The sequence below is a fragment of the Kerstersia similis genome, from assembly GCF_965139615.1.
GTDB classification, from domain to species: Bacteria; Pseudomonadota; Gammaproteobacteria; order Burkholderiales; family Burkholderiaceae_B; genus Kerstersia; species Kerstersia similis.
Genome location: NZ_CBCSIQ010000010.1, coordinates 1 through 114,432, shown reverse-complemented (window position 1 = coordinate 114,432; position 114,432 = coordinate 1). Strand labels below are relative to the sequence as shown.

General features: G+C 63.1%; 96 protein-coding genes and 1 rRNA gene. 46 read left to right on the top strand and 51 right to left on the bottom strand.

What is annotated here, in order from left to right; all coding sequences use genetic code 11:
* Positions 1-119: 119 nt before the first annotated feature.
* Positions 120-3,896 carry a trifunctional transcriptional regulator/proline dehydrogenase/L-glutamate gamma-semialdehyde dehydrogenase gene (gene putA, locus ACNA1V_RS08495; RefSeq protein ID WP_415833160.1) on the bottom strand — a complete coding sequence of 1,259 codons (3,777 nt, stop codon included), beginning with the start codon at positions 3,894-3,896 and terminating at the stop codon, positions 120-122.
* A gap of 112 nt (positions 3,897-4,008) precedes the next feature.
* Between putA and ACNA1V_RS08490 the strand changes: the two genes are divergently transcribed.
* From ACNA1V_RS08490 to ACNA1V_RS08480, 3 genes are all read left to right on the top strand, one after another.
* Positions 4,009-4,494, top strand: coding sequence for an Lrp/AsnC ligand binding domain-containing protein (locus tag ACNA1V_RS08490; RefSeq protein WP_068371656.1), 486 nt, complete (start codon positions 4,009-4,011; stop codon positions 4,492-4,494).
* A 177-nt stretch (positions 4,495-4,671) separates the two neighbouring features.
* Positions 4,672-5,823 (top strand): ABC transporter substrate-binding protein, encoded by a 1,152-nt coding sequence (locus tag ACNA1V_RS08485; protein ID WP_415833159.1) that lies wholly within the window; start codon positions 4,672-4,674, stop codon positions 5,821-5,823.
* A 146-nt stretch (positions 5,824-5,969) separates the two neighbouring features.
* On the top strand, positions 5,970-6,443 hold the full coding sequence (locus tag ACNA1V_RS08480; protein WP_415833158.1) for a MarR family winged helix-turn-helix transcriptional regulator: 474 nt from the start codon (positions 5,970-5,972) through the stop codon (positions 6,441-6,443).
* A 47-nt stretch (positions 6,444-6,490) separates the two neighbouring features.
* Here ACNA1V_RS08480 and ACNA1V_RS08475 read toward each other — a convergent pair whose 3' ends face one another.
* Complete coding sequence (locus ACNA1V_RS08475) at positions 6,491-6,985, bottom strand: MarR family winged helix-turn-helix transcriptional regulator (protein ID WP_415833157.1); 495 nt, start codon at positions 6,983-6,985, stop codon at positions 6,491-6,493.
* A gap of 272 nt (positions 6,986-7,257) precedes the next feature.
* Between ACNA1V_RS08475 and ACNA1V_RS08470 the strand changes: the two genes are divergently transcribed.
* From ACNA1V_RS08470 to ACNA1V_RS08455, 4 genes are all read left to right on the top strand, one after another.
* Positions 7,258-8,046 carry a crotonase/enoyl-CoA hydratase family protein gene (locus ACNA1V_RS08470; RefSeq protein WP_415833156.1) on the top strand — a complete coding sequence of 263 codons (789 nt, stop codon included), beginning with the start codon at positions 7,258-7,260 and terminating at the stop codon, positions 8,044-8,046.
* A gap of 228 nt (positions 8,047-8,274) precedes the next feature.
* Positions 8,275-10,431 carry an acetate--CoA ligase family protein gene (locus tag ACNA1V_RS08465; RefSeq protein ID WP_415833155.1) on the top strand — a complete coding sequence of 719 codons (2,157 nt, stop codon included), beginning with the start codon at positions 8,275-8,277 and terminating at the stop codon, positions 10,429-10,431.
* 82 nt (positions 10,432-10,513) lie between these two features.
* Positions 10,514-11,695 carry a thiolase domain-containing protein gene (locus ACNA1V_RS08460; RefSeq protein ID WP_415833154.1) on the top strand — a complete coding sequence of 394 codons (1,182 nt, stop codon included), beginning with the start codon at positions 10,514-10,516 and terminating at the stop codon, positions 11,693-11,695.
* Positions 11,696-11,698: 3 nt separating this feature from the next.
* Positions 11,699-12,082 carry a Zn-ribbon domain-containing OB-fold protein gene (locus ACNA1V_RS08455; protein ID WP_257740783.1) on the top strand — a complete coding sequence of 128 codons (384 nt, stop codon included), beginning with the start codon at positions 11,699-11,701 and terminating at the stop codon, positions 12,080-12,082.
* Positions 12,083-12,194: 112 nt separating this feature from the next.
* Here ACNA1V_RS08455 and ACNA1V_RS08450 read toward each other — a convergent pair whose 3' ends face one another.
* Positions 12,195-13,487, bottom strand: coding sequence for a DUF445 domain-containing protein (locus tag ACNA1V_RS08450; protein WP_415833153.1), 1,293 nt, complete (start codon positions 13,485-13,487; stop codon positions 12,195-12,197).
* Between the two features lie 251 nt (positions 13,488-13,738).
* Here ACNA1V_RS08450 and ACNA1V_RS08445 point away from each other — a divergent pair, with 251 nt between their 5' ends.
* The 4 genes from ACNA1V_RS08445 (at position 13,739) to ACNA1V_RS08430 (ending at position 17,149) form a co-directional block, all read left to right on the top strand.
* A complete protein-coding gene (locus ACNA1V_RS08445; RefSeq protein WP_415833152.1) occupies positions 13,739-14,602 on the top strand; it encodes a helix-turn-helix transcriptional regulator in 864 nt (287 codons plus the stop codon).
* 192 nt (positions 14,603-14,794) lie between these two features.
* Positions 14,795-15,430 (top strand): LysE family translocator, encoded by a 636-nt coding sequence (locus ACNA1V_RS08440; protein ID WP_415833151.1) that lies wholly within the window; start codon positions 14,795-14,797, stop codon positions 15,428-15,430.
* Positions 15,431-15,464: 34 nt separating this feature from the next.
* Positions 15,465-15,959 (top strand): MarR family winged helix-turn-helix transcriptional regulator, encoded by a 495-nt coding sequence (locus tag ACNA1V_RS08435; protein WP_415833150.1) that lies wholly within the window; start codon positions 15,465-15,467, stop codon positions 15,957-15,959.
* Positions 15,956-17,149, top strand: a complete 1,194-nt coding sequence (locus ACNA1V_RS08430) for a multidrug effflux MFS transporter (RefSeq protein ID WP_415833149.1) — start codon at positions 15,956-15,958, stop codon at positions 17,147-17,149. Before ACNA1V_RS08435 ends, ACNA1V_RS08430 begins: the two co-directional genes overlap by 4 nt.
* Positions 17,150-17,219: 70 nt before the next feature.
* On the opposite strand, the gene ACNA1V_RS08425 is transcribed toward ACNA1V_RS08430, so the two are convergent.
* Positions 17,220-18,458: an MFS transporter gene (locus tag ACNA1V_RS08425; protein WP_415833148.1), complete on the bottom strand. Its 1,239-nt coding sequence runs from the start codon at positions 18,456-18,458 to the stop codon at positions 17,220-17,222.
* A gap of 108 nt (positions 18,459-18,566) precedes the next feature.
* The gene (locus ACNA1V_RS08420) at positions 18,567-19,976 is read right to left on the bottom strand and encodes a diguanylate cyclase (RefSeq protein ID WP_415833147.1); all 1,410 of its coding nucleotides are present in this window, start codon (positions 19,974-19,976) and stop codon (positions 18,567-18,569) included.
* A 195-nt stretch (positions 19,977-20,171) separates the two neighbouring features.
* Between ACNA1V_RS08420 and ACNA1V_RS08415 the strand changes: the two genes are divergently transcribed.
* From ACNA1V_RS08415 to ACNA1V_RS08405, 3 genes are all read left to right on the top strand, one after another.
* Positions 20,172-21,356 carry an efflux RND transporter periplasmic adaptor subunit gene (locus ACNA1V_RS08415; protein ID WP_415833146.1) on the top strand — a complete coding sequence of 395 codons (1,185 nt, stop codon included), beginning with the start codon at positions 20,172-20,174 and terminating at the stop codon, positions 21,354-21,356.
* A complete protein-coding gene (locus ACNA1V_RS08410) occupies positions 21,353-24,448 on the top strand; it encodes an efflux RND transporter permease subunit (RefSeq protein WP_415833145.1) in 3,096 nt (1,031 codons plus the stop codon). Before ACNA1V_RS08415 ends, ACNA1V_RS08410 begins: the two co-directional genes overlap by 4 nt.
* A gap of 92 nt (positions 24,449-24,540) precedes the next feature.
* Entirely contained in the window at positions 24,541-24,954 is a 414-nt protein-coding gene (locus ACNA1V_RS08405) for a thioredoxin family protein (protein ID WP_415833169.1), read from the top strand.
* Positions 24,955-25,147: 193 nt separating this feature from the next.
* On the opposite strand, the gene ACNA1V_RS08400 is transcribed toward ACNA1V_RS08405, so the two are convergent.
* The 3 genes from ACNA1V_RS08400 to ACNA1V_RS08390 all read right to left on the bottom strand — a co-directional run bounded on the left by ACNA1V_RS08400 (position 25,148) and on the right by ACNA1V_RS08390 (position 27,882).
* Positions 25,148-26,578 carry a DEAD/DEAH box helicase gene (locus ACNA1V_RS08400; RefSeq protein ID WP_415833144.1) on the bottom strand — a complete coding sequence of 477 codons (1,431 nt, stop codon included), beginning with the start codon at positions 26,576-26,578 and terminating at the stop codon, positions 25,148-25,150.
* 276 nt (positions 26,579-26,854) lie between these two features.
* Positions 26,855-27,190 carry an AzlD domain-containing protein gene (locus ACNA1V_RS08395; protein ID WP_415833143.1) on the bottom strand — a complete coding sequence of 112 codons (336 nt, stop codon included), beginning with the start codon at positions 27,188-27,190 and terminating at the stop codon, positions 26,855-26,857.
* Positions 27,187-27,882, bottom strand: coding sequence for an AzlC family ABC transporter permease (locus ACNA1V_RS08390; protein WP_415833168.1), 696 nt, complete (start codon positions 27,880-27,882; stop codon positions 27,187-27,189). Before ACNA1V_RS08390 ends, ACNA1V_RS08395 begins: the two co-directional genes overlap by 4 nt.
* A 314-nt stretch (positions 27,883-28,196) precedes the next feature.
* On the opposite strand from ACNA1V_RS08390, the gene ACNA1V_RS08385 reads away from it, so the two are divergent.
* The 3 genes from ACNA1V_RS08385 (at position 28,197) to ACNA1V_RS08375 (ending at position 30,069) form a co-directional block, all read left to right on the top strand.
* The gene (locus tag ACNA1V_RS08385) at positions 28,197-28,415 is read left to right on the top strand and encodes a zinc-finger domain-containing protein (RefSeq protein ID WP_415833142.1); all 219 of its coding nucleotides are present in this window, start codon (positions 28,197-28,199) and stop codon (positions 28,413-28,415) included.
* Positions 28,416-28,440: 25 nt separating this feature from the next.
* A complete protein-coding gene (locus ACNA1V_RS08380; RefSeq protein WP_415833141.1) occupies positions 28,441-28,863 on the top strand; it encodes a YybH family protein in 423 nt (140 codons plus the stop codon).
* 114 nt (positions 28,864-28,977) lie between these two features.
* Positions 28,978-30,069, top strand: a complete 1,092-nt coding sequence (locus ACNA1V_RS08375) for a YheT family hydrolase (RefSeq protein ID WP_415833140.1) — start codon at positions 28,978-28,980, stop codon at positions 30,067-30,069.
* Between the two features lie 40 nt (positions 30,070-30,109).
* On the opposite strand, the gene ACNA1V_RS08370 is transcribed toward ACNA1V_RS08375, so the two are convergent.
* Both ACNA1V_RS08370 and ACNA1V_RS08365 read right to left on the bottom strand, forming a co-directional pair.
* The gene (locus ACNA1V_RS08370; protein WP_415833167.1) at positions 30,110-31,582 is read right to left on the bottom strand and encodes a M48 family metalloprotease; all 1,473 of its coding nucleotides are present in this window, start codon (positions 31,580-31,582) and stop codon (positions 30,110-30,112) included.
* A gap of 228 nt (positions 31,583-31,810) precedes the next feature.
* Positions 31,811-32,140, bottom strand: a complete 330-nt coding sequence (locus ACNA1V_RS08365; protein WP_415833139.1) for a hypothetical protein — start codon at positions 32,138-32,140, stop codon at positions 31,811-31,813.
* A 625-nt stretch (positions 32,141-32,765) separates the two neighbouring features.
* Here ACNA1V_RS08365 and ACNA1V_RS08360 point away from each other — a divergent pair.
* The 6 genes from ACNA1V_RS08360 to ruvA all read left to right on the top strand — a co-directional run bounded on the left by ACNA1V_RS08360 (position 32,766) and on the right by ruvA (position 38,187).
* Positions 32,766-33,914, top strand: coding sequence for an FAD-dependent monooxygenase (locus tag ACNA1V_RS08360; RefSeq protein WP_415833138.1), 1,149 nt, complete (start codon positions 32,766-32,768; stop codon positions 33,912-33,914).
* Positions 33,915-34,007: 93 nt separating this feature from the next.
* The gene (gene dusB, locus ACNA1V_RS08355; RefSeq protein WP_415833137.1) at positions 34,008-35,033 is read left to right on the top strand and encodes a tRNA dihydrouridine synthase DusB; all 1,026 of its coding nucleotides are present in this window, start codon (positions 34,008-34,010) and stop codon (positions 35,031-35,033) included.
* Positions 35,034-35,060: 27 nt separating this feature from the next.
* Positions 35,061-35,303: a helix-turn-helix domain-containing protein gene (locus ACNA1V_RS08350; RefSeq protein ID WP_068374937.1), complete on the top strand. Its 243-nt coding sequence runs from the start codon at positions 35,061-35,063 to the stop codon at positions 35,301-35,303.
* A gap of 35 nt (positions 35,304-35,338) precedes the next feature.
* Positions 35,339-36,931 (top strand): bifunctional phosphoribosylaminoimidazolecarboxamide formyltransferase/IMP cyclohydrolase, encoded by a 1,593-nt coding sequence (gene purH / locus ACNA1V_RS08345; protein WP_415833136.1) that lies wholly within the window; start codon positions 35,339-35,341, stop codon positions 36,929-36,931.
* Positions 36,932-36,937: 6 nt separating this feature from the next.
* Positions 36,938-37,486 (top strand): crossover junction endodeoxyribonuclease RuvC, encoded by a 549-nt coding sequence (gene ruvC, locus ACNA1V_RS08340; RefSeq protein ID WP_415833135.1) that lies wholly within the window; start codon positions 36,938-36,940, stop codon positions 37,484-37,486.
* Between the two features lie 125 nt (positions 37,487-37,611).
* Positions 37,612-38,187 carry a Holliday junction branch migration protein RuvA gene (gene ruvA / locus ACNA1V_RS08335; protein ID WP_415833134.1) on the top strand — a complete coding sequence of 192 codons (576 nt, stop codon included), beginning with the start codon at positions 37,612-37,614 and terminating at the stop codon, positions 38,185-38,187.
* On the opposite strand, the gene paeA is transcribed toward ruvA, so the two are convergent.
* Positions 38,184-39,509 (bottom strand): polyamine export protein PaeA, encoded by a 1,326-nt coding sequence (gene paeA, locus ACNA1V_RS08330; RefSeq protein WP_415833133.1) that lies wholly within the window; start codon positions 39,507-39,509, stop codon positions 38,184-38,186. The genes ruvA and paeA overlap by 4 nt on opposite strands.
* A 181-nt stretch (positions 39,510-39,690) precedes the next feature.
* Positions 39,691-40,665, bottom strand: coding sequence for a threo-3-hydroxy-L-aspartate ammonia-lyase (locus tag ACNA1V_RS08325; RefSeq protein ID WP_415833132.1), 975 nt, complete (start codon positions 40,663-40,665; stop codon positions 39,691-39,693).
* A 228-nt stretch (positions 40,666-40,893) separates the two neighbouring features.
* Here ACNA1V_RS08325 and ruvB point away from each other — a divergent pair, with 228 nt between their 5' ends.
* Positions 40,894-41,967 (top strand): Holliday junction branch migration DNA helicase RuvB, encoded by a 1,074-nt coding sequence (ruvB, locus tag ACNA1V_RS08320; protein ID WP_068374963.1) that lies wholly within the window; start codon positions 40,894-40,896, stop codon positions 41,965-41,967.
* A gap of 123 nt (positions 41,968-42,090) precedes the next feature.
* On the opposite strand, the gene ACNA1V_RS08315 is transcribed toward ruvB, so the two are convergent.
* Both ACNA1V_RS08315 and ACNA1V_RS08310 read right to left on the bottom strand, forming a co-directional pair.
* On the bottom strand, positions 42,091-44,508 hold the full coding sequence (locus ACNA1V_RS08315; protein ID WP_415833131.1) for a membrane-bound PQQ-dependent dehydrogenase, glucose/quinate/shikimate family: 2,418 nt from the start codon (positions 44,506-44,508) through the stop codon (positions 42,091-42,093).
* Positions 44,509-44,955: 447 nt separating this feature from the next.
* On the bottom strand, positions 44,956-46,851 hold the full coding sequence (locus tag ACNA1V_RS08310) for a S9 family peptidase (RefSeq protein WP_415833130.1): 1,896 nt from the start codon (positions 46,849-46,851) through the stop codon (positions 44,956-44,958).
* A gap of 387 nt (positions 46,852-47,238) precedes the next feature.
* Between ACNA1V_RS08310 and ACNA1V_RS08305 the strand changes: the two genes are divergently transcribed.
* Positions 47,239-47,496, top strand: a complete 258-nt coding sequence (locus ACNA1V_RS08305; RefSeq protein ID WP_415833129.1) for a hypothetical protein — start codon at positions 47,239-47,241, stop codon at positions 47,494-47,496.
* A 134-nt stretch (positions 47,497-47,630) separates the two neighbouring features.
* Here ACNA1V_RS08305 and ACNA1V_RS08300 read toward each other — a convergent pair whose 3' ends face one another.
* The 10 genes from ACNA1V_RS08300 to ACNA1V_RS08255 form a co-directional block, all read right to left on the bottom strand.
* The gene (locus ACNA1V_RS08300; protein WP_415833128.1) at positions 47,631-49,112 is read right to left on the bottom strand and encodes a surface lipoprotein assembly modifier; all 1,482 of its coding nucleotides are present in this window, start codon (positions 49,110-49,112) and stop codon (positions 47,631-47,633) included.
* 113 nt (positions 49,113-49,225) lie between these two features.
* Positions 49,226-49,975, bottom strand: a complete 750-nt coding sequence (locus ACNA1V_RS08295) for a Slam-dependent surface lipoprotein (RefSeq protein ID WP_415833127.1) — start codon at positions 49,973-49,975, stop codon at positions 49,226-49,228.
* Between the two features lie 225 nt (positions 49,976-50,200).
* On the bottom strand, positions 50,201-52,711 hold the full coding sequence (locus tag ACNA1V_RS08290; RefSeq protein WP_415833126.1) for a PKD domain-containing protein: 2,511 nt from the start codon (positions 52,709-52,711) through the stop codon (positions 50,201-50,203).
* 111 nt (positions 52,712-52,822) lie between these two features.
* A complete protein-coding gene (locus ACNA1V_RS08285; RefSeq protein ID WP_415833125.1) occupies positions 52,823-55,687 on the bottom strand; it encodes a TonB-dependent receptor in 2,865 nt (954 codons plus the stop codon).
* 224 nt (positions 55,688-55,911) lie between these two features.
* A complete protein-coding gene (locus ACNA1V_RS08280; RefSeq protein ID WP_415833124.1) occupies positions 55,912-56,934 on the bottom strand; it encodes a FecR domain-containing protein in 1,023 nt (340 codons plus the stop codon).
* On the bottom strand, positions 56,931-57,437 hold the full coding sequence (locus ACNA1V_RS08275) for a sigma-70 family RNA polymerase sigma factor (protein WP_415833123.1): 507 nt from the start codon (positions 57,435-57,437) through the stop codon (positions 56,931-56,933). Before ACNA1V_RS08275 ends, ACNA1V_RS08280 begins: the two co-directional genes overlap by 4 nt.
* A gap of 217 nt (positions 57,438-57,654) precedes the next feature.
* Positions 57,655-60,285, bottom strand: a complete 2,631-nt coding sequence (locus ACNA1V_RS08270; RefSeq protein ID WP_415833122.1) for a PKD domain-containing protein — start codon at positions 60,283-60,285, stop codon at positions 57,655-57,657.
* A gap of 34 nt (positions 60,286-60,319) precedes the next feature.
* The gene (locus tag ACNA1V_RS08265) at positions 60,320-63,112 is read right to left on the bottom strand and encodes a TonB-dependent receptor (protein WP_415833121.1); all 2,793 of its coding nucleotides are present in this window, start codon (positions 63,110-63,112) and stop codon (positions 60,320-60,322) included.
* Positions 63,113-63,340: 228 nt separating this feature from the next.
* Positions 63,341-64,318: a DUF4880 domain-containing protein gene (locus tag ACNA1V_RS08260; RefSeq protein ID WP_415833120.1), complete on the bottom strand. Its 978-nt coding sequence runs from the start codon at positions 64,316-64,318 to the stop codon at positions 63,341-63,343.
* Positions 64,319-64,345: 27 nt separating this feature from the next.
* The gene (locus ACNA1V_RS08255; protein WP_415833119.1) at positions 64,346-64,855 is read right to left on the bottom strand and encodes a sigma-70 family RNA polymerase sigma factor; all 510 of its coding nucleotides are present in this window, start codon (positions 64,853-64,855) and stop codon (positions 64,346-64,348) included.
* Between the two features lie 339 nt (positions 64,856-65,194).
* Here ACNA1V_RS08255 and ACNA1V_RS08250 point away from each other — a divergent pair, with 339 nt between their 5' ends.
* From ACNA1V_RS08250 to ACNA1V_RS08240, 3 genes are all read left to right on the top strand, one after another.
* Entirely contained in the window at positions 65,195-65,482 is a 288-nt protein-coding gene (locus ACNA1V_RS08250) for a co-chaperone GroES (RefSeq protein ID WP_068374980.1), read from the top strand.
* 53 nt (positions 65,483-65,535) lie between these two features.
* Entirely contained in the window at positions 65,536-67,173 is a 1,638-nt protein-coding gene (groL, locus tag ACNA1V_RS08245) for a chaperonin GroEL (protein ID WP_415833118.1), read from the top strand.
* A gap of 263 nt (positions 67,174-67,436) precedes the next feature.
* Positions 67,437-68,546: a class II histone deacetylase gene (locus ACNA1V_RS08240; protein ID WP_415833117.1), complete on the top strand. Its 1,110-nt coding sequence runs from the start codon at positions 67,437-67,439 to the stop codon at positions 68,544-68,546.
* An 88-nt stretch (positions 68,547-68,634) separates the two neighbouring features.
* On the opposite strand, the gene ACNA1V_RS08235 is transcribed toward ACNA1V_RS08240, so the two are convergent.
* A complete protein-coding gene (locus ACNA1V_RS08235) occupies positions 68,635-69,588 on the bottom strand; it encodes a helix-turn-helix transcriptional regulator (protein WP_415833116.1) in 954 nt (317 codons plus the stop codon).
* A gap of 303 nt (positions 69,589-69,891) precedes the next feature.
* Between ACNA1V_RS08235 and ACNA1V_RS08230 the strand changes: the two genes are divergently transcribed.
* The 3 genes from ACNA1V_RS08230 to pyrF all read left to right on the top strand — a co-directional run bounded on the left by ACNA1V_RS08230 (position 69,892) and on the right by pyrF (position 72,609).
* Positions 69,892-70,299 (top strand): diacylglycerol kinase, encoded by a 408-nt coding sequence (locus ACNA1V_RS08230; RefSeq protein WP_415833115.1) that lies wholly within the window; start codon positions 69,892-69,894, stop codon positions 70,297-70,299.
* 49 nt (positions 70,300-70,348) lie between these two features.
* Positions 70,349-71,674: an NAD(P)/FAD-dependent oxidoreductase gene (locus tag ACNA1V_RS08225; RefSeq protein WP_415833114.1), complete on the top strand. Its 1,326-nt coding sequence runs from the start codon at positions 70,349-70,351 to the stop codon at positions 71,672-71,674.
* 116 nt (positions 71,675-71,790) lie between these two features.
* A complete protein-coding gene (gene pyrF / locus ACNA1V_RS08220) occupies positions 71,791-72,609 on the top strand; it encodes an orotidine-5'-phosphate decarboxylase (RefSeq protein WP_415833113.1) in 819 nt (272 codons plus the stop codon).
* A gap of 79 nt (positions 72,610-72,688) precedes the next feature.
* On the opposite strand, the gene ACNA1V_RS08215 is transcribed toward pyrF, so the two are convergent.
* The 9 genes from ACNA1V_RS08215 to ribBA form a co-directional block, all read right to left on the bottom strand.
* Positions 72,689-73,315, bottom strand: a complete 627-nt coding sequence (locus ACNA1V_RS08215) for a response regulator transcription factor (protein ID WP_415833112.1) — start codon at positions 73,313-73,315, stop codon at positions 72,689-72,691.
* A complete protein-coding gene (locus ACNA1V_RS08210) occupies positions 73,315-74,403 on the bottom strand; it encodes a sensor histidine kinase (RefSeq protein WP_415833111.1) in 1,089 nt (362 codons plus the stop codon). Before ACNA1V_RS08210 ends, ACNA1V_RS08215 begins: the two co-directional genes overlap by 1 nt.
* A 287-nt stretch (positions 74,404-74,690) precedes the next feature.
* Positions 74,691-74,975, bottom strand: a complete 285-nt coding sequence (locus ACNA1V_RS08205) for a hypothetical protein (RefSeq protein WP_415833110.1) — start codon at positions 74,973-74,975, stop codon at positions 74,691-74,693.
* Between the two features lie 476 nt (positions 74,976-75,451).
* The gene (locus ACNA1V_RS08200) at positions 75,452-75,973 is read right to left on the bottom strand and encodes a CinA family protein (RefSeq protein ID WP_415833109.1); all 522 of its coding nucleotides are present in this window, start codon (positions 75,971-75,973) and stop codon (positions 75,452-75,454) included.
* A gap of 73 nt (positions 75,974-76,046) precedes the next feature.
* Entirely contained in the window at positions 76,047-76,562 is a 516-nt protein-coding gene (locus ACNA1V_RS08195; RefSeq protein WP_415833108.1) for a phosphatidylglycerophosphatase A family protein, read from the bottom strand.
* 2 nt (positions 76,563-76,564) lie between these two features.
* Positions 76,565-77,524 carry a thiamine-phosphate kinase gene (thiL, locus tag ACNA1V_RS08190; protein ID WP_415833107.1) on the bottom strand — a complete coding sequence of 320 codons (960 nt, stop codon included), beginning with the start codon at positions 77,522-77,524 and terminating at the stop codon, positions 76,565-76,567.
* Positions 77,525-77,654: 130 nt separating this feature from the next.
* Complete coding sequence (gene nusB / locus ACNA1V_RS08185) at positions 77,655-78,125, bottom strand: transcription antitermination factor NusB (protein ID WP_415833106.1); 471 nt, start codon at positions 78,123-78,125, stop codon at positions 77,655-77,657.
* A complete protein-coding gene (ribH, locus tag ACNA1V_RS08180; RefSeq protein ID WP_415833105.1) occupies positions 78,112-78,630 on the bottom strand; it encodes a 6,7-dimethyl-8-ribityllumazine synthase in 519 nt (172 codons plus the stop codon). Before ribH ends, nusB begins: the two co-directional genes overlap by 14 nt.
* A gap of 4 nt (positions 78,631-78,634) precedes the next feature.
* On the bottom strand, positions 78,635-79,831 hold the full coding sequence (ribBA, locus tag ACNA1V_RS08175) for a bifunctional 3,4-dihydroxy-2-butanone-4-phosphate synthase/GTP cyclohydrolase II (protein ID WP_415833104.1): 1,197 nt from the start codon (positions 79,829-79,831) through the stop codon (positions 78,635-78,637).
* Positions 79,832-80,066: 235 nt separating this feature from the next.
* On the opposite strand from ribBA, the gene ACNA1V_RS08170 reads away from it, so the two are divergent.
* Positions 80,067-81,704: a CYTH and CHAD domain-containing protein gene (locus tag ACNA1V_RS08170; protein ID WP_415833103.1), complete on the top strand. Its 1,638-nt coding sequence runs from the start codon at positions 80,067-80,069 to the stop codon at positions 81,702-81,704.
* Between the two features lie 40 nt (positions 81,705-81,744).
* Here the strand turns inward: ACNA1V_RS08170 and ftsY are convergent, their stop codons facing one another.
* Positions 81,745-82,866, bottom strand: a complete 1,122-nt coding sequence (ftsY, locus tag ACNA1V_RS08165) for a signal recognition particle-docking protein FtsY (RefSeq protein WP_415833166.1) — start codon at positions 82,864-82,866, stop codon at positions 81,745-81,747.
* A 793-nt stretch (positions 82,867-83,659) separates the two neighbouring features.
* Here ftsY and rsmD point away from each other — a divergent pair.
* From rsmD to ACNA1V_RS08150, 3 genes are all read left to right on the top strand, one after another.
* The gene (rsmD, locus tag ACNA1V_RS08160; protein WP_415833102.1) at positions 83,660-84,223 is read left to right on the top strand and encodes a 16S rRNA (guanine(966)-N(2))-methyltransferase RsmD; all 564 of its coding nucleotides are present in this window, start codon (positions 83,660-83,662) and stop codon (positions 84,221-84,223) included.
* A 77-nt stretch (positions 84,224-84,300) separates the two neighbouring features.
* Positions 84,301-84,801 carry a pantetheine-phosphate adenylyltransferase gene (gene coaD / locus ACNA1V_RS08155; protein WP_415833101.1) on the top strand — a complete coding sequence of 167 codons (501 nt, stop codon included), beginning with the start codon at positions 84,301-84,303 and terminating at the stop codon, positions 84,799-84,801.
* A 163-nt stretch (positions 84,802-84,964) separates the two neighbouring features.
* Positions 84,965-85,234 (top strand): YfhL family 4Fe-4S dicluster ferredoxin, encoded by a 270-nt coding sequence (locus tag ACNA1V_RS08150; RefSeq protein ID WP_415833100.1) that lies wholly within the window; start codon positions 84,965-84,967, stop codon positions 85,232-85,234.
* Positions 85,235-85,465: 231 nt separating this feature from the next.
* Here ACNA1V_RS08150 and ACNA1V_RS08145 read toward each other — a convergent pair whose 3' ends face one another.
* The 6 genes from ACNA1V_RS08145 to trpB form a co-directional block, all read right to left on the bottom strand.
* On the bottom strand, positions 85,466-87,955 hold the full coding sequence (locus tag ACNA1V_RS08145) for an AsmA family protein (RefSeq protein WP_415833099.1): 2,490 nt from the start codon (positions 87,953-87,955) through the stop codon (positions 85,466-85,468).
* Positions 87,956-88,144: 189 nt separating this feature from the next.
* Positions 88,145-89,629: an NAD(P)H-hydrate dehydratase gene (locus tag ACNA1V_RS08140; RefSeq protein WP_415833098.1), complete on the bottom strand. Its 1,485-nt coding sequence runs from the start codon at positions 89,627-89,629 to the stop codon at positions 88,145-88,147.
* A gap of 37 nt (positions 89,630-89,666) precedes the next feature.
* A complete protein-coding gene (locus ACNA1V_RS08135; RefSeq protein WP_415833097.1) occupies positions 89,667-90,563 on the bottom strand; it encodes a ChaN family lipoprotein in 897 nt (298 codons plus the stop codon).
* A 101-nt stretch (positions 90,564-90,664) separates the two neighbouring features.
* Positions 90,665-91,795 (bottom strand): TIGR03364 family FAD-dependent oxidoreductase, encoded by a 1,131-nt coding sequence (locus ACNA1V_RS08130; protein WP_415833096.1) that lies wholly within the window; start codon positions 91,793-91,795, stop codon positions 90,665-90,667.
* Between the two features lie 248 nt (positions 91,796-92,043).
* Positions 92,044-92,574: a GNAT family N-acetyltransferase gene (locus ACNA1V_RS08125; protein ID WP_415833095.1), complete on the bottom strand. Its 531-nt coding sequence runs from the start codon at positions 92,572-92,574 to the stop codon at positions 92,044-92,046.
* A 9-nt stretch (positions 92,575-92,583) separates the two neighbouring features.
* Positions 92,584-93,795 (bottom strand): tryptophan synthase subunit beta, encoded by a 1,212-nt coding sequence (trpB, locus tag ACNA1V_RS08120; RefSeq protein ID WP_415833094.1) that lies wholly within the window; start codon positions 93,793-93,795, stop codon positions 92,584-92,586.
* A 477-nt stretch (positions 93,796-94,272) separates the two neighbouring features.
* On the opposite strand from trpB, the gene ssuD reads away from it, so the two are divergent.
* The 7 genes from ssuD to ACNA1V_RS08085 all read left to right on the top strand — a co-directional run bounded on the left by ssuD (position 94,273) and on the right by ACNA1V_RS08085 (position 100,496).
* Positions 94,273-95,436, top strand: coding sequence for an FMNH2-dependent alkanesulfonate monooxygenase (ssuD, locus tag ACNA1V_RS08115; RefSeq protein WP_415833093.1), 1,164 nt, complete (start codon positions 94,273-94,275; stop codon positions 95,434-95,436).
* A complete protein-coding gene (locus tag ACNA1V_RS08110; RefSeq protein WP_415833092.1) occupies positions 95,433-96,293 on the top strand; it encodes an amidohydrolase family protein in 861 nt (286 codons plus the stop codon). The genes ssuD and ACNA1V_RS08110 overlap by 4 nt, the downstream gene beginning before the upstream one ends.
* A 255-nt stretch (positions 96,294-96,548) precedes the next feature.
* Positions 96,549-97,199, top strand: a complete 651-nt coding sequence (gene alkB, locus ACNA1V_RS08105; protein WP_415833091.1) for a DNA oxidative demethylase AlkB — start codon at positions 96,549-96,551, stop codon at positions 97,197-97,199.
* Between the two features lie 43 nt (positions 97,200-97,242).
* On the top strand, positions 97,243-97,905 hold the full coding sequence (locus ACNA1V_RS08100; protein WP_415833090.1) for a DNA-3-methyladenine glycosylase family protein: 663 nt from the start codon (positions 97,243-97,245) through the stop codon (positions 97,903-97,905).
* A 92-nt stretch (positions 97,906-97,997) separates the two neighbouring features.
* Positions 97,998-99,074, top strand: coding sequence for a bifunctional DNA-binding transcriptional regulator/O6-methylguanine-DNA methyltransferase Ada (gene ada, locus ACNA1V_RS08095; protein WP_415833089.1), 1,077 nt, complete (start codon positions 97,998-98,000; stop codon positions 99,072-99,074).
* Entirely contained in the window at positions 99,071-99,781 is a 711-nt protein-coding gene (locus ACNA1V_RS08090) for a 2OG-Fe(II) oxygenase (protein ID WP_415833088.1), read from the top strand. The genes ada and ACNA1V_RS08090 overlap by 4 nt, the downstream gene beginning before the upstream one ends.
* Positions 99,768-100,496 (top strand): 2OG-Fe(II) oxygenase, encoded by a 729-nt coding sequence (locus ACNA1V_RS08085; protein ID WP_415833087.1) that lies wholly within the window; start codon positions 99,768-99,770, stop codon positions 100,494-100,496. Before ACNA1V_RS08090 ends, ACNA1V_RS08085 begins: the two co-directional genes overlap by 14 nt.
* Positions 100,497-100,567: 71 nt before the next feature.
* On the opposite strand, the gene ACNA1V_RS08080 is transcribed toward ACNA1V_RS08085, so the two are convergent.
* The 9 genes from ACNA1V_RS08080 to ACNA1V_RS08040 form a co-directional block, all read right to left on the bottom strand.
* Positions 100,568-101,395: a MetQ/NlpA family ABC transporter substrate-binding protein gene (locus ACNA1V_RS08080; RefSeq protein WP_415833086.1), complete on the bottom strand. Its 828-nt coding sequence runs from the start codon at positions 101,393-101,395 to the stop codon at positions 100,568-100,570.
* A gap of 8 nt (positions 101,396-101,403) precedes the next feature.
* Positions 101,404-102,294, bottom strand: coding sequence for a MetQ/NlpA family ABC transporter substrate-binding protein (locus ACNA1V_RS08075; protein ID WP_415833085.1), 891 nt, complete (start codon positions 102,292-102,294; stop codon positions 101,404-101,406).
* Positions 102,291-103,706: an LLM class flavin-dependent oxidoreductase gene (locus ACNA1V_RS08070; protein WP_415833084.1), complete on the bottom strand. Its 1,416-nt coding sequence runs from the start codon at positions 103,704-103,706 to the stop codon at positions 102,291-102,293. The genes ACNA1V_RS08075 and ACNA1V_RS08070 overlap by 4 nt, the downstream gene beginning before the upstream one ends.
* A gap of 8 nt (positions 103,707-103,714) precedes the next feature.
* Positions 103,715-104,518 carry a MetQ/NlpA family ABC transporter substrate-binding protein gene (locus ACNA1V_RS08065; protein ID WP_415833165.1) on the bottom strand — a complete coding sequence of 268 codons (804 nt, stop codon included), beginning with the start codon at positions 104,516-104,518 and terminating at the stop codon, positions 103,715-103,717.
* 26 nt (positions 104,519-104,544) lie between these two features.
* Complete coding sequence (locus ACNA1V_RS08060) at positions 104,545-105,807, bottom strand: SfnB family sulfur acquisition oxidoreductase (RefSeq protein ID WP_415833083.1); 1,263 nt, start codon at positions 105,805-105,807, stop codon at positions 104,545-104,547.
* 30 nt (positions 105,808-105,837) lie between these two features.
* Positions 105,838-107,115 (bottom strand): SfnB family sulfur acquisition oxidoreductase, encoded by a 1,278-nt coding sequence (locus ACNA1V_RS08055; RefSeq protein WP_415833082.1) that lies wholly within the window; start codon positions 107,113-107,115, stop codon positions 105,838-105,840.
* 37 nt (positions 107,116-107,152) lie between these two features.
* Positions 107,153-107,815 carry a methionine ABC transporter permease gene (locus tag ACNA1V_RS08050; RefSeq protein WP_415833081.1) on the bottom strand — a complete coding sequence of 221 codons (663 nt, stop codon included), beginning with the start codon at positions 107,813-107,815 and terminating at the stop codon, positions 107,153-107,155.
* Entirely contained in the window at positions 107,787-108,989 is a 1,203-nt protein-coding gene (locus tag ACNA1V_RS08045; RefSeq protein WP_415833080.1) for a methionine ABC transporter ATP-binding protein, read from the bottom strand. The genes ACNA1V_RS08050 and ACNA1V_RS08045 overlap by 29 nt, the downstream gene beginning before the upstream one ends.
* A 166-nt stretch (positions 108,990-109,155) precedes the next feature.
* Positions 109,156-109,968 (bottom strand): MetQ/NlpA family ABC transporter substrate-binding protein, encoded by an 813-nt coding sequence (locus ACNA1V_RS08040; protein ID WP_415833079.1) that lies wholly within the window; start codon positions 109,966-109,968, stop codon positions 109,156-109,158.
* 615 nt (positions 109,969-110,583) lie between these two features.
* On the opposite strand from ACNA1V_RS08040, the gene ACNA1V_RS08035 reads away from it, so the two are divergent.
* The 4 genes from ACNA1V_RS08035 (at position 110,584) to ACNA1V_RS08020 (ending at position 114,181) form a co-directional block, all read left to right on the top strand.
* Positions 110,584-111,537: an acetaldehyde dehydrogenase (acetylating) gene (locus ACNA1V_RS08035; RefSeq protein ID WP_415833078.1), complete on the top strand. Its 954-nt coding sequence runs from the start codon at positions 110,584-110,586 to the stop codon at positions 111,535-111,537.
* 14 nt (positions 111,538-111,551) lie between these two features.
* Positions 111,552-112,577 (top strand): 4-hydroxy-2-oxovalerate aldolase, encoded by a 1,026-nt coding sequence (gene dmpG / locus ACNA1V_RS08030; RefSeq protein WP_068375071.1) that lies wholly within the window; start codon positions 111,552-111,554, stop codon positions 112,575-112,577.
* A 304-nt stretch (positions 112,578-112,881) separates the two neighbouring features.
* A complete protein-coding gene (locus ACNA1V_RS08025) occupies positions 112,882-113,649 on the top strand; it encodes an IclR family transcriptional regulator (RefSeq protein WP_415833077.1) in 768 nt (255 codons plus the stop codon).
* 61 nt (positions 113,650-113,710) lie between these two features.
* The gene (locus tag ACNA1V_RS08020; RefSeq protein ID WP_415833076.1) at positions 113,711-114,181 is read left to right on the top strand and encodes a GNAT family N-acetyltransferase; all 471 of its coding nucleotides are present in this window, start codon (positions 113,711-113,713) and stop codon (positions 114,179-114,181) included.
* Positions 114,182-114,322: 141 nt separating this feature from the next.
* On the opposite strand, the gene rrf is transcribed toward ACNA1V_RS08020, so the two are convergent.
* A 5S ribosomal RNA gene (gene rrf / locus ACNA1V_RS08015) occupies positions 114,323-114,432 on the bottom strand; the annotation flags it as partial.

Sequence of the window (114,432 nt, the reverse complement as noted above, 5' to 3'; positions counted from 1 at the left end):
CGGCTATTATGCCTCGCGCAGGCATGCCACCCACAGCCAGACAGGCATCACGATGCGCTGTCTGGCACCGTTACGCAGAATGCACCCGGCCTTCTACGTAACGGTAACGGGCGCGCGGCTTACTCCATCGTCATCAGGCTGGCGTTACCGCCGGCTGCCGCTGTGTTCACGCTGAGCGCGCGCTCGATGACCAGACGCTCCAGCGGGATATCCGCTGCACCCGGCTTCAGGCTGGCGATGCTGACGATGATGCCGTCACGGCTGGCGATCTGCTGCTGCAACTGCAGCAGCGAGGCTTCGTCGCCATGATGCAGGGCAGCGTCGAAGCTGGCCGTTGCCAGGTTGTCCGCCAGCAACACGCTGCTGCGGACTTCCTGCGGCAGTTGCTGGTGCAGGGTACGGGCCACGCTGTCCTGGCCATTCCAGACCATGCGGCTGCCCACGGCCAGGACCGCTGCCAGCTGCACGATGTAATCGCGTTCGCTCGCCGCTACGCCCAGGACGGCCAGGCGCGGCAGCACGCTATACACGTTGTTTTCACCCGTCGGCCCTGTCAGCGCATAGCTATTGCCGCTGAAGAACGCCATGGGTTCACGCACCGGACGCACGCCGGGATTCTGGCGTAGCCATTGCGCCAGGGCTTGCGCCGCTGCCGGCAGTGCAGCACGCTGTTGTGCTGCGCCCGTGGCAAAGGGCGTGGCCAAGGCCTTTTCCGGGCGCGCCGTCAGCAGGCGGTACAGATAAAGCGGCCCGCCGGCCTTGGGGCCGGTGCCTGACAACCCCTCACCGCCGAAGGGCTGCACGCCGACCACTGCGCCCACGGTATTGCGGTTCACGTACATATTGCCGACATGCGCGCCTGCCACCACGTGCTCGATGGTTTCGTCGATGCGGGTGTGCAAGCCCATGGTCAGGCCATAGCCGGTATTGCGGATCTGCGCCAGGATGTTGTCCAGTTGCTCACGACGGTAGCGAATGACGTGCAGTACCGGCCCGAAGACTTCGCGCTGCAGGTCGGCCAGATCAGGCAGTTCAATCAGCGTCGGCGCCACATAGGTGCCGTGGGTGGTGGCGGCGCCACGTACAGCCTCCCCTCCCAGCGACAGCTGGTGCACGGGACGTCCCTTGGCACGCAGTTGCTCGATGTGGCGGTCGATATTGGCCTGGGCTTCGGCGTCGATCACCGGGCCGATGTCATTGGCCAGCAGCGCCGGGTTGCCCAGGCGCAGTTCGGCCATGGCACCCTTGAGCATGGTGATGAGACGGTCGGCCGCATCTTCCTGCACGCACAGGACGCGCAGGGCCGAGCAACGCTGGCCGGCACTGTCGAAAGCGGAAACGATCACATCCTGCACCACCTGTTCGGTCAGCGCGGAAGAATCGACAATCATCGCATTCTGGCCACCGGTTTCGGCAATCAGCGGCACCGGCTGGCCATTGGCGCCCAGGCGCCGCGCCAGCGTGCGCTGCAGGATGCGCGCCACTTCCGTGGAACCGGTGAACATCACGCCCTGAACGCGCTCGTCCGCCGTCAGGCGCGCGCCCACGACACTGCCGCTGCCGGGCACCAGTTGCACGGCTGCACGCGGTACGCCAGCCTGCCACAGCAGGCGTACGGCCTGCGCCGCCACCAGCGGGGTCTGTTCGGCAGGCTTGGCCAGCACCGTATTGCCGGCAGCCAGGGCGGCCACCACCTGGCCAGTGAAGATCGCCAGCGGGAAGTTCCACGGACTGATGCAGACCACCGGACCCAAGGGACGGTGCGTGGCATTGTCGAACTGGCTGCGCGCCTGGGCCGCGTAATAGCGCAGGAAGTCCACGGCTTCGCGGACTTCAGCGATGGCGTTGGCGTAGGTCTTGCCCGCCTCACGCACCAGAATTCCCATCAGCGGCTGGATTTCCGCTTCCATGGCATCGGCAGCACGGTCCAGCATGGCGGCGCGCTCGGCCACCGGCACGGCAGCCCATTGAGGCGCGTAATCATGGGCGGCCTGCAAGGCGGCATCGACCTGCTCCACACTGGCGGCATGCACGGTACCGACGGTATCGCGCAGGTCCGACGGATTGCGCACCTGTTCGGCTTCGCCCAGCTGGTCCAGCTCCACCGCCAACATGGGGCGTGCCACCAAAGCGGCACGCGACGACTCGCGCAGGTTGGCGACCAGCTGTTCCAGCTGCTGTTCATTGGCAAGATCCAGGCCGCTTGAGTTGCGGCGGGCGCTGCCATACAGATCCAGCGGCAGCGGAATGCCCTGGTGCGGCAGGCCCAGCGTGCCTTCGGCGGCGGCCATGGCTTCGACCAGCGTCACCGGATCGCGTACCAGCTCTTCCAGGGAAATGCCCTGATCCGCCACGCGATTCACAAACGATGTATTGGCGCCGTTTTCCAGCAAACGGCGCACCAGGTAGGCCAGCAGCGTTTCATGCGTGCCCACCGGGGCATAGATGCGGCAGGGACGGCCCAGCTTGCCTTCGTTCACCGGCCCGACCACCTGTTCGTACAGAGGTTCGCCCATGCCGTGCAGGCACTGGAATTCATATTGGCCGGGCTGATAATTTTCCGGGCCGGCCAGTTCATAAATCGTGGCCAGGGTCTGCGCGTTGTGCGTGGCGAATTGCGGGTAAATGGCATCCGGCGCGCCCAGCAGCTTGCGGGCGCAGGCGATGTAAGACAGATCGGTATAGGGCTTGCGCGTATAGACCGGATAGCCGTCCATGCCGTCGATCTGGGCACGCTTGATTTCGCTGTCCCAGTAGGCGCCCTTCACCAGACGAATCATCAGGCGCTGGCCGCTGCGCCGCGCCAGGTCGATCACGTAGTCGATCACGAAGGGGCAACGCTTCTGATAGGCCTGGATGACGAAACCGATGCCCTTCCAGCCCTTCAGATCTGGTTCGAAGCACAGGCGCTCCAGCAGGTCCAGCGAGATTTCCAGGCGATCGGCTTCTTCCGCGTCGATATTCAGGCCGATATCGTATTGACGCGCCAGACGTGCCAGCTTCAGCACGATGGGATACAGCTCGGCCTGCACACGTTCCACTTGCGCGCGACTGTAGCGCGGGTGCAGCGCTGACAACTTGATGGAAATCCCCGGGCCTTCATAGACGCCACGGCCATTGGATGCCTTGCCGATGGCGTGAATAGCCTGTTCGTAGTCATTCAGGTAGCGCTGCGCATCCGCCGCCGTCAAGGCAGCCTCGCCCAGCATGTCATAGGAATAGCGGAAGCCCTGCGGCTCCAGCGAACGGGCGTGGCGCAGCGCTTCTTCCATGGTTTCACCGGTGACGAACTGTTCGCCCATCATCCGCATCGCCATGTCCACGCCCTTGCGGATCAAGGGTTCACCACCGCGCGCGATCAGGCGTCCCAGCGAAGCGCTCATGCCCTTTTCACTATGGGTAGCCACCAGCTTGCCGGTGAGCATCAGGCCCCAGGCTGCCGCATTGACGAACACGGATGGGCTTTGCCCGACGTGTTCTTTCCAGTTGCCCCGGCTGATCTTGTCGCGGATCAGCACATCACGCGTCGCCTTGTCGGGAATGCGCAGCAGCGCTTCCGCCAGGCACATCAGTGCAATCCCTTCCTGTGACGACAGCGCAAATTCCTGCAGCAGGCCTTGCACCAGGCCGGCCTTGCCGGACGCCGTCTTGCGCTGGCGCAGCGCACTGGCGACCTTGAGCGCCAGCGCCTGGGCGCGGCCGGAAAGATCCGCCGGCAGGCGCGCACGTTCCAGCAACCAGGGTACAGCTTCGGTTTCAGGCCGGCGCCAGGCCGCCGTAATGGCGACCCGCAGATCGGATTGCGGCGCCAGCGGCGTCACATGGGCAAACGGGGCGGCGGCAGGGGCAGCAGCAGAGGAGACCTGGGGGGCGGCTACAGGAGCGGAAATGGACATAGGATCATCCAAGAAAGACACAGGCGGATATCGCCAAATTTTTTGCTATTATCTTTGAAGATGATTAAAATTTTTCACCATAAAAATCACCATAAATAGCGAAAAAATCAAAATGAGTACCGGGGAACACGAGTTAGACCGAATGGACATCCGCATCCTCGAACTGCTGCAGCAGGACGGCCGGATTCCCAACACAAAACTGGCCGAAGCCGTCTCTTTATCCCCTACCGCGGTACTCGCGCGAGTTCAGCGCCTGACCCGCGAAAACTACATCCTGGGCTACGAAGCACGACTCAATCCACGCAAGCTGAAAGCCGGTTTGCTGGTGTTTGTGGAGGTGTTGCTGGACCGCACGACGCCAAATGTCTTTGAAGAGTTCAAGCTGGCCGTGCAAGACCGCCAGGAAATCATGGAGTGCCATATGGTGGCAGGTGGCTTCGACTACCTGCTGAAAACCCGCCACGACAATATGGAAGCCTATCGGGATTTCGCGGGCCGGGTGCTCTGGCAACTGCCGGGAGTACGCGAAACCCGCACCTATGCGGTCATGGAAGAGGTGAAAAGCTCCATGGCACTGGATTTGACACATGCCTGGTAGGCCGGCCCCGCCCCCCATGGCCCGCCAGAAAAATAAGAAAAAAGAAAACAATTAATTCCACAAGAAAAACAATCCAATAAGGAAAACCCTTTATACACAGCAATATACGGGTTACCCCCATCGGTAAATCCTGGCCATATATTTATCATGATTAACAAAAATCACTAGGAGACCACCATGTTGAAAACCCAGTTCCGCGCGACGGCCTGGCTGGCAGCCTGCGCCAGCGCCATCGCACTGCCCGCTGCAGCTGATGTCACCATCGGCGTTGTGTTGCCCTTGACCGGACCGACCTCCGCCCTGGGCCTGCAGGTTCAGAATGGCATCAAACTCTGGCCAGATGAAATCGCTGGCGAGAAACTCAAAGTCATCGTCATGGACGACGCGACCGATCCCACCGTCGCCATCCGCAATACCCGGCGCCTGGTCACCGAAGACAAGGTCGATGTGATCGTCGGCTCAGCCGCCACACCGATTGCGCTGGCCATGGTAGATGTGGCGTTGGAGTCGAAAACGCCGCAGCTGGCGGTATCTCCGCCTCCGATTCCGCCCGGCAAGGAAACCTGGACCTTCCGCCTCGCTCCCTCATCGGCCACGATTGCGGAAGCCATGTTCGACCACATGCAGCGCCAGGGCATCAAAACCCTCGGGTTCCTGGGATATACCGACGCCTACGGTGAATCCTGGCTGCAGGATGTCAGCAAAATGGCGGCAGACCATGGCATAGAACTTTCCGCTGTCGAACGTTTCCAGCGGACCGACAACAGCGTGACCGGCCAGAGCCTGAAACTGGTGGCCGCCAATCCGGATGCCGTCCTGATCGTCGCCTCCGGTTCCGGCGCAGCCATGCCGCACCGTGCCATGGTCGAGCGCGGCTACAAGGGCAAGCTTTACCAGACCCACGCGGCCGCCAGCCGGGATCTGCTGCGCGTCGGCGGCAAGGCGCTCGAAGGCGCCTACGTCCTGTCCGGGCCTGCCGTCGTCGCGGAACAGTTGCCGGCGGATTTCCCGTCCAAACAGGCGGCCATGGACTACGTCCAGCAATACGAGGCGCAATACGGTCCCGGTACGCGTAATCAGTTCGCCGCCCACGCCTATGACATCCAGGAATTGCTCAAGCATGCCATCCCCATGGCGCTGCAATCCGCCAAACCGGGAACGCCGGAATTCCGTGCCGCACTGCGCGACGCGCTGGAGGCCATGCCGGAACTGCCCGTCTCCCAGGGCATGCTCGATTACACCGCCGACGATCACTGGGGATTTTCGCCGAAAAGCACGGTCGTGCTGAAAGTCGTCAATGGCGACTGGCAACTTGAACCCAAGGACTAAATCCCGTCACCTGCAGGTATCCTCCCTGGGAAACAGGGAGGATTTCCCTGGCCACGCAACGAATCCCTAGCGAAAACTCAGCGGCTACCTGCATTCTCTCCATGCAACCAGGCCATAATAGAGGCCTGCGACAATCAAGGTCCGACATGGAAGAAAAAGACCCGCACCCCCCTTCGAGTTCATCCACGCTGGATACCAGTTGCCTGCATCATGTCCTGGGACATCAGCTGGCCATGGCCACCGCCCCCACGCGCAAGGTATTCATCAAGCACATCGGCCAGCCGCTGGATCTGCGCCCGGCAGAATTCTCCATGCTGCTGATCATCGCCCACAATGCCGGCGTTACGCAGAAGCAACTGACCCAGGCATTGTCCCTGCCGGCACCGAAAGTCACCGTCATGCTGGATCGCCTGAGCGAAAAAGGCCTGCTGCTACGCGAACGCAACACCATCGACAAACGTTCCATTCGTGTGCACCTGACCCCGGAAGGGCAGGAACTGGCCGACCGCGGCTACCAGATTTCCCTGCGCATGGAAAATGACCTGCTGCGCGGACTGACGCAGGCAGAACGGTTCATGCTGCTGGAATTGCTCAATAAGGTCGCCCGCCGTTCCCGCTGAGCCGGTAGAAATATCGCCGTGCCCGCCGCTGCCAGCAGCACCACGGCTCATGGGGATGCTGGCGCAGCCACTTTTTCCAGCAAACGCATCAACTGCTGTCGTTCTCCTGCGTCCAGCCGCTCGGCCAGCGCACGTTCGTAAATATCCATTTTCCGGCGTAACGACCGCAACTCTTCACGGCCTGCGCCTGTCACCGCCAGCGCACGGCTGCGCCGGTCGCCCTGTACCGGACAACGCTGCACCAAACCGTGACTCTCCAGCGTATCTATGACTTTGACCACACTGGCACGATTGACTTTCAGATGCTCCGCCAAGGCTGACTGGTTCATTCCCGGATGCGTGGCAATCAAGGACAACGCGGTGATCCGTGCTGGTGTCAGGGCCTCGGCACCCAGAATGCCGAACAACAACTCATACGAGCGAACCTGGGCACGCCGGAGCGCGTAGCCCAGCGCGTCACTGCACAGATCCAGCCCGGCATCGTCCAGGCCTGCAGGCTCTTGCCCGCAGCCGGCTTGCGCCGGGCTGTCCTTGCTCTCCATACACACTCCTTCCTGCCTGGGCCCGCATCGCGCCCGATCGCTTATCAATTATCGAAAATAACAAAATTCCGATCTGCACAATACCGGATGCCGCCCGCGGATGCGGCCGCAAAATAAGGGAAAAACCTATAAGAAATTGCAGCATGACGACCTTGCGGCAAAAAGAATAGCATGACAGACTGTTATCCAACACAACAGTTAACAACGATAACTAAATAACTTGGAGCATCCCAGGCCACGGCGCGGATGCCCAGCCTTGCCAGGAGCAGACCATGCCTACGACCCGGAACACCCCGCTGGTGACACTGGACATAGACGGTGCCATCGCCACCATCACCCTCAACCGGCCAGAGAAGCGCAATGCACTCAGCATGGGTGTCATCCATGAACTGCAGGATTGTTTTTCCGGCCTGCCCGGCAGCGTCCGGGCAGCCATCCTCAATGGCGCAGGCACACACTTCAGCGCCGGACTGGACCTCAGTGAATTGTCCGACACCAGCACCGCCGAAGGCATCCATCAGTCGCTTGCCTGGTATGAAGCGTTTTCACGCATTCAGTTCGGCCGCGTCCCCGTGGTGGCCGTGCTGCATGGCGCCGTTGTCGGCGGCGGGTTGGAGCTGGCCTCCGCGCTGCATGTCCGCATCGCAGAGGAAACCGCCTATTTCGGTCTGCCAGAAGGACAGCGCGGCATTTTCCTGGGCGGCGGCGGCTCCGTGCGCATCGCCAAACTCATTGGTTTTTCCCGCGTCACCGAGATGATGCTGACAGGTCATGTCCTGGACGCCAGGGAAGCACATGCCACCGGCCTGGTGCATTACGTCACACCTCCCGGCGCCGGCATGGCCAAGGCCAGGGAGCTGGCGGAACGCATCGCAGGCAATGCGCCGATGTCCAATTTTTCCATTTTGAATGCCCTGCCGCTGATCGCCGAGCAGCCCATGTCCCACGGGCTGTTCACCGAAGCGCTCATGGCTGCCATCGCACAAGGCGAACCGGCTGCGAAGGAACGCCTGCAGGCATTCCTGCAAAAACGTGCCGCCAAGGTCGTGCCCGGCGGCTAAACCCACGCCCGGCCTCCGCCATCTGCCCCGAATTTGGCCCCGAATTTGGCCAGCCACCCGCCAGACGATGTCGCCCGCCACTTGGCACTGGCAAGCGGCCCGCCCGGCACCTGTAGCAAGCACACATAACAAGAAGCAGCACCACCCGCTGGCATCTGCCGCCTTGCGCCTGCCCTGAGCAGCGCGCACCACGGCGGCCTACCGCCAGCCCCACTGCACGAGGAGACCATGAAACCCACCCCTGATGCCGCCACTTCCACTCCCCCGGCCGCACCGGACATCCGTCCGTTCTTCCGTCCGGCCTCGGTTGCCATTATCGGCATGTCCAGCAAACCCGGTTCCGCCGGACAGGTCGTGCTGGCCAACCTGGTCAATGGCGGCTACCAAGGACCGATCCACCTGGTGGGCCGCAGCGGCGGCACGCTGGGCGAACGCCCTGTCCTGACCGATATTTCCCAGCTTCCCGACGGCATCGAGCTTGCCATCCTGATGCTGCCGTCCGAAGCTGTGCGCGATGCTGTCCAGGCCTGCGTGGCGAAAGGCATACGGGGCGCCGTTTGCTTTGCCTCCGGCTTTGCGGAAATGGGCGAGGCCGGCCGCCAGCAACAGCAGGAAATCGCCGCCATAGCCCGCGCGGGCGGCCTGGCCCTGCTGGGCCCCAACACCGTGGGCTATTTCAACTACGCCGATGCGTTCTACGTGATGATGGTGCCCTTGGTCCTGCCGCCGCGCCTGAACCCGGAAGATGGCCCGGCCATCGCCATCGTGGCCCAAAGCGGCGGCGTAGGCGCCCATATCGCCGCCTCGCTGCTGGCACGCGGCGTACCGCTGTCATACATGATGACCACCGGCAACGAAGCCCAGACCGGGCTGGCGGAAATGGTGCGTTTCTATGCCGCCGACCCGCATACCGGCGCCATTGTCATCTACGCCGAGCAAATCCGTTCAGCCGCCGATTTCCTGGATGCCGCCCGCGCGGCGCGAACACAGGGTAAGCCTGTCATCATGCTGCACCCTGGCCGCAGCGAGCAATCCCAGGCAGCGGCGCAATCCCATACCGGCGCCCTGGCCGGCAATCATGCTGCCATGCAGCTGATGGCCCGCCACGCAGGCGTGCTGGTGGTCGATACACTGGAAGAAGTCATAGATGTCGGCCAGCTCATGCTGCGCTATCCCGTACCGCCCACGGGCGGGTTGGGGCTGGTAACGGCCTCTGGCGCCATCTGCGGGCTGGCGCAGGATTATGTCGAGCCCCTGGGCCTGGCCATGCCTGCGCTTTCTGCTGCGCAGGCCGAGCAGTTGCGGGAACACCTGCCCGCCTTCCTGCCTCCGCGCAATCCGCTGGATATCGGCACACTGTCAGCCTACCAGCCCTCTATTCTGGCTACGGGCGTCGCTACCCTGCTGGCCGACCCCGGCATCGGCAGCCTGCTGGTGTCCATGCCCATGCCAGAACCGGCGGCCTCGGTCGAATGGCTGGACTACTTTCTGCAAGGCGCTGCGGGCAGCCGCAAGCCCGCCATCTACGTCATGCAGAATGAAGATACGCCCCCGGCCGACGCCTTTGTCGCCCTGGCCCGCAAGCACCGCGCCGTCATCATGCGCTCGCCCGAACGCGCCTTGCGCGCGCTGGCCTGCGCCACGCGCTTCGGCCAGTCACAGGCAGCCGCCCGGCCTGCGGCAGCCTCCGGCCCTGCCTTGGCAACCGCCGTACTGCCCGCCATGCGCCCCGGCGCCCAAGCCGAATGGATGGGCAAACAGGTATTGCGGGCGCTCGCCATTCCCACGCCCGCAGGCGAACTGGCGCGCACGCTGGACGACGCGCTGCAGATCGCCGCCAGCATCGGCTATCCCGTCGTCCTCAAGGCCCAGGCGGCCCAGCTCGCGCACAAAAGCGATGCCGGCGGCGTATTGCTGAATATTGCCGATGCCCCCGCCTTGCGCTCGGCCTGGCAAACCCTGCACGACAACATCGGGCGGGCGGTACCGGGCCTGGCGCTCGACGGCGCGCTGGTGGAAAAAATGGGGCCGCGCGGCCTGGAACTGGTGGTAGGTGCCAGCCGCGATCCGCAGTGGGGTCCCATCCTGATGGTCGGCCTGGGCGGCGTCTGGGTGGAAGCGCTGGGCGATGTGCAACTGCTGCCCCCCGACTTACCGCACGAGGCCATCGTCGGCAAGCTGCTGGCGCTCAAGGGCAACAAACTGCTGCGCGGATTCCGGGGCCAGCCGCCCGCCGACCTGGACGCCGTGGCCGATGTCGTGGCGCGCGTCGGCCACTTGATGCTGGCGCACCCGGACATCACCGAAATAGACATCAATCCCTTGGTGGCCTACGGGCCGGGCCGGGGTGTCATGGCGCTCGACGCCCTGGTCGTGACACGCTGACACCAGAGATTTGCCTCGCAACCCGCGCGGCGCGCAGCCATCCGCCTGACGCCGCGCCTGCCTCCAAGAAAGGAAACCAGACATGAAAGGACAGGCCTATATCGTTGGCGCCTACGAACACCCGACCCGCCATGCCGCCGACAAGACCTTGGCCCAGTTGCATATCGAATCGGCGCTGGGCGCGCTGGCCGATGCCGGGCTCGGCCTGCAGGATGTGGATGGCTATTTCTGCGCCGGCGATGTGCCGGGCTGGGAATCCCCCGGTTCCGGCCCGATGTCGGTCGTGGAGTATCTGGGGCTGAACCTGCGGCATCTGGATACCACGGAAACCTGGGGTTCGGCCTACATCAACCACGTTGCCCATGCGGCACAGGCCATTGCCGCCGGCAAATGCCGCGTGGCGCTCATTACCCAGGGCGGCCGGCCACGGGCGGAAAAATTGCCGCCCGAGGCTGCCATGCGCCAACAGCCGCAACACGCCCCGGAAGCACAGTTCGAGTTGCCCTATGGCGCGGTCGTCACCAATGTCTATGGCATGTGCGCCGCACGCCACATGTACGAGCACGGTACGACTGCCGAGCAGCTGGCCTGGATCAAGGTTGCGGCCTCCCACCATGCCAGCCACAATCCGCATGCGCTGCGGCAGGAAATCGTGACCGTGCAGGATGTGCTGGATTCCCCCGTCATTGCCACGCCGCTACACCGGCTGGATTGCTGCATCATCAGCGACGGCGGCGGCGCACTGGTACTGGCGCACCCGGATATCGCCCGCAGCCTGAAGCGCCCCCTCATCACTCCCATAGGCGCCGGTTTCAACGTGCGCCACCTGAATGGCGGCTATTTCGACATCCTGGCCTCCGGCGGCGTGCGCAGTGGCGCCGAAGCCTTTGCCCAGGCCGGGGTAAAGGCCCAGGACATCCAGTACGCCTCGCTCTACGACAGCTTCACCATCACCGTCCTGATCCAGCTGGAAAACCTCGGCTTCTGCGCCCCCGGTGCCGGCGGGCGCTTCGTTGCCGATGGCGGCCTGATCTCAGGCAGCGGACGCCTGGCCGTCAATACCGACGGCGGCGGCCTTTGCAACAACCACCCTGGCAACCGGGGCGGCATGACCCGCCTGCTGGAAGCCGTGCGCCAGCTGCGCGGCGAAGCCCACCCTGCCGTCCAGGTTCCCGGTTGCCGGCTCGCGCTGGCGCACGGCACCGGCGGGCAACTGGGCGGCCGCCACGGCAGCGCCACCATGATCCTGGTACGCGAGGACTGAACTATGAATACCCGCACCATCATTGCGCCCCAAGCCAACCTTGAAACTGCCGAGTACTGGCAGGCCGCCAACGCGGGCAAACTGCTGCTCAAGCGTTGCTGCGACACCGGGCAAGCCTTCCATTACCCGCGCGACCGCAGCCCCTTCACTGGCGGCGCCACGGAATGGTTCGAGGCCAGCGGCCGGGCCACCCTCTATAGTTATAGCGTGCTGCTGCGCGGCCCGGCCCCCTATTGCCTGGCCTATGTGCAGCTGGCCGAAGGCCCGCTCATGATGAGCAACATCCTCACCGATGATTTCGAACGTTTGCGCATCGGCCAGGACCTGAGCCTGGATTTCCTCGATAGCGGAACCGGCCAGCAACTACCGGTGTTTCGTCCGGCCTGAAGCCGTCCCTCGCCGCCGCAGGCCTGTGTGTGAACCGCAGGCCTGTGTGAAATATTGATGCCTGCCGCCAGGGGCAAGCGTCCGCCAGGCCTGGCGTCACCGTGCCCCCGGTCTAGGCCGCCATCAGCAAGACCAGCGCGTGCAGGGCCAGGCCGATCAGGCCACCGACCAGCGTGCCGCTGAAGCGGATGTACTGCAGGTCGCTGCCCACGCTGCGCTCCAGCTCCTGCACCAGCTGACGCTCGTCCCAGTTCCGCACCGTTCGGGAAATATGGTCGGTCACGCCATCGCGCAGCCGGTCGGCCAGTTTGGCGGCATTGCTCAAGATGTGCTCGTTCAGGGCATCGCGCAGCGAGTCATCATCACGCAGCCGTTCCCCGAAACCGGCCAGCGCTTTTTCCAGATGACGGCCTATGGCCGAATCGGGCGCGGCCAGATCGGCCCGCAGCAATGCCATGATGTCAGCCCACACGCCGTCGATATAGGCCTGCACCTGCCCATGCGCCAATAGCCGCTGTTTCATGGCTTCCACCTGTTCGCCCAGGGCCGGGTCGCTGCCCAGGCGGCGCACGTAATCCGCCACCCAGGCTTCGTAGTCGCGCCGCAACGGGTGCCCGGGCTCCTCCAGCACGGCCTGCATTTCCTCCAGCAGCGCCCGCGCCAGGCGGTCGGCCAGTCGGCCGGACAACTCATCCACCGACGTCACCGCGCCCACCACCTTGAGCAAGGTGGGCCACTCGCGGCTGGCATAACGCACCATCATCGCAGAGATGCGCTGCTTGACGGCTTCGTCGCCGATATAGCCACCCAACTGGCGCAGCGCTTCATCCAGCAATACCTGATGGCGTCCGTCGCGCGTCAGCAGATTCAGGACTTCGCTGGCCGTGCCCGCCGCATTCCAGCGCGACAGATAGCCGCGCAATGAGTCCGTCAGCGCCGCCTTGACGGCCTTGTCGTCCAGCAGGTCCAGACCCTGCAAGGCCGCCTGGCGCAAGCCCGCCCCCAGGCGTTCGCGCTGCTCCGCCCCTGCCAGCCATGTGCCCAGGCGGGCGGCAGGATCAAACAGCTTCAGTTTATCCAGCAAGGTCTCGGGCGCCAGGAAGTGATCGCGTACAAACACTGCCAGGCTGTCGCCGATCCGTTCCTTCTTGTTGGGAATGATGGCGGTATGCGGCAGCGGCACACCGAGCGGATGGCGGAACAGGGCCACCACCGCGAACCAGTCTGCCAGCGCCCCCACTGTCGCCGCTTCACAGAATGCCCGCAGCCAGGCCCAGCCACCCTGGCCGCCCATCAGGTGACTGGTGATGAAACCCGCCAGGGTCAGCGCCAGCAAACCCAGCGCGCGCCGCTTCATGCGGCGCAGCGTACGATTCTGTTGCTCCAGCGCAGCGCTGTCTGTCATGACTGTCTGTCCGTCCTTGAAGCCCTGCCCGGCCCGCTCCGTTCCGGCCATCGACCGCGACGAGGCCTCGCCCAGGTGGGCGATGAGCTGAAAGAAATGAATGCGGATAAGGAATACGCATAATATTAGGCTACTGCGATAGCCGATATTCGCCCAGCCTTCTCAAGCGCCCGGCCTGTCAGCCCAGAACGTGCACTGCATTTCCATGCTGTCCTTCCCGATCCCGCCAGCGGGCCTGTCCCGTCCTGCCCATGCCATCCACCGCCGCTGCCGTCCCGCCCGTTCCCGCCGCCGATATCCGGCTCTGGCGCGACCCTCTGCTACCGCATGTCGAATTGCGGCAAGCCAGCCACAGCCGCGCCTGCTATGTGCCCCACAGCCACCCCAGCTATTCCATAGGCGCAATCGACAGCGGCCATAGCCTCTTCACCGGCGCCCAGGGCGGCCGGCGGCGTACCGGCCCCGGCACCCTGGTGTACGTGCCGCCAGCGCATGTCCATGCCTGCAATCCAGCCTCCCTGGAAAGCTGGAGTTATCACATGCTGCACCTGGATGCCGCCTGGATGGAAGACCTGCGCATCGAACACGCCGCACTATCGGGTGCCTCGCTTACGCCCCGGTACATGGATCAGGTCATGCTGGCCACCGCGCCACCACGGTATGCAGCCTATCGCCAGCTGGCGCAAATACTGGGCACTGGCCAGCCGGCTTGCGCCAAGGATGCCGCACTCATTGAATTCGTCATGGACAGCGATACCCGGCCAGCCGCTGCCCCCTTGCCACCGCTGGCCCGCTGCGCCCCCGGCCCGGCACTGCTGCGGGTGATGGACGCTTTGCGCGACGACCCGGCGGCCAATCCGTCGCTGGCCGGACTGGCTGCCCTGGCCGGCATGGGCCGCTACCAGCTGATACGCGCCTTCCGCGCAGCGACGGGCATGACACCCCATGCCTACCAGCTGGATTTCCGCATCAATCAGGCGCGAGACTGGCTGCGCCAGGGCGCCAGCCTGGCCGACACGGCCTATCGGCTGGGCTTCGCGGACCAGAGCCATTTCCAGCGCATGTTCAAGGCCCGCGCCGCCATGCCGCCCGGCCGCTACCGCAGCGGCGCCTAGCGCGGCCGCCCACCAGGGCGCAGTCGTACCGGCGACTGTCTCCGCCCTCCCGCCGCTCCTTCCGCAGCCCCCGCCCAGGCGCCACGCCTGCTGGCGGTAGAGAGAGGTACGCCATATCTGCCGCAATTTCATTCAATACCTGATCCCGGACACCGGACACACTGGCGGCCATCGCCTCTGCCTGTTCTTGCCATGTCCACCTTCCTTCTGATTGCCACCGCCCATTTCTTCGCCCTCCTTGCTCCCGGCCCGGATTTCCTGCTGATCACCCGTCTCGCCGCTGGCAATGGCCTGCGCGTCGCAGCCAGCGCCTGCCTGGGCATCGCCCTCGCCAATGGCCTGTTCATCGCCATCGCATTCGCCGGGCTGGATCTGCTGAAACCGGACACAGGCTTGTTTCGCGGCCTGCAGATGGCAGGCGGCGCCTATCTGCTCTATCTGGCGCTTGCCCTGATGCGCAGCTGCCAGCCCCCTTCACCCGGCGCAGAGCGCCGACTGCCCGCCCATGCGCCGCGCCTGTCCTGGCCGCGCGCCCTGGGCATGGGCGGGCTATCGGCCCTGCTCAACCCGAAAAACGCATTGTTCTATGGCAGCCTGGCCTCCATGCTCGCCAATACTCACACCCCATCGCTCTGGCTCTGGCTATGCGGTATCTGGATGTTCTGCGTCGTGCTGGCCTGGGATCTGCTGGTCGCCGCGCTCATCGGCAACCCTTGGGCGCAGCGCCACTATCATCGCTGGCTGCCAGTGGTGGAACGGCTCTGCGGCCTTTTGCTCGGCTTGCTGGGCCTGCTGATGCTATGGCAAGGACTGTCTCCGAAAAAATAGATTGCATATCATCAATTGATATACAATCTATTTCATGGACACCCACCCCGACTCACTTCCAGGCGTGCAGGACTCCCCTCACGTCAATGCCAACACCACTTTTCCGTCGCTGGTCAGCTGTGTCGCGCGCCAATGGCGCCGTGCGCTGGACGCCGAGTTGCAGCCCCTGGGGCTGACCGAAGCAACCTGGCGCGCCCTGCTGCACGCATCCCGTGCGGCCGCGCCGCTGCACCAAAAGGATCTGGCCCGTACCATGGGGCTGGACAGCTCTTCCGTGGTGCGCCTGCTCGTCACCCTGGAGCGCGACGGCCATATCGTGCGCGTCGAAGACGCCGAAGACAAACGCGCCAAGCGCATCCTGCTGACGGCCGCCGGCCGTGCACTCAGCCTGCGTGTGGAAAGTATTGCCAGCGAAGTCCGCGCCCGGCTACTGGGCGGGCTGCCCGAAGATGAACTCGCGCTTGCCATGAAAGTCCTGCGCCAGGTATCTGCCACCCTGGCCGCCAATAACAGCGATCCTCAATCATGATGTCCGCTCCGCAAGGCCGGCCGCCATTCTGGCTGCTGGCCGTCATTACCATTGCCAGCACCATGGCAATGAATTTCTTCGTGCCGGCCCTGCCCGCCGCCGGTCTGGAATTGAACGCCAGCAATGGCGCCATGCAAGCCACCATCAGCGTCTATATCCTCGGCCTGTCTGCCGGGCAGTTGGTTTATGGCCCGATTGCGGACAGCATCGGCCGGCGTCCGACACTGATGGTCGGCCTGGTGCTCTATGTCCTGGGCAGCCTGCTGGCCGCATTTGCCGACAGCCTTTCCGGGCTGCTGGGCGCGCGGCTGCTGCAGGCGCTGGGCGGTTGCGCGGGCCTGGCGCTGGGCCGGGCCATTGCCCGCGACACATCGGAAGCGCATGACGCGGTGCGCCGCCTGGCTTTGCTGAACCTGATGATGATGCTCGGGCCCAGCCTGGCGCCGCTGCTGGGCGGCATCCTGACCAGCCATACCGGCTGGCGCTCCGTGTTCTATCTGATGACGGCCATCGGTGCCGCCACGCTTGTCCTGTCCTGGCGCCTGTTGCCGGAAACACTGCCCAGTGCCAATCGCCAGACCCTCCATCTGGGCCAGGTCGCTCGCAACTATCACTCCCTGCTGCGTTCGCGCGCCTTTGTCTATCTGTCCATCGGCGGCGGGCTGACCACCACCAGCATGCATGCTTTCATTTCCAGCGCCCCCTTCATTTTCCATGACAGGCTGGGCCGCCCGTTGCATGAGGTCGGGCTTTATCTATGCGCCCTGATTTTCGGCATGTCGCTGGGCAATGCCGTTACCAGCCGCCTGGTGACCCGGATGGCCGCCAACCGGCTGCTCATCAGCGGCACCCTGCTGAGCCTGGCTGCGGCCGCTTCGCTGGCCATTCAGGTTGCCGCCGGCTACCTGACCGTCACCGGGATCCTGCTCAGCATGACTGCGCTGACCTGCGGCGCGGGAATCGCCAGTCCAGCCATTCTGACCCGCGCCATCAGTGTCGATGCGAAGCTGATCGGCTCGGCATCCGGCCTGTATGGCAGCACGCAGATGTTGATGGGCGCGATCTGTACCGCGCTGGCTGCCGCCATCGGCAACCCCGCCGTCGGCGCTGCAGCAGTATTGCTGGGTGCAGCCATCCTGGCCCAGATCTGTCTGCGCCAGGGCCTGAAACACCTGCCGCCGGAAGCCTGAAAGCCGGTCGCCGCATCCGGCGCTGCGGCACAGCACGGCCCGCGACATGCGGACAGTGCTGTGCCGGCCATCAGGCTGCCACCGTGTCCTGCCGCGCATACCGCGAGTCCAGCCACAAGGCAAAGAAATTCAGGCATCCCAGTCCGGCGCCCACCAGGCAGACCGACTGCCAGCCACCGTGCTGCCAGGCCAGTGACCCCAACGCCGACCCCAGTGCGGCGCCGCCAAAATAGCAGGTCATGTAAACCGCATTGATGCGCGAACGCGCCTCCGGCAAGAGACGATAAATGACATGCTGGTTGCTGATATGGATCCCTTGCAGCGCAAGATCTATCATCAGGATACCGGCCAGGAACCAGGCCAGCGAATCCCGCCCCAGCCACAACATGCCCCAACCCGCCACCAGCAGCACGGCGGAGGCGCGCATGGTGATCTGCCCCCAGCCACGATCGGCCAGACGCCCGGCCACATTGGCCATCAACGCGCCGGCCACGCCCGCCAGGCCGACCAGACCGATCGCCATATCCGACAAGCCATGCTCCGGCCCGGCCAAGAGCAGGGCCATGGTGGAAAACAGCACGCTGACCGCGCCAAAGGAAATCGCGCCCATCAGGGCAGCACTGCGCAAACGGGGCAAACGCGCCAGCAAAACGCCCAAGGAACGCAAGGTCGCCAGATAGCTGGTGCGCGCAGCCGGCGCCGGCACATCCGGCAAGGCACGCCACAAAGCCAGAGCCACCAGCAACATGGCGACGCCGCCTGCACGATAAACCAATTGCCAGCCGCCCAGTTCCGACAGAATTCCTGCCACGCTGCGGGCCAGCAAGATGCCCATCAGCAGCCCGCTCATCACCAGCCCCACCGCCCTGCCGCTGGCGCCTGGCGCAGCCAGCGCCGCCGCCATGGGCACCAGCACCTGCGCAGCAACCGAGAACAGGCCCGTCATCAGCGTGCCTATCGCCAGCCAGGCAAAGCCTGACGAAAACCCGCTGAGAAACAGTCCTGCCGCGGCCAGCAGCATCATGACGACCGCCAGGCGGCGGCGCGCCAGCATATCCCCCAGCGGCACCAGCAGGAACAGCCCCACGCCATAAGCCACCTGGGCAATGGTGACGGTCATGGACGAGGTGGATTCCGGCACGCCGAAAGCTTGTGCAATGGAGTTGAGCAGCGGCTGATTGAAATAGTTCGCGCCGGCACACAGGCCACAGGCCAGCGCCATCAGCAGCAAAATGCGATTCGACAGCACAGGCGTACTCCCTGTGGCGTGCGCCTGCGCAGACGGCGTGCACAACTTCTGCTCGGACACGGATACCCCTTTTCATGGACAGGCCCGAGCCAATGCCGGGCCAGACACGCGCAGGCACCATGCCAGCGCAATCGCCAACCCTCAGGGCCGGCGATACACGCCGCTACTCTACTCCACGCCCCGGCTCAACTCCACCCGGTTGCGGCCCAGGTGCTTGGCACGGTACAAGGCCTGATCCGCCGCCTTGAGCAGCAGGAGGTAATCCGGATGGCCGGCATACAACGCAACGCCAATGCTGAGCGTCATGCGCAAATGAATATTCTGCCCCAGCGGAATCCGCTCATTTTCCGCGCGTCGCCGCAGGTTTTCAGCCACCAGCATCGCCGTCTCCTGCTCGACATCGACCAGAACCACCAGGAACTCCTCGCCCCCCAGACGGAACAGATAGTCACTGCTGCGCACCGCCTGCGACATGAATAGGCCGACATGGCGCAAAGCCGCATCTCCTCCGTCATGGCCATGTTCATCATTGATGCGCTTGAAATGGTCGATATCCACCATCAACACCGCCAGTCCGCCGCCATTGGTGCGCGCAAACTCGATCTCGCGGTTCATGATGACCTGCAGATACTTCCGGTTCAACAGGCGCGTCAGCACATCGCGCCCGGATTCAAGGTAGCCTGCCTGCTGGAACAGGCCCTCCAGCAAGAAACCGACCGTGCGGCAATGATCGCGGATACGGCGCAGGACATCCACCTGCCCCGTGTTCTTGCCATCCGAATCCGCAGCCAGCTCATTGAGCTGCCCGGCAGCGATATCCACGCGTTCGATTTCCGCCAGAATCGCGGCCACATCCGGGCTGCCCTCGAATGCATGGGCGGCCTTGTGCGTAAACCATAGGCCAAATTCAGACTTGCCCAGCAAAGGCAGGTTGGCACGCGCCTGGTTCACCGCGACCTCATACATGAACTGGTTTTCCCAGCCCAGCAGCGCCGCCCGCTGTTTTTCCCGCTCCGCCCCGATATCCTGGGAAATCGCAAACAGCCGATAGGCTTCTTCGGCACGGGAGTTACGGTCATGCGATACCGCGTACGCCTGGCACATCACCTCCATGGCCAGCGAAGTCAGCTCCGCCACGTAGGCAACCGCTTCCGTACGCAAGGCAGGATCCGCCATCTGCAACTGGCTGAACATTGCCTCATTCAGCGCCCGCGCGCCGCGCATGACCAGATGCGTCGGGATGCCGATACGCGCATGTACGCCGCCGACCCGTTTCTGATAGGCCACCGTCGCTTCGTAATCTTCCGTCAAGGCAACGGAAAACACCCCCTCCAGCCAAGACTGCAAGGCAGGATGCAAGCGGCTCTGCACCAATTGCGCCGACAGAAAGAACGACGCTGCCGAATCCTGCATCATCTGTTCATAGAACCGGGTGGCCAGCTCGGCCTTCTGCTCCCGCACCAGCCCCTGCACCAACCGCCAGACATCTTCGCTGTACCTGCCGCAAATATGCCGCCAATCCGCCATCCACTCCTCGGGCGAGGTATTTTTTCTTAACATTTCAAAACCTTGCTTCATGTGTCAATATTCTGGCACGGAAGCGAACAAATCAGGAAGTCGTACCAGAAAAAAAGACCAGAAGCCGCGTGCCCTGTCTCGTTCAACCGTCCTTTCCGACCTCCTTGAAACAGGACGGAACAAGAAGCAACCCTATTCAGATTTTCCGGCAGGCGGCACTGGCATAATGCAGGCGACCTCTTTCGGGCTCAGGAAATGACATACGACGTCCCCCCGCCAAACGCCATGCCAGGCGATACCCAGGCTAGATTTTCCCTGGCCGCATCTACCCGCACCCGGCGCCACCCGGTTCAGCGCCGCTTGACCGGCCTGCTGCTGACGCTGCTGGCGATCTGTCTTCTGAGCGCCTGCGAGCGCGCCGCTCCCGCGGCTCCCGGCGCCGTCCCGGTACGCCTGGAAACCGTCGGCAGCCGGGCGCCAGCCAGCGATGTGTCCTTGCCGGGCATCGTTGCCGCCCGAACCGAAAGCCAGCTGGGGCTGCGCGTCAGTGGCCGCTTGTCAGCGCGGCCGGTGGATCGCGGCAGCAGCGTCAAGGCCGGCGCCGTCCTCGCCACGCTGGATCCGATTCCTTTGCAGTTGGCGGTGCAAGCGGCCGAAGCCCAGTTGGCGCAAGCTCGCAGCGCCCTCGAACAGGCCGGCAGCGACGTCACGCGCAATCAGCAGCTGGTAGCACGCGGGGCCATCGCCAAAGCCGACTTTGAACGCATGCAGACCGCCCAGACCAGCGCTGCGGCCCAGGTGCGCGCGGCCGCCAGCCAGCTGGAACGCGCTCGCACAGACCTGGCCGATGCCACCTTGCGCGCGCCGCATGACGGCATCATCACTGCCGTCTGGGCCGAACCGGGGCAAGTCATTGCCGCAGGTGCCCCTGTCGTTTCGCTGGCCTATGCCGGTGAACTGGAAGTTCAGGCCGATGTGCCGGAACACCTGATCGCCAGCCTGGCACCCGGCACCGGCGCGCAGGTAGCGCTGCTGGAGCAACCCGAACACCGCTTTCCCGCCACCGTCCGCGAAGCGGCCCCGGCGGCCGATCCCGTGACACGCACCTTCCGCATCCGGCTGACCGTCCCGGCGCTGAGCCCGAGCGCCCGCCTCGGCATGAGCACCACCGTCACCCTGCCCCGTGCCACGCAAGACGAAGCGGCCACCTGGACCTTGCCACTGTCGGCACTGCTGCAGCATGAAGGCGCGACCGCAGTCTGGGTGCTCCCCCCCGGCGCCGATCACCTGGTGTTGCGCCCGGTGACCATCGGCCGCCTGGGCACTGACCACGTCACCATACTCGGCGGCCTGGAGGCAGGAGAGCGCGTCGTTACCGCTGGAGTTCATCGTCTGGATGCTGGCCTGGTGGTCACTCCCTGGGATGGCCGCCTGCCATGAATCACTTCAACCTTTCGGCATGGGGCCTGCGGCATGGCGCCCTGGTGCTGTTCGCCATGCTGATGTCACTGGCGCTGGGCGTGCAGGCCTACTTCCAGCTGGGACGTTCCGAGGACCCGGAAATGACCATCATGGTCATGACCCTGGATGTCGCCTGGCCCGGCGCCACGACCGAAGAAATGCAAAAGCAGGTCGTGGAAAAAATCCAGCGCACCCTGCAGGAAGTTCCCTATTATGACTATGTCAAAAGCTATGTCCGCCCCGGCCGCGCCACCCTGTTCCTGGTATTGAAGGACTGGGCCGGCAAGGAGGCCATCCACGAAAGCTGGTACCAGGCCCGCAAACGGGTCGGCGATATGCGCTATACCTTGCCGGAAGGCGTCATAGGGCCGTTTTTCAATGACGATTTCGGCGACACCTTCGGTTCCATCTATGCCTTCCATGCCGACGGATTCGACGACGCCGACATGAAGCAGGTTCTGCTGGCAGCGCGTGAGCATGTCCTGGCCCTGCCGGATGTTTCCAAGGTATCCCTGCTGGGCGTCCAGGACCAACGCTTTTACCTGGAATTCAGCCATGCCCGCCTGGCGCAGCTGGGCCTGACGCCTGAGCAGGTGCTGGCCAGCCTGGCCCAGCGCAATATCGTCATGCCAGCCGGCACGGTGGAAGGCCCGCGCGCCCGTATTGCAGCACGTGTGGACGGCGCCATCCACAGTCTCGAAGATATCGAAAACACCCCAGTGTCCGCCAATGGCCGTACCTTCCGCCTGGGCGACATCGCCACCATCACGCGGGGCTTCATCGACCCGCCGGAATCCTCGATGCGCCGAGATGGCAAGCGCGTCACCGGGCTGGCCGTGTCCATGGTCGAAGGCGGCGATATCCTGCGGCTGGGGCGGCAGCTGCAGGAAACCATGGATGACTTCCAGCGCCAATTGCCTGCCGGCATCCAGATCGAGAAAATCGTTGACCAACCCACCCTGGTCGATCATTCCATCAATGAGTTCCTGGGCCATTTCCTGCTGGCGCTGGCCATCGTTCTGGCTGTCAGCCTGATGGCGCTGGGCCTGCGCACCGGCATCGTCGTCGCCCTGTCGGTGCCGCTGGTGCTGGGCATCACCTTCTTCATCATGTGGCTCATGGATATCCACCTGCACCGCGTCTCCTTGGGTGCACTGATCATCGCGCTGGGCCTGCTGGTGGATGACGCCATCATCGCCGTGGAAATGATGCTGGTGAAAATGGAACAAGGCTGGGATCGCTTCCGTGCCGCGTCCTTTGCCTGGACCTCTACCGCATTCCCCATGCTGACTGGCACGCTGATCACCGTCGCCGGCTTCGTTCCGGTGGGCTTCGCGCGTTCTTCGACCAGCGAGTTCACCCAATCCATATTCTGGGTCGTCGGTATTTCGCTGATCGTCTCGTGGCTGATCGCCGTCTTGTTCACCCCGTATCTGGGCACCAAACTGCTGCCCGATATGCCTGCGCCCGGCAGCCACGCCCCAACTGAAAGTCCGGCGCGTCAGCGCATGCGCCGCTGGTTCGCCGCCCATATAGACTGGTGCGTGGCGCATCGCAAAGCCGTGCTGGTCTTCACCACCCTGGCCTTCTTCGCATCGGTGGCAGCCTTCACGCTGGTACCCAAGCAATTTTTCCCGGATTCGCCACGCGAAGAAATCCTGATTGATGTGCATCTGGAAGAAGGCGCCAGCTACGCCGCCACGCTGGCCGAAACCCTGGCCGTCGAAAAGCTGCTGAGCAAAGACAAGCGCGTCGGCCATTACACGGCCTACGTCGGCGGCGGCGCGCCGCGCTTCTATCTGGCGCTCGAACCCGAACTACCCAAACTGAACTACGCGCAGCTGATCGTCTATCCCAAGGACATCCGCGATACGCCCGCGCTGGCCGCCACGCTGCGCCAGCAACTGCAGGAGCATTTCGCCCATATCCGCACACGCGTCTATCTGCTGGAACTGGGCCCGCCTGTCGGGTACCCGGTGCAGTTCCGCGTGCGTGGCAGCGACCCCGACACCGTGCGCGGCATCGCCTACCAGGTGCGCGACATCATGCGCCAGCATCCGCATATCCGCGACGCCAACCTGACCTGGAACGAACGCACCAAGGCCGTCCGCCTGGTGGTCGATCAGGACCGGGCGCAGGCGCTGGGCCTGAGCACTCAGGCGATCGCCCAGACGCTGCAGACCATGCTGAGCGGCTACACCGTCACGCAAGTCCGTGAGGGCGACGAGCTGATAGATGTCGTGGCGCGCGCCGTACCGGACGAAAGGCTGGACGCCGCCCGGCTCGATGAAATCAGCCTGCGCACCGCCAGCGGCGCTGTCGTGCCCCTGGGCCAGGTCGCCCGCTTGCAGCCCGAGCTGGAAGAAGGCGGCATCTGGCTGCGCGACCGCCTGCCCACCCTGGCCGTACGCGCCGACGTCATCGACGCGCAGGCACCGGATGTTTCGGCCGATATCGAAGGTATGCTGGCAGACTTGCGCGCCAGCCTGCCGGTCGGTTATGCCATAGACACCGGTGGTTCCATGGAAGAAAGCGCCAAGGCCAACGGCGCCATTGCCCTGGTGCTGCCGCTCATGCTGCTGCTCTGGGCCCTGTTCCTGATGATCCAGCTGCAAAGTTTCAGCCGCATGTTCATGGTTCTGCTGACAGCTCCCCTGGGCATGATGGGCGTCAGCCTGGGCCTGTTGATCACCCAGGTGCCCTTCGGTTTCGTGGCTACGCTGGGGGTCATCGCCCTGGCCGGCATGGTCATGCGCAACTCGGTCATCCTGGTCGATCAGATAGACCGCGATATCGCGGCTGGCGACTCACGCTGGGAGGCCATCATTCACGCCACCATGCGCCGCACCCGTCCGGTGGTGCTGACTGCGCTGGCCGCGATCCTGGCCATGATCCCGCTGACGCTATCCGTTCTCTGGCGGCCTATGGCCATCTCCATCATGGGAGGCCTGGCGGTCGCCACCGTCCTGACCCTGTTCTTCGTACCTGCCTTGTATGCGGCCTGGTTCCGAGTACAGCGCGATGAACCTGCGGCCACGGCCGGCACACCGCCGCCCGGCGCCGCCAGTTGAAGCCGCAGGGCCGGGGCGGCGCATCTGCCGCTGCCCCGGCTCCTGTTATCCGGCTCGCCGGATAGCAGGCAAACTCCCAGGACTCGGCTATGATGAGCACTCATCTTCCCCATGCCGCCATGCCCGTCCTGTTTCCCTATTCCGCTGCTGCCACCACCGTCACGCCCGCCACGGCGTCGCGCCTGGTCGTCTGTTTCTGCGCGCAATGGTGCGACACCTGCCGCGCCTACCTGCCGACGCTGGAGGCCCTGTCGGAGAAATATCCGGAAGACTGTTTTGCCTGGATAGATATTGAAGACCAGCCCGAGTTCCTGGGCGACGTCGATGTCGAAAACTTTCCGACGCTATTGGTCATGGAAGGCGAGCGCACCGTGTTTTTCGGCCCGATGCTGCCTCATATCGGCCATCTGGATCGGCTGCTGGCCCAAGCGCCGGCGGATACGCACATCAGCCATGAATTGCCTGATGTGCGCAGCCTGCTGCAAGAGACGCTGGCCACGCGCTGAACGCCGGGCCAAGCTGTGATTGCGCCAGGCGCGCCAGCAGGCAGCTGTTCGCTTCATACCCGCTGGTTCGGTTGGGAACCTGATTGTGGCCCCTATCGACTGGCCCTATTGGCTCTATGGAACACTGTGGTCCTGCCTGGCCCGCCTTGGCCCATCCTGCCCTCGGCGAACACGCCAAGGGCTGAACCCATCATCAACGACGCGGATTGCCCGCGCCGCCGAGCAGCAAGCCGACATTGCGGGGCTTGCTGGAGGCCTGGGCCGCATGCTCGGCCGTCGCCGGTTCGCTCACGCTACGGGGCGCCGTGGCGGCCGCTACGGGCTCATAGGGTTTGACAAAGAATTCGTCCACTGGCGCGGCACTCGCCCCGTGGCCACCCAGGCTGCGTCCGCTGCGCGTGGATGCGCCACCATGGCTGTGCGAACGGCTGCGGCTGACGCTGGGCAATGCCAGTTCGCCACGCGGGACGGGACGGCGGATCAGTTTTTCCACATCCAGCAGCAAGCGCTCATCGTCTGCCGCATAAAACGAAATGGCCTCGCCTGACGCACCGGCACGGCCCGTGCGGCCAATACGGTGCACGTAATCTTCCGCGTTGTAGGGCAAATCGTAGTTGATGACGCAAGGCACACCCGCCACATCCAGGCCACGGGCGGCAACATCGGTCGCCACCAGCACTTCCAGCTCGCCGGACTTGAAGGCCTCCAGGGCTTTCATGCGGTCCGCCTGGCTCTTGTCGCCATGGATGGATTCGGCCCGCACGCCGTCGCGCGCCAGCTCGCGCGCCAGGCGCGCCGTTCCGATCTTGGTATTCGAGAACACGATGACCTGGCGCAAATTGCGCGACTTCACCAGATGTACCACGGCAGCACGCTTGTCTTCGCTGCGGATGGCATAGGCAATCTGCGTCACGGTATCTGCCGTGGCATTACGGCCTGCCACTTCGATTTCCACCGGATTCTGCAGGAAGGTACGACCGAGCTTGCGAATTTCATTGCTGAAAGTCGCTGAAAACAGCAGCGTCTGGCGCTGCGTCGGCAACAATTTCACAATGCGGTCCAGATCGGGCAAAAAGCCCATATCCAGCATGCGATCCGCTTCATCCAGCACCAGCAGCTGCACTTGCGACAGGTTGACCGTCTTCTGCTCGACGTGATCCAGCAAGCGGCCAGGCGTGGCGATCAGGACTTCGCAACCGCGCCGCAAGGCTTCTTTTTGCGGGCCGATATCAACGCCGCCAAACACCACCGTGGAACGCAACGGCGTGTGCTGGCTGTAGCGGCGTACGTTTTCCGCCACCTGATCGGCCAGCTCGCGGGTGGGCGCCAGCATCAGGGCCCGCACCGGATGGCGCGCGGGCGAAGCGCTGTGGGTCGCCAGCGGCATCAGGCGATGCAGGATGGGCAGCGTGAACGCTGCCGTCTTGCCTGTGCCCGTCTGCGCCGCTCCCATCACATCACGGCCGCTGAGCACCTGCGGAATGGCCTGGGCCTGAATGGGCGTAGGCGTGAGATAGCCGGTATCGGCCACGGCCCGCAAGAGATCGGGATGCAAGCCGAAATCTGCGAAAGTCTGCGTGGATGTATCGTCCTCCGGAACGGAGGGAGTCTGTGTCTGGGTCATCAATCGAAGGTTTTGCATAGCCGGCCAATGCCGGGCAACATGCGTCGCCGCAGTCGGGGCGCGCCATCGCGCCAGAAGAACACGTCTCCTGAACGCGACCGGCCTTGAAACAAGGAGGGCGAACAGAAGCCGCTACCGTGCCGGGCTGGACTGCGATCCTCCCACCTGGCAACAGGCAAAGGCGTCATTTTAGCGCAGTGTTCAACATATGCCCGCCTGCTGTTGCAAGCGCAGCACAGAAAACATGAATTCCGGTATCCCGAACCCGCCCGAACCTCACAGAAACAGCGCCCGCAAGCCCCACAGCGCCACCATCCCGCCCAGGATCATGAACACCGTATTGCGCGTGCGCAGGAAGATGGCGATACCCACCAGGCCGGCAAACAGGCGCAGGTCCAGCACCGGGCCTTCCCCCTGCGCCCAAGGCAGCAATTCCGGCACGATAATGGCCGTCAATGCCGCTGCCGGCGCGTAGCGCAACGCCTGGCGTACCGTATCCGGCAAAGGCAGGCGATCGCCAAATAACATATAGCCACTACGGCTGATGAAGCTGCACAGCACCAGCATGGCAATCACGCCGTAGGCATAGGAAGCCGGAACGTTCTCCATCATTGCCCTCCGACGCGACCTGCGCCACGGTTCAAGCGATTCTCCGCCAGGATGCCGGCAACAATGCCGGCCACCACTGCAGCTGCCAGCCCCAGGCGCAGCGGCCAATTCTGCCCGAGCCAGGCCACTGCCGTTGCCACGGCCACCGTCACCGCCATCGGACGCGTCCGCACCAGCGGCACCAGAATGGCCAGCAAGGCCAGCACGGCAGCGAATTCCAGCGACCAGTCCGACGGAATCATGCCGCCCAGGAATACCCCGATCAGAGAGAAAACCTGCCAATTGAACCAGGCGGGCACGATCATGCCGATATAGAACCACACCTGCTCACGCTGACGCGTCGGCGCTTCCTTGCCAAACCGCGACATGAACACCACAAAAGTCAGGTCCGTGGTGAAATATCCCAGCACCAGACGCTGACGCCACGGCAAATGGCGAAAATAGGGTTGCAGCGCCGCGCCGAAAATCACGAACCGCAGATTCACCATGAGCGCGGCGGCCAAGATCAGCAACAGAGGCTCGCCCGCGGCAATCATCGGCAAGGCCAGCAATTGAGCCGAGCCCGCATAGACCAGCACCGTCATCCAAGTTGCGGCCCACTCGCTCAGCCCCGACTTGACCAGCGCCACGCCTGTCACCAGCCCCCAGGTACCGCTGGCCACCAGCGTGGGCATTATCGCCTTGGCGCCCTCCATGAAACTCGCGCGCCGCACATGCCTGCGCCTGGCCTCCAAAGCCTCATCCCTGACTTCCACTGCCTGTCTCCTTCTTGCCTGGCGGTCAGGCCCGCCGGCATTCTTTTTTCTGTCCATCCCAAGCCTGCGCCAGCCATACCGCCGCAAGCGTGGCGCGAAACCAGCGTCGGCATGAAAACCCTTGCACCTGAACGCGCTTTGCACCAGTCACGTTGCTACAATGGCACCCGAGTTTTCACTGTCTGAATTTCAGGCGCCAGCGTAGCATGCGGACCGCGCATGCCGCCCGCGGCCTCCATTATGCAGGAACCAGCATGAGCACCAACCAGACTACCCCCGATACCCTCGCCCCCGAAGCCATCGAAGTCGGCGCCGAAGCGCTGCCGGTTTACTGCCCCGGCCCGCACGCGCCGGCCTGGAGCATGCATCCGCGCGTGTTCCTGGATGTGACCCGCACCGGCTCGGCCAGCTGTCCGTACTGTGGCGCGCTCTACCGGCTCAAGCCGGGTGCTGCCGTTCCACATCACCACTGACCCGCCGCCCGTTACCACAGCCATCATGTTCGCCACGCCCGACGAAGCAGAACAAGCGTTTTATGAAGCCCTGGCGCGCCAGGACCTCTCAGGTGTGATGCAGGTCTGGGCCGACGACGAGGAAATCATCTGCATTTCCTCCGCCGGCTCCCGCATCATCGGCCAGATCGCGGTTCTTGAGGCAATGCGCGAACTTTTCCGCCGTGGCACGGTCTCCATACGTCCCGTCCGCTGCGCCGCGACCCTCAATATGATGAGCGCGGTTCATGTCCTGGTGGAACAGACCACCGAACGCAGCAGTGCCGGCCTGAAAATCGCTACCCACCATGTCACGCACGTTTTCCACAAAGGACCAACAGGCTGGCGGCTGGTTCTGCACCATGCCTCCCCGGCACCGGATACCGGTGGCCTGCTGCCCCTGCATGAAATTCCGGACATCGTGCATTGACCTTTCCCGGCGCCCGGTTTCCAGGCGCCTACTGCCGCCCGTCCCGGCGGCGCGACCGACGATACTGCCCATGCCGCGCCTGTCCGCCCGCCCTGCCCTGAACGAGATCCAGCCATGACTGCCCGCCTGGACCTCACCGCCAGCCATGCGCCGATCTGGTTGCCCAACGGGCATAGCCAGACGATCTACAGCGCAACCCTGGCGCACTATCATCGCATTGCATTTCTGCGGCAACGCGTCGAAACGCCTGACGGCGATTTCCTCGATTTCGACTGGAGCGGCCCGGGCCTGTTTCCGCGCCGCCATCCGGACGGCGCACCGCCTGCGCACGATGGCCTGCTGCCCAAAGGCGCGGCGCTGCGCTGGATGCAGGCCTCCGATTGGGAAAAACTCCCTACCCTGGACAATCCGCCAGCACTGGTTCTTTTCCATGGCCTGGAAGGCGGCAGCGATAGCCACTACGCCCAGTCCATCGCCCAGTATTTCCGCGCGCGCGGCTGGATCGTCGTCGTCCCGCATTTCCGCGGCTGCTCGGGTGCCCCCAACCGTCTGGCACGCGCCTACCATTCCGGCGACAGCCAGGAAATCGGTTTCATTCTGGACACCTTGCGCACGGCCCTGCCGCATGCCCGTTGGCATGCCGCCGGGATGTCACTGGGCGGCAACGCGCTGCTGAAGTACCTCGGGGAACAGGGCGCAGCGGCCTCCTGGCTGCACGCCTGCGCCGGCATCTCCGTGCCGCTGGATCTGGTCGCCGCCGGCGAACACCTATCGGACAATCGCTTCAACCGTTACGTGTACGGCGGCCTGTTCATCCGCACGCTCAAACGCAAAGTGATGCAGAAAGCGCAGTGGTTCCCCGGCGTCATAGACATCATGCGCGTCACCCAGGCGCGCCACCTGCGCGATTTCGACGACGCCTATACGGCCCCCATGCACGGCTTCGAGAACGCACACGACTACTGGGCGCGCTCCTCAAGCAAGCAATTCCTGCCGCAGATTACCGTTCCCACCCTGGTGCTCAATGCCCGCAACGACCCCTTCCTGCCGGAAGCCAACTTGCCCGGGCCCAGCGAAGCTGCCTCAGCCGTACTGCTGCATCAGCCGGCAGATGGCGGCCATGGCGGCTTTCCCAGCGGCAATTTCCCCTGCCACCTGAACTGGCTGCCGCAACGCCTGGCGCGCTTCTTCGACACCCAGGATTGACCCCTGCCGCCCCTTGCCCGCCAGTCAGCGGGCAGGCCCGTCAGGACGTCCGGAAGCGCTCCAGCAAAATACGCTCGTCTTCCAGCTGGCGCTGAATATCGTTGATTTCCGCATCAATCTGCGACTGCTCATAGAAATCGCTGGTCATGCCGCGCGCCTGGCGCAGTTGCCCGACGGCCGCAGCCAAGGCTCCGGTGTCGCGGTAGTAGCGCGCCATATCTCGCCGCGCCAGCGCCTGTTGTCCCAATTTTTCCCGGCTCTGGGCGCGCAGCTGGTACAGCAGGGAGTCACGCTGCGTCGCGCGCTCATCTTTCAGGCGCTCATCCAGAAACGCCACGGCCGCAGCATGATCCTCCGCCCGCTGCAACGCCTGCGCATACAGGCGCACCATCAACTGCTGCTCCGGCCAGCGTTTCCAGGCGGCTTCAGCGAGCTTGCGGGCATCTCGCTTGGCGGCCCAGGCAATCTCGATTTCCAGCGCTGCCTGCTGCGGCGTTTCCATGCCATCCGCGCGTGATGCGGCCAATTGCCGCGCCGCGCCATCCAGGTCATTGCGCTGCAGGGCCAGCAGCGCCAGGCCATAAAGCGCTGCTGCGCGGCGCACCCCGGTATCCGCCCGTGCCTCGTCGCGCAACTGAGCCTCGACACGCTGGCGCCCTTGCGGGTCACTGGCCTGCTGCACACGCAAACGCGATCGCAGGAACCAGAAGGCCGGACTGCTGGCATGATTGACCGGCGGCAGCATGCGCACACGGTTCTGCATATCCGACATCCGGTCCAGCGACAAGGGGTGGGTACTGGCATAGGCGCCGCCCCCTGTCCCTTCATTGAGGCGCGAAGCATTCATCAAGCGGGCAAACATGTGCACCATGCCATTCGGGTCATAGCCGGCCTTGCGCAGCATTTCCACCCCGGCCCGGTCGGCTTCGCGTTCGGCATCCCGCGAAAAACCCAATTGCCGGTCTATCGCCGCCGCCTGCCCGAACGCCGCCAGGCCGGTCGCCAGATCCGCGCCGCCCCCCGCCACCGCAGCCAGCAGCGCCGCTGCCACGGCAGCCATCATGACGCCGCTGTTCTGTGATTGCTGCGTCAGCCCGCGAGCAATGTGGCGCTGGCTGACGTGCCCGATTTCGTGCGCCACCACGCCGGCCAGTTCAGATTCCGAATCGGACGATACGATCAAGCCGCTATGGACGCCGATGTAGCCGCCCGGCATGGCAAACGCATTGATGGAAGGCTCTTTCAGGCCGAAAATCTGCACGGGAATCTGGCCATTGGGCGCAAAACGCGCCAGGCTTTCCCCCAACTCAGTCAGATACTGGATCAGATCCGCATCCCCGATATAGGAGGGATCCATCCGGCCCTGCACCATGATGGCATCGCCCAGCCGCCGTTCCTGCAAGGGCGACAACTCCGTTGCCGAAGCCGCGCCCATCGAGGGCAGGCCGATAGGCTGCGCCGGCACGGCAGGCGACACGCACAAGGCGCACACAGCCATCAAGCCAGCCAGCATGCGCTGGGCGGGACGCAAGGCGAAAGCAGAGGCCGGTACCTGCCGGCGCGGGGCAATCTTGATCTTCATGCTGATTATGATAACGGCGTAGCGCCCAGGTTCCGTAACATTCGGCTTCGCCCCTCTCTACCACCCCGCACACAACAAAAAAACCCGTGGCTGCGCTTGCAAGCCACGGGCTCATTCATGCACCGGCTGCGCCTGGCAGCCCACTTCCTGGGCCGGTCGTCAGGCCGGCACACCCGCATCCACATCCAACCGGCGCACGCCGGGATGCTCGCGCAAGCGACGCACCTGACACATCATCGCCGCACGGCGCTCCGGCGGACAATCGACATCCAGGTAGGCGTGCACGCTGCCATCCACTATCCCCGGCCCGACACGCAACGAAGACACTTCCAGTCCGGCATCACGCAGATCCAGACAAATCTGGCGCCGCAGGTCGCCCAGACGCGTGGCATCGCAATCGAGCATCAGGCGCTGGACCGAACGATGTTGGGTACGGGTGGCAGCTCCGGCCAGGCCGGCGCGACGCAGGTAGAGATCAAAAATTCGCATGGCAGTCTCCCATTAGGGTGCCGGACGCGTCAACGGCCGGCGCGGTTCGATAGCCGGCTGACGCCGCAGCGTCAGCCGGTACTGGGATCGGACACACAGAAAGCGCGAGACAACCGTCGGAACGGCCATCGGATTCCCGCCAAGGATGGGGGGGAAATCGACGAGACGAGCGGAACTACGCTCTATTCGTGAAAAAACGCTCTATTCGTCATTGGACGCGCTACCTGCCGGACTGGCCAGCAGGCAGGCGAAAACCTGGAGCTGTTCAGGCCGGAAGCAAGGTGTCGGATCGGCTACTTTCGCCTGGATCAGTGGACACAAATGCCCCTCGTTGTGGAAAGGAATAAGAGCATAGCATTTTTGTTATTTAAAAACAAGGTCTTAACCGGCTATTTTCTGTTCTTTCCGGGCTGGCCGGGCTACACTCCCTGTATTGTGGGTGCGTGTTGCCATCATCAGGCGCGCATCCGAGGCAAATCGTGCAGTATCGCGCTGCGCGCCATGCCTGCCCGACCCGCCCCCGTCCTAGTGGCAGGCGCTGGCGGGAGCATGATCAGAATCCGGGCCAAGCGGCGTCCAGCCTGAGCCGTGGCAGTGTTCCGGGTCCAGGCAGGAGAAGAATCCTATGTATGACGTCGCCATCCTGGGCGCCGGCCCGGTCGGTATTGCCCTGGCCCTGCTGCTGGCGCAGCACACCGCGCGGCCTGAGCGCATCCTGTTGCTCGCCAATGACCGCCCGGCCGCAGGCGTTCCTCCCAACACGCCCGACCCGCGCACGCTGGCCCTCAACCATGGCAGCCGCGTACTGCTCGAACCACTGAACGCCTGGCCTGCCAACGCCGCGGACATTCATACGGTTCATGTCTCGCAAAAAGGCCGTCTGGGACGCACCCTGATCCAGGCCAGCGAGCTGCATGTGCCGCGGCTGGGCAGCGTCCTGACCTACACCGACCTGCATGCCAGCCTGTCCCAGGCGCTCGACCACAGCCGCGTCACCGTGCGCCATGGCCCGTCCGCCCATCTGGGCCCCCAGGACCAGGACAGCATCACCATTCAACAGGGCGACCAGCGCTACCAGGCGGCGCTGGCGGTGCGCGCCGACGGTTTGCCTGAACATGCTGCAGCCGCCCCGGCCGAACAGCACGCCATCCTGACCCTGGCGCGCGCAACCCTGCCACGCCTGGGCTGGGCCTGGGAGCGCTTCACCCGCTCCGGCCCGCTGGCCTTGCTGCCGCATCCGGCAGGGCCGGCCGTGCATGCCGTCGTCTGGTGCCTGCCCGCCGCTGAAGCCCAACGCCTCGTCCATCTGGACGATGAACATTTTTCTGGCGAGCTGACACGCCACTTCGGCACCCGGCTGGGACGCCTGGAAGTCATGGGCAGCCGCCGCAGCTTCCCGCTGGCCCCGGCGCACGCGCCCCAATTGCGCAACGGCCGTGCCATCGCCATCGGCAACGCGGCCCAGACGCTGCATCCGGTGGCCGGACAAGGCCTGAACCTTGGCCTGAGAGATGCCGCGCGGCTAGCGCACAGCCTGGCGCCCTGGTTGCAGGCGCACCCGCTTAGCCTGGATAGCGTCCTGCAGGAATATGAAACTGCACGCGAGCATGACCGGGATCTGACGATTCGCCTGACCGGCCTGCTGCCGCGCATCTTTTCCACCCAGACCGCCGTCGTGGAGCATGCCTGCGGCGCCGGCTTGCTGGCGCTGGATCTGCTGCCGGCACTGCGCACCCCTTTGGCACGCCATTTGCTGCAAGGTCTGCGCGCCTGAGACGTATTCTCCAGGCGCGACAAAGCCGGGCCGGATGCACACATCCGGGCTCGCCCCCCCCACCACGCTCCGGCATGGTTAAAATCCCTCCTTATGCGCATCGGCCCCTGGTCCCTCCCCAACAATGTTTTCGTCGCCCCGATGGCGGGCGTAACGGATCGTCCCTTCCGCCAGCTTTGCAAAAAGCTGGGGGCAGGCTATGCCGTGTCGGAAATGGCCGCCAGCAACCCGCGCCTGTGGGAAAGCGTCAAGACCTCGCGCCGGCTGGACCACGACGGCGAGATTGCGCCGGTGGCCGTACAGATTGCCGGCGCCGATCCCGCCATGATGGCCGAGGCCGCCATATTCAATGTGGGCAAAGGCGCCCGCATCATCGACATCAACATGGGTTGCCCGGTCAAGAAAGTCTGCAATGCCGCCTCCGGCTCCGCCCTGCTGCGCGACGAAGCGCTGGTCGCGCGCATCCTGGAAAGCGTGGTGCAGGCCTGTGAGCCGCTGGGCGTGCCCGTAACGCTCAAGACCCGCACCGGCTGGGATCGCGACAATCGCAATGCATTGCGCATCGCCCGCCTGGCCGAAGACACTGGCATTGCGGCACTGACCCTGCATGGCCGCACCCGCGCCGATCTCTATACCGGAGAGGCCGAGTACGACACGATCCGCGACGTCCGCGCGGAAATCCGCATTCCCCTTATCGCCAACGGCGACATCGACAGTCCGGAAAAAGCCAGGCATGTCCTGGATTACACTGGCGCCGACGCGGTCATGATAGGCCGCGCGGCCCAGGGCCGTCCCTGGCTGTTCCGCAACATCGACCATTACCTGCGCACCGGCGAGCAACTGCCGCCCCCGAGTTGGCAGGCCATGCGCGAATTGCTGCTGGAACACCTGGACGACCACTACCGTTTTTATGGCGAGCACACTGGCGTGCGCACCGCCCGCAAGCACATCGGCTGGTATCTGGCCGGCCTGCCCGGCGCGCAGGCATTCTGCGCCGTGATGAACCGTCTCGACGATACCCGCGCACAATGGCGCGCCGTCGCCGACTGGTTCGACCAGAACATGCGCACTTGCGATCCGCACGCCCCCGTTATCGCCACTAGCCCCCTGGCCGCCTGACGCGGCCATCACTCTTTTATCCTGAACATGAGCAAGCAAGATGTCCTCGAAGAATGTGTGCGCACCAGCCTGGAGCGCTACTTCGCCGACCTGGAGGGGGATGCCCCCCAGAACATGTGGAACATGGTGATGACCGCCGTCGAGCGGCCTGTGCTCGAGGTCGTCATGAAGCAGGCCGGCGGCAATCAGTCGCGGGCATCTGAAATGCTGGGCATCACCCGCAACACCTTGCGCAAGAAGCTGCAGGCCCACAGCCTGATCCCGAACTGAACGGGCCCCGAATTCCCCTACTTTTCATTCCGACCATGAAAATCCAAACCGCCCTGCTCTCCGTCTCCGACAAAGCCGGTATCGTCGATTTCGCCCGTGCCCTGTCCGCGCGCGGCATCAAGCTGCTCTCCACTGGCGGCACCGCCAAGCTGCTGGCCGAAGCCGGCCTGGCCGTGACCGAAGTGGCCCAGCATACCGGCAGCCCGGAAATCCTGGATGGCCGCGTCAAGACGCTGCACCCGAAAATCCACGGCGGGCTGCTGGCACGCCGCGACAACGCAGAACACCTGAGCACCATTGAAGAACACGGCATCGAGCGCATCGACCTGCTGGTGGTGAACCTCTACCCCTTCCGCGAGACCGTCGCCAAACCTGGCTGCACCTTCGCAGATGCCGTCGAAAACATCGACATCGGCGGCCCGGCCATGCTGCGCGCAGCAGCCAAGAACCACGGCACGGAAGCCGGTGGCGTGACAGTCGTGATCGACCCGGCCGACTACGGCCGTGTGCTGGAAGGCATCGACAGCCCGGCAGGCACCCCGTCCTACGCGCTGCGCCTGGAACTGGCCGGCAAGGTCTATGCCCACACCGCCGCCTACGACGGCGCCATCGCTGCCTACCTGAGCAGCCTGGCAGAAGCCGCACCGGCCCAGGACGCTGCCCCGGCACGCGAGGCCTGGCCCCGTACCCTGACGCTGCAGGTTCGCCGCGAGCAAACCCTGCGCTATGGCGAGAACCCCCACCAGGATGCCGCCTTCTACGTCGATCCGGTCCGCCCGGCCGGCCTGCTGGGCAACTATCGCCAGCTGCAAGGCAAGGAACTGTCCTACAACAACATCGCCGACGCCGATGCCGCCTGGGAAGCCGTCCGCAGCTTCGACGGCACGGCCTGCGTCATCGTCAAGCACGCCAACCCCTGCGGCGTTGCGCTGGGCGCCAACACCTTGGCCGCCTACCAGGGCGCCTTGCGCACCGACCCGACCTCCGCCTTTGGCGGCATCATTGCCTTCAACCGGCCGGTAGATGCCGCGACGGCAGAAGCCGTCAGCGGACAGTTCGTGGAAGTCGTGCTGGCACCGGAATATGACGGCGCCGCGCTGGCAATCTTCGCCGCCAAGAAGAATGTGCGCGTGCTGCAGGTGCCGCTGGGCGCCGGCCAGAACGATTTCGACGTCAAACGCGTGGGCGGCGGCTGGCTGCTGCAAAGCCCGGACAACCACGTGCTAACGCGCGACAATCTCAAGGTCGTCACCAAGCTGGCCCCTACCGAGGAACAGCTGCGCGACCTGATGTTCGCCTGGAACGTGGCCAAGTACGTGAAATCCAACGCCATCGTGTTCGTCGCCAATGGCGCCACCGTGGGTGTGGGCGCAGGCCAGATGAGCCGCGTGGATTCGGCCCGCATCGCCTCCATCAAGGCGGAAAATGCCGGCCTGAGCATCCAAGGTTCGGCCGTGGCCTCCGACGCGTTCTTCCCGTTCCGTGACGGCCTGGATGTCGTCGTGGACGCGGGCGCCAGCTGCGTGATCCAGCCGGGCGGCAGCGTGCGCGACGATGAGGTCATCGCCGCCGCCGACGAACGCGGTATCGCCATGGTGTTCACCGGCATCCGCCACTTCCGCCACTAAGACGCCATGCGCATCCTGGGCGTGGACCCTGGCCTGCGGCGTACCGGCTTTGGCGTCATCGACGTCGCCGGGCCGCGGCTGGCCTATGTGGCCAGCGGCACCATCGTGGTTCCCACGACGCTGCCGCTGTCCGAACGCCTGCGCGTCATCCTCGACAATCTGCGCGAGGTGGCGCGCGACACCCGCCCGGATGTCGCTGCGCTGGAAATCGTTTTTCTCAATACCAATCCGTCATCTACGCTGCTGCTGGGCCAGGCCCGCGGCGCCGCCTTGTGCGCGCTGGCGGACAGCGCCTTGAGCGTGCACGAATATACGGCCCTGCAGATCAAGAAATCCGTGGTCGGCACGGGCCGCGCCGCCAAGGAGCAGGTGCAGCACATGGTGCGGCATCTGCTGGCCCTGGATGGCAACCCGGCGCCCGACTCTGCCGATGCGCTGGCCTGCGCCATCTGCCATGCGCACATAGGCGCCATGCAGGATCAGCTGGACGCCCAGGGCCATGCGCTGGCGGCACGCCAGTTCCGGCCGGCCTACCGCAACGGCCGCTTGCGCTGAATCACGCAGGCCGACGGCCGTGCCGTCGCCGTCCCGTTCGTATATGATCCCCGCATTCCCGTCCCTGGCTGCTGCGTTTTGCAGCCCATGACGGCATACGCGCATTCACCTGAGGACGACCTGCCATGATTGGCCGCATCACCGGCACCCTGCTGGAAAAATCCCCGCCCACGATCTGCGTCGATACCGGCGGCGTAGGCTACGACATCGACGTGCCCATGAGCACGCTCTACAACCTGCCGGACGTAGGCGCCAAAGTCACGCTCTACACCCATCTGAGCATCCGCGAAGATGCGCATGTCCTGTTCGGTTTCGGCACGCCAGCCGAGCGCACCACCTTCCGGCAGCTCGTCAAGGTCACCGGCATCGGGGCCCGCACGGCCCTGGGGATACTGTCCGGCATGAGCGTGGAAGAATTGTCGCAAGCCGTCACGCTGCAGGAAAGCGCGCGCCTGACGCGGGTGCCCGGCATCGGCAAGAAAACCGCCGAACGCCTGCTGCTGGAACTGAAAGGCAAGCTGGGCGCCGACCTGGGCCATGTGCAGGGCAGCGCTGCCCCCAGCAGCCAATCCGACATTCTCAATGCCCTGCTGGCGCTGGGCTACTCCGAGCGCGAGTCCCTGGCTGCGCTCAAGAAGCTTCCTGCCGACGTCGATGTCTCCGCCGGCATCAAACTGGCGCTGCAAGGTCTGGTGCGTTAAGCAGGCAGATCCGCACTGCCGGAGGAAGCCGCGCCGGCGGCGACCCGCGTCACCATCACCTGATCAATCCGGAAGCTATCGACGTCCATAACCTCGAAGCGGTAGCCGCCCCAGCTGATCGTATCGGTGCGGCGCGGCACGCGCCGCAGCATCACCATCAGAAAACCGGCCAGGGTTTCATACTCCCCTTCTTCGGGCAGCTCATCCAGGCCAAGCACGCGCTGCACATCCTGGATGGGCGTCACGCCGTCGATCAGCCAGGACTGGTCATCCCGGCGAATGATCTGCTCCTCATCCCAGGGTGACACCAGATCGCCCATCACCGTGCTCATGACGTCATTGAGCGTCACCAGCCCCACCACCAGGCTGTACTCATTGACGATCATGGCGAAGTCCTCTCCCACCTGGCGGAATTGCTCCAGCACTTCCGCCAGCGTCAGGCGATCGGGCACCAGCAGCACCTTGCGCAGCAGGCTGGGATCATCGAGCCGCAAGGGCTGATTGTTCAAGACCCGCTGGAACAAATCCTTGGCATCGACATAGCCGACCACATGGTCGATATCGCCGCGGCATACCGGATAGGTTGAATAAGGCTCGGCGGCAATCCGCATGCGGATCACCTCATCCGGGTCATCAATCAGGAAATAGGCAATGCGTTCGCGTTGCGTCATGGCGCTTGGCACCAGGCGCGTGCCCAGCTCGAATACATTTTCTATTACCTGCTGCTCGCCCGCCGCCAGGACGCCGGAACGCGTTCCTGCCTCGGCCAGCGCCAGGATATCGTCAGTCGTCACGCCTTCTTCACGCCGATCCGGCACCCGGAAAAAACGCAGGGTGCGGTATGTCAGCCAGGCATAGAAACGCACCAGGGGCCGAAACAGGATGGTCAGCCACCCCATCGGCCGCACGACCCGGACAGCCACTTGCTCCGGCAGGATCATGCCCAGCTGACGCGGCACCAGATCCGTCAGCAGAATGAACAAGGATGTCACCAGAGCAAATGACAACAGAAAGCCCAGCGAACCGGCCCATGCCGGTGTCATCCAGAAGCCGAAGAAAGCCGTCAGGTAAGGACTGAACAAGGCTTCGCCGACAATACCGCCGAGAATGGCCAGCGTATTGGTGCCGATCTGCACCACCGTGAAATAGTGGCCCGGCTGCTCTTGGGTACGCAGCACGGCAGTCGCACGGGCGTCACCGGCTTCTTCCAGGCGCTGCAAGCGCAGGCGACGCGACGCCGCCATGGAAATTTCCGCCAGCGAGAAAAAAGCACTGGCAACAATCAAAAGGATAAGGAGGAAAAGATTCTGGGTAAAACTCATAGGCTCACAGGCACGCCGCCCGACAGGGCGGCTTCAGGCATCAAGGGGAATTCCCCCAGGGCCCATCACCGGGCCCCAGGGGAGGATACCAGCTTCATGCTACCTGAGGATAGCGAGCCAGGCCGGCTGATTGCTGGCCCATTACCAATCAATTGCCAATCAATTACCAGTCAATTACCAGTCAATTGCCGGCCAGATAGCCGGCAAATGCCGTCATATCGACGTTGCCGCCGCTCAGAATGGCAGCAGCCCGCTGACCGGAACGCAACGGAATTTTGCCATGCAGCAGTGCCGCCGCGCCCAGGCAACCGGTAGGCTCCACCACCAGTTTCAGGCGCTGCGCCAGGAATACCAGCGTCTCGCGCAATTCGTCGTCAGTGACTGTCACCACATCATCGACGTCACGGCGCAGAATGGCAAAGGTACGGTCGCCCAGATGCGTCGTCGTGGCGCCATCAGCGATGGTGTGCGGTGCGGCGATATGGTGCAGCACGCCGGTACGCAAGGATTGCTGCGCATCGTTGCCCAAGGCCGGTTCAGCACCGATCAATCGGGCGCCGGGCCGCAAGGCACGCAAAGCCAGCGCGCTGCCGGAAATCAGGCCGCCGCCGCCGATCGGCGTTACCAGAAGATCCAGCTCGGGTTGCTGCTGCAATAATTCCAGTGCCGCCGTTCCCTGCCCGGCAATCACATCGGCATGGTCATACGGGGACAGCAAGACCCGCCCCTCATCGCGAACAAAGGCCTCTGCCATGGCGATGCGGTCATCCTGGTAGCGGTCGTAGGTCAAGACCTGGCCGCCATAGCCTTCCGTTGCAGCGCGTTTGGCTGCCGGCGCATCGGCCGGCATGAGGATGATGGCATGCGTGCCGAGCAGCCGTGCGGCCAGCGCCACCGCCTGCGCATGGTTGCCCGACGAGTAGGCCACCACCCCAGCCCGGCGCTGCGCTTCGGACAACCGTGCAATCGCATAATAGGCACCGCGGAACTTGAATGCGCCCGTGCGCTGGAGATTCTCACACTTGAAAAAAATTTCAGCCCCCGCCCGCGCATCCGCCAAAGGCGAGCGCAGTACCGGCGTACGGTGCACCACGCCGTCCAGTACGGCGTTCGCCCGGATCACATCCTGATAATCGGGGAGGTCTAAAGCGGTCATTTCCTGACAATCGTCCTGCATGCAAAACGCACGGCACCCTGGCAGGGCCCCCTGCCAGGTCACGCCGTGCGAAACCAACATCGTGCCACAAACCGGACGGGGTGGCGCGTCTGCCAGCATAAAAACACCGCCAATTTCTGATGCATCTCCAGGGAACAGGATACGCCTGGCGATTCACTGGACATATCATCAGGTGCTACCATGGCAGCTGGACAGAAATCGTGCGCCATGGCCATCCAATCAGACTCCCTCTCCGCCCGCAGCGAGACCACCCGCCTGGTCACGCCCCATGCCGTCACACCGAATGAAGAATCGGTGGAGCGTGCCCTGCGTCCCAAGGCCCTGTCCGACTATGTCGGCCAGCAGCGCGTACGCGACCAGCTCGACATTTTCATCCAGGCGGCGCGCAACCGCGGCGAAGCGCTGGATCACGTGCTGCTGTTCGGCCCGCCGGGCCTGGGCAAGACCACGCTGGCCCACATCGTCGCGCACGAAATGGGCGTGCAGCTGCGCCAGACCTCCGGCCCCGTGCTGGAACGCCCGGGCGACCTCGCGGCGTTGCTGACCAACCTGGAACGCAACGACGTCCTGTTCATCGACGAAATCCACCGGCTGTCTCCCGTGGTCGAGGAAATCCTCTACCCCGCGCTGGAAGACTTCCAGATCGACATCCTCATCGGCGAAGGCCCGGCGGCGCGTAGCGTCAAGCTCGACCTGCAGCCCTTCACGCTGGTGGGCGCCACCACGCGCGCCGGCATGCTCACCAACCCGCTGCGCGACCGCTTCGGCATCGTGGCGCGGCTGGAGTTCTACAACGCGCAGGACCTGACCCACATCGTCACGCGCAGCGCCGGCCTGCTGCAAGCCACCATTACCCCCGAAGGAGCCGCCGAAGTCGCACGGCGCTCACGCGGCACGCCCCGCATCGCCAACCGGCTGCTGCGGCGCGTGCGCGACTACGCGGAAGTCAAGGGTGGCGGCATCATCTCGGCGGAAATCGCCCAGGCCGCGCTCGGCATGCTGGAAGTTGATCCGCAAGGCCTGGACCTGATGGACCGCAAGCTGCTGGAAGCCATCGTGCACAAGTTCGATGGCGGCCCGGTCGGCGTGGACAGCCTGGCTGCCGCCATCGGCGAAGAGCGCGACACCATCGAAGATGTCATCGAACCCTACCTGATCCAGCACGGTTTCCTGCAGCGCACCTCGCGCGGCCGGATTGCCACCCAGACCACCTGGCGCCACCTGGGGCTGACGCCGCCGCCCGGCACCATGAGCAGCACAGGCAGCCTGTTCGATATCTGACCCGCCACGGTTTCAGGGCTTCAGCCATTCAGCGCCTGTGCGGCCAGGCCGCAAGCCTGGCCGCACAGGCGGCTTCCAGTATCAGCCTGCCGCCACAGCGGCAGGCTCTCCCGAGGACAGCGCTCAGTCAGGCAAGGCATAGGCCATGACGTAATCACCGCGATCCGGCTGGCCGCGTGAACCACTGGCGGTAAAGACGATGTACTGCTTGCCGGTCTTGGGAGACACATACGTCATCGGCGTTGCCTGCCCGCCGACCGGCAGGCGCTCTTTCCAGACCTCCTTGCCCGTCCTGGCATCCATGGCGCGCACGTAGTAATCCTGCGTGCCGGTAAAGAACACCAGATCGCCCTGGGTTGCCAGGCCAGCGCCCATGGTCGGCATGCCGACCGGCACGGGCAGGTGTGTCTTGATGCCCATCGGCCCGGAATCCTGCGTGGCACCCAGCGGAATCTGCCAGACGATCTCGCGGGTCTCCAGGTCAATCGCCGTCATCGTGCCCAGCGGCGGCGGCGTGCACGGCACGCCCAGGCCGGACATGAAGTTGGTCAGGCGGTTGATGTAGGGCGTGCCGAACTGCGGATAATTCCCCAGGCCGCCAAAATACTGCGGGTCGTTTTCCGGGTCGCGCGGCACCAGCCAGGAAACAATCGCCGTGCGGATGTCGTTGACGATCAGGTAGTTGTGCTTCTCGTCTATGGTGGCGCTGCCCCAGTTGAAACCGCCCAGGTTGCCGGGATACTGGATGATGGGATGCGTGGACTGCGGCGTGAAGTCGCCGTCATAGCGTGCCCGCTTGAAGGCAATGCGGCAGGCCAGCTGATCCAGCATCGTCATGCCCCACATATCGCTTTCCTTCAGCACCGGATGACGGATGGCCGGCATGCCCACGGAATAAGGCTGGGTCGGGCTGATGCGCTCGCCCTGCGGCAGCTCGTGCGTGGGCACAGGCTTCTCCACCACATCCGCGATGGGCTGCCCGGTGCGCCGGTCGAGCACGAAGATCTCCCCGCGCTTGGTCAGCTGGATCAGCGCGGGCGTCACCCCTCCCTTGCCATCAGGGATGTCATACAGCGCCGGCTGCGACGGCAGGTCGTAATCCCAGAGGTCATGGTGCACCGTCTGGTAATGCCATTTTTCCTTGCCGCTCACATAGTCGAGCGCTACCACGGCCGAACTGTATTCGTCATCCGCCTCGGTACGGTGGCCGCCCCAGAAATCCGGCGTCGCATTGCCCAGCGGCAGATAGACCAGGCCCAGGTCTTCGTCGGCCGCGATGGCCGTCCAGACATTCGGTGTGCCCTGGGTATAGGTTTCCCCCGGCGGCGGCAGTTTCGTGATGGCAGGGTTGCCCAGGTCCCAGGCCCAGATCAGCTCGCCGGTACCCACATCGAAGCCGCGCACCACCCCCGAGGGCTCGCCTACGGCCTGATTGTCCTTGACCCGCGCACCCACCACGATCAAACCGTGCTCAATGACCAACGGCCCGGTATTGTTGAAATAGAAGCGCGGATCGAAATCGCCCAAACCGGTACGCAGGCTGATGGCACCGTGCTCGCCAAAATCCTCGCAAGGCTTGCCGGTACGGGCATCCAGGGCGATCAGCCGGGCATCGGCAGTGGTGAGATAAATACGTTGTTCACACGCGCCCTGCGGCAAAGAAGCGGGTGGCGGCACGCCATTGAAGATCGCCCGTTTGGGCAAAAAGCTGTTCTTCGCCAGGTCGGCATACCCCAGGCTGCGGCAGCGCAGGAACTCAGGCCCTGCGCTCTGAGGATCAAATGACCACTTCTGTTCCCCGGTGTCCACATCCAGCGCCAACACCTGGTTTCTTGGCGTGCAGACATACAGCGTATCGCCGATCTGCAAAGGCGTGTTCTGGTCTTCGTACTGGCCGGTGGCAATGTCCCCGGTGCGGGCAGTCCAGGCAAGTTTCAGCTGGCTGACGTTATCCGCGTTGATCTGCGAAATCGCCGCATAACGGCGGCCCGCCTCGCTACCGGCATAATGCGTCCAATCCCTGGGGGCATCCGCCTGGTGTGCGCCTGCATGCGCCGCGCCACGCGCCAGCTGTGCGGCGGAAGGCTCGGTCACGCCATGCGGCACCAGCATCAGGCCCAGCATGGCGGCCAGCACCAGTGCACAAACCGTTCCCAAGGGCCGCCCAAGGCGTGCCCAGGCGCCAGGTTCCGCGTTGCGGCGCGCATACGGCGCTACCCAGAACACCAGCATCCCCAGCCCCACCGGCAGCATGATGCGCGGGAACCACTGCCAGAAAACCTGGCCAGCCTCCCAGGCGGCCCAGCCCGTGCACAGCAGCAAAGAGGCCAGGTACACCCAGGCGCCTGCCGAACGGCGCACGAACAGCAGGGCTGCGGCCACCAGCCACAGCAGGCCGATGACGAGATAGGCGGCGCTGCCACCCAGCGCTGCCAACTGCGCGCCCCCGTACAGCAGGTACAGTGAAATCAGCAGCAGCAACACACTGACCAGCCGCAGCCAGAATACCTGGCCTCGGCTCGGTGCCATCAAAGCAATCATGGCGCTTTCCTTGCAAGTGTTGAAAGACTCCGCCCCCTGAACCCAGACATCCGGGGAACGGTTTACTGCATGCACAAAGCGCACCCGATCTGCCCGGACGCGCGGCTCGGCCCTGGCAAGCCCATCGCACAGCACGGCCTGCCACGGCTCGCACAACAACGCATGATCAAAGATACTGCTGCCCGCCCACAGCGAACAGTGGACTTTTGTAAAGAGAGGCATCAGGAACGGCTGCATCGCGCCGAATCCATCCCGCCCCTCTCCCACCACACCAGCCATTCGCGGGCCTGGCGTACCGACGCAAAAAAGGGGCGGAATTGCTTCCGCCCCTTTTTACCGGCGCATCCTGCCAAGCACAGCGGCCATGGTCATTCAGCCCTTGCACTGCTGCCTGGCTGGCGACCAGCCAGGCAGCCAGCCAGGTTCTGCCAAAACCTGGCTACCGGTTCAAGGCTTCAGGTGCTTTTTCAGGAAGGCTTCCATGGCAGCGTAGAACTCGAACTTGTTCTCGTCATTATGGAAACCATGGCCTTCGTTGTCCTTGACCATGTACTCCACATCCACGCCACGCTGGCGCAGCGCTTCGACCATCTGATCACTTTCCGCCTTGTTCACGCGCGGATCCCGGGCACCCTGGGCCACGAACAGCGGGGTCTTGATCCGGTCGGCATGCAAGGCCGGGGACGTTGCCGCCAGGCGTTCCTTGTCACGCACGGGGTCGCCCACCATGTCACGCATTTTTTCCAGCATGGGTTTCCAGTACGGCGGAATCGTTTCCATGAAGGTGAACAGGTTCGACACCCCCACGTAATCCACGGCCGCCGCATACAGATCAGGCGTGAAGGCGACACCGGCCAGTGTGGCGTAACCGCCATAGCTGCCGCCGTAGATGCCTACGCGCTCGGGGTCGGCAATGCCTTGCTCGATCAGCCATTGCACGCCATCCGTGATGTCGTCCTGCATGGACAGGCCCCACTGGCCGAAGCCCGCTTCCCAGAATTCACGGCCGTAGCCGGTGGAACCCCGGTAATTCATCTGCAGCACGCAATAACCGCGATTGGCCAGGAACTGCACTTCCGGGTTGTAGCCCCAGCTGTCGCGCACCCACGGCCCGCCGTGCGGGTTGACGATGCACGCCAGGTTCTTGGGCTCGCGGCCGACCGGCAGCGTGAGATAGCCATGAATCGTCAGGCCGTCGCGGCTCTTGTACTGGATGGGTTTGCTTTGCGCCATCTGCCCTTCGGGCAGCGCAGGGTTGATGTCCGCCAGCTTGGCGAGCTTGTCGGCCTTGGCGTCATACAGGTAGCGCGAACCCGGCGTACGGTCGTTGTAGGCGGCCACGATGAAAATATTCTCGTCGCGGCTATGGCCTTGCAAGGCCACTTCGTAGCCCGGCAGGTGACGGCGCAACGCAGCATCCAGCGCACGCGTCGGCTCATCGAAGAAATGCTCACGGGCCTTGTCGGTTTCCCAGGAAACCTCGGTCAGCACCTTGCGCAGGCGCGAATACGACGCACCGCCGATATCCACCTCATCGTGGGCATAGACCAGCTCTTCGGCATCCGGCTTGGCCGGGTCGATAATAACCAGCGCAGACTTGTCGCGCCCGCGATTGCTGAGCGCGTACATCTTCTTGTTATCGAAGGTGAAGAACAGCGGGCTGACTTCCGTGCGGTAGTTCGTCGTGATCAGCGGCTTGAATTCATCGGCTTCGCGATCGCGATACAGCAAGGCGGTTTCCAGGCCGTCGCTGGCCACCGCCACGCGCACCTTGCCCTGGTGGTCTGTCAGCCAGCCCACGATATTGCCCGGATTGGACGCCACCAGTTCCGACTTACCCGTGCGCACGTTGACACGATAGACATCGAAGACTTCCGGCTGGCGCTGGTTGTGCGTCAGCAGCACGTGGTCGGGGTCATCTTCCAGATCGTCGATGATACCGGCGCGCACATTCTCGAACGGCGTCAGGTCACGCACTTCACCGGTCTTGGCATCAACGGCAAGCACGTGAAAGTTCTCATCGCCGCCGAAATCCTTGGAAAACAGGATGGTATCCGAGCCTTTCCAGAAGTAGCCGCCGATATCCCTGGCAGTTTCGGACGTCAGGCGGCGCGGCTCGCCGGCGGGTGCCAGGCCATCGAGCGCCTGCACGAAGATATTCATGCGCGCCGGCTGGCCATCCACCGACACCGGCTGCATGAAGGCCAGCGACTTGCCGTCGTCAGCCAGCCGGAAATAGCCTTTCTCGGGGTTGCGGAAGAAATCCTGCAAGGGGAACTGCGGCGCCACCTGGACAGGAGGCCTGGAACTCGGGGAGGGATCAGTCGCTGCGTTGGCGGTCATGGAAACAGTCATGAAAAAGGAAAAGAAACATGCCAGGGCACGAAACGGAGGACGCGTTAGCACGATGGAATTGCCCTTCTAGGAAAAACGGTTGCATTGCTGCCAGACGGCAGGTTCAGGACCGGCTGCCGAGCCACTCCTTTGCTGCCCCACATCAGCGTCACCGCCGGCGCGCAACACACCGGCGCAGCAACGCCATGGATTTCGACAGGCACCCAGGACAGGCTCGAAATGAAGCTGAACTCTCACTGGGACAAACGAAAACAATCTCGGTTCCAGTCTAACGCATCGCGTCGGCAATAACATTTCATTCCATTTCGAATCAGAGATAAGACGCATTCTCTCGCCAGCACCGCTTTGGCCCCTTGCAATCGGCCCACACCGGGCATGGCCCGGCAGTTGCCGCACTGCGGAACCGGCTTGCTGGCGCGGATGCAGGCCGGGTTGCCGCTGGCAACAGGCGTGGTTCAGGCGGCGAACACCTCCTATGAAATCGAACGGCGCATCGTCGAAACCCGCTACGGCTGCCAGGCCCGGAGCGAGCCAAGCGAAACTATCCCGATGATGACTGCACTGAAACGCGGCGAGCTCTGGCAGCAATGGGTGCCGGACGCTGTCGCGGCACAAGTCAAACTTGCTCTCTGATTTCGAGCCAGCCGTCCCGCCCTGCCGTCAAGCCAGCCCTGAGCTAACTTGACGGTGCCAAGGTCTTAGTCTCGCACCCATCGCAACGCAACGGCCGTGACGAGCCACGCCAAGACAGTCAGAACAACATCACATCAGAAAGCGCGTTCCAACATCAAGCTGAATTCGTTGCGGTCGTAGGTGTACAACCAGTCCACATTGCTGCGCATGCGAGTGTGGCGCCAGCTCAACCTGGGCGAGAAGCCCCACCACTGCCAGCCCGGCGCACGCACTGACGCGATGTAGGTCTGCGTCCGCTCACGCCGCCGCGCCTCCAACAGCGCGTTATAGCCCTCGTAGCCTCGCGAGCGGAAAATGGCTTGCACGGAAGCATCGAACTTCTTGCTCCAGGACTTGTATAACCCCAGCCGCAAGCCGCGCTGATCGTAGCTGTTGGCAGCCTGGTCATTGCGTTTGCTGCTCCAGTCAACGCCGACGCTCACCGCCATCTGATACGGCAACGCTCGATAAACCGTAACATAGACCGCATCCTGGGTCCCATCATTATTGCGGTCATAGCCATCCCGATAGAACAGCTTCTTGCGCTCACCGAACAGATTCAGCGTGACTTTCTGTGTCGCCGCGTAGGTCAGATCGGCACGCACGCCGGCCGCACGATACATGGTGCGATTGCCATAGCGGTTGATCTCGACCACTGGCAGCACTGAGAACACGCTGCGCGGCGCCTGCTGGCTGTAGCCGGCGTAGAACGCCAGCGTCATCTCGTTAAACCTGGCCTGGTTGCGATAGCTGTCGCCATAGGCTAGGCCGCGCAGCAGAATGCCATGCTGGCCGACCACATCGAAACGCCGGTTCAGGACCGCTTCGTAACTCACCCCCTGGCCGGCTATCGCGGCCGGGATATTGCGCTCGAACACGCAGCGTCCGCTGCCCATTGGGTCATATAACAGGCAGGTCTTGCTGGCCTGGCTCTGATTCAAATTTGTATTTCTCTTGATTCCCAGCGCCAGCGAACCACTCCAGGCACGCCTTGCCGCAATCGCACGCAAGAAACCATGGTCTAGCCTGTCCCTGACCTGAGGTGGCAAGGCCGGGTTGTCCATAATGACCTGCAGCATGCCCTCGGCTTCCCGATTTTTATGGTTTTCGACCAGCACGCTGGCCAGGTCGATGCGCCCTCGCAGAAAATCCGGGCGGATATCCAGCATGCGCCGATACGCCTGCTCGGCCTGCTCCAACTTACCGTCGGCGCGCAACAAGGCAGCTTCGGCAAACCAGGCAATGTGTTCCTGATGCCCAGGCACCGAGCGATAGGTTTCAAGAAAGCGGCGCACATCCTGCCACTGACGGTGATTCACGCCCAGGAACAAGGCCATCTCAAGTTCGTCAGGCTCATGCCGCACGCCCAACGCCTGCCCCTTGATGACCAGGATAGATTGTCCTTCGCTGCCTGCCGGGGCAGGTGCCGCGACGCTCCCCGATTTATCTTGCCTGACAACTTCTGCCTCCTGCCACAAGAAATTGGCTCTGTCCTCGTCGGCAGACCACACTGGGAATACTGCCAACAGACAAACCCATCCCAGCAGCAGCCCGACACGGCTTCCAACTGCTTGCATTATCTTTTTCCACTCAAACCTGACGGTGACGAGATGCCACGGCAACCGCCAGGTCTGCCGTGGCAATGACGCACCCGTACCCTGGCGGCACGAGTGCGTTCGTTATCGCAGGGTCAAGGGCCGACCTTGGTGCCGCCGAATGCGGTATCCAGGTTGCGGTTGCCGCTGAAGGTCAGGGCGCCGGCGACTGCAGCCGCGCCGTCACCGAAGAACTGGCCATTCAGATCGCCCGCAACGCTGCCGTTGGCGAGAGCCGAGCCGCTGAAGGAAGCCGTGGTGTTGTCGATGGAACCACCGAAAGCAATGGTATTCGCCACATTGGTACCGCTGGTCGTGCGAGTCAGGTCGCCGATCAGCGCACCGTTGGTGAAGTCAACGTTCAAGCCACCCTTCAACAGGCTGCCAGCCGTCCCGTCATAGTTATTGATGCCCGTGATCAGGTAGTCCGCCTCGCCCGAAGGCAATGCCGTCGTCGTGTTTTCACCCACATAGAACACCGTGTGCTGGGGATCATTCGGCGCGGCATTCAGCTCGATGTATTCGCCGAAGTAGACTTCCTCGGCCCCCGGCACCTTGGCGAACAGGATGCCCTGGGTGTCGGAAGTCACGCCCATGGCGCTGACACCGTTGTCGTCTGGCAGCGCCCAAGACGTCACGATCCCTTTGATGCTGACCAGGCCGCCGCCCATGATGACCGGGAAACCGACGCCCGCGGACCCCGCTGTGCCGCCATGGGCACCACCCGCAGCCCCCACCAGCACCTGTGACGTATCGCTGGAATAACCCGTGGTCGCAGCCTGGGCCAGCGACGCCGCGCCCACCAGGGTAGCCACGACAGCCAGTTTCAAAGCAACTTTACGCATAATGCTCTCCATAGACAGGAAAATGAAACCGCAACGTGCCGGAAGGCACGCGGCGCTGTCTTGCCCGCTCCAGGTCACCAGAACTACCGCCGGTCACACAACACCGGCAGCACTGAAACCAAGCCATAACTCAGCAAGTACAGCCCAGACGCATGACGTACCACATACTTCACCTCGAAAAGATGGCTACCGGGACAGCCAAAAGGCAGCCCCGGTAGAAAGCGCTTAGAAGAACGGATTGAACGCCGGCACGAAACCGAAGGTCCATTCGGGTTTCTCAACAATGCCGAAGGACCACTTCATGCCCTTCGCTGCCTCGACCAGGACTGCTGACGTCGGCTTGGGAGCCGGCATGTTCCAGATCAGCGAAAAGACCACGCTATCGCCCTTGCGCAGCACCTGCCCATCGCTCAGACCTTCAAACCGGACCTGCTGATCAGCATTTGCTGACGACACCGCAGCCAGTTGCCCGATGGTGTAGTCGCCACCGGCCGCCGTCAGCCGGTACGTGGCAATCACGTTATCGGTGTTTTCCTTGATGGCGAGGCGAGATATCAAACTGGTGCTCTGGCGCTCGAACGGCAACGCACGCTGGCGAGGATAGGTAGCTGAACCACCATCCGCTTCACGCGCCAGCCCGGTGTACATGTCCTCGAGCAGCAGTGTGGGAAAATCGGCCCGAGTCGCGGCGTACAGGTCGATGGTGTACGGACCCACGATTTCCACACCATCGCTAAGCGCCAGCGCAACACGGTAGGTACCAGTCACCGTGGGAGCCAGGCTCAGCGTCGAGCAAGTCCATTGCCGGTAGCGCAGGATGGCGTCGAAGTACTGTGCCAGCGTCACTCCCGTACGCGGATAGTCGTTGTAGCACTGGCGCTGGTTGCGTTCGAACTTGTTGCCTGCCGGTTCGCTCGCCAGAGACCAGAGATACGTCAACGTATCGCCATCCGGATCGAAGGCGTTGGCTTCCAGCCGAAAATCATTCCATGAATCGTAGTTCGTGCTGGCGAAAGTGTCCTGATGACTGATACCGATCAGCAAGGGCTGATCAGCAGTGAACAGCGCTGCACCGCTCATGTTCCCGCCCAAGACGTTGTACTTGCTCAAGCGCGCCTGGGGCGGATTGTTCTGTGCCTTACCCATGACCAGGACTTCACTGGCGGTACTGGTCCAGCCACGTTCGTCAGTCACACGCAGCGACGCAATATAGGGGCCCGCCTTGTCGACATTGAACGAAGGGGTGGCGGAACTGGCGCTGTCCAGCGTGGCAGTGCTGCCATCCGGGCGCTCGCGCAACGTCCACTGATAGGTCAACCTGTTGTTGTCAGGATCGGTGCTGCCCTGACCGTCCAGCCTTACCGTCGCGCCAATGCCGGCCGAGTAAGCCTTGTTCACCGTATTGGCGAGTGCGGTCGGACGGCGGTTGGCGCCATTTTTGATGGAATAGGTCTGCTGCACCGGTGCACTCCACTCGGTGCCATCGTTGACACGCAGTTGGAAGACATAGGTGCCTTCCTGCGCCAGCGCCTGGAACTTGGCCGACGATTTTTCAACGACGAGACCAGTATTAGGATCGAAAGCCGCAGGCGCACTGATGACGGTCCATTCGGTCGTCAGGGCATCGCCGTCTGCATCATAGGAATAGAGGCTGGGCATGGTGACCAGCGTCGCCAGTTCCTTCTCGTACACACCGTCATTGGCAATGCCGCGCTCCGGGAACAGATCCGGCGCGCCGATTATGGCCACAGGAATCGTGTTCGCGGCATTGGCAGGCTTGCCAACCGTGATCGACACCGTGGCACGATTGCTGCGCGCCGTGCCGTTGTAAACATACAGTTCAGCCACATAGGTACCAGCAGCATCCGGCGTGAACCAGGGCTTCGAGGTGTCGGCGCCCTGCAGCACGGCAGTGGATGCACCCGGTGCCTGCGACAGGCGCCAGCGGTACTGCAGCGCAGCACCATCGGCGCTGGCACTGGCGGAACCGTCAAGATCGACCCGCTGACCACGCGTCACTTCCTGTGCAGTCCCTGCGTTGGCCGTCGGCGGCGGATAGGACGTCCGAATCGTCACAGTGACGACTTGCGGCGCACTCTGCTTGCCTTCGTAGGAAACGACCAGGCTGACGCGGTACACCCCGTCCAGCGCAGCCTCGAAACGCGGCTGCGCCAGGCTGGCATCATCCAGTACGGCCACGCTGCCGTCAGGCGCAGATTCGATCGTCCAGGCATAGGTCAGGCGGGAGAAATCTCCGCCATCCGGCGGCAGGCTGGCCGAGCCATCGAGCTGCACCGTGCCCGGCGGCTGACTGATATCGGTCGGCACGACCGCCACCGGGTTAGGGTTCGCGGCAGTGATTGTGCTATGCACCGGGTCACTGCTTGCAACGGCATCCGTGACCACCAGGCTGACGCTGTAGGAACCAGGCAAATCAGTAGCCAACGTCGCCCCGGAAGACTGTGCGTCCACCAGTTTCGCAGCACTGCCATCGGGTTGGGCGATCAGGCTCCACTGATAACTCAGCGAGCCTCCATTGACGCTGCTGCTGGCGGAGCCGTCAAAGCTCACGCTCTCGCCGGCCTGCACCTTGACGGCGCTGGCGTTGACGCGCGCCACAGGCCGTTCGACGACTGGCGCACTACTGCCGCCATCATCGCCACCACCGCCGCCGCAGGCCGCGAGCAGCAGCGACGCGCTCAGGCCCAGCATGAATGTTCGGAATGGGACTTTCATGGTCTATCTATTCCCTTGCAATGTAGAAACATGGATAGGCACCGGACATAGCTTTCCCGACCCCCGCTACGCCGGGGCGGATCCTGCCGGCAACTCGCAAAAGCAAACCGCTCAGAACTGCGCCGTCACACTCAGACGTGCCGTCCGCCCGGGCGCTGGCACACGCCCCAGGCTGAGCGCGTCCAGGTAATAACGATCCGTGATGTTGTCGATGTTGAAATCAACGGTGAAATCCTTGTTGATGCGGTACGAGGCAAAGACATCGAACACCCGATAGGCATGCCAGGGAACCGGCGCCAGCGAACCTTGCTTGGTCTGGTCGTTGTATTCGGGCTGGCGCGTGCGTGCGCCCATGAACGTACCCCGCACACCCAGCGTCAGGCGCCGATCGAACAACCGGGCGCCGAGCGTCGCGCTGGCATGCCACTTGGGCGGAATCATGTTGTTGATGTAGCTGTTGGCAATGCCGTAGTCCGTGCACTCCTCGCGCCGGTAGCTGCCATAGTGGCAAGTCTCGATATGCGTGTAGCGCGTTCCGCCGAAGTCAGCGAAAAAGCCGCCAGCGTCATAGCGCCCCGAGACTTCAAGCCCATGGAAACTTGCGCTGCGGATATTGCGCAACGTGTAGAACTGCTGGCCATAGCCCGCTTCCCAGGTATTGGGTGAAGTGCGGGTCAGGTAATTTTTGGTGTGATTGCGGAAGTAGGCAAAGCGCAGGCGCAACGTATCCTGCTCCAGGAATGCGCCATCGAGCATGTAGTTCACGCCGACTTCCCGGTTCTTTGCATGCTCGGGCTTCAGGTTGATGTCCTGCGAGGGCGATACAGAAAACCCGTAGGTGCCCTCGAACAGGCTGGGCATGCGGTAGGCTTCGGCGTAGCGAGCGTAAAGCTGCCAGCCTTCTGTCGGCTCCCAGGTCAGTGCGACGATAGGAGCCACGCCACCACGGGTATTGCTTGCCCTGGTGGTATCGCACTGGCCATCGCCATCGTCATCGCGACAATAGGAATTCACCACGCCACTGGGCAACGTCTCGTTCACCCAGGTATAGACCGGCGTATCATCCTTGGAACGGAACCAGGTATAGCGCAGTCCGGCATCAACCGTCAGTGGCCGCCAAGGTTTCCATTGCACCGCCGTAAACGCGCTAAGCTCCCAGCGCTTGCCGGCATGGGAATCGAAGAACGAACCACGGCGCTCCAGCGGCGTAGGCGGTCCCAGCTTTTCATGCTGAGCGGCAAAGCCATAGCGCAACCAGCTTGCTTCGTCCTGGCCGAAATGTGAGGTATTGCTGACATCCAGGCCGAAGCGCTGATACCGTTCAGGCGCACCAAGATTGTCGAAAAAACCCGCATTCAGTTCATCCTCCGCATAGCTTTCGCTGAGGCTGTCGGTATCGGTGTACCAAACATTGGCGCGCAGATCGAGCGCGCTGCTGTCGGCAGGATTCCAGCGGTAACGCGCGCTATAGGTGCTTGCCGTAACTTCGCTACCCTGCGTCTGCCGGACTTCACCGATGCCGCGCAGTTGTGAAGGCATCAGTTCGCCGTAGGTGCTGTGATAACGCAGGTAGCTCAGCTCCAGATCCTGATCCGTGGTCAGGAAGAACTTGCCCTTGAGCAGCAAAGAACCGCTCTCATAATTGGTGTTGGCTATCCGTTCACCTGCGCGAAAACGAGTGGCACCTTCCAGTTTCGGCCGGACCTCGGTATAAAAACCGCGCTCATAGGTTTCCGAAAGATCCAGCCAGGGCACCGGACCGTGCGTCCCGGCGTAATAGTTCCCCTGGCGGCGCTTGGCATAAGCCACGACGAAATCTGCCCATTCCAGACGCTGCGCCAGCGCAATGCTGCCGGCCCAGCTTTTCGGCTGTAGCAGCGCAGGCCGATCCATCGTTTCATCCGACGACAGATTGTCCAGGCTGAGGTTGCCTTCGCACAGGAATTCCAGCCCTTCCATGCAGTTGGTGCGATAGACATCATTGTTAACGCCAACGTTGTAGCCGCCGGGCGTGCCTGCTGCCGACGGCGAGCCGCTGTTGTTACCGATGGCAGTCCCGCGTACACGCACACCGAAGGTTTCGCCTTCCTTAACGATGTCGCTGGCGCCGATCGTACGCATGCTTACCAGGCCACCGGTGGCGCCGGTGCCGTGCGCATTCATCGTCGGGCCTTTTTCAATCTCGATGCCACCGATGAGATCGGGATCGACGAAACTGCGTGACGCCGCGCCGCTATAACCCCGATAGACCGTAGTCTCCTGGCGGGCGCCGTCCACCAATACCGGTACCCGGCCCTGGCCCTGCATACCACGGATATTGATGTCCAGGCCACCGCTATTGCGGTTCTCGCCGACGAGCACTCCGGGAATGCCCTGAAAAATGTCGCCTACCGACGTCCCACGAAAACGCTCGATGTCGTCGCGTGACAAGTAGTGGGTGGAAGCTGCCGTACGGTATGCGTCGTCACGCGGGTCATGCTCGCCGCGCACGACGACGGGCGTCAAGGCCGACACCCTGGGTGCCTGGGAACGGCGCAGAGAATAACCATTGGTGCGCACCACCAGTTCGTAGCCGCTACCAGAGAGAATCCGCTCGAAACCCTGGCGTACGCCGAACCGGCCCCGCAGGCCTGCACTGGCTTGATCCTCTAGCACTGAGGGATCGAAGGACAGCGCCACGCCGGAGCGAGCGGCGAACTCGGCCAGCACGGCGCTCAGCGCCCCGGCCGGAATATCGTAGAACTGATGTTCTTTGACCACAGCATAGGCATTGTCGGCACTACCCGAGACCACCTTTTGCCCAGCACTTGACGACGCCTCCTGTGCCTGGGCAATCGGCATGCCTCCCAGTCCGCAAGTAAGCAGCACCGTGATGATCGCAACATCCAGGCCGGCAGTTGCCGGCCCTGGCTGACCTGCCGCAAGGCTAGGCGTATCCGCGCATCGACGTGCACCAAACATGTCGTCGAAAAACATAGCATCCTTTCGTGGAGAGTCTTGCCGGCACAGATCGCCTGCTGGCGAACGTGCTGTTTCATAGGCTCTACCGGACGAGAGGCCGGAAGGTATCACCTGCGATCAAAAATATCCCCACACTGCACCTGCGGCTTGCTGTCCCCAAAAGGGATTTTTTTTTCTTGGAGCTGCCCAGCGACAAAATTTTTGCGCATCTGTATCACCAGGCCAGCCCAAGACAACCATCAGGATGCCTCGTCCGCCCGCATGACCGTCACCCAGTAGCGCGTCCGACGCCGCACTTGGATAGGCAGGGTTTCAGCCAACAGGACCAAGCTGCCATCAGTATCCGCCAGAGGAAACGCCCCCGACACACGCAGGTCACGCGCAGCGGGCGACACATTGAGCACACCATGGCGATAGCGCCCCAATTCCTGCAGCAACTCACCCAGCGGCATGTCACGAGCCATCAACATGCCCTCGCGCCACATGAGGCTGGTATCACGGGCCTCGAATGACTGAGGTGTGCCTTCATCGGCAAACCACAATCCTTGCCCGGGTTCCAGTAATGCAAGTGCACGCTCATCGCCCTTGCGCCGCACCAACACCCGTCCATCGAATACTGCCACCGATGTGGCATCGCCGTATTGGCGAACGCTGTAGCGCGTACCGAGCGCCTGCGCAGTACCCTGAGCGGTCTCCACAAAAAAAGGCCGAGGTTGCGGCTCGTTGTCGGGCTGGGTGCTAATCAGTATTTCACCAGCCAGCAGGCGTACACGGCGTGCGGTTGCGCTGAAATCCAGCGCAACCGCCGTGGCGGTATTGAGCACGACCAGGGTGCCATCGGGCAGATAGACCTCGCGCATCTGGCCGACCGCGCTGCGGTAATGTGCCGACCAGTCCAGGTGGGCAGGCATCTGCCGTAGCAGCAGCCAGATCGCAGGCGCGGCCAGGGCAAAAACTCCCAGTCCGCGCAACGCGCGGCGCCGACCTTCCCAGTTGCGCCCGGCATTGCCTGCCAGCTCCGGCAGCAGACAGCGTCCCAGCCCCTCGGGCACCTGACAAAAGGTACCCAGCACGGACTGGGCCCGACGCCAGGCTTCGACATGCTGCCCACTGCGCTGACACCATTCATCGAAGCGGCGTTGTTCGCCTTCATCCAACGAACCTTCCTGCATGCGTACCAGCCAGTCTGCCGCTTCGCCCAGCACCCTGGCGTCGATACCTTCGGCCGAGGTCGCAGCCGAAGAGCCCCGCATTACACTCATGCCAGTTCCAGACAAGAAATCCAGGCGCGCCGCATATGACGTTTTACCGTAATCTCGGCCATGCCCAGGCGTTCGCCGATCTCGGCATATTTGAGCTCGTCGATACGCGCCATCAGAAACACCAAACGCGTTTTCTCGGGCATGCCGCGCAGCATGCTGTCGATGCGCAACAGCGCTTCGCGTACAAGCGTGATCTCTTCGGGCGAAGGCATCAGCGGTTCCGGCTGTGCGGCCAACGCTTCCAGATAGGCTTTCTCGATCGCCCGATGACGCCAATGATCGACCAGCAAGGCTTTGGCGATGTGAGTCAGTAGCGCGCGCGGCTCGCTCCCGGCATCCAGCGCCCGGCTCCGCGTCATCAGCCGCAGGAAGGTGTCCTGGGCAAAATCCGCAGCGTCGCCGGGATAGTCAACTCGCCGCCGCAACCAGCCGACCAGCCACCCATAGTGGCTGGCATAGAGTGCCTGCAGGGCGTCGTCGCCCGCCGTGGAGCCTGAGGTCATGTCGTGCCCGTCTAGTATCGAGTATCCAGACACACATGATAATACTTTTTATTTACCAAACATAGAAATCTCCAACGGCACACAGGGAAAGAAAACAACCGTCCTGTCTTTGCCAATCCCATACAACAAACCGCCAGGTCACTATCGTGGCCTGGCGGTTTTTCATCTCCTGCGGAGACTGCCGACCAGATGCGCCGGCAGCTCCTTTGTCACGCGATCACTCCAGGAACGGAACATCCAGACGCTGCGAACGCGTGAAGCGGCCAGTCCTATCCGATCCGGTGCTGCCTTGTGTCACCAGTTCAGGCACGTGGAAGATCCAGGTGTAGTGGTACATATCCCCGCTACTGGTGTTCTGGCGCGCACGGCGTGGCGGCGATGCCGGCAGGCGCAAACCGAAGATCACCGACTCCCCGGCCCGGATCACGGTTGGCAGGTTGACGAACTCAGGCAGGTAACTGGCCGAATTGGGGAAGTCGCCGAGATAGGCCGGCTGACCATCGGCCTCGGGATAGAACAGTTTGACCGAGCGCTCGACTTCCTTGATCGTGTAATCCCGGCCAACCGCTGTCAGGCGGTAATACTCCATCACGCCACCCTGGCCGTACTCCTGGTAGGAAGGCTTGCATGAGAAGGCGCATTCCCACAAGGTGAAATTGCCTTGATCCAGGCGATACAGCACATTGAAACCTTCGCGGCCGGTTTCGCCCAACACCGGCGCCCAGTCATTGGCCGGCGAAGCATGCTCCAGCTTCAGCATGGTGAAGTCCGCCGGCTGAGGCTCGACCCGGACGGTCAGCGTTTGCGGTTCGGTCAGCTCGAAGCTGTCCGATACCTGCAGGGTGAACTTGTAATCACCAGGAATCTTCAGATCGCAAAGCTCCACGCCGATACTGCCGGTCGTACGCACCTGACCGGTGTAGGAACGCTGGAAATCACTGCCTGCCGGCTGCTCCAGGGTGATGTCATAGAACAGCGTATCGCCGTCAGGATCATGTGCCCGCGCCGAAACCGTGAAATTGTCGAAGCTGCCGCGACGCGATGCATCCATGGCCTGGCATGATCCCGTGACATCCTTGCCCAGCGTATAGACATACATGCCGGTTTCATTATCCAGGCCTGGCGAGGTGCCGGTCTGGACGTTGTAGTTCACACCCAGGAAACGCACGACCGGCTTGTTGTTGCTCTGTTTGGCCATGATGGTGCCGGTGACAGGGATGGTGCTCCAGTCGGATTCCTTGCTGGACGTCCCGTCGTTGTCCGTGACGATCAGTTCGGCCGTGAATGCGCCCGCCCTGTCCGGCACGAAGCTCGTGCGCGCGGCGGTCGGCGCGCTGAATTCCGCGGTACTGTCCTTGGGCCGCGAGACCCAGCGCCACTGGTACTTCAAGCCCAGCGTCCCGTCGTTGGGATCAGAGCTGCCCGAACCGTCGAACCAGGCTTCACTGCCCACCATGACGGCGGGGAAATCGGTCTTGACCGAGGCCGTCGGACGCTTGTTGGCCCCCGTGCGCACATGAATGGTCTGGGTCACACGCTGACTGTCCGCCTTGCCATCATTGACGGTCAGGTAAATCGTGTAATACCCCTCCACCGGCGTGCCGGTGGCCTTGCCATCGACCGTCGGAATGAAGGGCACATTGACGCTATTGGCCCGGCTGCTGAGGTCGGTCTTGTTGAAACCTACGGGCGTATCGCCCCATTCCCACTTGTAGCTCAGCTTGTCATCGTCCAGGTCATAGGAATCGCTATAGAAATACGCATAGCCCCAGACGCTCATTTCCGCTTCGTTCAGCGGATAGTAGTCACGCAGATGCGCCACCGGCGGCGTATTTTCCGCCCCTTCCGGCTTGGCGAGCGTCACCGTCGCGGTTCTCGCCTGGCTACGCGCCACACCATCAAACACGTGCAGCTGCACGGAATAGATCCCCGCGCGGTCCGCATAGAAGGTCGGCGTGGCCGAATCTGCATTTTCCAGGCGCGCATTGGAATACGGCATGTATTTGCCGTTGTTCATATCCGGATATGGCACCAGGGTCCAGGTGTAGCTCAGTGCGTCGCCATCTGCGTCCGAGCTCTGCGAACCATCCAGCTGCACGCCCTGGCCCCGCACTCCGGCATACTTGCCGTTCACACCACCCACATGGGATACGGGCTGAGTATTGGCCTTGGTGACGTTGACGGAGATGACGAACTCGCTGCTGGAGCGGGCGCCATACAGCACGACCAGCTTGGCCAGGTACAGCCCATCGGTGGCCGGAATGAAGCCGGGCCGCGCGGACTTGCTGTCGAACAGCTGGACTGCCGCGCCCTTGGGGTCGGTGACATTCCACTGATAAACCAGGCCGGATGGGTCGCCACCCGCCGGCGGCTGGCTGTAGCTGGCATCGAGCTGCACCCAGCCGTCCACCAGTTCGTTCATCAAGGTCGTCGGGCCATCCGCGATCGGATCCTTGCTGCCCGCCATGACGACCACCCGGGCGTGGTCGCTGCTGGCGCTGCCATTGCTGACCACCAGGTCTGCTTCATAGCGGCCGACCTTATCGGCCACGAAGCTCGGACGCGCGCTGCTTGCGCCCTGCAGGGCCGCCGTGCTTTCGGCCGGCTTGTCCACCAGCGTCCACTGGTAGCCCAGCGTGCCGGAAGGCGTGGTGCTCAGGCTGCCATCCAGCGTCACCGTGCTGCCTGCCGCCACGCTTTGCGTGACCCCGGCATTGGCCACCGGACGGCCCTGGCCCGAGTTGCCATTGCCGTCAGTCTCCAGGCCGCCGGCATGGTCGCCGCCGCAGGCGGCCACCAGCAACGCAGACCCCAGGCCTGCGAACAGATTTCTCAATGAAATTTTCATGACATGTAGTTCCTTTTCCGCCCGACCCGAGGCGTCAGAATTGCAGGGTTCCGCTCAATCTGGCAGTGCGCCCAGGGGCAGGCACCAGGCCCAGGCTCAGCGCATCCAGGTAATAGCGATCCGTAAAGTTGTCGATGTTGAAGTCCAGACTGAAATGGTCGTTGACGCGCCAGCTTGCGAAGAAATCGAACACCTTGTATTCGTGCCACATCACCGGGCGCAGGAATCCGTTCTTGGTGTCGTCATGGAAGGTGCCCATGTTGCGCTGGCCCATGAAGGTGCCGCGCACCCCCATCGTCAGGCGCCGGTCGAACAGACGCGTGCCTACCTTGGCCGATGCATGCCAGCGTGGCGGAATCATGTTGTTGAAGTAGCTGTTCGCCACCCCGTAATTGGTGCAGTCGTAACGGCGCAGGCTGCCGTGGTGGCAAACCTCGATCTTCTGGTACTTGGTGCCGCCCAGCTCCATGAAGTAAGGGCCAGCGTCGTACTCCAGCAGCAATTCCGTACCGTGCACACTGACGCTGTCGATATTGCGCAGGCGGAAGAAGTCGTTGCTGTTGCCGGAAGGCTGCTCCCACAGGTTGACCGAAGTCCGCGTCAGGTAGTCCTTGGTGTGGTTGCGGAAGTACGCCAGCTTCACCCGGAACTTGTCCTGATCGGTCAGCAGACCGTCATGCAGGATGTTCAACCCGATTTCCCGATTCTTGGCATGTTCGGGCTGCAACTCGATATCCAGCGTCGGCGACACCGACAGGCCCTGGGTGCTTTCGAAGAGGCTGGGCATACGGAAGGCCTCGGCATAGCGGGCGTACAGTTGCAAACCGCCCAGCGGCTCCCAGGTCAGGCTGGCCAGCGGTGCGGTGCCATGCTTGCGCGAACGGTTGTAAACCGGGTCGCATTGGCCATCGCCGTTCGTGTCCACGCATAAGGGGCTATCCTGCTTGAGTGACTGCGGCTTGTGGTCTTCTGCCTTGTAGCGGGTATGGCGCAACCCGGCATCCAGCGTCACCTGCGGCAGCACCTGCCATTTCAAGGCAAGAAAGGCGCTGTATTCGTGCCGCTCCCCGTCCCGCACATCCTCCGGGCGGGTATTGGTCCAGCCGCCGGACGAATTCCCTATCGGTTTGACATCCTCGCGCTGTAAAGAAAAGCCATAGCGCAGCTCCGGCTCGCCCCAGGCGGAAAAACGCGAGGTATTGGTGAGATCCAGGCCGGTGCGTTTGTACAGCTCGGCAACGTCGCTGCTGCCTTCGGTATAGCTCTGGTCGCCGATTTCAAAGTAATAAAAGGTATTGGCGCTGTTGGTACGGGTATGCCAGAGATTGGCGCGCAGGTCGATGAACGCATTGTCGGCCGGCTGCCAGCGATAGCGCGTGGTATAGGTATTGGCCGTCACATGGCTGTTATCGGTCTGGCGCACGCTGCCGAACCAGAGCAATTGCGACGGCATCAATTCACCGTAATCGCTTTGGTAGCGCATCCAGCTCATTTCCAGTTCCTGATCCGCCGGCAGGAAGACCTTGGCCTTCACCAGCGAGGATCGGCTGTCGTAGTTGCTGTTGACGATGCGCTCGCCTGCCCGGAAACGGGTTGCCCCTTCGCGCGTGGGCCGGACTTCGGTATAGAAGGGCTTCTTGACCGTGTCCGATAGATCCATATAAGGCGTGGGGCCGTGAGTGCCGGCGTAGTAATTGCCCTGGGTACGCTTGGCAACCGCCGCAACCAGATCCACCTTGTCGAAACGCTGGGCAAGGGCCAGGCTGCCTGCCCAGCTTTTCGGCATGTACCAGGAGGGCCGGTTCATGCCGACATCCGGCGCAAAACTGTCCGGCAGCTCATACGTGCGGGGCTGGCTGGAATGCTGCTGGCTGCAGATGTCGGGCCGGGCGCAATCCGTGCGATAGACGCCGTCATCGCCAAAGTTCCCCAGGTGATAGCCGGCAGGCGTGCCCGGCGGCGGCGCCGACCCGCTGTTGTTGCCGATGGCCTGACCCCGCACGCGGATGCCAAAACTGTTGTCGTCCATGAGGATATCGTCGGCATTGATGGTCCGCATGCTCACCAGGCCGCCAATCGCGCCTGTGCCGCCGGCATCCATCGTCGGGCCCTTGTCTATCTGAATACCGCCAATAAGATCGGGGTCGATATAGGTACGCGACGATACCCCGGCGTAGCCCCGGTACACCGTGGTTTCCTGGCGGGAACCGTCCAGCAGCACCGGCACGCGGCCCTGCCCCTGCATCCCGCGGACATTGATGTCCAGGCCACCGGAGTTGCGGTTTTCACCGACCAGCACACCAGGAATGCCCTGGAAAATATCGCCCACGGATGTGCCACGGAACAGCTCGATGTCTTCGCGCGTCAGGTAATTGACTGAACCAGCCGTGCGATAGACCTCGTCTTTGAGCGAGGGCGCCACCGCCGTGACCTCCACCGTGTCGAGCACGACCGGCCGGCCGGCAGAGGTCGGCACCGGCTCCAGCAGCCAGCCCCCCCGTTCCAGCCGCCGGGCCTGCAGGCCGGTGCCCCGCAACAGTTGCGTCAGCCCTCGCTCAAGGCTATAGCTGCCGGACAGGCCGGCGGTATTTTTCCCGGCCGCCAGGCGGGCATCATAGGAAATCAGGCCGCCGGAAATGCGGCCGAAAGTCGCCAGCGCCTGATCCAGCGGCCCGGCGCTGATCTGGAAATCATGGAAATTGCCGGATGTGCCCGCCTGCTCCGCCGCTGTGCTCTGTGCACCGGCCCCTGGGCTGTGCCCCAGCGCGGCAGCGCAGCATAAAGCCGTGGCAAGCGCCACGCCCGGGCGTATTGCCGGCAATGGCATGTTTCTGAAACTCCGTTTTTTCATGCTGCAACGGGATTGGCCCGCCCGTGGAAAGTGTCGTATTACCTAACCTGACACGCGACACGAAAAAACAGCTCAATTTTTTTCGCTGCCGGCAAAACAGCTCCGAGAGCCGGCAGCACGCCCACCGGAACCTGAGCCGCCAGCTGTGCGCATTGCTTGTCCCTAGCGGCAAACAAAGGCATCAGGCCAAGCCAGCGCCGGGGGTCAGCGAGCTTCCACAGTGACCCAGTAATCGCTACGTTTTTTCACGACGACAGGTAGCGCACGAACCAGCGCCGCCAAGGCGCGCTCGGTGTCTGCCACCGGATAGGAGCCGGAAATCCGCCAATCGGCAATGTCCGGCGCGCAGCGCAAAATACCGTGTCGATAGCGCCCCAGTTCCGCCAGAAACCGTGACAGAGGCATATCCACGGCTATCAGCATGCCTTCCGTCCAGGCACTGGCGTGGGGCGGCAAGGCTTCCAGGCCGCTTGCGGCAGTCCTGGAAAAACGGGTCTGCTGCCCGGCCTGCACCAGATAGCTCGCCTGCGGGTCATCCATCGGCCAGACTTCCACGCTGCCGGCCAGCACACCGACCTGACAGGCCATTGATTCATCCCGCAGCAGAAAACTCGCGGCAGGCGTGCTCACGTCGCCGTAGGCCGTCCGCACCCGGAAAGGATGAACCAGGCCCAGCGCCGTGGTCACCATGATTTCACCCCGGCGCAGCACCAGAATATCGCCCAGCGCATCCGTCACCAGATCGACCGCGGAATCCGTATTGAGCAACAAGCGTGAACCATCGGGCAGCGTCGCGGCCTGCAACTCGCCGATACCGCTGATATAGGTACCACCGAAACGCCAATTGAAAATCTCGCGTCCGCCCAAGGCCACCATCCCCAAGCCTGCCATCCCCCCCAGCAACTTGAGGTTGCGCCGCCTGACGCGGCCGGAGGCGTCCAGGGCGTGCAAGGCGACCGGCGCGGAATCCAGCACACCCAGCCGGAGATTGACCTGTTCGATGCGCTGCCAGGCAGATTCATGCGTCGGGCTGGCGGCGCGCCAGCGTTGCCATGCCAGCCGCTGGCGGGCAGGAAAATCGCCGGACTGCATGCGCAACAGCCAGTTCAATGCCTCGCGCGCCGCGCCCGGCGTGACCTGCCCGACGGTTTCGCTTTCGTTCAGTCCCTGTTTTTCCGCCATGCCCGCTCCCTTGCCTCGTACCGAATGTCAGTCAAGCAGGTCCGCAAAATAGCAGCGCTGCGCGGCAACCAGAATGCGGCGCTTGACCGTCGCAATCGAAATATCCAGGGCTTGCGCAATTTCGGCGTGCGTCATGCCATCGACCTGGGCCATCAGGAAAGCCTGGCGCGCCTGGCGCGGCACGCCTGCCAGCAGCCGATCCACCTCCTGCAAGGCTTCGAGCGCAATGGCCCGGGTTTCGGCTGAGGGCGCCATGGCTTCCGGCAGGCTGGCCAAGGCTTCCAGATACGCCCGCTCCAGCGCCTGACGGCGAAAATGATTGGCCAGCAGGTTCTGCGCGATGGTCGTAAGGTAGGCGCGCGGCTCCTTGATCCTGTCCAGTTCGCGCGAGGTCAGCACCTGTACGAAGGTGTTCTGCACCAGGTCCGCCGCCTCTTCGTTATTGCCCAGCTTATTGCGCAGGCGCACCAGCAACCAGCGGTGATGCGCCACATACATGGTTTCGGCGATAGCCGCCGCGTCCGCCGGTTGACTCATGAAGCACGCTCCAAGCGCATAAACTGAAAATCAGGATTGAGAATTATACTCATCCATATTTTCCAATGCAGCCGGAATCCACTCGTTCCTAGGGTTGACACTGCATTCTGTTGCATCAACGCAATCATGGGCGAGAACCGCGAAACGTCATCGCCCCCTCCGCATGCCGTCCGCAGGTGCCTGACGGGCCTCGGATCATTCCCCCTTGAAAAATGCGAAGCCGTCCTTATAATTAGCACTCAAGGCCGTCGAGTGCTAACAGCTTTCCGGCCCGTGCATGACCACATTGGTTTTGTTGTTACCTCATTCAAACCTTAGCTAGATATACAGGAGTTCTTCATGGCCCTGCGTCCCCTGCATGATCGCGTGATCATCAAGCGTCTGGACAACGAACGCAAGACTGCCTCCGGCATCGTGATCCCCGAGAGCGCCGCCGAGAAGCCCGACCAAGGCGAAGTCCTGGCCGTCGGCCCCGGCAAGAAAACCGAAGACGGCAAGGTGCTGCCCGTTGACCTGAAGGTCGGCGACAAGGTTCTGTTCGGCAAGTATGCCGGCCAGGCCGTCAAGGTCGATGGCGAAGAGCTGCTGGTCATCCGCGAGGACGAAGTCCTCGCCGTGATCCAGTAAGCCGGCCCCGCGCCTGATCCATCCCATACCGATCTCTAGTAAGGAATATCACAATGGCTGCCAAGCAAGTTCTGTTCGGTGACGACGCCCGTGTGCGCATCGTCCGCGGCGTCAACATCCTCGCCAACGCTGTCAAGACCACTCTGGGCCCGAAAGGCCGCAACGTCGTGCTGGAGCGCTCCTTCGGCGCCCCGCTGGTGACCAAGGACGGCGTTTCCGTCGCCAAGGAAATCGAACTGAAGGACAAGTTCGAAAACATCGGCGCACAGCTCGTCAAAGACGTCGCTTCGCGTACCAACGACAACGCCGGTGACGGCACCACCACCGCCACCGTGCTGGCCCAGGCCGTCGTTCAAGAAGGCCTGAAGTACGTTGCCGCCGGCTTCAACCCGATCGACCTGAAGCGCGGTATCGACAAGGCTGTCGCCGCCATCGTCGAGCAACTGAAGAGCCAGAGCAAGGCCATCACCACCAGCAAGGAAATCGCACAGGTTGGCTCCATCTCGGCCAACAGCGATTCCTCCGTTGGCCAGATCATCGCTGACGCGATGGACAAGGTTGGCAAGGAAGGCGTCATCACCGTCGAAGACGGCAAGTCGCTGGAAAACGAGCTGGACGTCGTCGAAGGCATGCAATTCGACCGCGGCTACCTGTCGCCCTACTTCATCAACAACCAGGAAAAGCAAGTTGCCGCCCTGGATGATCCTTTCGTTCTGATCTACGACAAGAAGATCAGCAACATCCGTGACCTGCTGCCGGTGCTGGAGCAAGTTGCCAAGTCCAGCCGTCCGCTGCTGATCATCGCCGAAGACGTCGAGGGCGAAGCCCTGGCGACCCTGGTGGTCAACAACATCCGTGGCATCCTGAAGACCACCGCCGTCAAGGCGCCTGGCTTCGGCGACCGCCGCAAGGCCATGCTGGAAGACATCGCCATCCTGACGGGCGGCACGGTGATCTCCGAAGAAACCGGCATGTCGCTGGAAAAAGCCACGCTGGAAGAGCTGGGCCAGGCCAAGCGCATCGAAGTGGGCAAGGAAAACACCACCATCATCGACGGTGCCGGTGCTGCTGCCAACATCGAAGCCCGCGTCAAGCAAATCCGCTTGCAAGTCGAGGAAGCTTCCTCCGACTACGACCGCGAGAAGCTGCAAGAGCGCGTCGCCAAGCTGGCTGGTGGTGTGGCCGTGATCCGCGTCGGTGCTGCCACCGAAGTGGAAATGAAGGAAAAGAAGGCCCGCGTTGAAGACGCCCTGCACGCTACCCGCGCTGCTGTGGAAGAAGGCGTGGTGGCTGGCGGCGGCGTGGCGCTGCTGCGTGCCAAGCAAGCGGTTGCCGACCTGAAGGGCGATACGCCTGACCAGAACGCCGGTATCCAGCTGATCCTGCGCGCTATCGAAGCGCCGCTGCGCACCATCGTCGAAAACGCTGGCGAAGAATCCAGCGTGGTCGTCAACACCGTGCTGAACAGCAAGGGCAACTACGGCTACAACGCGGCCACCGGCGAGTACGCCGACCTGGTCGAGCAAGGCGTGCTGGATCCCACCAAGGTGACCCGCAATGCCCTGCAAAACGCTGCTTCCATCGCCAGCCTGCTGCTGACCGCTGAAGCCGCTGTGGTCGAAATCGTCGAAGACAAGCCGGCCGCGCCGGCCATGCCCGACATGGGTGGCATGGGCGGCATGGGCTTCTAAGCCCTTGTCTGCCGCAGTCCGGGGGGAGCCTCACCTCCCCCGGCTGCAGCCACAAGCAACACCCCGCCAGGGTCTTCCTGGCGGGGTGTTTTCTTATGCGCGGCCCGAACATCTGCCCCCCCAGCCATGGCGCTGATGGGTCTCACGCCTGCCTGCCCCCCAGGCAAACCCTGGCATTGGATTCCGCAAAGCTACGGAAGCGCGATCCGGGCCGGCCCGCCTACCATGAGCCTGTCATCACTGATAGGGACAAGGAGACGGGCATGGCCATCGGATATGTTTGGAATACGCTTTACGGCTGGGTAGATACCGGCACCGGCAGCCTGGCCGCTGCCAACCTGACGGCGCGCATGCAGCCCATCAGCCATCACCTGGCGCATCCTGACACCAAGCGCAGGTTTCACGAACTGGTCTGCGCCTCCGGTCAGATCGAGCATCTGACGCCAATCGCTGCCATCGCCGCCACGGATGCGGATATTCTGCGCGCCCATTCCGCCGCGCACCTGGAAAACATGAAACGCGTCAGCAATCTGCCCACGGGCGGGGATACTGGCGACGGCATCACCATGATGGGCAACGGTGGCCTGGAAATCGCCCGGCTGTCTGCCGGTGGAGCCGTTGAGCTGACGCGCCGGGTTGCAACAGGCGAACTGAGTGCCGGTTATGCACTGGTCAATCCGCCCGGGCACCATGCGCCGCACAACGCCGCCATGGGTTTTTGCATCTTCAACAATACCTCGGTAGCGGCTGGCTATGCCCGCGAAGTCCTGGGCATGGAGCGAGTCGCCATCCTCGACTGGGATGTGCATCATGGCAACGGCACCCAGGATATCTGGTGGAACGATCCCTCCGTCTTGACCATTTCGCTGCACCAGCATCTGTGCTTTCCGCCCGACTCCGGCTACAGCACCGAACGCGGCGCAGGCAACGGACATGGCTATAACATCAACGTACCCCTGCCTCCCGGCAGCGGCAATGCCGCCTATCTCCATGCCATGGATCAGGTCGTCCTGCCTGCCCTGCGCGCCTACCGGCCGCAACTCATCATTGTCGGTTCCGGTTTCGATGCCAGCATGCTGGATCCGCTGGCGCGCATGATGGTGACCGCCGATGGCTTCCGTCAAATGGCACGCCGGACCATCGACTGCGCAGCGGATATCTGCGATGGACGCATCGTATTCGTCCAGGAAGGCGGCTATAGCCCCCACTACCTGCCTTTCTGCGGGCTGGCCGTCATCGAGGAGCTGACCGGCGTACGCAGCCTGCCCGATCCTTACCACGAGTTCCTGGCGGGCATGGGTGGCAATACGCTGCTGGATGCCGAACGTGCCGCCATCGAGGAGATCGTACCGCTGCTGGCGGATATCCGCTGAATATCACGGGCCGCTCCCTGCCTGGCCGCATACAGGCAAGGAGCGGGAACTGGCAGGCCACAGGCCGCACGAAGCGCCGGCGCAGGGCTCAGGCAGCCCCCATCGGCCCGAGGGCGGCCAGTATCCTGCCTTCGGCATCCGGCACGAACCAGCCATTCACGGCCGCCTGCACGGCAAGCTGCACTCTGCGCTCCAGACCCAGCTTGAGCAGCAGGCCTGCCACGTGGCTGTGCACGGTTCGCTCCCCCACCCCCATGCAGGCAGCGATTTCCCGATCCGGCAAACCTGCCATCAACCAGCCCAACGCCGCCAGCTCCCGAATACTGATGCCGCCTGGAAGCGGGGCAGGATGCAGGCTGACCATCACGCCGCCTTGCGGCAAAGGGCGTCCAGACAGACGCATGCTGTGCCGCCCCAGCAGCCAGTAGCACTGCAAGGGACGGGCCCGTGCGGCTACATGCCGCAGCGCTAGCGCCATGGCCTCGGCATCCACGCCTGCCGGTGCCGGCCCTTGCAGCACCAACCCGTTTCCCTCAGGCACGAAACGCAGCAGCAACACAGCCGCTTGCCCTGCTGTTTGCGGTACATGCTCGCGCACCATGCTTTCCAGCAACGCCTGCATGCCACGCGCCAGCAAACGAGCCTGGCGGTTGAAAGCATCAGCCCGGCGCGACGAAAAGTGCGCCAGTCCGCAATATCCGCCCTGCACCCCCAGTTCCAGCGTCATGCCGTCCTCAAAACCATGCGCATGCAAGGCGCCGGTATAAAGCTGCGTCGAACGAAAGGGAGGGAACATGCCTTCCGAAGACTCTGAAATCGAAGGCGGCAATAATTCAACCGGTGAGAAACGGCGGGTAAATCCCGGCGGGTACAGGCGCGGGAAATCGACCGCCAGCGCAGTCGCACAGACGGTGTTGTAGCCCTGACGCCAGACTTCCACATGCCGTTCACTGCCCGGCACATGCGCGAGCAATTGCACGGCGTCGAACTCGAACAGGCCGCGCAGCGCTGCCATACGCTCCTGCAGGTTCTCGCCGCTCATTCCCCCTCCGTCATGCTGACGCCTATTGGATGCTCACACGCCATGGCGACGCCGTTCCGCCATCGTAGGGCCCGTTTCCGCTTGCGGGGATCGGTATTTTCCCGGTGCGGCGTTCCAGCAAGGGCCGCGCCAGGGCCTGCGGCCTTGCACTGCGTAGCGACACGCATTCGCCTGCTTAACGTAAAATCACGCCCGCATGGTGGTGCGGCACAACAGACGGCCGCGCCATTCACGACAGGCAGGCCGATGCGCTCCGCGCCGCAGGGCCGCCTGTTCTCCGCCACTTGAAGAGGCCGCCACACCGTGACGCAAACGCCCCCCTCCCCCCAGCAGCATTCGCCGTTCAAAAGCCGTGGCGGCCTGCGCCGCATTTTCAATGCACTGCGATACTCGCTGCAGGGCTTCGGCGCCGCCATCAAGTATGAAGCCGCCTTCCGGCAGGAACTGGCGCTGGCGGTGCTGCTGATTCCGGCGGCCTTTTTCCTGGGCCGCAACACCATTGAAGTCTTTCTGCTGATCGGCGTCGTGCTGCTGGTGCTGGTGGTGGAACTGCTGAATTCCGCCATCGAAGCCTTGGCCGATGCGCTCAGCGTGGAACGGCACCCCTTGCTGGGACGCGCCAAGGATCTGGGCAGCGCTGCAGTCATGCTGATGCTGATCTTCACGGCGATTGTCTGGCTCTCCATCCTGGCCGCACGATTCTGGCAGTAAGCCGGGCGCGATGCCTTAGAATGAACTTTTCTCCTCTACGCCAAGCACCATGACAGCCCATCGCCAAAGTGCCAGCCCCCCGACGCCTCGCGTTGTCATTGTCGGCGGCGGTGCTGGCGGACTGGAACTGGCTGCCCGCCTGGGGCGGCGCCACGGTCCGCAAGCCGTTACGCTGATAGACTCGCTGCCTTACCATATCTGGAAACCCTCCCTGCATGAAGTCGCAGCCGGTACGCTGGATATCCACCAGGAAGGCCTGTCCTATCTGGTGCTGGCGCATATTTGCCATTTTTCCTTCATTCTCGGGCCGATGCTGGATATCGACCGCGAACGCAAGGTGCTGAAAATCGGTGCCATTGCAGGCCCTGGCAACCGGGAACTGATTCCGCCACGCGAAGTCCCCTACGACATTCTTGTGATGGCCATCGGCAGCAAGGCCAACTTCTTCGGCACGCCCGGCGCGCAAGAACACGCGGTGACGCTGGATAACGTCGAAGCCGCCGAAGCTTTCCGGCTGCAAATCCTCGAAGCCATGCTGCGCGTGGACCAGGCCAAGGCCACGGATCCGGAAGCTCGCCTGCATCTGGTCATCGTGGGCGGCGGCGCCACCGGCGTCGAACTGGCCGTAGAGTTGCGCGAGGCCAGCCGTGTTGTCAGCGCCTACAGCCTGTCGGCGTTCAACCCCAGACTGGATCTGGCCATCACGCTGATAGAAGGCGCGCCACGCATCCTGGCGGCCTTGCCCGAACGTATTTCCAAAGCGGCCCGTGAGCGCCTGGAGAGCCTGGATATCCGCGTGGAAACCGGCTGCGCGGTCGCCAGCGTGACCTCAGACCATGTCATGACGCGCGATGGCCGCCGCTTCAATGCCGATATGTGCCTGTGGGCCGCTGGCATCAGTGCGCCCGACCTGCTGCAAAAGCTCGACCTGCCGCTGCATCGCAATGGTCAGGTGCTGGTTGATGAACAGCTGCGTACCCCTGATCCCGATATCTATGCCATGGGCGACTGCGCCGCCGCCCCCTGGACGGAAGGCCGTCTGGTTCCCGCCCGGGCACAGGCCGCGCACCAGCAGGCCAGCTATCTGGCCCGGCAATTGAGCGCCCGGCTCAAGGGCGAAGCCAGCGATGGCAAGCCCTACGTCTATGAAGACCACGGTTCCCTGGTATCGCTGGGGCAGGATGCCGGTGTCGGCAGCCTGATGGGCAAACTGACCGGCCGCGGCCTGTTCCTGAGCGGCATGCTGGCCCGCCTGATGTACATGAGCCTGCACTTGATGCATCACCGCGCCATTCTTGGCGTCAGCCGAACCGCCTCGCTGGCCCTGGCCCGCCTGCTGGTGCGGCGCACACATTCTCGCGTCAAGCTGCACTGACGCGCGGCGCAACGGGCATGGCGGCGCACCTGTCCGCCAGCCCCGGGCAGCCTTGGCTGCCCAGGCCAGCCGCTGCGCCAGTCATTTTTCAACCTTAACGGATTTCTACGCCTGCTATGTCTTTCATCCAGAAACTGGAAAAAGCCTGGACCAGCTCCAACTCCCTGCTGATGGTCGGACTGGACCCGCTGCCCGAGCGCTTCCCTGACTCCCTGGGTACGCAACCCGATGCCATTTTCCGTTTCTGCCGGGATATCGCCGACGCGGTTGCGCCTTATGTCTGTGGCTTCAAGCCGCAGATTGCCCACTTCGCCGCCCATGGCGCGGAAACCCAGCTCGAAGCGCTATGCGCCCACCTCCGCAGCCATCATCCCGATAAGGTACTGGTACTGGACGCCAAGCGCGGCGATATCGGCTCTACTGCCGAACACTATGCGCTGGAAGCCTTCGAGCGCTACCAGGCAGATGCCGTCACCGTCAGCCCCTACATGGGCTCGGATTCCGTCGAACCCTACCTGCGCTGGAAAGACCGTGGCATCATCGTGCTGTGCCGGACTTCCAATTCGGGCGGCGCCGACTTCCAGGAATTGTTAATCGGCGATGGCGATCCGCTCTACCTGCGCGTTGCCGACGTCGTGCGCCAGCAATGGAATACCGATCACCAATGCAGTCTGGTCGTGGGCGCGACGCGCCCCGAAGAACTGGCCCGGGTACGCGCCCGTGTCGGTGATGACATACCGCTGCTGGTGCCTGGCATCGGTGCCCAGGGCGGGGACATCCCCAAAACCGTCAAAGCGGGGCTAAACAGCCGCGGCACCGGAATGATGATCAACTCTTCGCGCGCCGTGCTGTACGCCAGCCGCGACGAAGATTGGCGCGAAGCCGCTGCCCGTGCCGCCCAGGAAACGCGCGACGCCATCAACGCCTGCCGTTAACCTGACTGTTTAACGCTGCTGCTCACGCCTGCCTGGCCGCCCCTGCGCCACCCTGGGCCTGCCGCGCGCCCCGACGCGCTCACAGACCCAGGCGGTCCGCCATGCGTATCAGGTCCGCGAGCGTGCGGGCCTGCATTTTCTTCATGACATTGCCGCGCCGGACTTTCACCGTCACTTCGCTCAAGCCCAGTTCATCGGCAATCTGCTTGTTCAGCAACCCCCGGGCCACGCCTTTCATGACGGCCTGTTCGCCAGTAGTCAGCGCCTCCCAATGGCCGTGCAGCAAAGCCATCCCGGCCTCCCTGCTCCGGCGCTCCTGATCCTGTGCCAACCCGCGCTGGATCGCATCCAGCAGATCTTGATCACGAAAAGGCTTGGGCAGAAACTCTATCGCGCCATTTTTCATGGCCTCCACCCCCATGGCAATGTCGCCATGACCGGTGATGAAAATCACGGGCAAACGCAAACCATGGCCCTGCATCTGCCGATGAAAATCCATGCCGCTTTGCCCCGGCATCCGGATATCCAGAATCAGGCAACCCGGCGCATCCGGCGGTTCGCCGGCCAGGAAATCGGCGACGGAAGCGTGGCTGCATACCTGCAGACCGACAGAGGCCAGCAGGTCTTCCAGTGCCAGGCGCATGGACGCATCATCATCCACGACATGAATGACAGGCTGCAACAGGGTCTCGGGGGATGCTTTCATCAGATCTGCTCCTGCGGTGCCGCCGCCAGCGTGAAGCGGCAGACCAGACCACCGCCCGGTCGCGCCAGCGCTTCTATCCGGCCGCCATTGGCCTCGATCATGGAGCGGCTGATCGCCAGCCCCAGGCCCAGGCCATTTTCCTTGGTGCTCCAGAACGCATCGAATATCCGCTCCAGTTCTGCTGGCGCCAATCCCGGCCCGTTATCTGCCACGGCAACGGTCAGGCTGCCATCGGCATGCAAGCCGGTACTCAAGGTCGCCACCCCCGCCGGCCTACCTGCCTGATCCATGGCCTCGGCCGCATTGAGCAGCAGATTGCTCAGCACCTGCTGAATCTGCACCCGATCCGCGTAGGCGGCGGGCAGATCCTCAGCCAGCGTCAGCACCAGCTCAACCCCATGCCTGTCGAACTCCCCATGCATCAGGACCGCAACCTCAATGACGGCGTGGTTCAAATCGAAGCGCTCGCGCGCAGGCGCTTCGCCGCGTGTCAGCGCCCTCACACGTTCAATGACCGCACTGGCACGGTGCGCATCCTCCACGATACGGCCTGCGGCCTGGCGTGCCTTATCCAGATTGGGGGGCTCCATGGCCAGCCAGCGCTGGCAGGCATGGGCACTGGTACTGATCGCTGCCAGGGGTTGATTGACCTCGTGGGCAATGGAAGTCGTCAGTTCACCCATGCTGCTGGAACGCGCCATGCGCTCCAGGCGCGCCTTGGCGGTACGCGCCACGCGCTGAGCCGTCGCCATCTGCAAGGCCAGCCAGGTCGTGACGCCTATCGCCACAATGCTGAGCACCGAATTGATCAGGCCGATTTCGTAGGCGCCGCTGCGAGTCAGCAGAAAGCTCAGGATGGTGAGCACGACGCAAACCGATGACAGCGCCAGCACGACACGGCTGCCGTGGATACGCATGGCAGCCAGTATCACGGCGCAATAGAACACAGGGAAGGCAATGGCGTAGTCCGTCACGGTATCGGCCAGAAAAACCAGCCCCATCACCAGCACCAGGGCCGCTGTCAGCAAGGCCCGCCGCAAGCCGGGCCGAACGCTGGTTTCACGCGTGATCGACAGCTTGTCCTTCATGTTGCGAGCGGCTCCCTGCCTGTTTCCTGGTCGCAGCGATCTTAACACCCGTCGCCACCCTGCCTTCATCGGACTTCCTTCCCCATGCAAGCGTCCACCCGTCTGCCTGGAACGCGGCGGACGGGCGGACGGACAAACCAATGGCACCGCGCATGCAATGACGTAAACGACCCGGCCGGCGCAGCGACCGGCTGGCAGGCCAGGCTTTGCTCCGCCCCTAGAACAAACGGAACAAGGGGTGGCGTGGGGGGACACGAATGACTTCGCGCACCCTGAACGTCCCTGCCTCAGGCTCGGCGCCCAGTACCGGGCACGCAGGCGCCGATGCGGGCGTAGGCGGTTCGACGCCTGGGGCGCCCCTGGGCAGCCTCATCCGCCACCCAGCGGCATTCCAGCCCGCCAGCCGGCGTCGTGCGCCAGACCGCCTTGCGCGCACCTGTGCGGCAAGCCAGGGAGGCGTTGCGATTCAATGCGCCATGGCGCGGCGGTGCTGCCGCACTGACGGCATTGGCAAACAAGGCATGGACGGCAATCTGATGCCGGGACAGAAAAGCCACGTTCAGGAATTTCATTTCTTACCTCTGCGGATCGTCGGTATGACCTGGCCGCCGCGGGCAAGACGAAACCCCGGTTCAATCAGTGCGGCGCAGGCTCGCTAATGAGGAACTACAACTGTCTTCTGGCATTTTTTCCTGTACTCCTGGCCACGCCGGAATTGACGGGCCAACTGTGCAGAACCCCGGATAGAAATCCGGAGCGTGTCCGCTGCCTGTGTTTGCAGCAGGGTTCAGCGCCATGATCGGACTGGCCCCGCCAGATGCCGCCCAGAACGGGAATTGACGCGTCTGGAACAAGGCTGCGCGGGTAAGCGGAACAATCAGGATTATGCGCGTCCAGGCCGCTCCGGCCTAGTGCATCTTGGGATGGCCCGGCGATACTTTGGTATCGCCCATTGCCCCTCGCCCCTCGGGGCATCAGTACGGGCATCAGTGCGGGCAGCAGCAGTATGAGCTGACATTGCCGCCCTGCCCCGCTCGACGACGATCCCTCACGCAGCCGGGCAAGGCGCGCTGATCAGCGGCAAGGCCGCACGCAGGGCATACAGCACAGCGGCACGGCGCACAGCGGCGCGGTCGCCGTCAAACAATCGGGTCTGGGCCGCTACCACCACCCCATCCTCACAGAGTCTGGCAAAACCGAAACACACCATGCCGACCGGCTTGCCCGGCGTCGCGCCGCCCGGGCCGGCAATGCCGGTCGTGGAAATCGCAAACTGGGTTTCCCGCGTGACCGCCAGCACCCCAGTCGCCATCTGGCTGGCAACCTGCTCGCTGACCGCGCCATGCATTTCCAGCGAGACATCGGCCACCCCCAGCTGGCGGACTTTCTCGGCATTGCTGTAAGTCACGAAGCCGCCGTGGTACCAGTCGCTGGAACCTGCCAGCGCCGTCAGGGCACCAGCCAGCAGCCCGCCCGTGCAGGACTCGGCCGTCCCCAGACGCCAGCCCCTTTGCTTCAATGCAGCCGCCAATGCCTCCACGGCTTCCAGGACTTCCTTATCAGACTCCATCCGGCACTCTCCATTCAATTCCCGCGGCTGCTGGCAGGCTGCACGCGTCTGCCAGCCATGTGCCTGACAGGATTCAGCCGAACAAGCCGGCCCAGTTCAGCAACGCCATAACGATCAAGGTATAACCTGCTGCCAGCAAGTCGTCCAGCATGACGCCGAAGCCATTTTTGAAATGGGCATCGAGCTGACGAATCGGCGCTGGCTTGACGATATCGAAAAGGCGGAACAAAGCAAACGCGCACAGCTGGGCAAACCAGCCTGCCGGCGATAGCCATAGCACCAGCCAGAAGGCCACCATCTCGTCCCAGACCATGCCACCATGATCCGGTACGCCCAGCTCTTGCCCGACCCGCTGGCAAATCCAGCAACCGTAAATAAAACACAGGGCCAGAATAATGCCGATACCGGCATTCGATGCGCCCAGCGGCACCAGCAGCCACAACAGCCAGGCGGCCAGGGTTCCCCAGGTCCCCGGTGCCGGACGCAGCAAACCGCTGCCCAGGCCCATGGCAAGAAAACGCGCAGGTGAGCGCAGCACCCAACCCAGCCCAGGTGTTATCCGCGCCGCTTTCGCATGCTTGTCATTCATGACTATCCTTCGAAATGGTCAAAACCTGCACGCCGCATGGACAAGGGCGCGCCCTGGCCGTCCCGCAATGCTCCGCTGGGGCCTGACTCCAGCCTGCCGATGCGGCTGACAGACGCCCCGGCTGCGAGCGCTGCCTGCAAGACAGCATCGCGTTGAGCCGGCGCGGCAGTAAAGCACAATTGATAAACATCGCCGCCGCCCAGCAAGGCATCCAGCAGAATATCGTCTGCCAGGCCCGTCAGTCCGGGATGCACCGGCAAGGCGCGTATGTCCAGCTGGGCTGCGCAGCGGCTGGCGGCAAGAATATGCCCCAGGTCCTGCAGCAAGCCATCCGAAATGTCGATGGCAGCATGGGCAATGCCACGCAAGCCACGCCCCAATGCCAGTTGCGGTTCCGGACGCTCCAACGCACCACGTACCCCTGACAGACGCCATTGCTCTTGCGGCAAATTACCCTGCATCAGTTGCAGTGCAATGTCCGCGCCGCCCAGCGTGCCCGAGACCCAGATATCGTCCCCCACCTGCCCGGCATCGCGCCGCAGCGCCTGCCCGGCAGGCACTGCCCCGAACACCGTGACGCTGAGGCAGATATTCGACCCGCGCGTGGTATCGCCCCCCACCAGCGGGCAGCCATGTTCCCGGGACAAGGCCAGGAAACCGCTGGAAAACCCTTCCAGCCAGGCAGCATCGACAGCGGGCAGGCTCAAGCCCAGCACACAAGCGATAGGCTCCGCCCCCATCGCGGCCAGATCCGAGAGATTGACTGCCAGTGCCTTGTGCCCCAGCAAGACCGGATCAACGTCCGGGAAAAAATGGCGGCCCTCGACCAGCATATCGGTACTGACGGCACAGGATTGTCCTGCCGGTACCGAAAACAGCGCGCAATCATCACCGACGCCCAGCATGCCCACCGGGGCAGGATGAGTGAAATATTTCCGGATAAGGTCAAATTCCGCGGCCATCACGCCCCCAGGAAAGCAAACGGGCTCGTCACCTTACGGTACGAACCCGCCCACATACATAGAATCCGCCAGACAGCATCAGCGCAGGGGCAGAAAATGCAGCAAATGCCCGCCCTGCCCTGGCTACGCCTTAGCGGCGCGGCGCAGCGCGCAGCTCCTGCGGACGCACCACGGCCGCCAGCTTGTCGAGCACGCCGTTGACGAACTTGAAGCCATCCGTGCCGCCAAAGGACTTGGCCAATTCAACGGCTTCGTTGATGGCTACCTTGTAAGGCACTTCCGGATGACGCGTCAGCTCAAACGTCCCGATCAGCAAAATACCGTGCTCCACCGGCGACAGCTCGGCCAGCGGGCGGTCGATAAACGGCTGGAACTGCTCGCGCAGCTCTGCCGCATCGGTGAACACGCCATTGAGCAGCGTGCGGTACCAATCGAAATCCGCCTCGGCGAACTCCGGATCGGAGCGCAGGTGCGCATCAATCGAACCAGTGTCCTGGTCGCCCAGATTGCCGCGAACCAGCCAGGCGTAGATACCCTGCAATGCAAATTCACGCGCGCGACGGCGCGCACTACGTCCAGATGCCTGCTCAGCCACGGTCATCCTCGGATTCGTCAAAATCTTCTTCCTCGTCTTCGTCGCTTTCCTCGGGCTGCAAGGCCACCAGGAGGTTGACCATTTCCACGGCAGCGCGGGCGCAATCACGGCCCTTGTCGGCCGCACGGGCTTCCGCCTGTTCGTCGGTTTCGGTGGTCAGCACGCCATTGGCTACCGGCACACCGGTTTCCAGGGCAACGCGGGAAATTGCGGCAGCACTTTCGTTGCTGACGATTTCGAAGTGATAGGTCTCGCCGCGAATGACTGCGCCCAGCGCGATCAAGGCGTCGAATTCGCCGGTATCGGCCATCTGCACCAGCACCGGGCCGAGTTCCAGCGCGCCGGGCACACTGGTCACCATCACGTCGCGCAGATCCACACCCAGGCTTTCCAGCTCTTCCAGGCAGCTTTCGAGTTCTGCCTGGCCAATGGATTCGTTGAAGCGGGCGCGCACGATGCCGATGTGCAGGCCTTCGCCGTTCAGGTCGGGTTCAATGACGTAAGGATTCATGATTTCAGCCTTGTTCAGACTTGGAAGAGGAAGCGAGATCGCTATCGTAGCCCGTGATGTCCAGGCCAAAACCCGCCATCATACTAGGCATCTTGCGTGGACGCGCCAGCAGACGCATGCGCGAGACACCCAGGTCGCGCAAAATTCGTGCGCCGATACCATAGGTGCGCAGATCGAAACGGTCGCCCGTGGGCGCTGCCGGCGCGGCGTCGGCATCGGCCTGCCATGAGGCAGCGTGCGCGAAAAAGGAATCAGCCGAATCCGCGCAGTTCAACAACACCAATACGCCGGCCTTGGATTGGCGCAGGGCTTCCAGCGCGCTGGCGACGGTCCAGCTATGCCCGCCACCTTCACCGTCAAGGATGTCGAGCACGGAAGCGGGTTCATGCACACGAACCAATGTTTCAGCGGCAGCCTGGACATCGCCATGCACCAGCGCCAGATGCGGTGCGCCGGCTGCGGTATCACGATAGGCCACGGCACGGAAACGCCCCCAGGGCGTGCTGACTTCACGTTCGGCCACACGCTGCACAACGGACTCATGTTCGTTGCGGTATTGGATCAGGTCAGCGATCGTGCCGATCTTCAGGCCGTGCTCCTGTGCAAAAACCGCCAGGTCCGGCAAACGCGCCATGGTGCCGTCAGGTTTGAGAATTTCGCAGATGACAGCTGCCGGCGTCAGGCCGGCCATGGCGGTCAGGTCGCAACCGGCTTCCGTATGGCCGGCACGCACCAGCACCCCGCCGCGCACGGCGCGAACAGGGAAGATATGCCCGGGCTGCACCAGGTCTTCCGGACGGGCATCGCGCGCCACGGCAGCCTGGATGGTGCGGGCGCGGTCATACGCGGAAATGCCGGTTTCGACACCGACGGCGGCTTCGATGGACACCGTGAAATTAGTCCCGTAGCGCGTACCGTTGCGGCTGGCCATCATAGTCAGGCCCAGCTGTTCGCAACGTTCTTCGGTCAGCGTCAGGCAAACCAGCCCGCGGCCGTGCGTCACCATGAAATTGATGGCTTCGGGCGTCACGAAATCCGCGGCCATGACAAGATCGCCTTCATTTTCACGATCTTCTTCATCCACCAGGATGACAATGCGGCCGGCACGCAGCTCGGCGATGATTTCATTGACGGGCGCGATGGACACCCCGGCAATGGGCGTGTCTTCTGCCGGCACGCCGGCGGCTTGTGTGACTGACATTGATGACTCGCTGGAAATCTGCTTCAACCCCTCTATTCTACGCTGCCACAGGGAGGGAATGCCCGAATTCCCCCTGCCGGGCAGACAGTCCCGCCGGTTTTCCTGCCCCGGATTCCCGCGGCCGGAAGGGGAACCCCGCGCACGCGCACGATCATGACATTGCGATGACTCGTCATCAAAATTCAGGGTTCCTCGGGCTAAGATGAGCGGGTTTGCATACACAACGGTCGCCAACATGTCCGAACAGGAATTGAAACTGCATGTCCCCGCCAGCGCCCGCGCCGGCGTGGAACAGGAACTCGCGCGCGGCGCTACGGAAAACATCGCCCTGCATGCGCTGTATTTCGACACGCCCACCCGCGAACTGGCGCAGGCCCGCGTGGCCATCCGTCTGCGCCGGGAAGGCGACCATTGGGTGCAGACCCTCAAGACGCCCGGCGCGCATGCGCTGGCGCGCCTGGAACTCAACCATGACCGTCCCGGGCCGGTACTGGATCTTTCCGTCTATGCCGATACGCCAGTTGCCCCGGTGCTGGAAAATCTGGCGGGCGAACTGGGCGTGCGCTACGAAACGGACGTCATGCGCCAATTGCGCCGCGTGCGCACCCGCCAGGGTGTCGTGGAAATCGCCTACGACCGGGGCTGGCTGCGTGCCGGGGGCCTCGAACTGCCCATTTCCGAAGTCGAATTCGAATTGGTCTCCGGCCACTTGCAGGCGGTATTCCAGCTCGGCCGCCGATGGCAGCAAAAACACGGTCTGGTATTGGATCTGCGCAGCAAATCCGAGCGGGGCGATGCGCTGGCCACGACCGCCTTGCGCCTGGAAGCAGCCGGCCCGGCCGGCGCGCCCGAAACCAACCAGCTGCGCGCCACGGAAATCAGCCGGTTCTGGGCGCCGCGCCCGATCCAGCCGGTGGTGCTGACATCCCGGCAATCCCCAGCTCAGGCCCTGCGGGTCATCACGCAGGAATGCCTGGAACAAATCGCCCGCAATGCCGCCGTCCTGACGGAAATCGACACCGCCGGCGTTTATGCGGCCGGCCATCCCGGGCACGTGCACCAGTTACGTGTCGGCATGCGCCGCCTGCGTTCCGCCTGGCGCCTGTTCGATGGCTGGGCCAGCCTGCCCCCGCTACCGCTGCAACAAGCCGCGCGCACCATATTCGGCCAGTTCGGCGCCAACCGCGACGACGATGTGCTGCGCGATGAAATCCTGCCCGCTCTGATGGCAGCCGGCATGCCGGCCATTACCCTGCCTGAAAGCCATGCCGAACAATCCGCCGCTGACAGTGCGGGCAGCCGCGCCGTGCAAGGCTGGCTGCTCGATCTGTTGGCCTGGACCCTGGACCTGACGCCAGCAACCTCCAGCGCCAAGCCCGCTGCGGCCGACCCAGCAACGGCTCACGCCGCCACAGACAGCCACACGCCCTTGAATGGCCAGGACGTTGCCATTATTCCGCTGGACGCCAAAACCGAAACCGAAAATCTGCAGCGGCTGCTCATGCAGCGCCTGCGCAAATGGCACCGCAGCGTCGTGCGCGACGGCCGCCATTTCAGTACGCTGGATATCGACACCCGCCATGCCCTGCGCAAACGCGCCAAGCGGCTGCGCTACGGCCTGGCCTTCGCCGAATCCCTGTTGCCGCAGGGCCGCCTGCGCGCCTACCGCCGCAAGCTGGCTGCCGTACAGGACCAGTTGGGTGTCATCAACGATATTTATGTTGCCGATGCCCGCTTCATGCAATTGAGCGCGGAATACCCCCAAGCCTGGTTTGCGCGGGGCTGGTTCGCCGCCAGGCTGGGCCAGTTGGAGCAATCCGCCCAGGCCACCTTGCGTGACCTGGGCCGTGGCCCGGGTTTCTGGCGCGACTGATGCACCGGAGGCGAATCAGGGCGCTACCGGGCGGCGCGCCTCAGTCTCCCAGTAGCGCAGTGGCAAATTCGCGGGCAGAAAACGCCTGCAGATCCTCCAGCCCTTCACCCACACCAATCCAATAGACCGGCACTGCGCGCACGCCCTGGCTACCGGCCGCCACCGCCGCCAGCGTACCGCCCTTGGCCGTGCCATCCAGCTTGGTCACGACCAGACCGGTCAGGTTCAAGGCCGCATCGAAGGCCTTGATCTGCGCCAGCACATTCTGGCCACTGTTGCCATCCACGACCAGCAGCACCTCATGGGGCGCCGAGGCTTCCGCCTTGCCGATCACGCGGCGGATCTTGCGCAGTTCGTCCATCAGGTGCAATTGGGTCGGCAAGCGCCCCGCCGTGTCCACCATGACGACATTCACCCCTCGTGCACGGCCCGCGTTGACAGCGTCGAAAGAGACTGCTGCCGGGTCGCCGCCGTCCTGCGCAATGACGGTAACGTTGTTGCGCTCCCCCCAGGCGATCAATTGCTCGCGTGCCGCCGCCCGGAAGGTATCACCAGCCGCCAGCAGCACACTGGCGCCCTGGCGCTGGAAGTCATGCGCCAGCTTGCCAATGGACGTTGTCTTGCCCGCGCCATTGACGCCGGCAATCATCACCACCAGCGGACGCGCACCGCCTTTCAGCGGGAAGGGCTTTTCCAACACCTGCAGATGGCGGGTCAGAATGTCGCGCAAGGCGGCCTTGACCTGCGCCGCATCCGTCAATCGCTCCTTGCGGACATGGCTGCGCAGTTCGCCCAGCAGCTTATCCGTGGCTTCCATGCCGGCATCCGCCATGATGAGCGCGGTTTCCAGTTCTTCGAACAGGTTTTCATCGACCTTCACGCCGACAAACAGCCCGCCCAGGCTTTGACCGGTACGCGACAGGCCACGCTTCAAACGCTGCAGCCATGAGGTCTTGGCCGGTGCGGCCGTGTCTTCCACGGTGCCCGACTCCGGCGCGGATGCAGATATGGGGGCTGCGGGTACGGGGGCAGATTCGGCCACCGCAGCAGGCGATTGCGGCTTATTCTGGCGCGCCGGTGCCGGTGCCGGTGCTGGTGCCGCCGGTGCGGGACTGGGAGCAGGAGCGGACACAGGCGCCGGAACAGGCGCGAGCGCCACCACCGGCTCTGGCGTCGTGCCAACCGGCGACGCCGGGACGGGCGCAACGGGCGCGACAGGTGCAACGGGTGCAATGGATGCGACAGACGCCACTGGCGCCACCGGCGCCTCGGGCGCAGCCGCTTGCGGCTCGGCTGCCGTTTGCGCTGCGCTGGCCGCAGGCACGACAACTGCTGGCGCCGCTGCCGGAGCCGTCGCGGCCTGAAGCGCCGGCGCTGCGTCGCCCACGGAGGACGACCGGACAGCCGGCTCAGCCTCGGCGGCCACCGCAGGCGTCTCGGCCACCGGTGCTACCGTCGGCGCACTGGCAGGCGCATCTGCCTGGGGCACCTCTTGCCGGGGCACTGCGCCATCGCCGCCCGCAACCGGCGCATGACCCGCCTCGACAGGCACAGGCCGCGCCAGCGCATCGGGAGGATTGCGTCCCGCCGCGCCATCATCGGCGGCAGCGGCATCCTGCAAGCCGCTGGCATCATTGGCAGTCTCCGGCGCGGGTGCCGGCACATTCTTTTTTCGCTTGAAGAAACTGAACATAATCAACCGTCGTGAAATACGGAAAATTTCCGTATGGATGCCGGAAACAAGCGCCAGAAGTGCATTCCCCCTGGCCCCCACCGACATCGTCCGGCCCGGCCTCCCCGCGGGAACGGGTACCTGGCACGGCAATATCCTTGGAGCCAGCGGCTCCCCCAAAAAGCTGTCGAAGGCCGCTGGCCGCTAGGCCAGAGTTCTTCACAGGCGTTATTCTTGCATTTTCCGCGCACTTTGCCGTAGCTCAAGGCATCAAACCATCACCATGCAGAAACATCGCATCCGCATTGTAGGCGGTCAATTCAGACGCACACCGATTCCAGTGGTGGACGCGCCCGGCCTGCGCCCAACGCCGGATCGCGTCCGCGAAACGCTGTTCAATTGGCTCAATCACTTATGGGATGACAGCTGGCAGGACAAGCAGGTGCTGGATCTGTTCGCGGGAACTGGCGCCCTGGGCCTGGAAGCCGCTTCGCGCGGCGCCGGCCATGTCCTGATGGTGGAAAACCACCGGGCCGCCGCCGCAGCGCTGCGAGCCTTGCGCGACAAGCTCGGCGCCAGCAATCTGCGGATTCATCAGGGCGACGCCTGGCAGGTACTGGAACGGCTGGATGCAACGCGCTACGATCTGGTGCTGCTCGACCCACCCTTTGGACTGGGCCTGCTGGAACGCATCTGGCCTGCGCTGCCCGGCATTCTCAACCCAGGCGCCTATGTCTATGTCGAATCCGAAGCTGCCATCGAACTGCCACAAAATTCCACCGCGATTCGTTCCGGCAAGGCAGGCGCAGTGCATTACTATCTGCTACAGTTTGTTGCACCGCAATAGCGGCAAGAAATAGCCCACCGGGCACAGCCCCGCCGCGCCGCTCACCATGCGCGAGAACAGTGGAAATGGAGACTTGCATGATTACCGCCGTATATCCTGGTACTTTCGATCCCCTCACCCGTGGCCACGAAGACCTCGTGCGCCGCGCCGCCGCCATTTTTGACCGGGTGGTGGTGGGTATTGCCCACAGCCGTGGCAAAAACCCCTTCTTCACCATCGAAGAACGCCTGGCCATCGCCCAGGAAGTGCTGGGGCATTACGACAACGTCGAAATCCACAGCTTCGACGGCCTGCTCAAGGATTTCGTGCGTGACCAGAAAGGACGCGTCATCGTACGCGGCCTGCGCGCCGTTTCCGACTTCGAATACGAGTTTCAGATGGCCGGCATGAATCGCCACCTGATGCCCGAAGTGGAAACGCTGTTCATGACGCCCTCGGATCAATACCAGTTTATTTCAGGTACTTTCGTACGCGAAATCGCCCTGCTGGGCGGTGATGTCAGCCAGTTCGTCTTCCCGTCGGTGGAACGCTGGCTGCAGGAAAAGGCGCGCAAGCGCCGCGAGGCAGCCGCCGGCTGAACCCGCTGCAAGCCGGTAAAAAAACAGACCGCCACGGCAAGGCCATGGCGGCTTTTTTGCGTCGATACCCCTGCCGCCAGCGGGGCTGTCCGCTGCTTTCCCGGCCGGGGCGCTACAATGTTGTTTCCTGAAACCGCATTCCCCAACGCTGGCGGATACTGCCATGGCGCTGCATATCACTGAAGAATGCATCAACTGCGACGTCTGCGAACCGCAGTGTCCCAACGATGCCATTTACATGGGCGCGGAAATCTACGAGATCAATCCGGACGCCTGCACCGAATGTATCGGCCACTATGACGAGCCCCAGTGCCAGGTCATTTGTCCGGTCGAGTGCATCGAAATCCATCCCCAATGGCACGAAAGCCAGGAAACGCTGATGGAAAAATTCCATCGCCTGACTCGCACCAAAGCGGATTCCACCCCAGCCTGAGCACCGACCTCTGAGCACCGCAGACAGCCCCCAGGCCAGTCTGCCCCGCCAGCTTGGCGCCGGCTATCTATCGCCAGGCCATACCGATCCTGCCCACGCCCTGCGTTCCGCGCATACCCTGCCCCTGCCTACCGGCGCCGGCTGCTGCCAGCACCCGCAATAAAAAAGCCTGGACCGCCCCATGCCGGTCCAGGCTTTTTGCATGCGGCAGGCCGCTCACCGCGATAGCATCTACCGGCCGCGTATCATGCGCTGCAACTGGCCGCGAATGGCCGAGCCGACGATATTCTCGAACTGCACGGCATATTGCGGATTGGACCAGTTCCCTGTAATGCGCACCGGCACACGGATGCCTTCCAGTATCTGCAGCTGACGCGCATTGGAGTGCTTGCGCAGGCCCTGCATCCGCGCCTGCAGCGTCAGATTCAACTGCCCGCTGATCAGATTCACCGTTCCTTGCTGGCTTTGGGAAACCTTGACATAGGTGCTGTCGAAGTTCAGCCGGCGCAATGTGGCAATGCCTTTGGCCAGCGACGCCTGCACATCCAGCAGCGAGAAGCGCGTCATGCCGGAACGCCGGATCACAGGCGCCACGCCGCGCCGGAGCCCCTCGCTGAAATCGGCCAGCCATTGCTCTGCATCCAGGCCATCCAGCATGCCATCGACGACTTTCACACGGGCCGAGCCGCCCAGGCTGGCCAGCCATTCTTCGGTCTTGGCCCCTTGCGCCGACAGATCCAGCGCGACATCTGCCTTGCCGCTGATCATGGGTTGCACCCCAAGATCCTGCAGCAATGCGCCCAACACCACGCCATTCAGGTTCAGTTTGATTTTGGCCTGCTTGCCTTCTTCGGCCAGAGAGGCATTGCCGCTCAACTGGCCTTCATACAGGCCGGCCTGCACATCACGCAATTGCAGCTTGCCTGCACCTGCCTCCAGTTGCCCGCGAACATTCCGGGCTTTCAGGCCCTGCAGCACGAGATCACCGATGCGAATATCGCCCTTTACCGCCGTTTTGCTCAGCCAGCGCCAGGAAGACGCTTCGGGTGCAGCCGGTGCCGGCGCTGGCGCCGCGGCAGCTGCTTCGCCCGCATCGTCTGTGGCTTCCTGCGGCTCGGCTTCGGTTTCACCCTTACGCTCCGGCGCCGCCGTTGCCGCAACGGCCTGGGCACCCGGCAACAGCTTGTCGAGATCCAGCGTATCCGCCGCCAGAGAGAAAATCACCCCCTTGCCCGGCTGCGCGTCATACTCCACGCCCAGGTCGAACTTGCCGCCTTCCAGCACCGCATTGATGCTGGCCTTGCCCGTATTGTTCGCAAAATCGGCGGACATGCTGCCAATCACAGGAATGGATAGCGAGCCCTTGGGCAAATCCGGATCGGTAATGACGATATCGCCCTTGAGCCCGGTCAGCGCCACTTCTTCCTGCAGCGGGCGCAGTTCCACGGGCGAAGCCAGCTGCGTTTTCACCAGGCGCGCGCCCTGGCGCACCGCGGCATCCAGCTTCAGCTGGCTGAAATCCATATCGGCCGCCGTCCCCTCCAGCCCTTCCAGGCCAAAGGAGATATCCACCGCATCCTCGCCACTCAAGCGCCAGCGCCCCGTCAGCGGCTCGCCGCCGGCCTGTGTGGGCGATACATCAAGCGCGGGCGCGTCCACGGCCAACTCGAAAGGCTGCTGGGCCAGCGCGCCCTTGGAACGTACCGCCATGCGCTCCAGCTGCATGCGCCAGGAAGCCGGATAGGCTGCCAGCTTGGCAATCTGGATATTGGTATCCACGCCCGTCAGCGGCCGCGTCCCGGCCACATCCCCCTGGAAGATCAACTCCAGGCCGGCAAGATCCAGCGTACGCTGGGCTCCGTCAAACGCCAGGCTATTGCCTTTCAGGCTGAGATTGCTCGCCTGCAAGGGCCCCAGTTGGCCAGCCAGCCGGGTATCCAGCTTCTGGGCGGCATACTGCCGCTTCAAGGGATCCAGCTTGAACATGGCCTGGCCTGACAGATCTGCCGCCACGGCCGGTTCATCGCCGGCCATCTTGGCCGTCCAGGCAACATTGAACGGCTGGCCGAAGGTCACTCGTCCCGTATTGATATCAATACTGTACAAACGCACGGCAGCGCCGGAAGCGGCGTCGCTGAACAGGATTTCGCCATCCTTGAGCGCCAGGCCGGCAATGTCGATCTGCATGTCGCTGCCCTGCGCGGCGGCATCTGCCGAGTTCACTGCCTGCGCAGCCGCCTGTACCCCTGCCGCCACACCGCCGGCAAGCGCCTCGTCGGGAGTCAGCTTGCGGGCATTGCCGGCGCCGGCGTCATGCGGAGCGTCACCGAGCAAATCCTGGAAATTGAAATTGCCCTGGGCATCACGCGCCACCCTGGCCTTGAAGCCGTCGATCGCGACATGATCGACCACCAGACGATTGAACAGCAATGGCCAGACCGCCACCGCCAGGCGCGCGCTTTCCACCGATGCAAACACATCATCGGAGTCCGGTTCGGACAAGGACACTTCGCGCAACGTCAGACCGATACGCGGGAACAACGAAAAATCCAATGGCCCATTGACAGTCAGCGTGCGGTCGTAGCGTTCATGCACGGCCTCTGCCAGCCTGTCCTTATAGGCATTGGGATCGAAAGTCAGAAGGAAAATCGCAATGCCCACCACGGCAATCACAATCAGTGACGCCAGGGCGATGACAATGCGTTTGAACCATTGTTTCATTGCATTCCAGGGAAAGCTGGTCGAGCCATCCGGCCTGTGTTTCCCCTGCGGGATAACGACAATGGCCGTAAAGTTCCAATGCTAACGCAAGTCGCTGCAGGTGTGCGGCTCCTGCAGGGGCGGGAATGTTGCAACGATTTGTCCATCCCCCCTCCAGGCGCCCCGACGGCCTGCCTGACGGACCGCCGTTCAGGCCGGAGGCGTCCACCCCATCAAGGCCGCCAAGCTCGCCGGCAAGGCCTGGATCAGGTCTTCCGCGACCAGCCCCGGCCCGATGCGCTGCGCAGTCTGCCCATGCAGCCAGGCGGCAGCACATGCGGCCTCAAATACCGGCATGCCCTGCGCCATCAGTCCGCCTGCCAGCCCAGCCAGCACATCGCCCGTGCCACCGCTGGCCAGCCAGGGCGGCGCGCAACCGTTGATCACGGCACGGCCGTCCGGCGCAGCGATCACCGTATCCGGCCCTTTGAGCAAGACCACTGCACCGCTGCTGCGCGCGGCCGCCCGCGCACGCGCGAGTTTGTCTCCGCTGGCCTGGAACAAGCGCGCAAACTCCCCCTCGTGCGGGGTCAGCAGGCAAGGGCCCCGGATGGCATCGAACAATTGTTGCGGCGCTGCCTGAAAGACGGTCAATGCATCCGCGTCCAGCACGGTAGCGCGCCCCGTCCGCAAGGCAGCCAGCGCGGCATCGCGCGTCGCGTCGGTCACGCCTGCCCCAGGGCCGATAACGCAGGCATTGCGCCGCTCATCCGCCAGCAGCGCGGCAAAACAGCCTGCCGTTTCCAGTGCGGCCACCATGACGCTCTCCAGCGCAGCGGCATACACCGGCCAGACGGCGGACGGCGCCGCCAGCGTGACCAGCCCGGCACCGACACGCTGCGCCGCGCGCGCCGACAAACGGCTGGCACCGGTCATGCTCGCGCCACCGAGTACCAATAGATGTCCTCGCGAATACTTGTGGCCTTGTGCCTCAGGCCGGGGGAAAACCGGGCGCCAGACTGCCGGGTCATTGAGCCAGGCCTGCAATGCCATCTCTGCCAGCACCGTGGCGGGCATGCCAATACCGGCCAGATGCAACTCACCCCGCAAGGCCCGGCCCGGATACAGCCAGTGCCCCGGCTTGCCCCGCTCGAAACTGACGGTCAGTTCGGCCCGGACAGCCACGCCGCGCACCTCGCCCGTGGCGCCATCCACGCCGCTGGGCACATCCACCGCACAGACCGGCAGGCCGCTATTGGTCAACATCAACACCAGCCGGGCTGCCGCGCCGTCCAGCTCGCGCACCAGCCCGGCGCCGAACAAGGCATCCAGCACCAGGTCGGTTTCCGACAAATCTACCTGTTCGGCTGCCACAACCGGGCCAGCCCACAAGGACGCTGCCCAGGCCGCATCGCCGCGCAACTGGGCACGATCGCCCAACAAGGCCACTCGCACCGGCCAGCCCTGGGCAGCCAGGATACTCGCGGCAACGAAACCATCGCCACCGTTGTTGCCCGGGCCACACAACACCAGCAAACGGCCGCGCGGCCAACGCCCGGCGATGGCTTGCGCCACCGCCATGCCTGCGGCATGCATCAGTACCGTGCCCGGCACCCCGGCGGCGATCGCAGCCCGATCTGCCGCATTCATTTCCGATGGCGTCAACAACTCATAGCCCGATCCCGACCGACTCATCCCGGAGCCCTCCTGTGCTTGCCTCAGTCTTCAGGGTTCATTCGCCGCGCTGAATGACCGGAATGCGAACCCTGGCGTCATACTGACCCGGCTCTTCCAGATCCGAAACAAAACCCACCGTCAGGATCTCGCCATCTGCCGCATCCAGCCACTGCGCCACCCCCACATCGGCACGGACATGGCCATTACCGGCAATCAAGACGGCCGGCTGGCCATCGGCGTACCTGAGGCTCTGGGCCATCACCGCATCACGCGCCATTTGCGCGCGCGAGAACGGCGCCACCTGTTCCGCAGAGGCATGGCCCCCGTGCAGGCTGGAGAAAATTTCATTGTGCAACGGCAGCAAGCGCTGCGGCACCGCGCTATCCAATTTGAGCGTATGCAGTTCCTCGGGCGTGAATGCCGCCGACACCCCTTGCCGCAATACCTTGCCAGCCTCGGCGCGGGACAGATTCGCCGGAACCAGCGGCAGGTCGTAGCGCAACGCCAGCGCCACGACCGGACGATAAAACTCCCACTGCCAGCCAGACTTGGCGGGCGCGCCGCGCCGGATCACGCAGTCGGCATCCTGGCCGCATTCCGCCCTGGCACGCACCAGGTCTTCCGCCTGTTCCTGATCGAACTGTTCCATGGCAATGACGGGACGCCAGCCTTGCGCCACTGCCTGCGCCAGCGCTTCATAACGCAGGCGATGCCCCTCCGCATTGTCATGCTGTTCACCCAGCAGGACATAGCGGTAGCGCGGCATGACCTGCGCCAGCGTGGCAGGATCGGTCCACCCCGAGGACGGCAAGGCGGCCGCAGCGGCAGGGATCGGGGTCACGGCAGCCTCTGCGGTCACTGGTGCCTGGGCGGAAGGATTGGTGGCAGAGCATGCGGCCAGCGCCAAACTGGCCATACCAAGGAACGTCAGTCGTAGTGTCATGCGGGTCATGGAGGTAAATGCCTGGAAGTCAGAAGAAAATTCCCCTGTAGCATACCCTTATCTTTCCCCTGAACTCCAACTCCAGGCCCGCCACGACAACTACCGCAGGTTCAAGCCAAGGCCTGTGCCAGCAATTCTTCCGCAAAAGCAAAGGCCGTCGAAGCGCCGGTACCGCCAGTCACGATACCCAGCACCACGCCAGGCGCTGGCGATGCCTGGAAAACGACATCCTCTGCCGATGCATACGTACCGGTCCAGCGCTCCACCACCTGCAAGCCGGGCAAAGGCAGCACGCGCTGCAATTCCTGCAGAATCAAAGCGTCGATAGCCTCATGCGCGAATGGTGCCTCGGCTCCGTCGTACACATGGCTGTCACCCACCACCAGCGAGCCGTCGGCGGATTGCACGGCAATCAGGTGCACCCCCTGACGCAAATGCTCGGCCTGTTCCTGCTGCAAACGGGCGAGCAGCGCCTGCGCCTGCGGCAAGGCGGAATACCCTTCATAACGCACCAGGCTCAAATCCGACATCACTGGCGCCGGCAAGTGCAAGGCTTGCGCCGGCCTGACACGCAGCATCTGCAAAGTACACAGGCGCGCCTGCGCACGGGCGATTTCCGCCGGATACAGGCTATTCAGATCATGGCCGGGGCATACGATGCAGCGCTCGGCCCGCAGCCGCCCGCGGCTGGTGTCGATAGCCGGCAGCGCAATGTCCTGTACGGCGGTACTCCAGTGGAACACCACGCCCATTTCCTGCTGTAGCCAGCGCGCCAGCCTGGGAATGGCTTCACGCGACTCCACCCGGCACTCATGCGGGCTATACAGCGCCCCCACGCCCTGCCCCAAGAACGGGTAACGTTGCGCCGTCTGGGAGGCCGTCAACAACTCACAGGCCTGGCCCATTTCCGTCAGGGCAAAGGCTTCCAGCACATCCATGGCCTCCGGACGCTGCGCCAACACGCACAACCCCTGCTGCAGCACCGGAATTCCGGCTCGCGGCGCGACCTCGCCCCAGACCTCACGCGCGCGCAAGGCGCGACGCCAATGCGCCCCCGCACGTTGGCCGGTCACGGTCACAAAGCCGAAATTACGCACCGATGCACCGACGCTATGCGCCTGGCGCTCTACGACAGCCACGCTCAGCCCCTGGCAACGCGCCGCATAGGCGGTCGCCAGCCCCACGATCCCGGCACCCACGACGACCAGGTCATAATCCAAACCCTGCAAGCTATCGCTCATGCCCGGCCTCGCTGAGCGTACTGCGCCATCACGACGTCCGCCGACCGGCCGGTACGCCGCTGTTCAAACCTTCCCAAGAGCCACTCCTCAAGTGCTGATGCGTTCAGGCGGCACTCTAGGGAATTGTTGTGTCAGTTTTCTGACTGGTCATGAAAATGGCGCTTGGCCACCGCCCTGGTGGCGGGCTCCCGTCGCAGCCAGCCGCCGCCATCGAGAGCCCTGCCCCACCATCAGGCCAACCCACAGGCCTAGCGCTCGGCCACGCTCCGCGCATCCAGCTGCAAACGCATGAACAGCAGATCCAGCCAGCGTCCAAACTTGAAGCCGGCCTCGCGCACCACCCCGGATTCCTCGAAACCCAGTTGCCGATGCAGCGCAATCGACGCCTCGTTGGACGCGTCAATCGCCGCCACCATGACATGACGGCCCTGCGCACGCGCTGCGTCGATCAAGGCGGCCAGCATGCGCCGTCCCAGACCCATGCCACGGCTATCGCTACGCACATAGACGGAATGCTCCACCGTGTAGCGATAGCCATCAAAACTGCGCCAGGGTCCGAAACTGCCGTAGGCCAGTACCGCACCTGCCGCATCGGTCAACACCAGTACCGGGAAACCGTCCTGCACCCGCGCAGCCAGCCAGGCCGCACGGTTGCCGGCGTCCACCACGGTATCGTTCCAGATGGCGGTCGAGTGACGCACGGCGTCGTTGTATATCTCTGCAATCCCTGCGGCATCATCAGCCTGGGCGGCGCGCAGCGTAAGGCCGGCTTCTGTCATCGCCTTTCCTCACAGCCCAAGCACTTTGGCGACGTAATCGGCATCCTTGTCGCCACGGCCCGACAGGTTCACCAGGATATGCTGGTCAGGCCGCAATTGCGGCGCCTGCCGGATAGCCCAGGCTACGGCATGGGCGCTTTCCAGCGCAGGAATAATGCCTTCGACCCGGGAGAGCCTCATGAACGCATCCAGCGTTTCCTTGTCGCTGGCCGTTTCATAATGCACGCGGCCCTGCTCCTTCAGATAACTGTGCTGCGGCCCTACGCCCGGATAATCCAGGCCGGACGCAATGGAATGCACGGCAGCCGGGTTGCCTGCCTCGTCTTCCAGCACATAGCAGGCCATGCCGTGCAGTTGGCCGGGCTTACCCATGCTCAAGGTTGCGGAATGGCGGCCCGGTTTGTCCAGACCTTCTCCCGAGGGCTCCACGCCCACCAGGGCCACATCCGTGTCATTCAGGAAAGCAGTGAACATGCCGATGGCATTGGATCCCCCCCCCACGCAGGCCGCCACGTAATCCGGCAGGCGGCCATGGCGCGCCTGGAACTGCTCACGCGCCTCGCGGCCAATGATGGACTGAAAATCTCGCACCATCTTGGGGAAGGGGTGGGGGCCGACCACGGAACCGATGGCATAGAAAAACGCCTGCGGATCCTTGAGGTACTCCTCGAATGCGCTATCCACGGCTTCTTTCAGGGTCGCGGCACCACGCGTTACCGGTACCAGCTTGCAACCCAGAATTCGCATCTTGATGACGTTCGGATGCTCTTTTTCGATATCCACCTGCCCCATATGGATTTCGCAGGGAATACCGACCAGCGCACATGCCGTCGCCAGCGCCACGCCATGCTGGCCCGCGCCCGTTTCGGCAATGACTTTTTTCTTGCCCATGAAGCGCGCCAGCAGGGCTTCGCCCAGGCAGTGATTGATCTTGTGCGCTCCCGTGTGGTTGAGATCCTCCCGCTTGAGGTGGATCTGCGCGCCCCCCAGCTGGCCGGACAGCCGCCGCGCATGGAAGATCGGGCTGGGACGGCCGACATAATCCGCGAACAGATCTGCCAGTTCCTGCTGAAAATCCTCGCGCTGGCGAATGGTTTCATAGGCCTGGTCAATCTCATCCATGACCTGTTTCAAGGCCGGCGGCACGATCTGGCCGCCGAAGGAACCGAAAAAGCCCTGGGCATCGGGCATGGGGGCAAACGAGGAGTGCGAAGAGCTCATGACGGGTGGCGCGGAAAAAGAGAAAGGTGGAAAGAAGGTCGTAAGAAAGAATGCCTCATGCCGTGAATCCCGACCGCAGCCCATCGCGGGACGGCAGGATTCACCGAATGCCGGCGCAGGCCGCAGCCAAGCGCTGGCACAGTGTTGCGGAGATTATATGTTTTGCTTTCCTCCGTCGTGCAAGCCGGCCGCCCGGACCGCCCCGGCCGCCCGACTTCTCAAGCGCTCAATAAACTAATGCCATAAATATCGTTGGCCGCTGCCCGGACGGGCTCTTTAATGAAATGCTGCGGCAGTCCTTCCGGCACGACACTTTCCCTGTCCGCCTGCCGTCTGCCCAGCAGACGGCATCACGCCAGCATGCCCTTGCCAGCTCCGTCGCTTCCACGCCATCCGCGACACCAGCGGCATTGCGGCGCAGGCCCGGATGCTGCCCTGTCAGACCTCTTTTCAACACCCGTCACAGGACATCTCTGCATGAGCGCCATTTTCGAGGTTCCGCCAGATATTTTCTGGTTCCTCCCCACATCGGGCGATACCCGCTACCTGGGCAAGTCGGATTTCGGCCGCGCGCCCAGCAACGAATATCTGCGCAGCATTGCCACCACCAGTGAAAACCTGGGCTACGACGGCCTGCTGATTCCTACCGGCAGCTCCTGCCTGGATCCCTGGGTCGTTGCGGCCAGCCTGGTTCCCGTTACCCAACGCATCAAGCTGCTGGTGGCCTTGCGCACCTCCTTGGGCGCCCCGGTTTCCAGCGCACGCCAGGCCGCAACGCTGGATCAGGCCTTGCATGGCCGCTTGCTGCTCAATGTCGTTCCCGGCGGGGACGCCACGGAACTGGCCGCCGATGGCGTTTTCCTGGATCACGATACCCGCTACGACTATGCCGCCGAATACCTGACGATCTGGCGTCGCCTGCTCGCCGGGGAAACCGTTGATTTCGATGGCAAGTATTTCAAGGTCAAGCAAGGCCGCAATTTCTTCCCGCCGGCGCAGCGCCCCTACCCGCCGCTGTACTTCGGCGGCTCATCGGATGCCGCCCACGAGCTGGCCGCCAGCCAGGTGGATGCCTATCTCACCTGGGGCGAACCACCCGCAGCGGTCGCAGAAAAATTCGCTGATGTCCGGCAGCGCGCGGCGCGCCACGGACGCAAGCTGAAACTGGGCGTACGCCTGCATGTGATCGTGCGGGAAACCAACGAAGAAGCCTGGGCCGAAGCCGATCGCCTCATCAGCAAGCTGACCGACGATGATATCGCGCAGGCACAAAAGAACTACGCCCGGATGGATTCCGTCGGCCAGGCGCGCATGGCCGCCTTGCACGGCGGCCGCCGGGATCGCCTGGAAGTCGCGCCCAATCTCTGGGCAGGCGTAGGACTGGTACGCGGCGGCGCGGGGACGGCCCTGGTGGGCGATGCCGCCACCGTTGCCGAACGGCTCAAAGAATATGCCGACCTGGGTGCCGATACCTTCGTGCTATCGGGCTACCCGCACCTGGAAGAATCCATCCGCTTCGCTGAGCTAGTCTTTCCCCTGCTGGGCAAACGCCCTGTCACGCTGCGCGACCAGGCCCAGACCGGCGGCGCCTTCGATGCGCGCGCCATCCACTCCCCCTCTGCCAAGGAATCCGCGTCATGAGCCGGAACATCATCGACATGCGCTGCCGCCCGGCATTTCTGCATGATTTTTTCGGCGCCACGCCCGGCTCGCCCGAGCATGCAACCGCACGTTGGCTGAACCGGCGTGTCGGTACACGCGGCAGCGACACCCACTTCGAGAAATCGCTGACGCAGCAAGGCTTTCTGCAGGAAATCCGTGACGCCGGCCTGAGCAAGGCCGTCGTCGTGGGCCGCCACACTCCCGCGCAGCATCTGCCCAACGATACGATCCACCAGATTGTCCATGGGCACGATGAACTGCTGGGCATCGCTGGCGTCGATCCGGTCCTGCAGGGCGAACGTGCCGCACTGGAGGAAATCGAGCGCGCCATCGGCACGCTGGGCCTTTCCGGCATCGACCTGGAGCCCGGATTCGGCGACCCGGCACGCCACCCGGATGACCCGGTTTACTGGCCGGTCTATGAACTCGCGCGGCATCTGGGCGTGCCTGTCTTTCTGATGAGCGGCCCGACCACCCCGAACCCGCGCTTTAACGACCCGGCCGGGCTGGCGCGTGTCGCGCAGGCTTTCCCCGACCTGCCGCTGGTGGTCTATCACGGCTATTGGCCCAATGTGCAGCAGGCGATTGGCCTGGCCTTCCGCCATGAAAACGTCCATCTGGTACCGGATATGTATCTGTTCCAGCCGGGCAGCGAGGCTTATGTCCAGGCCGCCAACAGTTTCCTGGCAGACCAGTTGTTGTTCGGCTCCTCCTATACCTTCCGGCCCATCCGCCAGAGCATCGAAGACTTCCTGCAGCTGGGCTTCCGGGACGACAGGCTGGAATCACTGCTTTACGGTAATGCGGCCCGCCTGTTCCAGCTTGACACGCCCTGACCGGTCACATCCGTCACCTCTGCCCGGCCGTCCGGCTCATCCCTAGCGAGCGGCCAGACATTCAAGCGCAAGGATTGGAGTTTCAAATCCTTGAAAATTTTCTAGACTGGCGGCAGTTCGACTGCTTTGGAACCTGCCGCCATGAACTTCCTGCCCATCCTCTCCTCTGAATCGTCCAGCCCTGGTGCGTTACGCCTCCCAGGTAAGCTGGCTGCGCTGGCGCTCGGCTCGCGAAGCGATTTCTGAAGGAAGAACATGACGAATCTGCGTCTTTTTGACGACCCGCCCCAGAAGGCATGCGAAGTCATCGGGCCATGCGCCTTTGTGCTGCGCGGTTTTGCACTGCCCGACGTCGATACGCTATTGCCTGCGATCGCGGCTATCGAAACCCGCTCGCCCTTTCGCCACATGCTCACGCCGGGCGGCTTCACCATGTCGGTGGCACTGACCAACTGCGGTACCTGGGGCTGGACAACGGACAGGCACGGATACCGCTACAGCCGGCAAGATCCGGCCAGCGGGCAACCCTGGCCCGCCATGCCTGAAGCGTTTTCACGCCTGGCGCGCGCAGCCGCCAATGCCGTCGGTTTCGATGCGTTTGCACCGGACGCCTGCCTCATCAATCGTTATCTGCCCGGCTCCCGGCTATCGCTGCATCAGGACAGGAACGAACGCGACTTCAATGCCCCCATCGTTTCCGTCTCGCTGGGCATGACCGCCATCTTCCTCTTCGGCGGGCACGCCCGCACCGACAAAACAAGCAAAGTGGCGCTGTATCACGGCGATGTCGTCGTCTGGGGCGGGGAAGATCGGCTTCGTTATCATGGCATCATGCCCTTGAAAGACGAGCCGCATCCGCTGCTGGGCAGCCAGCGCATCAACTTCACCTTCCGCAAAGCGGGCTGAAGCCCGCCGCCTGGCCGCAGGTTCCTACAAGGCATTGACAGCGATGACTTCCGCTCTGCCCACTCGCACCATCACGGCGGATCTTGCCCCACAGACTTATGCGCGCGCCGCTGAATTCCTGTCCGGGCTCGACACGGATTGGGCGCGCCACATTCTTTTGACCGGCCCATGCCGGCATGCAGCCAAACCCGCAAGGGAACCCTATGAAGCACTGGTGCGCGCCATCGCCTACCAGCAACTGCATGCCAAGGCGGGCGATGCCATTCTCGCCCGGCTGCTGGCCCTGTACCCTGACACCGCCTTTCCTTCGGCGGGCCAGCTGCTGGCGACCGACCCCGAGCAACAACGCCGCTGCGGATTTTCGGCAGCCAAGCTCGCCACCATCCGGGGCATCGCCCAGGCCAGGCTGGACGGCGTGGTGCCCACCCGTGCCGAGGCACTCACACTCAGCGATGAAACGCTGATTCAACGGCTGGTATCGCTCAAGGGCGTCGGACGCTGGACGGTCGAGATGTTCCTGATATATTCCCTGGAGCGTTCCGATATCCTGCCTGCCGATGACTACGGAGTACGGGAAGGCTATCGGCGTCTCAAGGGTTTGGAAAAAGCGCCCACGCCCCGCCAGATGCGCGAGCTGAGCCTGGCCTGGCGTCCCTACCGTACCGTGGCGGCCTGGTACCTGTGGCGTATTCCGACACGCGGCTGAGGCACTGAATTTCAACCGCAAGAAACAGATTTCCTGCCGTGGCGCCGAGGCTTAAGCTGGCCTATATCGTAAACGCACACCGGAAAAACGCCATGAGCCGCCAGACCCGCTCTTCCACTCCCTACGGTACGGATGATGAACGCTGGGAAGCCGTGCGTACCCGAGATGCCCAGGCCGACGGCCATTTCGTCTATGCCGTGCGAACCACGGGCGTGTACTGCCGGCCCAGCTCGTCGGCACGGCTGCCCAAACGCGAGAACATTGAATTCTTCACTTCGGCACAGCTGGCCGAAGCCGCAGGCTACCGCCCCAGCCGGCGCACACAGGGCGACCGCAGCGCCGCAGCGGCGGAACGCGCGGCGCTGGTGGCACAAGCCTGCCGCCTGATTGACACCGCGGAAACCGCTCCCAGCCTGGACGAACTGGCCGCCCAGGCTGGCATGAGTCCCTTTCATTTCCACCGTGTATTCAAGGCAGAAACTGGCCTGACGCCCAAGGCCTATGTCACGGCCTACCGTGCCCGAAAACTGCGCCAGGAACTGCATTCTTCCGCCGGCACTGTGGCCGACGCGATCTATGGCGCAGGCTTCAACTCCAATAGCCGCTTCTATGAAACCGCCGGCCAGGTACTGGGCATGCGGGCCAAGGACTACCGTGCGGGCGGCGTAGGCGCGGTCATCCGTTTTGCCGTCGCCGAATCCGCACTCGGGGCAATTCTGGTGGCACAGAGCCAACGCGGCATTTGCACCATCCTGATGGGGGATGACCCGGACCTGCTCGTGCGCGACCTGCAGGATCATTTCCCCAAGGCCGAACTGATCGGTGGCGATAGCGACTTCGAACAGCTGGTCGCCCAGGTCGTCGGTTTCGTCGAAGCGCCCGGCATCGGCCTGAATCTACCGCTGGATGTGCGTGGTACCGCATTCCAGCAGCGCGTCTGGCAAGCCTTGCGCGAGATCCCGGTGGGCGAAACGGCCAGTTATGCAGAGATCGCCGCACGCATCGGCGCGCCCAAGGCGGTTCGTGCCGTCGCGCAAGCCTGTGCGGCCAACCGCATTGCCGTTGCCATTCCTTGCCACCGCGTCGTGCGGCGCAATGGCGACATCTCGGGCTATCGCTGGGGCGTTGAGCGCAAGCGGGAACTGCTGCGCCGCGAATCCCGGACATGAGCACGAGCGCCATGATGGATACCTGGGCAGCCGCCGTCGAAACCCTGGACTGGGCAGGCATAGAGAACCAGTTGAATGCGGAGGGCTATGCCCTGCTGCCCGGCCTGCTTGCTCCTGCCGCGTCCCTGGCGCAGGAGACAGGACGCCTGCGGCGGGTGTCGCTGGAAACCGCCAATTTGGGCCGTGGCTTGCTGTATGACTACGCGCAGCCCCTGCCGGAACCGCTGGCTCGCTTGCGCGCGTTGCTCTATCCCGCTCTGGCTGAGATCGCCAACCGCTGGAACGAAAAACTGGGTATCGAGTACCGCTACCCGGCAGCGCTGCAAACCTTCCTGCAACGCCAGCACGCAGCGCAGCAGACACGAACCTTGAGCGCCCTGTACCAGCTGAGGGAGTCCGACTACCTGGGGCTGCACCAACAGGCCGAGGGCGAGCATGTCTTTCCACTGCAGCTGATCGGTCTGCTGTCAGCGCCCGGCATAGATTTCACAGGTGGCGAATTCGTCATGACAGAACAACGGCCACGCATGCAATCGCGGCCCATGGTCTTGCCCCTGCGCCAAGGCGATGCTGCACTCATCAGCACCGCGCAACGACCCGTCCTGGGCAGCAAGGGCTATTACCGAGTGAACCTGAAGCACGCCATCAGTCGCGTGCGCCAAGGGGAACGCACCGGACTGACGCTTTTCTTCCATGATGCCCCCTGACACCCGACAAAACCTGGAGCAACGCCTGGCCCAGCACGCCTGGACAGCGTTTGAAGATAGCCTGTCCCTTGATGGCTATGCCGTCTTGCCGCAAGTGTTGACGCCCGCGCAATGCGTTGAGACCGCGGCGTTGTTTCCGCAGAAAGACTTGTTCCGCAGCCAAATCGTGATGGAGCGCTACGGGTTTGGCCGTGGGAAATACCAGTATTTTCGCTATCCCCTGCCCGATCTGGTCGGCCGCTTGCGTGCGGCCTTGTACCCCTATCTCGCCCCGATTGCGAATCGCTGGCACGCGGCCATGCGCCTTGATGAGCGCTTTCCCGCCACGCATGCCGAGTTTCTGGCGATCTGCCACGGCGCAGGACAACACCGGCCCACGCCGCTGCTATTGCGGTACCAGGCCAATGATTACACCTGTCTGCATCAGGATTTGTATGGGAAGCATGTCTTCCCGCTGCAAGCCGTCGTGCTGCTGAACCAGCCAGGCCGGGACTTCGCGGGTGGCGAACTGCTCCTGGCTGAAAGCGATCCCAAGCGCCCCGGCCGGGCGGAGGTCGTGCCCTGGCATCAGGGGGATGCGGTGGTGTTCGCCGTCAACCACCGTCCGGTGCGTTCGTCACGCGGATACTATCGAGCACATCTGCGCCATGGCGTGTGCCGGTTGCTTGCGGGAGAACGGCATACCTTGGGCGTGATTTTTCACGATGCCGGATAGGCTTGCTTCAAGCCCGCCCGCTGGCAGGCCTTGCCCGACAGGCCTGCCAGCGGCACAAGGGCACGCAAGAGCTAGGGTGCGGCACGCTCCAGCCAAGGCAAGGTATAGAGTTTTTCGTCCTGGCCCAGCGATTCGTGGATCTGCCGCCGCACTACCGGCGACTCTTGATAAATCCGGATCAATTGCTGCAAGCGCGGATCGGTCGGTTCACCATCGCGAGCCACAAAATGGATCGCATATTTCTCGTCCTCTGCGCCGGAATAGGCCAGCCCGCCGGAGGCCACGTCATTGCGGCCTGCAGCGACAAAAAACAGCGGCGCCCCGACCGCCAGATCGACATCATCAAGTGCTCGTGCCAGCTGCGGGCCGGGCACTTCAACGAACTTCAACTTCTTGGGGTTTTCAATGATGTCGTGCACCGTGCTGAATGAATCCTCCGGATTTTTCAGTTTGATCAAGCCCAGCTTCTGCAAAAACAGCAGTTGCCGCCCCTGATTGGTCACATCGTCATACACCGAAATGGTCGCGCCTTCCGGCACGGCATCCAAGGAACGGATGGATTTGGAAAACAGGCCGACATTCATCAGAAAGCCGACATCCACCACTTTGAAACGGTAGCCGCGCGCTTTGGCGGCGTTATCCAGGAAAGGCAGGTGCTGGAAGAAATTCGCGTCCAGATCCTTGGCCGCCAGGGCTTCATTCGGCGCAGTCCAATCGCTGAACTCGATCACTTCAACATCCAGCCCTTGCTTCTTGGCCTCTGCCGCCGTGGCTTCCAAGGACGGCGCTGTCACGGCCGACACCCCGATTTTCAAGGGCGCCGCCTGAACCGCCGCTGCCATCAGCAAACCCGCAGCGCCCAGCGCCAGCCACAGCTTTTTCTTTGCTTGTTGAATCATCTCTATCTCTATTTCACTTCGGAAACCGGGCTGTTGGGCGCCTGCGCGCCTTGCCCATTTGCCAGCCAGGTCAGGCTGTAGAATTTTTCTTCCCCCGCATAGGAATCATGCACCCGCTGCCGAACCGCCTCGGAGGACTGATAGATCCGGACGAACTGCCGGATGCGCGGATCCTCGGCGTTGTCCGCCCGCGTGACGAACTGGATGCCCCAGAACGGGTCGGTTCCCGTGCTGTAGAACAGCCCCTGATGCGCCGTTTCCGCCAGCCCGGCCTGCACCAGGCTGCCTGGCGTAACCACCACCAGATCCGCATCATCCAGCGCACGCGGCAGTTGCGGCCCGGCCAGTTCCACAAACACCAGTTTCCCCGGATTCTCGGCAATATCGTCCAGCTGCGCCAACCTCGGTGCATCCGGCCGCAAACGGATCAAGCCGGCATCCTGCAAGGTCTCCAGGGCCCGTGTCTGATTGGAGGTATCGTTGGCCAACGCCACGCGCGCGCCTTGGGGCAAATCCGTCAATGCGGCATGGCGCTTTGAAAACAGACCGATATTGCCGCGCACACCCGGCCCGACACTGCGCAGGTTCTGGCGGTTTTCCCGATTGAAGGTATCCAGAAACGCCTGATGCTGGTAATAGTTCAAGTCCAGGTCGCCGTTGACCAGCGCCGTATTGGGCAAGGTCCAATCCGTAAACTCGACCAACTGCACCGCCAGCCCTGCGGCCTTGGCCTCGTCCGCCGCGATTTGCGCCGAATCGGCCAACGCACCCGGCGTCACGCCGATTTTCAGGGTCTGCGCGCCCGCCGTTCCCAGGTACAGGGCCAGCACGGCCATCCCGCCAACCACGCGGGCCCATGCCGAACGCCGCTTTGCTGCCCGCGCCCCCTGCCCCATCATGACTGCACCTCTGTGGCCGCTTCCGACTCCGGTGTCGCTGCCCCGCCCTCCCGCACGCGCCACTGCGCGGCAGGATGGCTCTCCGGCAAGCGGTCCCCCTGGCCGAACAACTTCTGGCGCAAGGTACCCGGCGCATAAGCCGTACGGTAACGGCCCCGATTCTGCAATTCCGGCACCACAATTTCGGCAAAGTCCTCCCAGGTTTCAGGCACCACGATACGCGTCAGGTTGAAACCGTCTATCTCCCCCTCGTCCATCCAGCGCTCCATCTCGTCTGCCACCTGGCTGGCGTCCCCGACAATGGTGTTGTAGCGGCTGCCCAGCCGGAACTGCTCCAACAACTGACGACGGGTCGTCCAGCCCTGCTGCTGCGCCGCCTGGCCCGCCGACTGAATGGCATTGCTCTTGCCGTATTGAATCGGCTCATCCAGGTCATATTGCGAGAAATCAATACCGGTGCTGGCGGAGAAATGCGCCAGCCCGCCTTCTGCGCTGGCGTGGCTCAGGTAATCCGCATATTTTTCCCTGGCTTCGGCTTCCGTCCGCCCCGGCACGACGGCAAGCCCTACATAGATCTTCAGCGCAGCCGGGTCGCGGCCGGCATCCGCCGCCGCCTGGCGCAAACGCCGCGAGGTTTCCCGGGCGACGGCCGGCGTCGCGGCGCCTATGAAAATTCCTTCTGCATGCTGCCCGGCAAAGCTGCGTCCGCGCGCGGACGTTCCGGCCTGAAAAAGCACGGGCGTGCGCTGCGGCGACGGCGCGCTCATATGAATGGCATTGGCACGGTAGAACGGCCCCTCATGCCGGATGGCATGCACTTTTTCCGGCAGCGCATGAATCCGCCTGGCGCGATCCGCAATCACCGCGCCGTCCTCCCAGCTGCCTTCCCAGAGCTTATAGGCCAGCGTCAGGAAATCATCGGCCCTGTCATAACGAGCATCATGTTCTGCCAGGCCATCCTGCCCCAGTCCCCGCGCGCCGCTATCCACGTAGCCAGTCACGATATTCCAGCCGATCCGGCCATTGCTCAACTGATCCAGCGTGGAAACATCACGCGCAAAGGTATAGGGATTGTGCGCCCCTACCGTCGCCGTCACACCAAATCCGATATGCTCGGTCACCGCCGCCATCGCGGACACCAGCAGCCAGGGGTTGTTGACAGGCAACTGCACGGCTTCCCGCAAGGTCAGATCGACATTGCCTTGATAGACGTCGTAGTAACCCACCACATCGGCAATAAAAATGCCGTCGAACAGCCCGCGCTCCAGCGTTCTGGCAATGTCCGTCCAGTATTTCAGCGTGTGGTATTCAGTGGAACGATCCCGCGAATGCGTCCACAGCCCATGATGAATATGGCCCACGCAATTCATATTGAACGCGTTGACGTGAATCTGCTTTTTCGGTTGTGACATGGCAACGCTCACGGTTTCAGCCAGGTCAGGCGATAGAGCCTGGGCTCGTTCTGATAGAACGTCTGGATGGTCTGGCGCACGGCAGGCGAATGCTTGTAGATTTCCAGAAATTCGGCAATGCGCGGGTCTGCGGCACGATCCTGGCGCGCCACGAACTGAATCGCCCAGGAGTCATCCTCATAGCTGGTCAGGGCCAAGGCCTTGGTGGCATCGAACGCCTTGGAGGCCAGGATGAAATACGGAAAGCCCTGCGCCAGATCCACATCCTGGGTGGCGCGAGCCAGTTGCGGACCTTCCACCTCGACGAATTTCAGGCGTTTGGGGTTGGCCTGGATATCCTCCAGCGTGCCCAACAGACCGGTATCCGGGCGCAACGTGATCAAGCCGGCATGTTGCAGCAAACGCAAGCCCCGGCCGACATTGACCGCATCACTGGCGATAGCCACCGTCGCTCCGTCCGGTATCTCGGCCAGCGATCCGTGCTTGAGCGAGTATAGCCCCAGATAGGACAGGATGCCCGGCTGTACGCTGGTAAAGGCAAAGCCCTTGTCACGCATGGCGTTGGCCAGATAGTTGCTGTTCTGGTAATAGTTCAGGTCGATATCACCGGCATCCAGCGCCACATTGGGCGTTGCCCAATCGGTAAACTCGACCACCTGCACATCCAGCCCCTGTTTCTTGGCCTCGGCGGCGGCAACCTCTACCGAGTCGGCGAAAATACCGGGCACGACGCCGATTTTTAGCGGGGCGGCCGCTGCCGTCCCTGCCACCATCGCCGTCACAGCCAGCGCAAACAGTGATTTCAAAAACATGTTCATTGTGATGAGATCCAAAACAATCAAAGTGCGCCATGGCGCGGCGGAAAGATGCCATTGAGGGTGTAGTTACCGATTGCGTGGTACTTCCAGCGCACCGGATCATGCAGCGTGTGCACCCTGGCATTGCGCCAGAAACGATCCAGGCCCAGGCCGTCCAGCGTGGCGCCGGTGCCGGCCAGCTCGAACAACTTGTTGCCGGCCAGCAAACTGGCACTGGTGCTCAGCGCCTTGGCCTGCGCCACGGCGATCGAGGCGCGCGCAACGCTGTCTTCGTCGGGCGCCTGCTGCGCCGCATCCACCAGTTGCGCCGCGCGCGCGACCAAGGCGTCGGCCGCTCGCAGGCGCACATGGACATTGCCCAGCTGCTGCAACAGCAAGGGGTCATCGCTGGCGCGTTCCACGCCGGCATCTATCCATGGCCGTGCCTGCTCACGCACAAAAGGCAAGGTCGCCGCCAACGCGCCGTGACCGATACCGGCATCCAGGGCCGCATGGATGATCTGTGCAAACGGGCCTATCGTGGTCGGTTTCTCGAACGATGTCTGGAACGGCACCACCCAGCCCGGATCCACGCGCACGCGCTGGAACCGGACGGAACCGCTGCCCGTCACGCGCTGCCCGAAACCGTCCCAGTCATCCGTAATTTCCACCCCTTCGGCAGCCCGCGGCACAAATACCAGATACTGCCGCTCGCCGTCGCGATCCTGGGCCGTCACCAGCGTCGGAATCCAATGCGAGAAAATTGCACCCGTGCAATAGAACTTGCTGCCTTCCACGTACCAGCCATCGGTTTCCCGCAGCAGCCGCGTGCGGCGCTTGAAATCCTTGTGGCCGATTTCCGCCAGGGCATTCCCCAGCCGTTCGCCGCGCAGTACGCGATCATAGAAAAAGGCCTTCTGCTCTTCGGAACCGCCTACGCGCAGCACTTCCAGCGCATAGAAATGGTTTTGAGGAATATGGCCGAAATTACCGTCGGCCGCCGCTATCGTGGCTACCACTTTGGCCAATACACCGGTGGAAACGCCTGCCCCGCCATAGGCCTTGGGAATCGTGATGCCCCAAAGACCGCTCTGGCTGAACGCCTCCACTTCCCGCCAGGGCAGAATACGTTCACGGTCACGGCGCACGGCCTCGACCGCCAGTTCCCCCGCCAACCGTTGCGCCACCCGCAATGCTTCGGCCTCGTCAGCGATCACCGCCGCAGGCCGTATGGCCAAAGGCGCTACCTCGACCGCAAGTGCTTCGCTTTCCTGTGGCACGGCCACGTCATCAAATCGTGTCATCCCTCTGTTCTCCCCGCCTGCCCGGCTTGATTAATTCCATTGATGCCGACGCGGCAGCGCACCATTGAGCAAATAATTGCCCAGCAGGTGATATTTCCAGCGCACCGGGTCATGCAAGGTATGAACCCGCGCATTGCGCCAATGACGATCCAGGTTATGGGCAGCACGTGTCGCTGATGACCCTGCGAGCGCAAACAGCTGTTCACTGGCGGCCAAGGCCGCTTCCGTCGTCAAAATCTTGGCCTCTGCCACAGCCACCGACGCCCTGGCCGCAGCCGCCTCATCCACGGCGGGCAGCGCCGCCAGTTCATCCAGCGTCCGGGCGCTTTCCAGCAACACGGCATAGGCGGCATCCACCTCGACCTGCAATTGCCCGACTTCCTGAATCAAATGCGGGTCCAGCGTGGCGCTGCTCACGCCCGAATCCACCCACGGCCGGCTCTTTTCGCGCACGAAGGCCAATCCATCGGCCAGCGCGCCCTGCGCAATGCCCGCGTCTATTGCTGCCTGGATCAGTTGCGACACCGGCCCGGACAGATTGGGAATATCCGCGTGGCGCCACAGCGCGACGACATCATCAGCCTCCACCGCTACCGCATCGAACACCACGCTGCCGCTGGCCGTGGTCCGTTGACCGAAAGAGCTCCAGTCGTCGATCACACGCACGCCCGGCGCATCACGCCGTACCCAGACCTGCACCGGGCGCTCGGCCTCATCAACCGCACGGAAGGGAATCCAGTGCGCAAAGATCGCACCCGTCGAATAAAAACGTGTTCCGCTGACCCGCAGCCCGCCCTGTTCATCCCGATGCAGGCGGGCAGTCGCCTGATAAAGATGGCCAGCCTTGGCCTTGCGTTCCGGGCCGGCATTGCCAAAGCGATGTCCGTCCAGCACGGCGCGGAACCAGCGCGCCTGCTGCTCGGCACTGCCGGTATCCCGCAGGTTCTGGATCAAGGCAAAATGGTTCTGCGGAATCTGGCCCAACGAAGGATCGGCGGCGCATAGCGTTGCAAATACGCGGGCCAGGGTTTCATACGAAGCCTCCAGGCCGCCGTGGGCCCTGGGAATCGTGATCGCGCCCAGGCCGCTGGCGGTATAGCTTTCAATTTCGTCCCAGGGCAGACGGCGTTCGCGATCACGCTGGGCTGCCGTCTGGCGGAACCCCGCCGCCAGTCTCTCGGCCACGGCCAGCGCCTCGGCTTCGCTGGCGATACGATGCGGCGCGCGTGGCGGCAGCGGCAGGCGCCCGGACTCCGTCGCGGGGGATGTCGCAATCAGGTGTTCCTGACCACTCTCGAACTTGCTCATGGGTGCAGCGTCTCCGTTCGGAAATTGAAAAGCACGATCAGCGGCTGCGCAGCCAACGCACATAGGCATCACCACTGGCCTGGACGATGGACACCAACGCAATCAGCACGGCAATCACGATCAGCATGACCTGCGTATCGAAGCGCTGATAGCCATAGCGAATGGCAAGATCGCCCAGGCCCCCGGCCCCGACGGCGCCGGCCATTGCCGAAGAACTGATCAAGGCAACCAACGTGATGGTGAAGCCCCCCACGATGCCGGGCAGCGCCTCCGGCAAATAGACATGGCGCACGATGCTCCACTTTTTGCAGCCCATGGCCTGAGCCGCTTCAATCAGGCCGGGATCCACTTCGCGCAAGCTGACTTCAGCAATCCGGGCAAAAAATGGCGTGGCGCTGATCGCCAGCGGGACGATGGCCGCCCAGACGCCGATGGTGGTTCCGGCAACCAGACGGGTGAAGGGAATCAGTGCGACCAGCAGCACGATGAATGGTGTGGCGCGGAATCCATTGACCACACTGCCAACGGCGCGATTTATCCTGGGCGACGCCAGAAAACCGCCAGGCGCCGTCACGATCAGCAAGATTGCCAGGGGAACGCCGGCAGCCAGCGCAATGACCCCCGACACACCGACCATCATCAACGTGTCGTAGAAAGCCTGCCAATAACGTTCAACGGGAATGGATAGCGTCAGCGACATAACCGATAACCTCTATGTGATGGGCGATGGCCTTGGGGCCACGTGTCAGGGAAGTGAAATCCGGCAACAGCGCCTTGCCGTCCAGCGCCAGCAGCAAACGACCATGCGCATGCCCCTGGATACGATCCACACCTCCGTGAATCAGGCGCTGTTCGCCCGGCAACGCCTGGGCAATACGCAGGAAATCCGGTTCCAGGCCATGCTCTCCGCTATAGTCCAGCGCCAGGATCTGCTCATAACTGCCACTGGCTGGCGGCTGCTGCAACAGCCGGGCCTGCAAGTCCTCCGGCAAACCGTGCTGCAAAGGCGCCAGCAAGGCGCGCGTGGCTGCGTGCTGCGGCGCGCCGAATACTTTCCAGACCTCGCCTTGCTCGACAATGCGGCCTTTTTCCAGCACCAGCACCTGATCGGCAATCTCGCGGATGACGCTCATTTCATGGGTAATGAGAATGACGGTAATCCCCAGGCGTCGATTGATATCGCGCAGCAGCGCAAGAATCGCATGCGTGGTTTCCGGATCCAGGGCGGATGTCGCTTCGTCGCACAGCAGGATCTCCGGATGCGTCGCCAATGCCCGGGCAATGCCGACGCGCTGTTTCTGGCCGCCAGACAACCTGCCGGGATAGGTATCCTGCTTGTCCTGCAGGCCGACCAAAGCCAGTAGCTCATGAACACGCGCGGTGATCTGGGCGCGCGGGACGCCGGCCACCGTCAGCGGCAAGGCCACATTTTCAAATACGGTCTTTGCCGACAGCAGGTTGAAATGCTGAAAGATCATGCCGATCCGGCGGCGCAACTGCACCAGGCCGCTTTCACTCAGCTGGCCGATATCCACGCCATCAACCAGTACCTGCCCGCTGGTAGGTTGCTCCAGGCGATTGATCGTGCGCAACAGGCTGGATTTCCCCGCACCACTACGGCCGATAATGCCGAAAACACTGCCTGCCGGAATATCGAGATTGATCTCTTCGAGCGCCGGCACAGCGCCCGCCGATGAATGATAGGTCTTGCCCACTTGCCGAAAAGACACAGAGCCTGCTCCGTGCGCCTCGGCCAGTTCCTCGACTTTCTCTGCCGGACTGGCTTCATGCAGGATGTCGTTGCCGATCGCGTAACCGCCATCGAAAACATCCCCTTGTGAAAGACTGCGCCGCAAGGCGGTCGTTAACGTCATAGTGGCTCCTCAATGAAGGACTCCGCCCCTGGCACCGGGGGCATCTTCGTCGCCCTGCGAGCCCTCAACGGGCCTCGCCTGGATTGGCCTGGCTGCCGCGCCCGGACCGGCGCAATGACAGACAAGCGCTTGGCGCGCTGCCCGCGGCAGCGCTGAAAACCGGTTCTTACTTGCCTACCCAGGCCAATGTGTACAAACGGTCATCGTTATTGAACGACTGGCGCGTCACTGCCTTGACCTCGGGAGAGTTCTGGTAGATGTCGATGAATTTGCGGATAACCGGATCATTTTCCCGGCCCTCCTTGACCACGAACTGGATGGCGAATTGCTTATCCTCGATGCCCGAATACGCCAAACCGCTGGAAGGGTCGAAAGCCTTGGCTGCCACAATGAAATGCGGATAGCCCTGGGCAATATCGACATCCCCGGTAATCCGCACCAATTGCGGGCCTTCCACTTCCACAAAACTCAGATTCCTGGGGTTCTCGACGATATCGTCCAGCGTTCCGAGATAACCCACTTCCGGCTTCAGCTTGATCAGGCCTGCTTTCTGCAGCAACAGCAAGCCGCGCCCCTGATTCACCGGATCATTGGCAATACCGACCTTGCCGTTTTCCGGCACAGCAGCCACATTGTCATGTTTGAGTGAATAAAGACCGACATTTGCCAGAATGCCGGTATCGGCACTGCGCAATTTGAAGCCCTGCTTGGCAATGGCATTATTCAGAAAAGGCTGGTGCTGAAAATAATTGATGTCGATATCGCCGTTATTCACGGCGACATTCGGCGTCGTCCAATCAGTGAACTCAATGACTTCCACATCTATGCCCTGGGCCTTTGCATCCTTGGCGGCGGCATTGATGGAATCGGCATAAGCGCCCGGCACGACACCGATACGCAACTTGTCTGCCGCATGCGCGGGAATCACTGCCATGGCAATGGCGCTGGCCAGCAGAAAACGCTTGATATTGATCAACATGATGCGACCCTTGAAATAAATTCAATCCTTGCACGCCTGAACACACTGTCTGGCGCCCAATGCTGCAAACCTGAAACGCTCGGAGATATCCCTCCTCGCCTGTCAGAATTGATTGAACCCGCAACCACCCCTGGCGCACCACTATTGTTTATTTATTTCCTTATATGCCTGACCCATTCCGCGCAAATGGCATAACTCAATTGAATATGCTCATTGCAATTCAATTGGAATTTAATAACCGAAGGAAATAAGCAATTCTGATTCACGCGTTGTACGGCCCGGCAATACGCCAACAGCTCCCCCTAAGCCGTGCTTTTGCAGCGTTTGCTGGCAGCGCTGTTTCTTCCCGGTTCTGCCGGCGGCGGCTCATTGCAGGCCTCCCAGTCATGGCGCTGCGCAGGCCTGAAAAATCCAGGGTTCACCTGGCAAGCTTCCTGCCAACCCACTCAATAATCCCAACATATGAGAACAAATCTTATATGTTGATAAATTGTGGCGGGCACGTTAATCTTTTCCCTGTTCCCGGCGTCCAGAATGGCGGGAAACACAAGCAGCGGCCGTCATCCGGGCAGCCGCGGAACATACAAAAGGGGTGGCGCACTGTGCCGCCCGGTGATGGAGACTGACGTGGCAGAGAAAAAACTCAAGGCCGCGATCATCGGTTCCGGCAATATCGGCACGGACCTGATGATCAAGATACTGCGGCACGGCAAAAACCTGGAAATGGGCGCAATGGTCGGCATCGACCCTGCCTCCGACGGCTTGGCACGCGCTGCGCGCCTGGGTGTCGCCACGACGCACGAAGGCGTCGAAGGGCTGATCAAGCTGCCGGTTTTTGCTGACATCGACTTTGTATTCGACGCCACCAGCGCCGGTGCCCACATCAAGAACGACAAGCGGCTGCGCGAAGCCAAGCCCGGTATCCGTGTCATCGACCTGACGCCGGCTGCCATTGGCCCGTACTGCGTGCCCGTCGTGAACCTGAGCGAGCACATCAACGAAGCCAACGTGAACATGGTCACCTGCGGCGGCCAGGCCACCATTCCCATGGTTGCAGCCGTGTCCCGCGTGGCCAAAGTGCACTATGCGGAAATCGTGGCCTCCATCGCCAGCAAATCGGCCGGCCCCGGCACACGTGCCAACATCGACGAGTTCACCGAGACCACCTCGCGCGCCATCGAACAGGTGGGCGGCGCAGCCAAGGGCAAGGCCATCATCGTTCTGAACCCGGCCGAGCCGCCGCTCATCATGCGCGACACGGTCTATGTGCTGAGCGAAGCCGCCGACCAGGCCAAAGTGGAGCAATCCATTGAAGAAATGGCCGCTGCCGTCCATGCCTACGTGCCGGGCTATCGCCTCAAGCAGAAAGTGCAGTTCGACGTCATTCCGCCGGAAGCGCCCCTGAACATCCCCGGCCTGGGCAAATTCAGCGGCCTGAAAACCTCGGTATTCCTGGAAGTCGAAGGCGCGGCGCACTATCTGCCCGCCTACGCCGGCAACCTGGACATCATGACCTCCGCCGCGCTGGCCACTGCCGAAAGCATGGCCGAGTCGATCATCAACGCCTGAGGGGGAGACTTATCATGACCTTCAATCCCGGCAAGAAACTCTATATTTCCGACGTCACGCTGCGTGATGGCAGCCACGCCATCCGCCACCAGTACTCCATTCAGAACGTCAAGGACATTGCCCGCGCACTGGACAAGGCCAAAGTCGATTCCATCGAAGTGGCCCACGGTGACGGCCTGCAAGGCTCCAGCTTCAACTACGGTTTCGGCGCGCATACCGATCTGGAATGGATCGAAGCCGTCGCCGGCGAACTGAGCCACTCGAAGATCGCCACGCTGCTGCTGCCCGGCATCGGTACCATCCATGACCTGGAAAACGCCCACAAGGCCGGCGCCAGCATCGTCCGCGTCGCCACCCACTGCACGGAAGCCGACGTTTCCAAGCAGCACATCGAACGCGCCCGCGAACTGGGCATGGACACGGTCGGCTTCCTGATGATGAGCCACATGACCACGCCGGAAAACCTGGCGGTCGAAGCCAAGAAGATGGAAAGCTACGGCGCCACCACCATCTATGTGGTGGATTCCGGCGGCGCACTGGGCATGCAGGATGTGCGTGACCGCTTCCGCGCGCTGAAAGCCGTGCTCAAGCCCGAAACCACCACCGGCATGCACGCCCACCACAACCTGTCGCTGGGTGTCGCCAACTCCATCGTCGCCGTGGAAGAAGGCTGCGATCGCATCGACGCCAGCCTGGCAGGCATGGGCGCAGGTGCCGGTAACGCGCCGCTGGAAGTCTTCATCGCCGCCGCCGAACGCCTGGGCTGGAACCACGGCACCGACCTCTACACGCTGATGGATGCCGCCGACGACATCGTGCGTCCGCTGCAGGATCGTCCGGTGCGTGTGGACCGCGAAACCCTGGCACTGGGCTACGCTGGCGTGTACTCCAGCTTCCTGCGCCACGCGGAAGTGGCTGCCAAGAAATACGGCATCAGCACGGTTGATATCCTGGTCGAACTGGGCAAGCGCCGCATGGTCGGCGGCCAGGAAGACATGATCGTCGATGTGGCGCTGGATCTGCTGAAGAAATCGGCCTGATATCAAGCCCCGACCCGCAGCCCGGAGCGGTGCGTTGCACCGATGCGGGCTGCCAATAAGCAAAAGCCGGCGCAGAAATGCGCCGGCTTTTGCTTTGGCCTTGCTTTGGCCTTGCTTTGGCCTTGCTTTGGCCTTGCTTTGGCCTTGCTTTGGCCTGGGCTTGTTCACCTACCGACGGACAAGCCTGCCGGAATCTGCGCGGGAGCCGGCTCAGTGCATGCCGGTCTTCCCTGCTCCATACGCCGTGTATCCTTGCCGGACTCCCTGCGCCAACTCCCTGCCCACGGGTAGAATAGCCTCCATTATGTCAACGACTGATCCTGCTCCTCGTGCCCTGGCCAGCCAGACCTTGTTTCGCGGCCTGGACATCATAGATGCCGTCGCCGATGGCTGCATTACCGTGCAGGCGATTGCCGCCCGCACCGGTGTCAGCTTCAGCACTACGCACCGGCTGGCTTCCGCCCTCGTGCAGGCCCGCTATCTGCATTTCGAACCTCGTCGGGGCTACCGCCTGGGCAACCGTTTGCTGGAACTGGGCTTTGCCGCATACCGGGAGTCCACGCTCACCAGTTGCGCCCGGCCGCATCTTGAACGACTGGCCGAAGAAACCCAGGATACCGTGCACCTGGCGTCGCTGGATGGCAATGGCATCATCTATCTGGACAAGATTGGCGGCCAGCGCCCGGTACAGGTCAACACCCGCATCGGTGGGCGCAAACCGATCTGTGGCACTGGCGTCGGCAAATCGCTGATCCTCGACGAAACCCCTGAGCAGTGGCTGCAACGCTATGAGCATGATGCTGTCCGGGGCGACATCCAGATTCCGCGCGATGCGTGGATGGAAATGATGGCGCGCTATGCCCAGGGCGGCTACAGCATGGATCTCGAAGAAAATGCTGCAGGCATACGCTGCGTGGCAGCGCCCGTGCGCGACATCAGCAACCGCATCATCGCCGCAATCAGCGTGACCGGCACGGCCCCCTATACCGATGAAGCACGCATGCGTGCGCTCATCCCGGTTGTGCAACTGGCGGCACGCCAGATCAGCGAAGCGCTGGGCAGCCAAGTCTGAACCAAATGGCGGCGCCTGGCCAGCCAAAGGCTACGACGCCGCTACACATCGGATTTTTTTCATGATATCGCTTCATTCCACCTACCGCATTTCCCCCGCCCAGCCCGCAGACGCAGCAGAATGCCTGCGCCTGCGCGGCCTGACCCGTGAAAACGCGTTCAGTCCGTCTGAACTGCAGGCGCTGGGGATCACGGAAGCCAGTTGGCGGGCAGGTATCGAAAGCGGAGAACTGATCGGCCAGATCGCCTGGGCCGGCGCACGCATGGCCGGTTACTGCTTTGCAGACAGAAGCACAGGCGAAATCATGGTGCTGGCCCTGTTGCCAGAAGATGAAGGCCATGGCCTGGGTCGTTTGCTGCTGACGCAGGTCGTGGAGACTTTGCGGCAATTCGGTTGGCGCACCCTGTTCCTGTCGTGTTCCAGTGATCCCGGGGTACGTTCCTACGGCTTTTACCGCCACCTGGGCTGGAGGCATGAAGGTGCCACGGATGACGCCGGGGATCACATCCTGGTGTTGACGCTCGCGGACTAAAGAAGGCCGACCGGGCCGTGATTGCGGTGGCCCAGGCACCCTGAGCCGCCTACTACGGGCGGGGCGCTGCGATAGCGGATTCCGCCGCCCCAAAGACAAAACCCCTCTCTGCGCATGCAGAGAGGGGTTTTGAGGATAAGAGCTTGACGATGACCTACTTTCACAGACGTCCGTCCACTATCATCGGCGCGAAGGCGTTTCACTGTCCTGTTCGGGATGGGAAGGAGTGGTACCACCTTGCTATGGTCGTC

What these genes read in the sequence shown, in the direction of transcription:
- putA (WP_415833160.1), bottom strand. Translation starts at nt 3,896, where the DNA reads ATGTCCATTTCCGCTCCTGTAGCCGCCCCCCAGGTCTCCTCTGCTGCT.
- ACNA1V_RS08490 (WP_068371656.1), top strand. Translation starts at nt 4,009, where the DNA reads ATGAGTACCGGGGAACACGAGTTAGACCGAATGGACATCCGCATCCTC.
- ACNA1V_RS08485 (WP_415833159.1), top strand. Translation starts at nt 4,672, where the DNA reads ATGTTGAAAACCCAGTTCCGCGCGACGGCCTGGCTGGCAGCCTGCGCC.
- ACNA1V_RS08480 (WP_415833158.1), top strand. Translation starts at nt 5,970, where the DNA reads ATGGAAGAAAAAGACCCGCACCCCCCTTCGAGTTCATCCACGCTGGAT.
- ACNA1V_RS08475 (WP_415833157.1), bottom strand. Translation starts at nt 6,985, where the DNA reads ATGGAGAGCAAGGACAGCCCGGCGCAAGCCGGCTGCGGGCAAGAGCCT.
- ACNA1V_RS08470 (WP_415833156.1), top strand. Translation starts at nt 7,258, where the DNA reads ATGCCTACGACCCGGAACACCCCGCTGGTGACACTGGACATAGACGGT.
- ACNA1V_RS08465 (WP_415833155.1), top strand. Translation starts at nt 8,275, where the DNA reads ATGAAACCCACCCCTGATGCCGCCACTTCCACTCCCCCGGCCGCACCG.
- ACNA1V_RS08460 (WP_415833154.1), top strand. Translation starts at nt 10,514, where the DNA reads ATGAAAGGACAGGCCTATATCGTTGGCGCCTACGAACACCCGACCCGC.
- ACNA1V_RS08455 (WP_257740783.1), top strand. Translation starts at nt 11,699, where the DNA reads ATGAATACCCGCACCATCATTGCGCCCCAAGCCAACCTTGAAACTGCC.
- ACNA1V_RS08450 (WP_415833153.1), bottom strand. Translation starts at nt 13,487, where the DNA reads ATGACAGACAGCGCTGCGCTGGAGCAACAGAATCGTACGCTGCGCCGC.
- ACNA1V_RS08445 (WP_415833152.1), top strand. Translation starts at nt 13,739, where the DNA reads ATGCCATCCACCGCCGCTGCCGTCCCGCCCGTTCCCGCCGCCGATATC.
- ACNA1V_RS08440 (WP_415833151.1), top strand. Translation starts at nt 14,795, where the DNA reads ATGTCCACCTTCCTTCTGATTGCCACCGCCCATTTCTTCGCCCTCCTT.
- ACNA1V_RS08435 (WP_415833150.1), top strand. Translation starts at nt 15,465, where the DNA reads ATGGACACCCACCCCGACTCACTTCCAGGCGTGCAGGACTCCCCTCAC.
- ACNA1V_RS08430 (WP_415833149.1), top strand. Translation starts at nt 15,956, where the DNA reads ATGATGTCCGCTCCGCAAGGCCGGCCGCCATTCTGGCTGCTGGCCGTC.
- ACNA1V_RS08420 (WP_415833147.1), bottom strand. Translation starts at nt 19,976, where the DNA reads ATGAAGCAAGGTTTTGAAATGTTAAGAAAAAATACCTCGCCCGAGGAG.
- ACNA1V_RS08415 (WP_415833146.1), top strand. Translation starts at nt 20,172, where the DNA reads ATGACATACGACGTCCCCCCGCCAAACGCCATGCCAGGCGATACCCAG.
- ACNA1V_RS08410 (WP_415833145.1), top strand. Translation starts at nt 21,353, where the DNA reads ATGAATCACTTCAACCTTTCGGCATGGGGCCTGCGGCATGGCGCCCTG.
- ACNA1V_RS08405 (WP_415833169.1), top strand. Translation starts at nt 24,541, where the DNA reads ATGAGCACTCATCTTCCCCATGCCGCCATGCCCGTCCTGTTTCCCTAT.
- ACNA1V_RS08400 (WP_415833144.1), bottom strand. Translation starts at nt 26,578, where the DNA reads ATGACCCAGACACAGACTCCCTCCGTTCCGGAGGACGATACATCCACG.
- ACNA1V_RS08395 (WP_415833143.1), bottom strand. Translation starts at nt 27,190, where the DNA reads ATGATGGAGAACGTTCCGGCTTCCTATGCCTACGGCGTGATTGCCATG.
- ACNA1V_RS08390 (WP_415833168.1), bottom strand. Translation starts at nt 27,882, where the DNA reads ATGGAGGGCGCCAAGGCGATAATGCCCACGCTGGTGGCCAGCGGTACC.
- ACNA1V_RS08385 (WP_415833142.1), top strand. Translation starts at nt 28,197, where the DNA reads ATGAGCACCAACCAGACTACCCCCGATACCCTCGCCCCCGAAGCCATC.
- ACNA1V_RS08380 (WP_415833141.1), top strand. Translation starts at nt 28,441, where the DNA reads ATGTTCGCCACGCCCGACGAAGCAGAACAAGCGTTTTATGAAGCCCTG.
- ACNA1V_RS08375 (WP_415833140.1), top strand. Translation starts at nt 28,978, where the DNA reads ATGACTGCCCGCCTGGACCTCACCGCCAGCCATGCGCCGATCTGGTTG.
- ACNA1V_RS08370 (WP_415833167.1), bottom strand. Translation starts at nt 31,582, where the DNA reads ATGCTGGCTGGCTTGATGGCTGTGTGCGCCTTGTGCGTGTCGCCTGCC.
- ACNA1V_RS08365 (WP_415833139.1), bottom strand. Translation starts at nt 32,140, where the DNA reads ATGCGAATTTTTGATCTCTACCTGCGTCGCGCCGGCCTGGCCGGAGCT.
- ACNA1V_RS08360 (WP_415833138.1), top strand. Translation starts at nt 32,766, where the DNA reads ATGTATGACGTCGCCATCCTGGGCGCCGGCCCGGTCGGTATTGCCCTG.
- dusB (WP_415833137.1), top strand. Translation starts at nt 34,008, where the DNA reads ATGCGCATCGGCCCCTGGTCCCTCCCCAACAATGTTTTCGTCGCCCCG.
- ACNA1V_RS08350 (WP_068374937.1), top strand. Translation starts at nt 35,061, where the DNA reads ATGAGCAAGCAAGATGTCCTCGAAGAATGTGTGCGCACCAGCCTGGAG.
- purH (WP_415833136.1), top strand. Translation starts at nt 35,339, where the DNA reads ATGAAAATCCAAACCGCCCTGCTCTCCGTCTCCGACAAAGCCGGTATC.
- ruvC (WP_415833135.1), top strand. Translation starts at nt 36,938, where the DNA reads ATGCGCATCCTGGGCGTGGACCCTGGCCTGCGGCGTACCGGCTTTGGC.
- ruvA (WP_415833134.1), top strand. Translation starts at nt 37,612, where the DNA reads ATGATTGGCCGCATCACCGGCACCCTGCTGGAAAAATCCCCGCCCACG.
- paeA (WP_415833133.1), bottom strand. Translation starts at nt 39,509, where the DNA reads ATGAGTTTTACCCAGAATCTTTTCCTCCTTATCCTTTTGATTGTTGCC.
- ACNA1V_RS08325 (WP_415833132.1), bottom strand. Translation starts at nt 40,665, where the DNA reads ATGACCGCTTTAGACCTCCCCGATTATCAGGATGTGATCCGGGCGAAC.
- ruvB (WP_068374963.1), top strand. Translation starts at nt 40,894, where the DNA reads ATGGCCATCCAATCAGACTCCCTCTCCGCCCGCAGCGAGACCACCCGC.
- ACNA1V_RS08315 (WP_415833131.1), bottom strand. Translation starts at nt 44,508, where the DNA reads ATGATTGCTTTGATGGCACCGAGCCGAGGCCAGGTATTCTGGCTGCGG.
- ACNA1V_RS08310 (WP_415833130.1), bottom strand. Translation starts at nt 46,851, where the DNA reads ATGACCGCCAACGCAGCGACTGATCCCTCCCCGAGTTCCAGGCCTCCT.
- ACNA1V_RS08305 (WP_415833129.1), top strand. Translation starts at nt 47,239, where the DNA reads ATGGCCCGGCAGTTGCCGCACTGCGGAACCGGCTTGCTGGCGCGGATG.
- ACNA1V_RS08300 (WP_415833128.1), bottom strand. Translation starts at nt 49,112, where the DNA reads ATGCAAGCAGTTGGAAGCCGTGTCGGGCTGCTGCTGGGATGGGTTTGT.
- ACNA1V_RS08295 (WP_415833127.1), bottom strand. Translation starts at nt 49,975, where the DNA reads ATGCGTAAAGTTGCTTTGAAACTGGCTGTCGTGGCTACCCTGGTGGGC.
- ACNA1V_RS08290 (WP_415833126.1), bottom strand. Translation starts at nt 52,711, where the DNA reads ATGAAAGTCCCATTCCGAACATTCATGCTGGGCCTGAGCGCGTCGCTG.
- ACNA1V_RS08285 (WP_415833125.1), bottom strand. Translation starts at nt 55,687, where the DNA reads ATGTTTTTCGACGACATGTTTGGTGCACGTCGATGCGCGGATACGCCT.
- ACNA1V_RS08280 (WP_415833124.1), bottom strand. Translation starts at nt 56,934, where the DNA reads ATGAGTGTAATGCGGGGCTCTTCGGCTGCGACCTCGGCCGAAGGTATC.
- ACNA1V_RS08275 (WP_415833123.1), bottom strand. Translation starts at nt 57,437, where the DNA reads ATGACCTCAGGCTCCACGGCGGGCGACGACGCCCTGCAGGCACTCTAT.
- ACNA1V_RS08270 (WP_415833122.1), bottom strand. Translation starts at nt 60,285, where the DNA reads ATGAAAATTTCATTGAGAAATCTGTTCGCAGGCCTGGGGTCTGCGTTG.
- ACNA1V_RS08265 (WP_415833121.1), bottom strand. Translation starts at nt 63,112, where the DNA reads ATGCCATTGCCGGCAATACGCCCGGGCGTGGCGCTTGCCACGGCTTTA.
- ACNA1V_RS08260 (WP_415833120.1), bottom strand. Translation starts at nt 64,318, where the DNA reads ATGGCGGAAAAACAGGGACTGAACGAAAGCGAAACCGTCGGGCAGGTC.
- ACNA1V_RS08255 (WP_415833119.1), bottom strand. Translation starts at nt 64,855, where the DNA reads ATGAGTCAACCGGCGGACGCGGCGGCTATCGCCGAAACCATGTATGTG.
- ACNA1V_RS08250 (WP_068374980.1), top strand. Translation starts at nt 65,195, where the DNA reads ATGGCCCTGCGTCCCCTGCATGATCGCGTGATCATCAAGCGTCTGGAC.
- groL (WP_415833118.1), top strand. Translation starts at nt 65,536, where the DNA reads ATGGCTGCCAAGCAAGTTCTGTTCGGTGACGACGCCCGTGTGCGCATC.
- ACNA1V_RS08240 (WP_415833117.1), top strand. Translation starts at nt 67,437, where the DNA reads ATGGCCATCGGATATGTTTGGAATACGCTTTACGGCTGGGTAGATACC.
- ACNA1V_RS08235 (WP_415833116.1), bottom strand. Translation starts at nt 69,588, where the DNA reads ATGAGCGGCGAGAACCTGCAGGAGCGTATGGCAGCGCTGCGCGGCCTG.
- ACNA1V_RS08225 (WP_415833114.1), top strand. Translation starts at nt 70,349, where the DNA reads ATGACAGCCCATCGCCAAAGTGCCAGCCCCCCGACGCCTCGCGTTGTC.
- pyrF (WP_415833113.1), top strand. Translation starts at nt 71,791, where the DNA reads ATGTCTTTCATCCAGAAACTGGAAAAAGCCTGGACCAGCTCCAACTCC.
- ACNA1V_RS08215 (WP_415833112.1), bottom strand. Translation starts at nt 73,315, where the DNA reads ATGAAAGCATCCCCCGAGACCCTGTTGCAGCCTGTCATTCATGTCGTG.
- ACNA1V_RS08210 (WP_415833111.1), bottom strand. Translation starts at nt 74,403, where the DNA reads ATGAAGGACAAGCTGTCGATCACGCGTGAAACCAGCGTTCGGCCCGGC.
- ACNA1V_RS08205 (WP_415833110.1), bottom strand. Translation starts at nt 74,975, where the DNA reads ATGAAATTCCTGAACGTGGCTTTTCTGTCCCGGCATCAGATTGCCGTC.
- ACNA1V_RS08200 (WP_415833109.1), bottom strand. Translation starts at nt 75,973, where the DNA reads ATGGAGTCTGATAAGGAAGTCCTGGAAGCCGTGGAGGCATTGGCGGCT.
- ACNA1V_RS08195 (WP_415833108.1), bottom strand. Translation starts at nt 76,562, where the DNA reads ATGAATGACAAGCATGCGAAAGCGGCGCGGATAACACCTGGGCTGGGT.
- thiL (WP_415833107.1), bottom strand. Translation starts at nt 77,524, where the DNA reads ATGGCCGCGGAATTTGACCTTATCCGGAAATATTTCACTCATCCTGCC.
- nusB (WP_415833106.1), bottom strand. Translation starts at nt 78,125, where the DNA reads ATGACCGTGGCTGAGCAGGCATCTGGACGTAGTGCGCGCCGTCGCGCG.
- ribH (WP_415833105.1), bottom strand. Translation starts at nt 78,630, where the DNA reads ATGAATCCTTACGTCATTGAACCCGACCTGAACGGCGAAGGCCTGCAC.
- ribBA (WP_415833104.1), bottom strand. Translation starts at nt 79,831, where the DNA reads ATGTCAGTCACACAAGCCGCCGGCGTGCCGGCAGAAGACACGCCCATT.
- ACNA1V_RS08170 (WP_415833103.1), top strand. Translation starts at nt 80,067, where the DNA reads ATGTCCGAACAGGAATTGAAACTGCATGTCCCCGCCAGCGCCCGCGCC.
- rsmD (WP_415833102.1), top strand. Translation starts at nt 83,660, where the DNA reads ATGCAGAAACATCGCATCCGCATTGTAGGCGGTCAATTCAGACGCACA.
- coaD (WP_415833101.1), top strand. Translation starts at nt 84,301, where the DNA reads ATGATTACCGCCGTATATCCTGGTACTTTCGATCCCCTCACCCGTGGC.
- ACNA1V_RS08150 (WP_415833100.1), top strand. Translation starts at nt 84,965, where the DNA reads ATGGCGCTGCATATCACTGAAGAATGCATCAACTGCGACGTCTGCGAA.
- ACNA1V_RS08145 (WP_415833099.1), bottom strand. Translation starts at nt 87,955, where the DNA reads ATGAAACAATGGTTCAAACGCATTGTCATCGCCCTGGCGTCACTGATT.
- ACNA1V_RS08140 (WP_415833098.1), bottom strand. Translation starts at nt 89,629, where the DNA reads ATGAGTCGGTCGGGATCGGGCTATGAGTTGTTGACGCCATCGGAAATG.
- ACNA1V_RS08135 (WP_415833097.1), bottom strand. Translation starts at nt 90,563, where the DNA reads ATGACCCGCATGACACTACGACTGACGTTCCTTGGTATGGCCAGTTTG.
- ACNA1V_RS08130 (WP_415833096.1), bottom strand. Translation starts at nt 91,795, where the DNA reads ATGAGCGATAGCTTGCAGGGTTTGGATTATGACCTGGTCGTCGTGGGT.
- ACNA1V_RS08125 (WP_415833095.1), bottom strand. Translation starts at nt 92,574, where the DNA reads ATGACAGAAGCCGGCCTTACGCTGCGCGCCGCCCAGGCTGATGATGCC.
- trpB (WP_415833094.1), bottom strand. Translation starts at nt 93,795, where the DNA reads ATGAGCTCTTCGCACTCCTCGTTTGCCCCCATGCCCGATGCCCAGGGC.
- ssuD (WP_415833093.1), top strand. Translation starts at nt 94,273, where the DNA reads ATGAGCGCCATTTTCGAGGTTCCGCCAGATATTTTCTGGTTCCTCCCC.
- ACNA1V_RS08110 (WP_415833092.1), top strand. Translation starts at nt 95,433, where the DNA reads ATGAGCCGGAACATCATCGACATGCGCTGCCGCCCGGCATTTCTGCAT.
- alkB (WP_415833091.1), top strand. Translation starts at nt 96,549, where the DNA reads ATGACGAATCTGCGTCTTTTTGACGACCCGCCCCAGAAGGCATGCGAA.
- ACNA1V_RS08100 (WP_415833090.1), top strand. Translation starts at nt 97,243, where the DNA reads ATGACTTCCGCTCTGCCCACTCGCACCATCACGGCGGATCTTGCCCCA.
- ada (WP_415833089.1), top strand. Translation starts at nt 97,998, where the DNA reads ATGAGCCGCCAGACCCGCTCTTCCACTCCCTACGGTACGGATGATGAA.
- ACNA1V_RS08090 (WP_415833088.1), top strand. Translation starts at nt 99,071, where the DNA reads ATGAGCACGAGCGCCATGATGGATACCTGGGCAGCCGCCGTCGAAACC.
- ACNA1V_RS08085 (WP_415833087.1), top strand. Translation starts at nt 99,768, where the DNA reads ATGATGCCCCCTGACACCCGACAAAACCTGGAGCAACGCCTGGCCCAG.
- ACNA1V_RS08080 (WP_415833086.1), bottom strand. Translation starts at nt 101,395, where the DNA reads ATGATTCAACAAGCAAAGAAAAAGCTGTGGCTGGCGCTGGGCGCTGCG.
- ACNA1V_RS08075 (WP_415833085.1), bottom strand. Translation starts at nt 102,294, where the DNA reads ATGATGGGGCAGGGGGCGCGGGCAGCAAAGCGGCGTTCGGCATGGGCC.
- ACNA1V_RS08070 (WP_415833084.1), bottom strand. Translation starts at nt 103,706, where the DNA reads ATGTCACAACCGAAAAAGCAGATTCACGTCAACGCGTTCAATATGAAT.
- ACNA1V_RS08065 (WP_415833165.1), bottom strand. Translation starts at nt 104,518, where the DNA reads ATGTTTTTGAAATCACTGTTTGCGCTGGCTGTGACGGCGATGGTGGCA.
- ACNA1V_RS08060 (WP_415833083.1), bottom strand. Translation starts at nt 105,807, where the DNA reads ATGACACGATTTGATGACGTGGCCGTGCCACAGGAAAGCGAAGCACTT.
- ACNA1V_RS08055 (WP_415833082.1), bottom strand. Translation starts at nt 107,115, where the DNA reads ATGAGCAAGTTCGAGAGTGGTCAGGAACACCTGATTGCGACATCCCCC.
- ACNA1V_RS08050 (WP_415833081.1), bottom strand. Translation starts at nt 107,815, where the DNA reads ATGTCGCTGACGCTATCCATTCCCGTTGAACGTTATTGGCAGGCTTTC.
- ACNA1V_RS08045 (WP_415833080.1), bottom strand. Translation starts at nt 108,989, where the DNA reads ATGACGTTAACGACCGCCTTGCGGCGCAGTCTTTCACAAGGGGATGTT.
- ACNA1V_RS08040 (WP_415833079.1), bottom strand. Translation starts at nt 109,968, where the DNA reads ATGTTGATCAATATCAAGCGTTTTCTGCTGGCCAGCGCCATTGCCATG.
- ACNA1V_RS08035 (WP_415833078.1), top strand. Translation starts at nt 110,584, where the DNA reads ATGGAGACTGACGTGGCAGAGAAAAAACTCAAGGCCGCGATCATCGGT.
- dmpG (WP_068375071.1), top strand. Translation starts at nt 111,552, where the DNA reads ATGACCTTCAATCCCGGCAAGAAACTCTATATTTCCGACGTCACGCTG.
- ACNA1V_RS08025 (WP_415833077.1), top strand. Translation starts at nt 112,882, where the DNA reads ATGTCAACGACTGATCCTGCTCCTCGTGCCCTGGCCAGCCAGACCTTG.
- ACNA1V_RS08020 (WP_415833076.1), top strand. Translation starts at nt 113,711, where the DNA reads ATGATATCGCTTCATTCCACCTACCGCATTTCCCCCGCCCAGCCCGCA.